Source organism: Actinomycetospora sp. TBRC 11914, from assembly GCF_012933465.1.
In the GTDB taxonomy this organism is placed as follows: Bacteria; Actinomycetota; Actinomycetes; order Mycobacteriales; family Pseudonocardiaceae; genus Actinomycetospora.
In genome coordinates this window covers 55,679-170,200 of the sequence record NZ_JABBND010000017.1, presented here as the reverse complement: position 1 = coordinate 170,200, position 114,522 = coordinate 55,679, and the positions used below count along the sequence as shown (strand labels likewise).

The window sequence follows — 114,522 nt, the reverse complement described above, 5'->3', positions numbered from 1 at the left end:
CGAGCTCCTCCCGGTCGCGTCCCGGCCGTCCGGCGAGCTCGAGCTCCGCGCGCAGGGTGGCCAGGGGTGTCCGGAGCTCGTGGCCGGCGTCGGCGACGAAGCCGCGCTCGCGCTCGAGCGCCTGGCGTTCCTGGGCCAGGGCCTGCCGCTGCCGGTCGAGCAGCTCGTTCAGCGTCGCGGCCAGCGACGCGATCTCGTCGCGGGTGCGTGGCACGGCGAGATGGGTGCCGTCGTCGTGGTGGGCGAGGTCGGCGCTCTGCCGCCGCATCCGCTCGACCGGGCGCAGCGCGGCGCCGGAGAGCCACCAGGCCCCGAGACCGGCGGCGACGACCGCGACGGGCCCGAGCACGAGCAGCCCGGTGTCGACGTGCTCGTCGGCGGTGTCGGCGATCTCGGTGCCCGTCCCCACGACGAGCACCAGCCCGTCGCGGTCGGAGAGCACGGTGGCCAGGTACCGGGTGCGCTGGTCCTCGTCCCCGGCCGTGAAGCCCAGCGGGCCGGCCCCGTCGACGCGGCGGGCGAGCACGGCGGACAGCTCGCGGGCCCGCAGCACCGAGGTGCCGGCCAGGTCGGGTGAGCTGGCGACCACCCGGCCGTCGGCGGTCAGGACCTGCATCGGCTCCTCGTCGCGGTTCGTCTGCAGCGCGGGCAGGCCCCCGGCCGTGTACTGCTCGGCGAGGGTGGAGGCGCGGCTGGAGAGCCCGACGTCGAGCGTGGCGTAGAGGCTGGCCCGCAGCTGGAGCACGAACCCCAGCCCGACGACCGCGATCAGGAGGCCGGTGCCGAGGGCGAAGCCCAGCGCCAGGCGGACGCGCAACGGCATCGGGTGCTCCTCCCGGGATCAGGGGGCGGGCGCGGAGCGGTCGGCGTCCGCGACCCGCAGGCGGTACCCCGCCCCGCGCACCGTCTCCAGCAGCTCGCTGCCGTACGGCTTGTCGATCTTGCGGCGGAGGTAGGACACGTACTGGTCGACGATGTTGGAGACGCCGTCGTAGGCGAAGTCCCACACGTGCTCGAGGATCATCGTGCGCGACAGCACCCGGTCCGGGTGTCGCAGGAAGAGCTCGAGCAGCGAGAACTCCTTGGTCGAGAGCGTGAGCTCGTCGTCGCCCCGCCACGCCCGCCGGCTCGCGGGGTCGAGCGTCAGCGCACCGACCCGCAGCACGGTGGGGCGGTCGCCCCCGCCCCGGCGGATGAGCGCGCGGACCCGGGCGGCGAGCTCGCCGAAGCTGAACGGCTTGGTCAGGTAGTCGTCGGCCCCGGCGTCGAGTCCCCGGATCCGGTCGTCGACGGCGTCGCGGGCGGTCAGCATGAGGATCGGCGACCACCGGCCCGACTCCCGCAGCTGCCGGCACACCGTGAACCCGTCCGCCCCGGGGAGCATCACGTCGAGCACGATCGCGTCGTAGCCGAACTCCCGGGCCTGCCACAGGCCGTCGGGCCCGTTGGTCGCGACATCGACGGCGTACCCGTCCTCCTCGAGCCCGCGACGGATCAGCGCGGCCATCCGCACCTCGTCCTCGACCACCAGCACCCGCACGGGGACGACGGTAGGTGTGGTTCGTGTAGCCGGGATGAGGACGGTCGCGACGTCCCCGGAACGTGACCGGGTCAGCCGGCCGACGCCGACCGCGCGGGTGCGCGGGTGATCGCGCCGCGGGCGACGAGCTCGAGGACGACCGCGACCGCGACGGACTCGGCGGCGAGCAGGCCGATGAGGACGAGCACCTGCGCCGCCGCGGCCTGCACCGGGTTGCCGCTGCCGATCAGCACGCCGACGAAGGCCCCGGGCAGGGTGACCAGCCCGACGGTGCGGGTCTGGTCCATCGGCGGCACCAGGGCCTGGGTCGCGGCCGGGCGGCACACGAGCATCGCGGCGTCGCGTCGGCGGCCGCCGAGGGCGAGGCCTGCTTCGTACTGGTCGCGGTGGGCGTCGAGGTCGTCGAGCGCGCGGCGGCCGCCCTGGGACGTCGCGGTCATCGCACCCCCGATGACGATGCCGGCCACGGGCACGACCGAGATGCCCGTGAGGGGCACCGCACCGCTGAGCAGAGTCACCGCGAGCACGGGGACCACCCCCGCCGTGATGGCGACCGCCGCGAGCACCCCGCTACGGCTCGGGGTCATCCGCCGGGCCGACGTCCAGGACGCGACGGCCAGCATGACGAGGACGAACGCGGCGGTGAGCCACCACGACCGCACGACGGCCACGATGACGCTCGCGACCAGCGCGAGCTGGACCACGGCCCGGGCCGCGGCGATCACGAGGGTCCTCGAGATCCCGAACCGTCCGACGAGCGAGACCGTCACCGCGACGCCGACGAGCAGGACCAGGGCGGCGGCCAGGCCCCACCCGACGGTGACGGAGGCGCCGCTCACGCGACGGCTCGAGCCGCCCAGCCCGGCGCGGGCACCCCACCGGAGGAGCCCCGGCCCGTCTCGGGTGGCCGACCCTCGGTGTGGCTGAGCACGATCCCCATGACGACCGCAACGCCGGCCGCGACCGCGGCGGACGCCGACCACGGGGTCAGGACCACGTGCTCGCCGAACCACACCGTCCCGGCAAGCAGCCCGACGAGCGGGTCGATCACGACGATGACGGAGACGGCCGTGGCGACCGACCGGGCCCGGCGCAGGGCGTGCTGGCTCAGCAGGACCGAGAGCGGTCCGACGGTGAGCGCCGCCCACAGGGCGGGATGGACGAGCACGGCGACGGGGCCGTGCGCGAGCTCGGCACCGACGGTCTTCTGCGCGATCGCGGTGACGCCGTACCCGAGACCGGTGGCCGCGGCGAGCGCGAGGCCGCCGGCCGCGGCGACACGGGCGTGCCATGCCGCGACCGCCGCGACGACGAGCGCGCCCGCGGTGACGGCGATGATCGACGTCGCCGACGGGACCACGACGAGCGAGGAGGCGCTCGGGGCCAGGGCGAGCAGGACGACGGCCAGGCCCGCGGCGGTGAGGGCCATGCCCGCCCACCGGCGAGGCGTGGGCCGTCGTCGCAGGAGGACCGCCTCGGCCAGTGCGGTGACCACGATGCTCACCGCCATGACCGTCTGCACCACGATCAGCGGGCCGATCGCCAGGGCGAGGAACTGCAGGCCCAGCCCGCCCACGGAGGCGGCCGTCCCGGCCCACCACCAGCGGCTGCGCACCAGGCCGGCGACCAGGTGGCCCGACCCGTCGCCGTCCATCCCCCGCCGCTGCGCGACCGTCGCCGTCCCGAGCACGCTCGCGGCCGCGACGGCGCACAGTGCCGCGGGCAGCGAGCCGCTCACGACGCGGCGCCCGTCGGGGCGGGCGCGGGGCGCTGCCCCGCGAGCACGTCCTGGACGGCGGCCGCCGGGTCGGCGCCGGCCGGCCACCACCGCCGGCGACGGCGGCCCGGCTCGCCGATCACGGTGTCCACGGCGTGGACGAGCTCGGCCGCCCCGTGCGGCCACGGCGCGATCCCCGCGCGGTCGAGCACCGCGGCGTTCGCGCGGCCGTGACCGGCGATGGGCCGGTAGGTGATCGCGGGGAGCCCCGCCGCGAGGGCCTCGGTCAGGGAGAGCCCGCCGGCGTTGTGGACCAGCACGTCGGCGGCCCCCATCAGGGCGGCCACGTCGTCGCGCCACCCGAGCGCCACGACCCGCGGGTCGCGCCCGAGGCGCCGGCGCAGCCCGGCGTTGCGTCCGCAGAGCACCACGACCCGCAGCCGCGGATGGGTGAGGAGGTCGCGCACCGTCTGCGGGACCGCGCCCATCCCGAGCGACCCGGCGCTGATCAGCGCGACCGGCGCTTCCGCGGGCAGGCCGAGCCCGGCGCGCACCGCCCCGCGGGTCTCGCCGGGATGCGTGAACGCCGGCGAGCACAGCGGCCCGACGGCCCGGGAGCGGACGCCGTAGCGCCGGGCGTCCAGGGCGGTGGCCCGCGTGACGGTCAGGTGGTGGTCGACGGCGGGATGGCACCAGGTCGCGTGGGCGGCGGGGTCGGTCAGGTACGTCATCGTCGGGACCGTGATGCGGCCCTGCTCGCGCAGGGCGCCGAGGGTCTGCCCGGCGAGCGGGTAGGTGGTGACGACGACGTCGGCTTCCGCGGCCCAGCGCTCGACCTCCGGTTCGGCCCACCGGCACACGGCGTCGACGGTCCGCCGGAGCGGCCCGTCGTGCTCGAGTCCGTGGAAGAGCGTGTCGAACAGCGCGGGGGCGTACTGCACCGTCGGCTGATAGAGGTCACGCAGGATGCGGCGGGCGACGCCGGGCAGGGCGTCGAGGTGATCGCGGACCGTGACGTCGACGCCGCGAGCGCGCAGCCGACCTGCCAGTTCACGGGCCGCCCCTTCGTGGCCCTGGCCGACGGTCGCGCTGACGACCAGGACACGTCCGCCCAAGGCGAGCGGCACGCTGCCTCCCGACGACCCTGCCACGACGAGCGGCACGAGCCGCCGCTGCGGGACGTCGAGCGCGAGCGACGGTGACACGGTGATGACCTCCGAGGTGGGGCGCCGTGGACGGAGTGGGCACCGGCCGGGGCGACTCCACGGTGATCTCCACGGGTGAAGCGGCGACGTGCTGCAGGTCGGAGCTGGGTAAGAACCGTGGGCCTCCGCGCGCCCGGTGACCGGCGACGGACATCGACGCTACGAGCGCTGCGTGTACGCCCGATGAGTCACCCACGCCCTCACCGGGGCTTGGCGATCTCCAGGACGGCGAGCCGCCAGTCGAACCAGGGCTCGGGCGGCTGCGCGGCGATCGCCCGGGCGAGGTGCCCGTCGAAGAGCTCGGCGGCGACCGTCGCGCGCCGGTCCGGGTCGAGCCCGGCCAGCAGCGACGGGCCGAACGACACCCGGAGAGCGGCGGCGACGGTGGCGGGGTAGGCGGCGGGGTCGTCGCGGGTCTGGCGCCACAGCGGGTCGCCGATGTCGACGAGCTCGAGCTGCTCGAGCACCAGGTCGGACCCGGCGCCGAACGGGGCTCGCCACTCGGCCTCGGTGCGGTACCACGCCGGTATCACCATCGCGGCCCGTTCGGCGTCGGTGACGAGGCCGCGCTCGACGAGGGCCTGCACGCCGCGGGCGACCTCGTCCATGGACCGTTCGGCGCCGGACCGGCGGGTGGGTCCGTCGCCGTGGGCGGCGCCCACGACGACCACGAGCCGGGCGCCGGGCAGCATCTCGGCGGCCCTCGCCGTCAGGAAGGCCGACCAGTCGGCCGCGCCCGCCCGGGCCCAGACCTCGTACTGGACCGCGGTCGCGGTCGTGAACCAGAACCCGTCGAGCGGGCCGGGTGCCGCGCTGAGCCAGTGCACGGCGATCGAGCTCCAGCCCAGACCGACCGACCCGGCCGGGAACAGCTGCTCGTAGAAGGAGCCGCCGACCGCCGCCGGGTACACGCCGGGCCGCCGGTAGCTGTGGGGGTCGTCCGCGACGGTCCGGAAGAGCGACGCGAAGTCGTTGTCCGGCAGGTCGGTGTGGAACACCCACACCGGCTGCTGCTCGCCGTGGACCCGCCGGACGGCGTCGACGACGACGCCGACGGGCGCCAGCGAGTTCCGGCCCTCCGAGGCGCCGTAGTCGGCCACGACGACGGCGCTGCCCGGACCGACGGGAGCGGTCGCCGCGGCCGCGGCGACGACGTCGAGGCCGAACGTGGCGGCGGCCGCCTGGGCCGACGCGTGGGCGTTGTAGTGCCCGCCACCCTCCATCACCGAGGACATGGGGTCAGGTTAGGACCGTGGCTGCTCGCGCGGCCGGACCCGGGACACCCGACGGGTGACGGCCCCGGCCGCGAGCAGGACGAGCCCGTCCGCGACGACGGCGAGGGTCCAGCCGGCGAGGACGTCACTGGGATAGTGCACGCCGGCCACGACGCGCGACCCGCTGACGACCACGACGACGAGCACGGCGGCCGCCACCACGACCCAGCGCCGCCGGACGGGCCCGACCAGCACCACGATCAGCAGCATCGTCCCCGCCGACCAGAGCGAGTGGCCGGACGGGAACGACAGCCCCTGGGCCGGCATCGCGTGCCACACCAGGGGCGGGCGGGGCCGGGCGACGATCGCCTTGACGCCGTGGTCGGCCAGGCCGAGCAGCACCAGCCCGCCCGCCGCGATCACGACCGGCGCCCAGGACCGGGACCGCCACCCGAGCGCGCCCGCGACCACCACGAGGACCCCGATCACGACCGCCGGCTGACCGACCTCGCTGGCGACGATCGCCGTCGTCACCGCGCCCGCGGGCCGGACCGCGACCATCCAGGCGTCGATCGCCGGGTCCAGGGCGGCCAGCAGCGAGCCGGTGGCCACCCCGACCCAGAGGACCGCGAGCACCGCGGCGGCGAGCAGCACGGCGCCGGCCGTGGCGCCCGGGCGTGGGAGGACGACGTCGGGCGGGGACACGACGGGACAGCCTCCGGGGTCGTCGATGTGGTGCCGGTGAGAGCGCGGGTCAGCCCGCCGCCGACGCGCCCACCAGCTCGCGGGGAGCGGGTGCCGGCTCCGGCACGGACAGTGTCGTTCGGCGGGGTCGCCGGCGCGTGTCGAAGGCCCGCATCAGCGCCCGGTGCGCCGGCCGTTCCACCCACCGGGTCATGGCCGCGCCGAGCAGCACCGCCTGGACCACCATCGCGACCGTCTGCACCCCGGGGCCGGCGCCGAACCACTCCTGCAGGCGCAGCATGAGGACGTAGCCCAGGGTCTGGTGCACGAGGTACACGCCGAAGGAGATGCCGGCGAGACGCCGGGCGACCCGCGCGACGATCCGCGGCGGCTCGACGCCCCGGTCCCCCAGCCGGGCGGCGAGGAGGAGCCCGACGATGCCGAGGCCGACCCCGAGCACCGACCAGGGGTCGGTGACCAGCCCCGCCGTCGACGACCACCACCCGTTCTGGACGGCGTGCGCGGCCACGCAGCACGCGAGCAGGGCGAGCCCGTGCCCGCGCCGCAGCCGTCCGGTGCTGACCAGGTAGGCGGCGACGCCGGCGGCGAACAGGTGCCAGCGGTAGAGGCCGCACCCGTCGACGACCGAGTCGTACAGGCCGCCCGCGGACTGGGCCAGCGGCCACTGGGCCAGCGGCACGAGCACCGCGGCCCACAGCAGCACCCGCAGGCCCCGGCCGTGTCCGAGGCGCGTGCGACGCACCCACGGCGCCAGCGTGAACGCCGCGAGCTGCAGCGGCAGCGTCCAGTACGAGCCGTCGACGTAGTCCCAGTGGTGGTAGCCGTTCCAGTTCCAGAGCATGGCGAGGTTGGCGAGCAGGTCGCCGATGCCCGCCCGGTACATGCCCGCGGGGGCGAGCCAGTCCAGCGCGAGGGTCGCGGCGAGCGTGCCGACCACGAACCCGGGCAGCAGCCGCGCGATCCGCGAGAACCACCACCGCACGGTCGCGCGGGCGGGATCGGCGAGCGACGCCGCGGCGAGGGACGCGGAGAGCACCAGCAGCAGGCTCGCCCCGATCTGGTGGCCGAAGACGAACTGCCGGGCGGCGAACTGCGGGTAGACCAGCGGCCCGATCCAGGTCGCGTGGTAGAGCACCACCATCAGCAGCGACGCGACCCGCAGCAGGTCCGTCCACGCGTTGCGACGACCCCGGGGAGGCGCCGTCAGCACGGCGCGGTCGACGGCGCCGCGGTGACCAGGCCGCGTCGCGCCAGCGCGCGCACCACCTGCCGGACCGCGGCGGTGCCGAGCCGCCACACGACGATGCCCAGCGCGAGCCCGAGCAGGACGAGCACGGCCGGGGGCACCCCGACGTCGGCGAGGGGCAGCAGCGCGAAGTGGGTCAGGTAGATGCCCAGCGACGCCCCGGCGATCGCGGTGATCGGCGCGACGAGCGGACGGGGCACCGCGATCCGGGCGACGCACAGCAGCACCAGCAGCCCGCCCGCGACGATCGCCGCCCGCTCGTACTCGGCCCCGAAGAAGGCGGGCACGAGCACCAGGGTCGCCGCGGCGGTGGCCCAGCGCTGCGCCGGCGTCACCGCGCGCTGCAGCATCCAGCCGAGCGCGAACAGCCAGAGCACGAGGTGGGTGCTGTAGAGGTCGGAGGGGACGGTCCGGTCGTAGCTGGGCACCAGCCACAGCGCGAGGGAGGCGGCCAGCACGAGCGCGGGGAGCCCGAAGCGGTGCCGGCGCTCGAACCGGCGCACCGCGGGGACCGCGAACAGCAGGGCCGCGCCGACGAGGATCTGGACCAGGGAGTCGACGAACCAGTAGCCCTGCACCAGCGGGTGGAACACCGACCCGAGCAACAGGGCGTCCTGGTGCTGCACGGAGCTGGTCATCATCGACCGCAGCAGGATCCACAGGGAGCTGGGCACGGCGATGAGCGCGGTCGAGCGGAGGATCCGTCGCGGGAGGCCGGCGCCCTCGTCCCGGTCGGGTCCGGCGAGGACGAACCGGGAGAAGGTCCAGCCGGCCATCGCGAGCAGCAGGTGCGCGCCGCCGAGCCAGTTCCAGAGGTGGTCGTGCTCGCCGACGACCAGCACGATCGCGAGGGCGCGGAGCACGACGACCGCCTCGACCCGCGCCCAGCGCGAGCGCGGCGCGGGGGCGCGGGAGGCGAGCTCGCCCAGCGGCACGGTGTCCCACCGCTCGGGGAGCTGCCCGAGGGCGCGCTCGAGGTCGGCGGAGACCCCCACGTAGGTCAGCGAGTCGCCGCCGAGGTCGACGAACGACGCCTCGTCGTCGAGGACCTGGCCCGGGAACGTCCGGGCGAAGATCTCGCGCACCGTCGGGGGTGCCGCCCGGCGCGTGGCCCGCGCCCGCAGCCGCGCCACCCAGCTGTCGCGCGGGGGGGCGGACGGCACGAGGGCGGCGACCGCGGGGTGGTCGAGCTTGCCGTTGGCGCGGCGCGGGAGGGCGTCGACGACGACGGCCGCGACGACCGCCTCGGGCAGGTGCAGCCTCGTCGTCAGCAGCGCGAGCACGGCCGCCGTCGGGTCCGACCCGTCGTCGGGACGCTCGACGGCGACGACCAGCCGAATGTCGTCGCCGGTGACCGCCGCCATCAGCCCCTCGCCGGCGAGCAGCGTCTCGGTGGCGTCGAGGTCGACGCGGACCCCGAAGGGCTTGGTGAAGCGGGAGCGGCGCCCGGTGACCTGGAAGAGCCCGTCCGGGCGCTGCCGGCCCAGGTCACCGGTGCGCAGCTCGGTCACGGTGCGCCCGAGCGCGAGGTCGGACGCGGTGTGGGCGTAGCCGAGCATGACGTTCGGCCCGGCGTAGACCAGCTCGCCGACGCCGTCGGCGTCCGGGTCGTCGACGCGCAGCGCGCCGCCCGGGATCGGCACGCCGATCGCCTCAGGCGCCTCCGCGGCGAGCTCCGGCGGCAGGGAGGCCATCCGCGCGGTGGCCTCGGTCTGGCCGTACATCACCACGAACCGCCAGCCCTGCGCGGCGCCGAGGCCCGCCCACCGCCGGACCTGCGCCGGCTCGAGCCGCCCGCCGGCCTGGGTGACGTAGCGCAGGTGCGGGAGCTCCATCGCGTCGAACCCCACGCGGTCGAGCAGCGCGAACGTGTGCGGCACCCCGTGCAGGCTCGTCGCCCGGTGCTCGCCGACCAGCTCCCAGAAGCCCGGGTCGGTCACCGAGGCGTCGGTGAGCAGCACCGCCGCCCCGGACAGCAGGTTGGAGTGCACGACGGAGAGGCCGTAGCAGTAGTGCCACGGCAACGTCGTGACCGCGCGGTCGGTCGCCTCGATGTCGAGGGAGTCGGCGATGGCCGCCGCGTTGGCCTCCAGCGAGGCCCGCGAGAGCCGGACCAGCCGCGGCGAGCCGGTCGAGCCCGACGTCGCCATCAGCAGGGCGAGGTCGGGGTGCAGGTCGTGGCGGGACGCGTCGCGGGCCTCGAGCACCGTCGCGTCCGCACCGAGGACGACGTCGGGGTCCCAGCTGCGCCGCAGCGCGGCGGCGGTGTCGGGGTCCCCGGCCGGGGCGAGCAGGACCACGTGGCCGGCGGCCAGCGCCCCGAGGTAGCCGACCATCCCGGCGACGGTCGCCGTGGCCGGGACGAGGACCAGCCGGCGGGTCCCGGCCAGCGCGGCCGCGGCGTCGTCGACGCGGTCGGCCAGCGCCGTGTAGGTGAGCTGCTCGGAGCCGCCGATCAGCGCGGTCCGGCCGCCGTGGTGGCGCAGCCCCGTCACGAACGCCGGGGCGGGCCGCGTCGGGACCGCGGTCGTCATCGGGCGCTCGCCCCGAGGCCGACGGTGTCGGCGTCCGGGGAGCCCGGGCGGTCCACCTTCGAGATCGCGAAGTAGGCGATGACGCCGACGATGATCACGGTCATGACGATGGCTACCCGGTCCATGCCCAGCGCGAGCCCGCCGCGGCCGGGAGGGCCACCGAACCAGTCGGCGAACGAGGCGCCGAACGGGCGGGTGAGGATGTAGGAGAGCCAGAAGCAGGCGATCGCGTTCGCCCCGAAGAACCGGTAGGCGATCGCGGGGAGCAGGAACAGGACCCCGAACATGATGCCCGAGGGCAGGTACCCCAGGTGCAGCGTCGAGGCGGTCCAGTCACCGGCCGCCGTGCCCAGCGCGAAGGTCAGCAGCACCGCGGCCCAGTAGAAGACCTCCCGACGCCGGGTGGTGATCGAGTGGATCGAGAGCGTCCCCTCGACGCGGTACCAGAGCGCGAAGGTGAGCCCGACCAGCACGAGCAGCACCGAGGTCGAGACGGTGTAGGGCACCCCGAGGTCGTTGTGCACCAGGTCGGCCACCGTAGTGCCGAAGACGCTGACCATGACGATCGCGAACCAGTAGGCCCACGCGTTGTAGGAGCGCCGCACGAACTGGATCACCATCGACGCCACGAACAGCGTCCCGGTGATCGCGACCGCGATGTACTGGTCGAACGCGATGTCCAGGGCGTCCCAGGTGGTCTCGCCCATGCCCGTGGTGAGCAGCTTCGCCACCCAGAACATCAGGGTGATCTCGGGGACCTTGCTCAGCATCGTCGACACCCGCGCGGGGGTGGATGTGCCGGTCGAGGGCATCGAGCACCTTCCTCGTGGTCCGTGGTCGCCGCCGGTCGGCGGCGCCGTACGTGAGGTTGATCGAGTGGGGTGAAGTGCCGACGTGGTGCGGGTCGGAACACGGTAAGAAGGCGCCCGCGACCCCTCGCGATACTGCTCGGAACGATTCAGAGGGTCAGCGCCAGATGCCGGTGAGGGGGGCGGTGTGTGCGGCCGCCCCGAGCGGGGGCAGGCCGTACATGTCCTCGAGGGTGCGCAGCAGGGTGTAGTGGTCGGCGCGCACCGGTACGTCGCCGGCGCGGACCATCGGGCCGACCAGCATCGTCGCGATGTGGTTCTGGCTGCTCCCGTCGTCCTCGTCGAAGGTGACGACCAGGAGGCTGTCGTGGGTGCGGGCCCACTGCACGTACGCCTGGAGGTGGTCGCGGGCCCAGGCGTCCCCCGTCGGGACCGGGCAGTCGTGCATGTCGTGGCACATGTCGGGGATGACCACGGCCACGGTGGGCAGGGCCGCGTCGTCGGCGGGGAGGGCGCTCAGCGGCACGTTCACCGACGGCGGGGCCGAGGTGAAGTCCACCCACGGCGCGTGCTTGCGGGCGTACCGGCCGTCCGGGCTCCGGCAGCCGGTGAAGCCCGCGGCCGGCAACCCCTCCGAGTACCCGGCGAAGCTCCGGCCGGCGCCGATCAGCTGGCTGGCCAGCGTCGGGGAGGCACCCAGGTCCTGCGGGCAGGCGTCGTCCGCGACCCCCTGGGTGGACCCGGAGAGCAGGGCCAGGTAGTTCGGCTGGCTCGGGTGGGTCTCGCCGTGCGCGTCGGTGAGGTTCGCGCCCTCGCGGGCCAGCTGCGTCAGGTAGGGCGCGTGCGGCGAGCCGACGACCTGCTCGTCGTCCTTGTTCTCGAAGACGACCACCACGACGTGGTCGGGGCGGGGCAGCGCGCCCGGGACCGAGGGCACGATCGGTCCCGACGCGGCCGCCGGGTCAGCGGCGCAGCCCGCGAGCGCGGCGGCGAGCAGCGCCACCGACGCGACGAGACGCCCGTGGCGGGAGGCGATCACCGGATGCCGAACCAGATGAGGCAGGCGACCCCGACCGCGATGCAGTAGATCCCGAACGGGCGCAGCGAGCGGTTCTCGAAGTACCGCGTCAGGAAGCGGACCGAGAGGTACGCGCCGACGAACGAGAGCACGCTGCCCACCAGGATCTGCGGGCGCACCCCGTCGCCGAGCGGTCCCGCCAGGTCCCCGAGCTTCAGCACGCCCGCGGCCAGGATCACCGGTGTCGAGAGCAGGAACGAGAACCGCGCGGCGTCCTCGTGGGAGAGCCCCCGCAGCAGCCCGGTCGCCATCGTCACCCCCGACCGGCTGATCCCCGGACACAGCGCCGCGATCTGCGCCGCCCCGATCCCCACGGCGCGCAGCACGGGCATCCCCGCCAGCCGCCGGTCCGAGGCCTCCCCACCGGACGTCGCCTCCCCCGCGGCCGGCATCACCACCGTGCGCGCGGCCGGGTCGACCTCGCCGTGCCCGGTGGACGCCCCGACCCGGGCCACGGGCGCGGCGTCGACGGCACGCCGGCGCAACGCCTCGGCGCCGAGCAGGACCAGGCCGTTGACCACCAGGAAGATCGCGGTGGGGACCGGGCGGGAGAGCACGGTGCGGAAGGTGTGCTCGAGCAGCAGCCCGACGATCCCGACGGGGATGGTGCCCAGCACGAGCAGCCACGCCAGCCGCTGCTCGGAGTTCACGACCTCCCGGCGCACGATGCTGGTGACCAGCCCGCGGACGATGCGGACCCAGTCGCGCCAGAAGAACACGATCAGCGCCAGGGCCGTGGCCACGTGCAGGCCGACGATGAACGCCAGGTACGGCGATTCCGGCGCCCCCACGTCCAGGTCCTGCGCCCAGCTCCCCCCGATCACCGCCGGCAACAGCACGCTGTGCCCCAGGCTCGAGACCGGGAAGAGCTCCGAGACGCCCTGCAGGGCGCCGATCACGATGGCCTCGAGCCAACTCAACTGGTGCACGTCACGAGCTCCCGGACAAGCGGACGGGCACGGGCGGGCGGCTCGGGGCACGCCCGCCCGTGCGCGGTGGATGGTCCGGGGAATCGTCTTCGGCGCCCGTGAGACGACGATGAGAACCGCGGTGGCCGTGTTCGTCCGGCGCCACCGCCGCGATCACCGCATCGGGTGACGACCTGGGCCTCCTGGTACATCACGGTCACATCTCCTGCTGGTCACGATCTCGCCGACCGTGATGTTGAGGCTCGGGGGAGTCGATGGAACGCGCCGACGTGACCGTGCGGGTGCTGCGCAAGCTTCCGCAGGTGACCGCCCTGTTCTGGGTGTTGAAGATCCTTGCTGTGACCCTCGGCGAGACCTTGGGCGACGAGTTCGGGATCACGCTGGGTGTCGGCTACCTGGTGACCGCCCTGGTGCTGCTGGCGGTGTTCGGGGTCCTGGTGACGGCCCAGTTGCGCGCGGACCGGTACCGGCCCTGGCTGTTCTGGGCGGTGGTGCTCTCGACCAGCGCCGTCGGGACCGAGATCTCCGACGGCATGGACCGCGGCTACCTCGGCCACGCCAGCTCGTCGGCCGACGGCATCGGCTACGGCTGGGGCATGACGATCCTGCTCGCGCTGCTGGCCGCGGTCTTCCTGGTCTGGTGGCGCACGGGGCAGACCTACGACGTGGAGAACATCGCCACGCGGCAGGGCGAGGCCCAGTACTGGATCGCCATCCTCGTCTCCAACACGCTGGGCACCGCCAGCGGCGACTGGCTCGCCGACGACACCGGTCTCGGGTTCCTCGCCGCCGCGTGCCTCGTCGCGGTGGTCCTGCTGATCCTGCTCGGTGCGCACTACACGACGGCGCTCCCGGCCGCGCTGTTGTTCTGGCCGGCCTTCGTGCTGACCCGCCCGCTCGGTGCGGCGGGCGGCGACTTCCTCACCAAGCCCGTCGACGAGGGCGGCCTCGGGTGGGGCACGCTGGGCGCGAGCACCACGCTGCTCGTCCTGCTGGTCGTCGGCGTCGCGTGGCAGTCCGCGCGGCTTCGCAAGGAGCCGCTGCCCACCCTCCCGCACCCCCACCACCGCGTGACGGGAGAACCGCAGACCCCGAACGGCGCCCTGGTCTCCGCCACCGCGGCCGACTGAGGGTCACGACGGCTCGGCCGGGCGCCGGGCCGCCCGTTCCAGGCCGAGCACGACCGCGACGATGGCCAACAGCGCCACCACCGACACGGGACCCGTCCCGATCCCGAGGCCACCCCGGCTCGGGGGGACACCGGCCCAGTCGGCCACCGACGCCCCGAACGGTCGCGTCATCACGTACGCGACCCAGAAGGTGCCCACCTCGCCGACCCCGGTCCCCCACCGCACCAGGAACGGCAGCAGGAAGAGCACGCCGAACAGCAGGATCGAGGCGGCGTAGCCGAGGCCCCAGGTCGTGGCGGTCAGGTCCCCGAGGGCGGTGCCGAGCGCGAAGGTCAGGATGACCGCGGTCCAGTAGAAGAGCTCACGACGCCGGGTGTCGATGCTGTGGATCGAGAGCGTCCCCTCGACCCGGAACCAGATCCCGAACGCGGCCAGCACGGCCACGAGGAACGCCGCGGTCGACACTGGGTACGGCACGGCCGAGCACGACGTGGACGGCGTCCGCGCATGTCGTCCCGAACACGCTCACCATCAGCACCGCGAACCAGTAGGCCCACGGGCGGTAGGAGCGCTGCCGCAGTTGCAGTGCCACCGCCACCACGAATCCGAGGCCGCTCAGGACGATCGCCGGCACCGGGCCCAGCGTGTTCGCCGACCAGTCCCACGTCGTCTCGCCCATGCCGGTCGTGAGCAGCTTCGCGACCCAGAACCACAGCGTGATCTCCGGGACCTTGGTCGCGTCGAACCGTGTCCCCGGCCCGGCACGGCGTCCGGGAGCAGCCAACGCCGGGGACCGCGGACCACCTCGCGAGGGGAGCGTCATGGGCGGACATCGTCGGGACCCGATCATGTGTGGTCGGTGAACACGGGTCCGGCGAGCACCGGGTGGACCTCCACGGCTGTCGTCCCGACCCTCGGGGCACACTCGGCGGACCGCCATTCCGGCGAGTGAACCCACAGTGCGGCATTCGTCACTTCGATGCCGCTTTGCCCGGAATGTCGACGAATCCGCGACACCCGTCCACACGTTCCGCACATGTTCCGGACCGGCATTGAACATTCGAGAAAGGCGAGGCTAACCTCTGCGCCGATGTCTACGTCCTCGGTCAGCGCCGGCGCTGAACTCAGTCTGGGTGATCGCCCCGTCGGCTCGGTGTCGGTCCTGCGCCGGGTCGAGGCCGACCGCGCGCGCCGGCGGCGGCTCGCCGAGCTCGGGTTCGTGCCCGGCGCCACCATCGAGGTGCTCGGACGCGGCGGCGTCGGCGGGTTGGTGCTGGCGGTCAACGCCGACACCCGGGTGGCCGTGGACGCCGCGGGCGCGCGGGAGCTGCGCGTGCAGGAGGCGACACGTGGCTGAGGGTCTCCTCACCGGCCGCCGCCTCGCTCCGGTGCTGCTCGAGAAGCCGTGCTGCACCGACGGCGCCGACGACGCGCCCACGCAGGCGGGTGCGGCCCGGGTCGTCCTCGTCGGCAACCCCAACGTCGGGAAGTCGACGCTGTTCAACGCCCTCACCGGGGCCCGCCAGCACGTGGGCAACTGGCCCGGCAAGACGGTGTCGGTCGCCCGGGGCACGTGGCGCCGCCCGGGCGAGGCCGACGTCGGGGTGGTCGACCTGCCGGGGACCTACAGCCTCGTCCCCGACTCACCGGACGAGGAGCTGACCCGCGAGCTCCTGGTCGACGCGGCCCCGGGCGAGCGCCCCGACCTCGTCGTCGTCGCCCTCGACGCCTCCAACCTCACCCGCAACCTGTACCTCACCGCCCAGCTGGCCGACACCGGGATCCCCACGGTGGTCGCGCTGACGATGGTCGACGTCGCCCGCTCGCGGGGCCTCGACCTCGACACCGGGGCCCTCGCCGACGCGCTCGGCGTCCCGGTGGTGCCCGTGGTCCCCCGGAGCGGTCAGGGCATCGACGAGCTCGCCGTCGTGGTGGGCCGCGCCCTCTCCGCGCCGACGCCGGTCACCCCGGCCGCCCTGGGGTCCGACCTCGAGGACGCGGTGTCCGCGGTCTCGGCGGCCCTCGTCGCCGCCGGACCCGACGACCCGGCCGCGCGGTGGCGGGCGCTCGCGCTGCTCGAGGGCGGTGGGGACGGTCCCGACGAGGCCGTCGCCGTCGCCCGCCGGCGCGCCGCCGACCTCCTCGCCGACGAGGCCGGGGGCGACGAGGCGGGGGCCGACGAGGCGAGGGCCGACGAGGCGGGGGCGGACGAGGCGGGGGCGGACGAGGACGCGGCGGACGAGGTCGAGCTGCGGGTCGCCGAGGCGCGCTACGCCTGGGCGCACGACGTGCTCGGGGAGGTCGTCACCCGGCGCGGCTCCCGCACCACGTGGTCCGACCGCGTCGACCGGGTGCTGACGTCGCGGTGGTTCGGCCTGCCGATCTTCCTCGCCGTCATGTGGGGCGTCTTCGAGGCCACCACGACGGTGGCCGCTCCCCTGCAGGACGCAGTGCAGGGCCTGTTCGACGGGCCCGTGTCCGACGGCTTCGGATGGGTGCTCGGCGTCGTGTCCGCCCCGGAGTGGCTCTCCGGGCTCGTGCAGGACGGCCTGGTCTCCGGGGTGGGGCAGCTGCTGAGCTTCGCGCCCTTGATGGCGATCATGTTCGTGCTGCTGGCGGTGCTCGAGGACTCCGGCTACATGGCGCGGGCCGCATTCGTGGTGGACCGGCTGATGCGCGTCATCGGCCTCCCCGGCAAGGCCTTCCTGCCCATCATCGTCGGGTTCGGGTGCAACGTGCCCGCGCTCGCCGGGACCCGCATCCTCCGCAACCCCCGGCAGCGCCTCCTGCTCGGACTGCTCATCCCCTTCGTCTCCTGCAGTGCCCGACTCACCGTGTACGTCCTGCTGGCCGGGATCTTCTTCGGCGACCAGGCCGGCACGATGGTGTTCCTGATGTACGTGCTCTCGATCGTGCTGGTCGTCGGCATGGGCTGGGTGCTGCGCCGCGTCGCGTTCCGGGATCTCGCCGACGACCCGCTGCTGCTCGAGCTCCCTCCCTACCGCCGGCCCACGCTGCGCGTCATGGGCGTGCAGACGTGGCAGAAGCTGCGCGCCTTCCTGCGCACCGCGAGCGGGATCATCGTCGCGACCGTGACCGCGGTGTGGCTGCTCTCCTCCATCCCGATGCCGGGTGCCGCGGCCGCGCCGTCGGAGCCGGCGTCGTTCGGGCACGTGGCGCCCGCGGAGAGCGTGTTCGGCGGCGTCTCCCGGGCCGTCGCCCCGGTGTTCGCCCCGGCCGGCTTCGACGACTGGCACGCCTCGGCGGCCCTCGTGACCGGCTTCGTCGCCAAGGAGGCCGTGGTCGCGACGACCGCGCAGACCTACTCGGCCGAGGAACCGTCGGACGTGCACCAGGCGGGTGCGCTGGGCACCGCCCTGCACGCCACCTTCGAGCGGACGTCCGGGGGGCACACCGTCGCCGCGGTGCTCGCGTTCATGATCTTCCTCCTGGCCTACACCCCGTGCATGACCACGGTCGCGGCCCAGCGCGCCGAGATCGGCACCCGCGCGACGCTCGCCGGCATCGCGATGCAGCTCCTCGTCGCGTGGGTCCTGGCGGTCGCGGTGTTCCAGGTCGGGGTGCTGCTGACGTGACCGGGACCGAGCGGGCGCCGAGCCCCCTGCGCCAGGTCCTCACCGAGGTCCGGGAGGGTCGGGCGGCCAGCCTCACCCAGCTCGCCGAGCGGGTCGGGGTCTCCCGCGACGAGGTCTCGGCGATGGTGGACCACTGGGTGCGCAAGGGCCGGCTCACCGTCGACGACCTCGGCGGTGCGTGCGCCTCCGGCGGCTGCGGCTCGTGCTCGTCGGGACACGGCGACCAGCCCGGCTGCGGGGCCTCCTCCCCCGCCGATCGGCCGACCCTGCTGGCCATCAGCTTCCGACGCAACGCCTGACCGAGGGGAGGGCCGACGCTCCCTGGCTGCCGGATCGGCGCCCGCCGACGATGGCGGTGTCCCCCTGCCCCCACGCCGATCGGAAGGCTCCGTGACCACCCAGCAGGTACTCGTCACCGGCGGGTCCGGCTTCATCGCCGGCCACTGCATCCTCCAGCTCCTCGAGGACGGCCACCGCGTCCGGGCCACCCTCCGCTCGCTGGACAAGGAGGCGGCGGTGCGCGCCGTGCTCGCCGACGCGGGCATGGTGCACGGCGACGCGCTGACCTTCGTCGCCGCCGACCTCACCTCCGACGACGGGTGGCCGGACGCCGTCCGGGACTGCGACGTGGTCCTCCACGTGGCCTCCCCGGTCCGGCCCGGACACGTCGAGGACGACGACGATCTCGTCGTCCCCGCCCGTGACGGGACCCTGCGCGTCCTGCGCGCAGCGCGGGACGAGGGCGTCCGGCGGGTGGTGCTCACCTCGGCGTTCCACGCCGTCGGCTTCGGGCACCCACACACCGACCACGTCTTCACCGAGGACGACTGGTCCGTCCTCGATGGGCCGGGCATGGATGCCTACGGCCGGAGCAAGACGCTGGCCGAGCGGGCCGCCTGGGACTTCGTCCGGGACGAGGGCGGCTCGACCGAGCTCACGACGATGCTCCCCGTGGCCGTCATGGGCCCGGTGCTGGGCCGCGACGTGTCGGGCTCCAACCACCTCGTGCAACGCATCCTGCAGGGCCGGCTCCCCGGCTACCCGGACATGTCCATCCCGATCGTCGACGTCCGCGACGTGGCGAGCGCACACGTGCTGGCGATGTCGACCGACGGCGCGGCCGGCCGGCGGTTCCTGCTCGCGAGCGGACCCGCCATGGCGATGAGGCACATCGGCGCGCTGCTCCGGGAGAACCTCGGGGCGGCCGCGGACAAGGTCCCGACGCGCCGCATCCCGAACATCGTGGTGCGCGCCGGCGCGCTGTTCTCGCAGGAGCTCCGGTCCGTGGCGGCCGAGCTCGGCCAGGTCAAGAAGGTCTCCCACGAGACGGCGAGCGCGGTGCTGGGTTGGGAGCCCCGCCGCCCGGAGGACGCCGTCGTGGCCGCCGGCGAGAGCCTCGTCCGGAAGGCCCTCGTCGCGGTCTGAACCGACAGAAGATTCGTGGCCCGGGTGGCGTGGGCCACGGAATCGGCTCATCGTCGTGGTGACGCCGTCCGGCGCCGCTCGGCCGAGGAGAAGCACCAGCGGGACGCGCCGGCGTCCTCGGGGAAGTGATGCCGCATGTGGTGGGGCCTGCTGGTGGTCCTGGTCGGGTCCGTCTGCGCGGGCTGCGCGGCCGTGCTGCAGGCCCTTGCCGCGAGATCGATCCCCGACACCGGCCGGGGACTGCGGCCCGGCCTGGTCATCGACCTGTTCCGGCAGTGGCGCTTCATCGCCGGCATCGGCCTGGACCTGTGCTCCTTCGCGGCCGCCACGGTCGCGCTGCGGGTCCTGCCCGTGTTCCTGGTGCAGGCCGTGGTCGCCGCCAACCTCGCCGTCACCGCGCTCGTGGCGTGGCGGATCCTCGGGACCCGGCTGCGCCGCACCGAGATCGGCGCGGTCGTCGGCGTCTGCCTCGGCCTCGCCGCGCTCGGGCTGTCCGCGGCGCCCCAGAGCCCCGACCGCGGCACCTCGGCCCTGCACTTCGGGCTGCTCGGAGCCGTCGGCGCGCTCGTGCTGCTCGGAGTGGGGGCCGCGCGGCTGCCGGGCCGCTACAGCGCGCTGGGGCTCGGGCTGCTCGCCGGCTTCGCGTTCGGGCTGGTCAACCTGTGCAGCCGGGTGCTCCCGGGCTTCACCCCCGCGCTGCTCGTCGGCCAGCCGACGCTGTGGGCGATGCCCGCCGCCGGGCTGTGCGCCCTGCTGTTCCTCAACACGGCGCTGCAGCGGGAGTCGGTCGTCGCGGCGTCGGCCGGCACCATCCTCGGGCAGACGATCTTCCCCGCGGTCGTCGGACTCGTGGCCCTCGGCGACCACACGCGCCCCGGGCTCGGGCCCCTGGCGCTGGCCGGCTTCGCCGTCGCGATCGGCGGCACCCTCTTCCTCACCCGGTACGGCGACCTCGCCGAGGACAACGCGGGACCGGCCGGGGGCCGCGGCGAGGACCTCACCGATCCCGACGCCCCCTCGGCCGCCGTGTCCTCGTAGTACCGCGGCGGCCCGGGCATCATGGCCTCGTGGTGCGCACCCGTCCGGGACGACGACGGGTGCTCGCGGCCCACGCCACGACGATCCCGCTCGTGGCGGTGCTCCTGATCGCCACCGCGCTGCTCGCCGGGGCCTCGGCCCCCGACGAGCCCCTCGGCGGGCGGTCGGTCGCCGTGCCGCGCACTCCCGAGCTGATCCGCGACCCGACGGCGGCGCCCGACATCCGCACCGTCTTCCTCACCACCGACGACGGGCCGCTGCACGCGTCGCTGTGGTTCCCGCGGGACGTGCGGCGCCCCGCACCGATCCTCGTCTGGGTCCACGGCGGCGGGTGGATCACCGGCGGCGACCTCGACCGCCCCGCCGACCTGCGCCGCTGGGCCCGCGCGGGCTGGCTGGTGGTCAGCGTCGAGTACGGGCTCGCCCGCCCCGGCCACCCGACCTGGGACCGGGCCGGCCCGCAGGTCGCCTGTGCCCTGGGTCGGCTGGCCGAGGACGCCCCGGCGCTCGGCGGTGACCCGGGACGCATCGTCCTCGCCGGCGGCTCGGCGGGAGGGCAGCTGGCGGTGTCGGTCGGGTACCGGGCCGCGACCGGGACCCAGCCCTCGGCGTGCGGTGGCCCGGTGCCCGTTCCCCGCGCGATCGCGGCCGAGTACCCCGCCCTCGACCCCGTCGACGGCTACGAGCACGGCCTGCCGCGGGCCGATGCCCGCGCCTTCAAGACCCTCTACACCGGCGGCAGCCCGGCCCAGGTCCCGGACCGCTACCGGGCCGTGTCGGGAGTGTCCGCGCTGAGCCCGCTCGCGCCGCCGACGCTGGTGGTGGCCGCCGGGGCGGACCGCCTGGTGCCACGGGACGGCCTGACGCGGTTCGTGACCGCCGCCCGCGGTGTCGGGGTGGACGCGAGCCTCGTCGTGGTGCCCGGCGTCGGGCACGCCTTCGACGCCGTCGACGGTGCGCCCGGCCTGCGTGTCACGCACGACCTCATCGCCGCGTGGGCGCAGGACCGTGTCCGCGCCGGCCCGCCCCGTGGACCGTGAGCGGCGCCGGGACAGGCTCCCTGCTCGTGCGGGTGACCGAGTACTAGGACCGGATCGCCCCGCTCGGCGGGTGGGTGAGGAGGTGGCCCGCGAGCCGGTGCAGCCGCTCGCGGGCGGCGTCGTCCGCGTCCGGCGCCACGAGGTGGCTCATCGCCGCGCGCACGAGGGTGTCGGCGACGTCCTCGAGGTAGCGGGCGGTGAGCTTCGGCCGGTGCACCCGCAGGAACGCCGCGAGCAGGGTGCGGGCGTCGGCGACGATCGGGCCGTGGGCGATCAGGAACGGCAGGAGCGTGGTGTCGCCGTGCCGGCCGTCGAGCACGGCCGCCAGGAGGGGGTGGTCGTCCCGGGCGCGCAGGGCGATGTCGAGGGCCTCGCTGAGGCCGGACTCCCAGCTGGGCGCGTCGTGGAGGACCCCGTCGATCCGCAGGAGCACCCGTTCCCCCTCGCGGGTCAGCAGGGCGGCCGCGAGACCGTCCTTGCCGCCGAAGCGACGGTGCAGGGTCGCGCGGGAGATCCCGGTCTCGCGGGCGAGGTCGGCCAGGCGCACCTGCTGCCAGCCACTCCGGAGCACGGCTGCGGCGGCGGCGTCGAGGGCCCGCTGCTCCACCTCGAGGCGGAACTCGTCGCGCAGCGACGGCACCGCCGGGGCCGGAGCGGGTCGGAAGGTCCGGGGCAGGGTCGGTTCGGTCTTCGTCATGACGTCGAGGGCAGCTCCGACCGGTGCTCCGCCGAGCCGTGCAGCGGGCAGCGCGGGTCGACGAAGCCGTCGTGGTCGCGGGTGTGGCGGTTGAGCAGCACCGAGCAGCAGCAGCCCTGCCGCTCGGCGGCCGGGCTCCCCGGCAGGTCGGGCTCGACGGCGGGCTCGGTGGCGTGCTCGGTCGGGGGGTGGTCCATCTCGGGAGTTCCTCAGAAAGTGACGTGCGGAGTGCTCGCGGGCAGGTCGGTCTACCGGTGGCGCGAGCCGGGTGCGGGCGCCGCGCGCCGCGCGGGCGGGAACAGCGTGGGCGGCAACCAGCCGGTGCGTCCGCTGCGCGCGAACCACGCCCCGGCCACCGCCGCGGCCGCGGGCACCGAGCACATCACCGCGAGGATGCCGGGTCCGTCGAGCCGGGACAGGCCGGCCAGGCCCACGGCCACCGCCACGCTCGACGCCACCCCCGCCGCCACGAGGAACGCCCCGCTCTCCAGCCCGAGCGCGCACACCGCGGTGACCAGGCCGAGCACGTTGGCGACGCGGAAGACCTCCGGCTCGGGTCCGACCCAGCCCAGCAGGTAGACGACCCCGGCCAGCGTGACCGAGGTGATCACCAGCCGCCGCACGGCGCGACCCGGGTCGGGAGCGCCGCCGCGGACGGCGGGCGCGGGCGCGGCGAGGGTTGGCCGGCTCATCGCGAGCCTCCGAACAGATCGACGATGACGGGCATGCCCCTGGCGAGGGCGGCCCGCTCTTCCCTCCGTATATCGCACGGAATCCCGCGTGCGTTACCGATTCGTGATTGATGGAGAAACCGGCGGATCGGGTCTCACCTGCGCCCCGATGCCCGGCGTCGGCGGCGCATCCTCCGGTCCGCGCGATCGATCCCCCGGCCGCGTCCCGGGCCGATCGGTGCGTGGTGCAGGCCGCGGCCACGATCTTCTTCCGGTGAGCGGACGCGGGGACCTCGGATCCGCTCCCGGAGAACGATCGTGGCGGCCTCGGTCGACCCGACGGTGGACCGCACCAGGAGATAGGTTGCCGACGATGAGCGAGCGGAGCGCACGCGTTTCCGGGGGAATCGGGAGACGAGCGGCGACCGGCATTTCCGCGCCGTTTCCCGGGACGATTCCGGTGGAGGGGAGGAACGCGTGACACCGCCCGTGAGCGTGTCCGAGGAGATCCGCGCGGCCGTCGCGGACGGCCGGCCCGTCGTCGCGCTCGAGTCGACGATCCTGACCCACGGTCTCCCCCGGCCCCGCAACCTCGAGGTGGCCCGCGAGGCCGAGGCGCTGCTGCGGAGCCGGGGCGTCGTCCCCGCCACGATCGGCGTCGTCGACGGCCGCCCCACGGTCGGGCTCACCGACCCCGAGCTGGAGCGCCTGAGCACCACACCCGACGTCGCCAAGGTCAGCATCCGCGACCTCCCGGTGGCTCTCGCCCGCGGCGGCCACGGCGGCCACGGCGGCCACGGCGGCACCACCGTCGCCGCCACCGCGTTCCTCGCCGTCCGGGCCGGCATCGGCGTGTTCGCCACGGGCGGCCTCGGCGGGGTACACCGCGGCGCCGCGACGACGTTCGACGAGTCCGCCGACCTCGTCGCGCTCTCCGCGCTGCCGGTCCTCGTCGTCTCCGCCGGCGTGAAGTCGATCCTCGACGTCGGCGCGACCCTCGAACGGCTCGAGACGCTCAACGTCACCGTGCTCGGCTACGGCACCGACGCCTTCCCCGGGTTCTACGTCCGCGACTCCGGCTTCGGCGTGCCCGCCCGCGTCGAGACCCCCGCCGAGGCCGCCGCCGTCGTCCGGGCCCGCGACGCGCTGGGGCTGCGCAGCGCCGTCCTGCTGGCCAACCCCGTCGACGCCGACGCACAGCTCGACGTCGCCGAGCACGACCGGGTGCTCGAGGAGGCGCTCGGCGACGCCGGGACCGAGGGCGTCACCGGCCAGGCCACGACCCCGTTCCTCCTCGAACGGATGCGGCGCTCGACGGCGGGCCGCAGCCTCGAGGTGAACCTCGCCGTCTACCGCGGCAACGTCGCGCTCGGCGGTGAGGTGGCCGTCGCGCTCACCTCCGGCGGGTAGGTCCGGCGGCCACGTTCCACCGACAGGCGGTCCCCCACAGGGGTTTCTCGACGCACAATGAGTGACGGCGTGACGATCCGGGGCGGACGCGTCCCGGCAGGTGGAGGGTGGTGGCGCACGGATGTACGCGGAACCACTGGCCCAGCGGGTCGTCGAACTCATCGAGGGCGCGGCATTCACCCACCTCGACTCCGCCTCGGTCCTCGGGATGATCGCCCTGCTGCTGGCCGGCGCGGGGCTGGTCACGCTCACGAACTTCTCCCTCGACGGCGGGGAGCGCCTGTCGCTGCTCGTCGCCGAGCCGTTCCCGCGCGTCGAGGCGTCGGTCGGGGTCGTCCTGGCGCCGGGCGGGGTCACCGCCGCGCTCGCCGAGCGGCTGCGCCGCTACGCCGCCCACCCGGCCGTCGACGCGCTCGTCATCGCGACCGCGGACCCCGACGCCCGGTACCTGCCCCGCGAGATCGACGGCGTCCCCGTCCGGACCGCGCTCCTCGTCGACTCGGTCACCGATTCCGCCAGCTGAGACGACGCCGGGCGCCCCCGGACCGCCCGGCGCTCCGCGCCGCCGGGGCCCGTCCGGACCCTGGTCCCGCGACCTCTGGGGTGGCAGCGTGACTCCCATGCAGATCGGTCCCGTCCGCCGCCGCTTCACCGCGGAACCGGCCACCTCGCCCGTACCGGGCGACGCCGCCCCGACGCACGAGCCCACGGCCGCCGAGCGGGCCCCGCGGACCCCGGCGACCGAGCGGGACACCGTCGAGATCGCGCGTTCCGACCACGCGTGACGCTCCCCCTCCCACCGGCGGCACCGCGCCGTGAGGGCGCGACCGTCCCGGACGTCCCCGACGCGGTGCTCGGCTGGCGGACCTGGCGCATCGGGCGGCGCGCGCAGCGCCGTGCCGAGCTGATCGCCCCGCTCGCGGGGTCGGCGTGGCCTGCGCGTCGTCCCCTGGTCGCCTCGTGCGGGTCGCGGGACCACTCACCGCCCGGCGACCGCTGCGGCTGCGGCCTCTACGCGGTGGCCGACCCGCGGGTGCTGGAGTGGGGACCGTCCGACCACGAGGTGCTCGGCGCGGTCGCGCTGTGGGGGCAGGTCGTCGAAGGCACGCGCGGGTGGCGGGCCTCGCACGGCTACCCCCGCTTCCTCGTCACCGGACCGGTCATCCCGACCGAGCAGCGCGCCGTCCTGTCCCGGCGCTACGGCGTCCCGGTGCTGCGCTCCGAGGTCCCGCCGCGCACGCTCGCCCGCCTGCTCGGCACCGAGCCCGGCGCGGCCGGGGCGCTGCTGCGGACGCGGGTCGACGAGGTCGAGGGCGTCGTGGCCGCCCGGATGCCCGAGTGGGTCCGCCGGTCGCAGGACCGGCCCGCCCGCACCACCAGGTCAGGAGTCCTGGCGCGTCGGTGGCGTCGCCGCTGACGGACGGTGCGGGAGCCACCGCGGGTGCCGGCGCGTCCGGCGCCGCTCCGCGTCCCGTTCGCCCAGCAGTTCCTCGAACGACATCTGGCCGGTGTCCGTCCCGGGGCCGGGCCCGGTCGCCCGGTCGGGGTGGAAGTCGACGGCCACCGTCTGGAACGTCTTGCGACGCTGGCTCGCGGCGTAGGCGCGATAGGCGCGGCGGTCGGCCCGGGTGACGGCGCGGTCGTCGGGGAAGGCGATGGAGAGCAGGCTGCGCGGCGCGAGCCGCAGCACGCGGACGGCGTTGATCTGCGCCCCCACGAGGAAGATCACGGCGCCGAGGTAGAGCCAGAACAGCAGCCCGAGCACGATCCCGAAGAGCCCGTAGCTCGCGCTCGACCCCTGCAGCTGGTGCCCGATCAGGTACGTGCCCACGAGCTGCAGCGCCTGCCACGCCACGGCCGCGACGACGGCACCGGGCAGGAGCCGGCGCGGGGTGAGCCGCCGCGGGGTCAGCAGCCGGTAGCCGGCGAGGAAGAGCCCGGTGTTGATGACGACGGCGACGAGCACCGGCACCGTCCGCCCGACCGCGCCCGCGGCCCATCCGGGCACCGAGGCGCCCACCGCGGTGGTGAGACCCGAGAGCGCCGTCGTCAGCAGGACGCCGCCGCCGACGACGACCAGCACCGCGGCACCGCGTCCGTAGGCGACCGGCAGCGCCGGGCGCTCCGCGACGGGGATCGCCCACACCTGGCACATGGTGGTGACGGCGGCCTGCGTGACGCCCAGCCCGCCGTAGACGCTCACCGCGATGCCGAACACCAGGCCCCACGCGTTGCCGTGCAGCGCGTGGACGTTGTCGCCGATCTCCTGACCGACGACCGGGAAGTTGCGCAGGGCCGAGCCGAGCACCGCCTGCTGCGCGGCCGGGTCACCCGCGAGCAGGTACCCGAGGACCGTGACGGCCAGCAGCAGCAGGGGGAACAGCGACACGAACGCGTAGTAGGTGAGCAGGGCCGCCTGGTAGCTGCCGAGGTCGTCCACGAACTTGTAGACGACCGCCAGCGGGAACCCGGCCCAGCGGTGCTCCCGCTGGAAGCGGTCGACCCGTCGCGACACCGACATGACCTGGGGATTCCCCCGGGCCGCGACCGACAACCCGGCTCAGCGCGGCGTCACCACCACCCGGCCGAGCACCTGACGGTCCTCGAGCAGCGCGACGGCCGCCCCGGCCTCGGAGAGGGGGCGGCGGGCGCTGACCGGCGGTGCCAGCGCGCCCGAGGACAGCATCGGCCACAGCCGGTCCCACTCCGCCCGCGCGTACCCGGGCCGCGGGAGCGCGTAGGCGCCCCACCCGACCCCGCGGACGTCGAGGTTGTTCAGCAGCAGCCGGTTCACCTTCACCGTCGGGATCTCGCCCGCGGTGAAGCCGATGACGAGCAGCCGGCCGAGGGGCGCGAGGCTGCGCAGCGAGTCGGTGAACCGGTCGCCGCCCACCGGGTCGACGACGACGTCGACGCCCTTCCCGCCGGTCAGCTCGGCGACGGCGTCCTTGAACCCGTCGGCGGGCACGGTCTCGTGGGCCCCGGCGCGGCGGGCGAGGTCCTGCTTGTCCGGCGACGACGCGACCGCGATGACCCGCGCGCCGAGCGCGACCGCGAGCTGGATCGTCGCGGTGCCGATCCCGCCGGCGGCGCCGTGGACGAGCACGGTCTCCCCGGCCTGCAACCCGCCGCGGGTGACGAGGCCGAACGACATCGTCAGGTAGTTCATCGGCAGGCAGGCGGCCGCGTCGAGGTCGACCGCGTCGGGCAGCGGGAAGGTGAGCGTCTCCGCCGCGGTGACCCGCTCCGCGAGCCCCCCGATCGTGCTGGTGGCCGCGACCCGGTCGCCCGGGGAGAACGACGAGCCCGCGGGCGCGGAGAGCACGACACCGCCGACCTCGCCGCCGAGCACGAACGGCATCTCCGGCTTGTACTGGTAGGCGCCGCGGGTGAGCAGGACGTCGGGGAAGTTGATCCCGACGGCGTGCACCTCGACGAGGACGTCGTCGTCACCGCGCACCGGCTCGTCGACCTCGGTGACCTCGAGGGCCCCGGGTCCGTCCGGTCGCGTCACCTGTACCGCACGCACGTGGTCCTCCTGGCTGTCCGGTCGGTCCTCACGGCGGCGCCGCGAGGTAGCGGGGATTGCTCATCGTCACCCGGGCCGTCGTCGCGGCCCGCACCGCCTCGACGACGGCGGGCGCCCCGGCGTCGAGCGTGCCGTCGCGCAGGCCCGCGGCGAGCTCGGCGTCGTCGCGGCACCCCAGCGCGGCCAGGCGCGCGGCGTGCGCCGCCCGCTCGGTCTCCCCCACGCGCAGCTCGCGGCGGACCGCGGCCACCGCCGTGGCCGCGACCCTCGCGAGGTAGCGGGTGCGCTCGTCGCCGCCGGCCTCGGTGCGCAGGAACGTCGTCACGGCGGCGAGCAGCTCGTCGGCGGTGGGGCGCTCGGCCAGCACGTCGGCCGCCGGCCCGAGGTCCGACGCGAGCGGGTCGGGCACGGGGACCGCCTCGGTGAGCCCGAGTGCGAGCAGCGCGTCGTGCTCCGCCTCGGCCGCGCGCCGGCCGAGGACCGCGAGCTCCACCGACTCCTCGCCGCCGGACAGGTGCCGCTGGGCCTGCACCCGGCAGATGACCGCCCAGTGCACGGCGGCGAACACCTCCCACCAGTGCACGGCGACGGGGTCGGGCCGCGCGCCCGCGACCTCGGCGTAGCCGTCGAACAGCTCCTCGCGGGGCCCGAACCCGCCGACGGGTGCCGCGGCGCCGAACCGCCAGACCTTCGCGCAGAGCCAGCCGAGGTCCTCGCGGGGATCGCCGGCCCGGGCGAGCTCCCAGTCGAGCACCGCCCGCAGCCCGTCGGTCCCGACGACGAGGTTGCCGTTGCGGAAATCGCCGTGCACCAGCGTCGTCCCGACCGGGTCGGGCCGGTGGTCGGCGAGCCACCGCAGCGCCAGCTCGACGGCGGGCCGCGCCTCGCCGAAGCCGTCGTGGGTCGCGCGCAGCTCGGCGAGCCGGTCGGTCGCCACGAGGCCGGGGACGGCGGCGACCGGGACGGCGTGGATCCGTGCGAGGACCCGGCCGAGCTCACGGGGCAGCCCGCGCCGGGCCGCGGCGTAGCGGTCCTCGCGCAGCAGCCGGGGCGCGAGCGTCTCCCCCGCGACGCGGTCCATCACCAGGTAGGGGCTGCCGACACCGTCGGTGCCGTCGCCCGCGCCGCGCAGCCCGGGCACCGGGACCCCGTGCGCGGCCGCGGCGCGCAGGCACGCCGCCTCGCGGGCCATCACCGCGGGGTCCTGACGCGCCGGCGGGTCGCGGCGCAGCACCAGCGGGACGTCGCCGGCGTCGAACACCCACGTCTCCCGGCTCGCGCCCGCGGTGAGCCGCCGCAGGCCGGTGACTGGGCCGGCGCGCAGGACGTGCTCGAGGGCGGCGGCCAGCTCCGCCGTCACGGGGACCACCGCACGGTGTCCAGCGCGACGTCCTGGTAGCGCGCGACGATCTCCTCGGCGTCGAGCTCCCCGCCGGGCCGGAACCAGGCCGCGACCGCGGTGCACGCGGTGGTGATGGCCCGTGCGGCCTCGCGGGGGTGCTCGGTGGCGAAGGCGCCGCGCCGCACGCCGTCGCGCACCACCCGCTCGAAGGTGCGCTGCTGGACGTCGCGCTTGGCGACCACGCCCGAGCGGGCCCCGCCGGCGAGCGACCGGAGCTCGCTGTTGCCGAGCAGGCTCTCGCGCTGCGAGTCGAGGTGGACCCGCACGTGTGCCCCGACCACCGCGCGCAGCCGGGCCGCCGGGTCGTCCCCGGCCGCGTCGAGCGCCTCCTCGGTGGCGGCGATCAGGACGTCCATCCCGCGGTCGAGCATCGTCTCGAGCAGCGCCGCCTTCGAGGCGAAGTACTGGTAGAGCAGCCCGGGGCTGGTGCCCGCCGCCGCGGCGATCTCGCGGACGGACGTGCCGTGGTAGCCCTGCGCCGCCATCACCTCGACGGCGGCGGCGAGCAGCGTCGCCGCCACCGGGTCGTCCCCGGGCAGGACGAGCGTCGTCGGCGGGAGGTCGGTCCTCCCGCGCACGGCTCCGGTCACGGCAGCACACTCTGCCCGCCGCTGAACGGTTGTTCAAGCGGGGGTTGTCACCGCAGCTCGACAGGCATAACTTGCGCTGAACGCTCGTTCAGGCGGCACCGACGGAGGTGGGGGTGACCATGGCCGGTCCCTACGCCGGGCTGCGGGTGTTCGACCTCAGCCACGTCATCGCGGGGCCGTTCTGCACGCGGATGCTCGCCGACATGGGCGCCGACGTGGTCCGCGTCGAGCAGCCGTCCGGAGACCTGATGCGGGCGCTGCCGGTGCCGGTCGGGCCGCCGGAGGACCACCTCTCGAGCGCCTACGTGCAGTACAACACCGGCAAGCGCTCGATCGGCCTGGACCTCAAGCACGAGCGCGGCCGCGAGCTCGCGCTGCGGCTCGCGGACTGGGCCGACGTCGTCGTCGAGAACTTCTCCCCGGGCGCGCTCGACCGGCTCGGGCTCGGCTGGGACGTGCTCCACGCGCGGGACGCCACGACGATCCTGTGCTCGCTCTCCACGTTCGGCGCCGAGGGCCCCTACTCGCACCTGTCCGGCTTCGGCCTGGTCGCCGAGGCGTACTCCGGGCTGATGTCGCTGACCGGCGAGGAGGGCGGTCGGCCGATGCACTTCGGGACCGCGCTCGCCGACGTCAACTCCGCGGTGCACGGGCTCGCCGCGATCGGCGCCGCGCTGTACCGCCGCGAGCGCACCGGCACCGGCACGCACGTCGACGTCTCCGCGTTCGACTCGCTGTTCGCGATGATCGACCAGCAGCCCGCGGCGGGGGCGTTCACCGGCGGCGAGGCGGTGCGGGGGCGCTACGGCACCCGCCACACCACCAGCGTGCCCTCCGGGGTGGCCACCGCGGCCGACGGCAGCCACCTCGCCTACGGCATGAGCGGGGACGTGTTCTTCGAGCGGCTGACGCTGGCGATGGACGCGCCGGACCTGCTCGAGGCCTACCCGACGGTGGCCGCGCGCGTCGCCGATCCCGGCCCGCTCTACGACCGCATCGAGGCCTGGGCGTCGGGCTGGCCGACCGCCGACGCGCTCGTCGAGCACCTCACCGCCCACGGGCTCTCGGCGGCGCGGGTGCGCGGGGTCCGCGAGAACCTCGACGATCCGCACCTCGTCGCCCGCGGCACCCTCGCGCCGGTCGACCAGCCCGGTCACGGCGAGGTGCTGCTGCCGGTGGCCCCGTTCCGCTTCCGCGACGCCGAGGTCCGTCCCGGCCGTCCGGCCGGCGGGATCGCCGCCGACACCGCCACGGTGCTCACCGACGTGCTCGGCCTCGACGACGAGGCCGTGCGTGCCCTGTTCGAGGAGAAGGCCGTGACCGGAGGTTCGTCATGACGGGAGAGGGCCGGTGAGCGTGACCCTGGAACGGACCGACGACGGCACCGTCGCCACCCTGCGCTTCGTCGGGGAGCACCCGCTCAACGTCCTCGACGCCGAGACGCTGGAGGCGCTGCTCGACCGGGTCCGCGAGGTGGCCGCCGACCGCGCGGTCCGCGTGCTCGTCCTGACCGGCCGCGACGACGTGTTCTCCGGCGGCGCCGACCTCACCCACCTCGCCGCGCTCGACGACGACGCCTACCGCCACTACCTCGCCACCGAGTACACCCTCTTCGCCGAGCTCGAGGACCTGCCGCTGGTGACGGTGGCCGTGGTCGCCGGGGCGTGCGTGGGCAACGGGGCGGAGATGGCGCTGTGCTGCGACTTCCGGATCTGCGATCCGGCCGCCCGGATCGGGCTGCCCGAGATGCGCGTCGGGTTCGTCTCCCCCGCCCAGCGCCTCGCCCGCCTCGTCGGGATGGGTCGCGCGAAGGAGATCCTCTACGGCGGCCGGCTGCTGCCCGCCGCCGAGGCCCTCGAGCTCGGGCTGGTCACCGCGGTCGCCGAGGACCTCGCGGCCGAGACCGCGCGGGCCACCGCCCGCTACGCCGCGTTCGCCCCGTACGCGCTGCCGTTCACCAAGGCCGGCGTCCACCGCGCCTACGGCGTGGACGGGGTGGGCGCCCGGCCGTTCGACGCGCACGAACAGCGGGCCGCGTTCGCGACCTTCCGCGGCCCCGACTTCGTCGAGGGCTCCGACGCCGCCCTCGCCGGCCGTCGTCCGGCCTTCACCTCGCGGCGCCCCGCGACCACCGACCTCGGAGGCACCCCGTGATCGTCGACCTCCTCGCGGGCGCCGTCCCGCAGCCCGAGGCGTTCGCCCTGTCCGAGGCGGTGACCCTCGGGCGGCTGCGCGGGTACGCCGAGCACTTCGGCGGCGGTCCGGAGCCCGCCCGCACGCACGCCGAGGTCGGCGCCCGGTGGGAGTCGGCCCGCGAGGCGGCGGAGAAGCGTGCTCCGACGCCGGACGAGTTCTTCGCGATGCTCGACGACGGCGGCATCGGGCTGGCCGGGGTGTACACCGAGTCGTTCGGGTCGCGGCTCGGGGTGCCGACGGCGGGCAACGACGTCGTCGCCGACTTCGTCGCCCGGGCGCCGGACCGGGTGCTCGGCTTCGCCGGCGTCGACCCCTGGGAGGCCGACGCGCCGCGGGTGGTGGACCACGCGGTCTCCGGGCTGGGCCTGCACGGCGTCGTCGTCTCGCCGTTCAAGCAGGGCCTCGGCGCCGACGACCCCCGCATGCTGCGCGTCTACGCCCGCTGCGAGGCGCTCGGCGTCCCGGTGCTGCTGCACACCGGGATCAACTGGTCGCTCGACGCCGCCTACGACGTCGGGCACCCCCGGCACGTCGACGCCGTCGCCACGGCCTTCCCGGACCTGCGGCTGGTCGCGCTGCACGCCGGCTGGCCCTGGGTGCAGGACATGCTGATGGTCGCCTGGCGCCACCGGCACGTCTACGTCGACCTCTCGGCCCACCGGCCCCGCACCTTCACCCGCCCCGGCTCGGGCTGGGAGCCGCTGCTCGCGCTCGGCGCCCGCCAGCTCGCCGACCGGGTGCTGTTCGCGTCCACCTGGACCCTGCTCGGGATCCCGCCGGCGATCCTCGTCGCCGAGGTCCGGGACCTGCCGCTGCCCGACGGCGTCGCCGACCGCTGGCTCGGGCAGAACGCCCTGCGGCTGCTCGGGAGGGACTGACGATGCTGGTCAGCGATCTCGTCGCCCACCACGCCCGCTCCCGCCCGGACTCGACGGCCCTCGTCGTCGGGGAGCGCCGGATCACCTACGCCGAGCTGCAGTCCCTGGTCGACGCGACCGCCGCGGCGCTGCGGGCCCGCGGCATCGGGCACGGCGACCGGGTCTCGGTGCTGGGCAAGAACGGCCTCGAGTACGTCCAGCTCTACTTCGCGACGGCGGCGCTCGGGGCGATCCTCGTCCCGCTCAACTTCTGGCACCGCGCGCCCGAGCACGCCCACGCGGTGACCGACGCCGAGCCGTCGCTGCTCGTCGCCGAGCGCGACTACGAGCCGGTGCTCGACGCGGCCCGCGCGGCCCTGCCGGCCGGGGCGACGACGCTGCGGCTGCCCGGCCCGGAGGACGACCGGGCGGAGTGGGACGCGTTCCTGCACGACGGCGTTCCAGGACCGGCTCCGGCGGTGCACGAGGACGACGTCCACATGATCCTCTACACCTCGGGCACCACGGGCCGGCCGAAGGGCGCGATGCTCGCGCACCGCCGGACCGTCGACGACGCCGTCGCGATGGCCGCCGTCATGCGGGTCCGCGAGCGGGACGTGTTCGCGAACTACTTCCCGCCGTTCCACGTCGGCAACTGGGACCACATGAAGCCGTTCCTGCTCATGGGGGCGACCGTGGTGATCATGCGCGAGTTCGACGCCGGGCGGGTCCTGGAGGTGCTCGCGCGCGAGCGGGTGTCGGTGGTGCTCGGGGTCCCGACGATGCTGCACGCGCTCATCACCCACCCCGACTTCGCCGCCACCGACACCTCGTCGGTCCGCCTGCTCTACTACGGCGCCTACGACCCGAGCGGGATCATGGACCGCACCGCCGCCGCGTTCGGGGCGCGCGAGGGCCGCATCCAGATGGCGCACACCTACGGGCTCACCGAGGCCGGCCCGTTCGTCACCTGGTGCCCGCCCGAGGACGTCTTCGAGCGCTGGGGCTCGATCGGCCGGCCGATGCCCGGTGTCGACGTCGTCCTGCTCGATCCCGAGGGCAGGCCGGTCGCGCCCGGCGAGCCCGGGGAGATCTGTCTGACCGGGCCCCGGATGAGCGGCTACTGGCGCGATGAGGAGGCCAGCGCCCGGGCCCTCGCCGGCGGGTGGCTGCACACCGGCGACGTGGCCGTCGCCGACGCCGACGGCTTCCTCACCATCGTCGACCGCACCAAGGACATGATCCGTTCCGGCGGCCAGAACGTGTGGTCGAAGCAGGTCGAGGACTGCCTCGCCGGTCACCCCGCCGTCGTCGACGCCGCGGTGATCGGGCTGCCGGACCCGGTGTACGAGGAGCGGGTCGTCGCGATCGTCGTCGCGGTGCCCGACGTCGGGACCGGTCCCGAGCTGGGCGACCAGCTGCGGGCCTTCGTGCGCCGCGAGCTCGCGGGCTACAACACGCCGAGCGAGGTGGTCTTCCGCACCGAGCTGCCGCGCACCGCCGTCGGGAAGGTCCAGAAGCACGTGCTGCGGGCCGAGCTGACCGCGCCGACCGCGCCGACCGCCTGAGGAGCCCCGTGGACTTCGACCTGCCCGACGACGTCGTCACCCTGCTCGCCGACCTCGACCGGTTCATCGACGCCGAGATCGCCCCGCTCGAGGAGGCCGACGACAACCGGCGCTTCTTCGACCACCGCCGCGAGTGGGCGCGCACCGACTTCGAGGGCGGCGGCCTGCCCCGACCGGAGTGGGAGGAGCTGCTCGCCGAGGCCCGCCGGCGCGCCGACGCGGCGGGCTTCTACCGGTGGTCGCTGCCGGCCGGGCTCGGCGGGCGCGACGGCTCCGAGCTGGGCATGGCCGCGGTCCGCGAGCACCTCGCGCACCGCGGGCTGGGGCTGCACAACGACCTGCAGAACGAGCACTCGATCGTCGGGAACCTCGTCTTCGTGCAGCTCCTGCACCGCTTCGGCACGCCCGCGCAGCGCGAGGAGTTCGTCGAGCCGCTGATCACCGGCGAGCGGGGCCTGGGGTTCGGCCTGTCCGAGCCCGGACACGGCAGCGACGCGACCTGGCTCGAGACGACGGCGGAGCGCCGCGGCGGCGAGTGGGTGATCAACGGGGCGAAGCGCTGGAACACCGGGATCCACACCGCCTCGCACGACCTGGTGTTCGCGCGGACCTCCGGGGAGCCGGGCTCGGCGAAGGGCCTGACCGCGTTCCTCGTGCCGACCGACGCGCCCGGCTTCGAGGTGCCGTTCTACTGGTGGACGTTCAACATGCCGACCGACCACGCCGAGGTCGTGCTGCGCGACGTCCGCGTCCCCGACGACGCGGTGTTCGGCGCCGAGGGCGAGGCCCTCGACGTCGCGCAGACCTTCGTCCACGAGAACCGCATCCGGCAGGCCGCCTCCGGGGTGGGGGCGGCGCAGTACTGCATCGACCGGTCGGCGGTCCGCGCCCGGGAGCACGCCACGTTCGGGCGGCCGCTGGCGACACGCCAGGCCGTGCAGTGGCCATTGGTCGAACTGCACACCGAGGCCGAGATGCTGCGGACCCTGATCCACAAGACGGCCTCGCAGCTCGACGACATCCACGCCCGGGGCGAGGCCGCGGTGTCGATCGGGCACCGCGTGTCGATGTGCAACTACCGCGCCAACCGATTGGTGTGCGACGCGGCCGACCGCGCGATGCAGATCCACGGCGGGCTCGGCTACAGCCGCCACGAACCGTTCGAGCACATCTACCGCCACCACCGGCGCTACCGCATCACCGAGGGGACCGAGGAAATCCAGATCCGCCGGGTGGCCGGTCAGCTGTTCGGTTTCCTCTAGGTGGCCTGCGGCCTCGTGAGCAGAAAGTGTCGGTATACCGACACTTTCTGCTCACGGGCGCGAAGCGCACCTAGTGGTGCTGCTCGCCGTGGTGGTGGTGCTTGTGGTGGTGGTGGTGCGGCGGCGGCGGCGGCGGGCAGTGCCGGTGGTGGTGGTGGTGGTGGACCGGCGCGCAGTGCTTCGGCGGCGGGGGCGGGCAGTGCTTGGGCTTCGGCGCGGTGTGGTGCCAGTCGATGTCGTGGATCGGGGTCCGCGGCACCGAGTGCGACGGCGACCCGTGGGTGCCCGACGGGCCGTGGTTCTTCGGCGGCGTCTGGTGCTTGGGCGGCGTCTGGTGCTTGGGCGGCGTCTGGTGCTTGGGCGGCGTCTGGTTCTTCGGCGGGGCCTGGTTCTTCGGCGGCGTCTGGTTGCCCCCGAGGATCGGCAGATCGCCGGGCAGTGACGGCAGGCCCGGAATCGACGGCGCCGCGAATGCCGAACCCGCCGCGACACCGACCCCCGCGAGTGTCATGGCGCCGACGACACCTGCGCGTCGGAGATTGGCGTGGACCATGGTGAGCTCCCCCTCGAGACCGTGAACGCAGATCGCGTTCGTGACCTCATGAGCGTCGGGGCGAGATTCATCGTTACGTACCTGAGCGCCGGCTGTGGAAGTTACCCGAAACGGGTGAGCATCGCCGACCGGTCGACACGATCGTCCGTGGGCAGAACTTTGCGCAGGCGTTCTTTACCGCTCTCAATGCGTCAGCACGAGCTTGACCGCGACGGCGACCGCCGCGACTCCCGCGACGGCCAGGCCGAACCAGACCGCGCGGGCCCACCCGATGGGCGCCTTGAGGTGGTGGTAGACGACGCCGATCGTGGCGAGGCGCGCCACCAGCAGCCCCGACGCGACCGCCTGCGCCCACTCCGGGGACGGCCACCCCAGCATCGCCGCGCCGAAGAGGACCACCGGCGGGACGCCGGCGCTCACGATCGGCACCGAGTCGCGCAGCTCGTGCCGCAGCGCCGGCCACACCTCGCGCCCGCCGAACACCGCCCCGACGACGTCGGCGACCACGTGCGCGACGTAGGTGGAGACGATCGTGCCGACCACCACCAGCAACGCCTCGCCGGAGCGGATCGCGGTGTCGTCGACCCCCGCCGTCGCGGCCAGCACGAGGATGTCGCCGTAGACGTAGGCCGACATGCGGTTGTCGGCCCGCAGCGGCTCGAGGTCGTCGCGGGTCGCGACGGCGGCGTGGATCGGGTGTCGCAGGAGGCGCCCCATGGTCACGCGGTGATCCTGGCGCAGCGCAGCCCCGGAACCCAGGACCGTCAGAGATCGAGGACCCCGAGCACGCCCGCGGGGTCGTGCCGCCGACGGAGGGCCCGCAATCGCGGCAGGTGCCCGCCGTAGGCCTCGCCGATCTCGGCGTCGGTCTCGGGGAACCCCGGCCGCAGCTCGACGCTGTAGACGCCCAGGGTGTGCGGGCGCAGCACCGCGAGCGTCGACCGGGCCCAGGCGAGGCAGGCCTCGTCGTCGGCGGGGTCGGTCCAGATCGCGTTGAGCGGGATGTTCCACTCCGCGCGGCGGCCGCGGAAGGCGGTGGCCGAGTCGGCGACGTCGGCCAGGGCACCGCCGGTGTGCTGGAGGTCGATGCGGCACGCCCGCGTGGGCGCCGCCCGGATGCGGTCGGCCAGGGCGTCCGCGAGTGCCGCGTCGAGGGTCGGCCCGGTGAACACCGACTTCCCGAAGAAGGACCCGCGCGGGCCGTCCCCGGGGCGGGGAAGCCGGATCGGGTCGGGCTCGGCGCCGGCCGCCCCGGGCAGGGCGAACTCGGGCAGCCCAGCCAGGTAGCGGCCGGTCGTCTCGGCCCGGTACCGGGGCGGGGAGGCCGCGGCGGCGACGACCGCGTCGGTGGCCGCCCGGGCCCGGGCGATCCCGCTCCCGCCCGCACACGCGGTGTACAGGAACAGGACGGGCTCGTCGGGCATGAGGTCGCTCCACCCGAGGACCGCGCCCATCGAGGTGTCGCGCCCGAGCTCGGGCGCCACCCGGACGTAGGTGGCGAGCGCGTCCAGGCCCACCACCGCCCGGTCGACCCACACCGGACCGACCTCGTGGGTGCGCAGCACCGCGGAGGTGACCACCCCGACGGCGGGGGCGGCGCCCCGGACCGCCCACCACAGCTCCGCGGCCTCGCCCGTGCTCGCGTCGGAGAGGCGCACGACCTCGCCGGACGGGAGCACCAGCTCGACCTCGACGAGGTGGTCGAGGGTGAGCCCCAGCGACCGCGTGAGGTAGCCGACGCCGCCTCGGGTCACCAGGCCGAAGCCCGCGTGCCCGACGATGCCGACGGGCACCGCGCGCCCGGCGGGCGCGAGCGCGTCGAGCATCGTCGAGACCCGCGCCCCGCCGCCGACGACGACGCGCCCGCCGTCGGGACGGGCCCCGCCGAGGTGCGCCGAGAGGTCGAGGACGACCGCGTCGTCGGCGACGCAGTTCGAGCTCAGGCCCCCGCCGCGCACCGTGACCCGGGTGCCCGTCGCGGTCGCGGCCGCCAGCACCGCCGCCACCTCCTCGACGGTCCGGGGGGCGACGACGCCGCGGGGCCGCCGGCGCGCGGCGGCCGGGAAGAAGATGCGCGCCAGCGTGTCCTCGTAGCCGGGCGTGCCCGGCGTCAGCACCGGGACGCCCGAGGCCGCGCCGAGGTCGTCGGCGACGTCGACGGCGGTCACGGCAGGCTCCAGATCTGGACGGTGAGGAGCCAGAAGACGACCGCCGCCCCGGTGAGGAACGCCAGCGAGGCGACCGTCCCGATGACGTCGGTGCGCGGCTGGGGAGCGTCGGGGCGCGGCGTGAGCCACGGCGCGAGCGCGCGGGTCACCACGGGCATCACGACCCACGTGAGCAGCGCGACCGACGCGACGTTGCCGACCAGCAGGGCGGCCCACAGCGGCCCGGACGGCCACACCGCGCTGAGCGCGAGGGTGAGCAGCACGACCGTCGGGTAGAGGCCGACGAGCACCGACAGGGCGGTCTTCCACGACGGCGGGCCGTCGGACGCGCCTCCCCGGCCCGACCCCGGGATCCAGCTGCCGAACGCCCCCGCGACCGTCCGGAGCCGGAAGTCCCGGAAGCGTGAGCCCTCGTCCAGGAGGGCCCGCCGCTCGTCGGAGGCGAGCCACGCCTCGAGGTCCGCCGCCGAGGCGAACCGGTAGACCGCGGTCCAGTCGTCCTGCACCCCCGGCACCGGCCGGAAGAGCTCCGAGCCGAGGAACCCCGGCGACCGGCTCTCGGCCACGGTCATCCGGTCCTGCCACGCCAGGAACGCCGCCTCCTCGCGGGGCGCGACGGTGTGTGAGACGACGACCGTGGCCGGCCGCGCCGCCTCCCCGTCCGCGACGAGGACCTGCTGGGTGGGCGGCTCGTCGAACAGGGACGCGCCCTGCTCGACGAGCCGCCGGCGCACCGGGCTGTCCAGCCATCCCCGCAGGTGCTCGACGGCGTCGAACCGGTACACGACCGTCGCGTCGCCGTCGCGGTCCGCGGGTGTCTCGTCGGTGCCGAGGTACCCGGGGAACGCCGCGGCCGCGGCGGTGAGGCCGTCCTGCCACCGGCGGTACTGCTCGTGGTGGCCGGGCCGGATCCGCTGCCCGACGACGACGGTGGCCGCACCGCCCCGGACCGCCGGCTCCACCTGTGTCTCGCCCATCTCCGTGCCCCCTCTCCCGGACGGCGGCGGATCAGTAGGGGTGGCGGTCGGCCTTCGACGACCACGCCGCGTAGGCCACGTCGCCGAGGTCGGGCCGGAACTGCTCGATCTTGATGCGGCGGTCGTGCAGCGGGCGGCCGAAGTCCTCGTACTGGAAGGCGTCGTCGAAGCCGATGGCGCGGGTGGCCTCGAGGTCGTTGGCGAAGTAGACGGCGTCGAGGCGGGCCCAGTAGATGGCGCTCATGCACATCGGGCAGGGCGCGCCGCTGATGTAGATCTCGTGGCCCATGAACTGCCGGGCGCGCTCCGGGACGGGGTCGGCCGAACCCTCGGGGCGCGCCACCAGGGCGAGCGTCGAGGCGTCGCGGTGGCTCGCGGCGATCGACGGCGCCTCCGGGTTGAGGACGGCGGCGGCCTTGCGCAGGGTCTCGATCTCGGCGTGGGCGGTCACGTCGCCGGTGAGCAGCACGCGGTTCTGGCCGCGGGCGACGATCTCGCCGTCCTTCGCGAGCACCGCACCGAAGGGTCCGCCCCAGCCGTTGTCGACCGACTCCTTCGCGAGTCGGCACGCCTCGGCCATCAGCTCTTCCTGGGTCATCGTCCGTCCCTCTCGGTCGGGGGGTGTCGGCGGCGCGGGCGCGCGCCGGCGACCGGCGGGAGTGCCGCCGTGGGGGTGGGAATGCCGGGAAAGATCGACACAGAGTCAACGACCTGGCTGGTCGGACTAGCTCGTTCGCCCGTATGGCCTACGGTAGACGTGACTCAGCGCACGGACAAGAGGTTCGCGTGGATCTCCGGACCGTCAGGCCTGGGCCGTCGGGCGGACGACGATCTCGCCGACGTCGACCCCGTCCGGCTGCTCCAGCGCGAAGGCGATCGCCCGCGCGACGGCCTCGGGCGGCATCGCGATCTCGTCGCGGGTCCGCGTGTACCGCTCGCGGATCGCGTCGTCGGCGATGCCGCCCACGAACTCCGTCGCGGTGAAGCCGGGCGACACCGCCGTCACCCGCAGCGCCGGCGCCGCCTCCTGCCGCATCCCCTCGGAGAGCGTCCGCACGGCGTTCTTCGTCGCGGCGTAGACGACCTGGTCGGGCGTGATGCGCAGCCCCGCCGTCGACACCACCGTCACGAAGTGGCCGGAGCCCTGCTCCCGGAACACCGGCAGCGCCGCCGCCACCCCGTGCAGCACGCCGCGGACGTTGACGTCGACCATCTCGTCCCAGTCGTCGACCCGCAGTGCGTCGAGCGGGGACACCAGCCCGACGCCGGCGTTGGCGACCAGCGCGTCGAGCCGCCCGAACCGCGCCCGCGCCGTCCCCACGAGGGCCGCGAGGTCCTCCCGGCGGCGCACGTCGGTCACCACCGTCACCGCGTCCCCGCCGGCGGCGCGCACCCGCCCGGCCACCGCGTCCAGCTGCCCGGCTCGGCGGGCGCCCAGGACGAGGCGCGCGCCGCGCCCGCCCAGGAGCACCGCGGTGGCCTCCCCGATCCCGCCACTCGCCCCGGTGATCGCCACGACCGCACCGTGCAGGTCCATGGACGTCTCCTCTCGATGTGATCGCCCCATCACATCAGGGCAGGGCCGTCTCGTCCACCCGCGCTGCTCCGTGCTGAGGTGCCGATTGGTCCCGCTGGAGCCGCTCGGGGCATTTGTGCTGGTCAGGACCGCCTGAGAGGTTCAGCATCGCTGGGGTGACGGGGGCGTTGCGCGAGCGGGGGGCCGAGCTCGACGCGCTCGGGGCCGCCCTCGACGCGGCGGCCGCGGGCACGGGTGCGGTGGTGCTGCTGTCGGGCCCGGCGGGGATCGGGAAGACGAGCGTCGTCCGGGCGTTCCTGCGCGCCGTGTCGGATCGGGCCCGGGTCCTGACGGGGGCCTGCGAGGACCTCGTCGCGCCCCGGACGCTGGGCCCGCTGCGCGACGCGGTCGTCGGTCACCCCGGGCCGCTGTCCGAGGCCCTGGCCGGGGGCGACCGCGAGGGCGTGCACACGGCCGTGCTCGCCGAGCTGTCGGCGCCCGGGCGGCCGACGCTGCTCGTCGTCGAGGACCTGCACTGGGCCGACGACGCCACCCTCGACGTCGTCCGCCACCTCGGGCGCCGGATCGCGGACCTCCCCGCGGTCCTCGTCCTGACCTACCGGGACGACGAGCTCGACGTCCGCCGCGACCTGCGCCGGACGCTGGGCCCGCTGGCGGGCGGCCCGGTCCGGCGCCTCGCGCTCGCCCCGCTGTCCCGGGCCGCGGTCGCGGCCTGGGCGGGCGGGACCAACGCGACCACCGCGGTGCTCTACACCCTCACCGGCGGCAACCCGTTCTTCGTCTCCGAGGTCCTGGCGGCCTCCGGCGCGGAGGTGCCCGCCACCGTCGTCGACGCCGTCCTGGCGCGCACGCACGCGCTCGGCGAGACCGCCCGGCACGCGCTCGACCAGCTCGCCGTCGTGCCCGGGCGGGTCGAGCTGTGGCTGGCCCGCGCGCTGCTCGGCGACCTCGGGGCGGTCGGCGACGCCGAGCGGCGCGGCCTGGTCGAGGTGACCCCGCAGTCGGTGGCCTTCCGCCACGAGCTCGCCCGGCGGGCGGTCGAGGAGGCGATGCCGCGCACCGCGCAGATCGAGCTGCACGCCCGGGTCCTCGCCGCCCTGCGCGCGGCCGGCGCCCAGGATCCGGCGCGCCTGGTGCACCACGCCGTCGCCGCGGGCGACGACGCCGCCGTCGCGGAGTACGCGCCCGAGGCCGCGCGACAGGCCGCACGCGCGGGGGCGCAGAACCAGGTCCTCGAGCTGTACCGCCACGCGCTGGTGCGCCCCGACCTCCTCGACGACGACGCGCTGGCCCTCGCCCACGAGGGCTACTCGACGGCCCTATACCACTGCGGCCGGTACGACGAGGCCGTCCGGGCCGGGGAGCGGGCCGTCGAGCTGCGCCGGCGCGCGACCGGCCCCGGTGCCACCGCGGCGCTCGCCCAGGCGCTGGCGTCGCTGGCGCTCGGGCAGTGGTCGAGCCTGTACCCCGACAGCGGGCTGGCCCCCGCCCGGGAGGCGGTCGCGCTGCTCGAGGGCGCCGACGACGACGTCCGCCACCTCTACCCGCTCACCGTCGTGGGGTCGCTGCTGGTGAGCACCGACCGGGAGCAGGAGGCGCTGGCCGCGCTGGACGCCGCCCTGGCCATCGCCGACCGGCTGGACGCCCCGGACGCCCTCCCCGCCGCACGGATCTTCCGCGGACGCGCCCGTCTCATGCTCGGCGACCCGGGTGGTCTGGACGAGATCCGGGCGGCGCGGGACGCGGCCCGGGACGCCGCCGACCACGAGGGCGTCATCCTCGCCGACGTCAACATGACCTCCGCGCTGTGGCAGCCGGGGCGGCTCGAGGAGATGGCAGCGGTCCTCGACGGCGCCGAGCGCTACGCCCGTGAGCGCGACTTCCCGTTCTACGAGCGCATCCTGGCCGACAACCGCCATCGGTGGGCCGCCCTCACCGGTGACTGGGATGCCGCCGAGCAGGGTCTGCGCGAGCTCTGCCACGACCGCCACCGCGGCGGGATGGTCGACTGGTTCGCCCTGCCCCACCTCGCCGCCCTCGCGGTGCGGCGCGGGCGCGAGGACGCCCCGGCGCTGCTCGCCGACGCCCGCGCGCTCGTCGACCGCGCCCCGTGCGTGGTCCTGGCCGCGCCTCTGCTGACCGCCGAGCTGGAACACGCCTGGCTCACCGGCGGCGCCCCGCCCCACGCCGCGGCCGTCGCGCTGCTCCGGGAGAGCCCGGCGGCCGGCCGCCAGCGCGACCTCGCCGAGCTCGCCCGCTGGACGCGCCGGACGGGCGGGGCGACGGTGGTGTCCCCGTGGTGGCCGGCGGAGTTCGCGGCCGGCCTGCGCGACGACTGGGCGGCCGCCGCCGCGGGCTTCCGGCGCCTGGGCGCGCCCTACGAGGAGGCGCTCGAGCTGGCCGACTCCGGCGAGGTCGAGCCGACCCTGCGGGCCCTCGCGATCCTGGACGGCCTCGGCGCGCCGGCCGCCGCCCTGGTCCGTCGTCGTCTCCGGGAGCTCGGGGCGCACTCGGTGCCGCGGGGCGCGCAGACCGCGACCCGGGCGAACCCCGCGGGACTCACCCGCCGGCAGGCCGACATCCTGCGGCTGCTCGCCCGGGGCGGCACCAACGCCGAGATCGCCGCCGAGCTGGTCCTGTCGGTGCGGACCGTCGACCACCACGTCTCCGCGGTGCTCGCGAAGCTCGGGGTCCCCTCACGGCAGGAGGCAGCGCGGGTGGCCGCCCGCCTCGAGCTGACCTGACGGGCTCAGGCCGCGCCGGCCGTCCAGCACACCGCCGAGCCCTCGACGGCGACGACCCCGTCGTCCCGGCACACGTCGACGCGCAGCTCGGTGATCGGCTTGTCGCTGCGCGCCGCGGTCACCACCGCGGTCCCGGTGATCACGTCTCCCGGCCGGACCGGGGCGAGGAAGCGCAGGTCGAGCTGCAGGAAGACGCTGCCCGGCCCCGGGAGGTCCTCCGCCACGACGGCGTTGAGGACCGCGGTGGTCACCCCGCCCTGCACGACGATGCCGCCGAAGCGGGTGGCCGCGGCGAACGCCTCGTCGTAGTGCAGCGGGTTGTGGTCCCCCGAGATCGCGGTGAAGAGCTCGATGTCGTCTCGGGTCACCAGCCGGGAGCGGCTCGCGGTCTGGCCCACCCGCGGGGCCCGGGTGATCACGTCGGTCACCCGGCTGGCTCGGCGAGCGCCAGCACGCCGAGCCGGTGCAGGGCGGTCAGCTCGTCGGCGACCATGGTGATCGCGCTGACCCGCCCGTCGGTGAGGGTGAGGACGTCGACGACCCGGACGTCGACGGGCCGTCCCGTCGCCGCCACGGTCCCGAGCGGTGTCTCCAGCGGGCCGGTGTGCGTCGCGAGCAGGTGGAACGCCACGACCAGCCGGCCCGGGGCGTCGACCCGGTCGATCAGTCGGTGGCCGATCCCGCCGTAGGCCCGCTGCACCGCCCGCCCGCGGGCGAGCAGGTCGACGAGCGCCATCGCCGTGCCGTTGACCTCGACCGGGTCGGTGTAGATCTCCGCGAACGCGGCGAGCGCCTCGGCGTCGTCGTCGGGGAGCGGGGTGGACCACAGGCCCATCAGCCGCGCCACCAGGTCGGGCTGCTCGGGGGGCCCGGGGGGAACTGCCCCTCGGGGTGTGGTCGCGGGTGTGCTGCTCACGTCGGTCCTCCTCCGTCGTCCGTGGTGGGCACCGACGCTAGGAGCGCGCCGGGGCCGGGGCGTCGGCGAGCGCTGCCCATCTCGGCGCCGCCGCTGCCCACATCAGGCGGTCACCCCGAGCCGCGCCGCGGCGGCGACGGCCTCCCTGCGGCTGGACACGCCGAGCTTCGCCAGGACGGCCGAGACGTGGTGGTCGACCGTGCGGACCGACACCACCATCCCGGAGGCGATCTCGGCGTTGGTCCGCCCGTCGGCGAGCTCGCGCAGCACCGCCATCTGCCGGTCGGTCAGCCCGCAGGGGTTGGCCCGCGTCGCCGGCACCGGGCCGCGCGGCACCGAGGTCACCCCCAGCTCGCGCAACCGGCGCCGGACGCGGGCCGCGGCCGGGCCGGCGCCGAGGTCGTCGAGGAGGGCGAGGGCCTCGACGGTGGGCCCCACCTCGCCGGAGTCGGCGAGCTCCAGGGCCTCCTCGTAGCGCAGCCCCTGCTCCCGCCACGCCGCCGCGGCCGCCTCCCAGTCACCGCGCAGCCCGGCCGCCCACGGCTCCGGGCACCCGTCGAACGGACCGACGTCCTCCCCGGCCCGCCGTCGCCAGCGCCGCAGCTCGGCGCGCTGCCGGGCCGGACCGGGCCCGGCGAGCCGCTCCTCGAGCCGGGCGGCCACGCGGTGCGCCCGCTCGTGGTCGTCGCGCAGCCAGGCGTGCTCGATCTCGGCGAGGCCGGTGGGCGCCAGTTCGTAGCGGCTGTCCGCCCGGTCGGCGTAGTCCCGCGCCCACGCGAGCACCTCGTCCGCGTCCTCGGCGCCGCGCCGCACCAGCAGCCGGGCGAGGCCGGGCAGGCAGTAGCGGGTCCCGGCGGTCTCCCCGCCGTCGCGGTGCCCGACCAGGCCGCGCAGCCCGGCCTCGGCCGCCTCCCGGTCCCCGCGCAGGCCCAGCCAGCGGTACCGGTGCGCGAGGAGGTGGTCGGTGAACAGGTCGAGCTCGCGCTCCGAGGCGTACGCCAGGCCCTCGTCGCCGACCTCGACGGCCTCGGCCCAGCGGCCGAGCTCCCACAGGTCCTGCACGGCGAGGACGTAGCCGAACATGACCCACAGGTGGTGCCCGCCGGCGGCGGCGAGGCGGCGGCCGTCCGCGAGGTCGTCGAACCCTTCCGGGTCGTCGACGAGCGCGCGGAGGCGGCCGCACAGCACCCGGACCAGGCCCTCGATCTCGGGGATGCCGAGGCGGAGGGCCATCGGCAGGGCGGCCGCGGCGAGCGCGAGCGCCTCGGCGTGGCGGTCGAGCGTGGAGCGCAGCAGGCCGTCGTAGGCCATCGCGACCGCGAGGGCCGGCGAGTCGCCGGCGGGCTCGAGGAGGGCCACGGCGCGCGCCGCGGTCGCGAGCGCCTCGCGGGGCCGCGTCAGCGCCCAGAGGGTCGGGCCGAGCGGGATGAGGGCTCCGCCGAGCGCGGCGGGATCGCCGAGCCCCTCACGCAGGCGCACCGCCGCCTCCCCCGCGACGAGCGCGGCGGCCTGGTGGTCGAGGGAGAAGTGGGCGGCGCAGCACCGCTGCAGGATCGCCGCGTGCTCGTCCGGGTCGAGCAGGGACGCGCGCGCCAGCACCGGCTCGTAGGTCGCGATCTCCTGGGCGTGGGCGCCGACCCGCTCGGCCTCCCGGGCCGCCCGCGGGCCGTACCGGACCACGGCCGCGTCGTCCCCGGAGCCCACCGCGTGGTGGACGAGCCGGCCGGGGTCGACGTCGGGGCGCTCGACCAGCACGGCGAGCACCCGCGCGTTCAGCGCCAGCCGTGACGTCGTCGGGAGCGCGCTCTGCACGGCCCGGCGGGCCAGCTCGTGGCGGAAGGCGACCGCGTCCACGCGGACCTCCAGCACCCGCGCCGTCTCGGCCGCGCCGAGCACGGCGAGGTCGCCCACGAGGGCCCGCGCCAGCGGGAGGTCGACCTCGCCGGGGACCACCGAGAGCTGGTCGAGCGCGGCCTGGACGTCGTCGTCGAGGCGGCGGGTGCGGGCGAGGACGGCGTCCACCACGGTCGGGGGCACCTCGACACGGTCGCCGGGCGGGGAGCTCGCGAGCACCTCGGAGACGTAGAACGGGTTGCCGCGGGTGAGCTGGTAGAGCGCGGCCGAGGTGACGGTGGTGGCCTCCGACCAGCGGGCCACGGCGGTGCGGGAGAGCCGCGCGAGGGCCAGCCGGTGGACCGAGGGGCCGCCGAGCGCACCGAGGACGCGCCGCAGGGAGGCACCCACCTCCTCGTCCCGGAACGTCAGCAGGAGCACCGCCGGCAGGTCGGCGATCCGCCGGCCGAGGTAGCGCACGACGTCGAGGGTGGCGTCGTCGGCCCAGTGCAGGTCCTCCACGACGAGCACCGTCGGCCCGCCGGGCCCGGCGAGCTCGGCGCGGGCCGCGGCGAGGATCGCGTCGCGGTCGTCGGCGTGCAGGGCCTCGGCGAGGGCGGTGGCCCCCGAGCGCGCCGCGTCGCGCAGCGGCCCCAGCGTGCGGGGGGTCAGGAGGTCGTCGCACGCCCCGGACAGCACGCGGGCGCGGTCGTCGGCGTCGCCGGTGAACGCGCGGACGAGGCTGGTCTTGCCGATCCCCGCCTCGCCCGAGAGCAGCACCACCGAGCCGGCGCCGGCCTCGGCGTCCCGGAGGGCCGATCCCAGCGCGGCCAGCTCGGCGTCGCGCTCCAGCAGTGCCCCCGTCATGGTGCATCCCCTCCTCCGACCTGCGGGGACGAGGCTAGGAACGCGCGAGCCGGCGGGACACCGATGCCGGTGCCCACATCACCGGTGGGGCTGCCCATCTCCTGGTGACGGTGCCCGGCGGGGTCGACCTGGGCAGTGGCGCGGCCCGGGTTGGGCAGGGCTTGCCGATGTCGGGGACCACCCCCCGCCGGGAGTGTCTCGGTCGTCGCCAGACCGACACGACCGAGGAGACACCATGACCGAGACCGTCACCCACACCGTCCGCAACGGCGTGGACACCACGACCCTGTTCGCCACGCTCGACGCGCTGAAGGCCCAGCCCGACCTCGCCCGGTTCCGCTTCCGGGCGACCAACGAGTGGATCCGGGGCTCGCACAACCGCAGCACGATCAAGGACTTCTACGCCGCGGGCGGCGAGGACACCTCCCGCGACGTGCCGTTCACCCTCGACGCCGGCGAGCCCGCGATCCTCATCGGCGAGGACGACGGCCCGAACCCCGCCGAGTTCCTGCTCCACGCGCTCGCGGCCTGCGTGACGACGTCGCTGGTCTACGCGGCGTCCGCCCGCAAGGTCCCGCTGACCTCGGTGTCCTCGACGCTCGAGGGCGACCTCGACGTCCAGGGCGCGATGGGCCTCTCGCGGGAGGTCCGCAACGGGTTCGAGCAGATCGGCATGACGATCCGCATCACCGGCGAGGCCCCCGAGGAGAAGCTGCGCGAGGTCGTGCAGCGCGGGGTGGACCGCTCGGTGGTCTTCGACAGCGTCACCCGCGGTGTCCCCGTCTCGGTGGACGTCGTCACCGACTGACCCCTGCGGCACCGGCCGGGCCGCGAGCCCGGCCGGTGCCCCGGCCCCACGGGAAGGACCCGATCGACGATGAGTACGACCCATCACGACGCGGTCGTGGTCGGCGGCCGATGTGCCGGCGCCGCCACCGCCCTGCTGCTCGCCGAGGCCGGCCTCGACGTCCTGCTGCTCGAGTCCGGCCGCCGCGGCACGGACACCCTCTCCACCCACGCCCTGATGCGGGGCGCCGTCGTCCAGCTCGACCGGTGGGGTCTCCTCGAGGAGATCGTCGCGGCCGGGACCCCGGCGATCCGCGCCACCGAGTTCCACTACGGCGAGGACACCGTCACCGTGGCCGCGCGGCCGGGCAGCACCCCGCTCCGCGCGCCCCGCCGCACGGTCCTCGACCCGGTCCTGCTCGACGCGGCCCAGGCCCGCGGCGCCGACGTCCGGTGCGCCACCCGCGTCACCGACGTCGTGCGCGACGCCTCGGGCCGGGTGCGCGGCGTCGAGTACGCCGAGCGCGGGACCGGCACGACCGGCACCGCGCTCGCCCCGATCACGATCGGCGCCGACGGGCGGCGCTCGACGATCGCCGAGGCCGTCGACGCCGGGTACGAGCACCGCGGCCACGCCTCCGGCGCGCTGCTGCTCGCTTACTGGTCCGGGTTCGGGCTCGACCGCTACCGCTGGTTCTACGGTCCCGGCGTCACCGCCGGCGTCGTCCCGACCAACGACGGCCGCGCGTGCGTGTGGGCCGGGGCCCCGTCCGACCGCTTCGACACGCTGCGCGGACAGCTCGACACCGGCTACCGGGACCTGTTGGCCGAGGCCGCCCCCGCGCTCGCCGGGGAGATGGCCGGCGGACGGATGGAGGGTCCGGTGCGCGGCTTCCGTGGCGTGCCGGGCCACCGGCGGACGGCCGCGGGACCGGGGTGGGCGCTCGTCGGCGACGCCGGCTACTTCAAGGACCCGCTGACCGCCCACGGCATCACCGACGCGCTGCGCGACGCCGAGCTGCTCGCGCGGGCGGTCCTGGCCGCGCCGTCACCGGGTGCGGCCCAGCGCGACGCCCTGCGCGGCTACCAGGAGACCCGGGACCGGCTCTCGGCCGAGCTCGAGGCGATCACCGAGCGGCTCGCGTCGTACGCGTGGGACCTCACCGAGCTCCGCGACCTGCTGCCGGCCCTGAGCCGGTCGATGCAGCCCGAGGTCGAGGCCCTGCGCGCTCTCGACCGGCCCGTCGAGCTGGCGGCGTGACGCCGTGATCACCATCGTCGATCCCGAACTGGACGTCCGTCTCGGCAGCCTCGCCGCCGACGAGACCGACCGCATCCAGCGCTACGCCACCGCCGCGTTCCTCTGGCGCGGCTTCTCCCAGGACGAGGCGCTCGACGTCGCCCGCGGCCTGCACTGGCGCGCGGTCGGCCTCGACCCGGCCGCGCCGGCCGGCGAGGTCCTCGGGGCCCTGGCCCTCGAGCCGCTCGACGAGCCGCTGCGGGAGCACCTCGCGATCCTGCTCGACCTGCACGACCGCGCCGACCCGGGTGGTCCAGGGCCGGATGACGGTGCTCCGGGACCACGGGACCACGGCCGGCTCGGCCGGCGCATCACCACCGCGCTCGCGCTGCTGCGTCTCCAGGAGCACTCGTCCGCCTGACCTTCGTCGCACCGCAACACCCGCTCCGGCCGCCGCCGGGGCGGGTGTTCGTCGTGCCCGTTCCCCGCGTGGCGTGTCGAGCGAAGGGTCGCTCGCTGGAGGGACCGGCGGCTGGACCTGCGCGTGGCGCACACCGTCGGACAGCGGCGCCGGTCGCTCGCGCGGGGACCTACGCGTGGCACACACACTCGAGCAGCGACGCCGATCGCCCGTGCAGAGACCTACGCGCGGCGCACACAGTCGGCCAGCGGCGCTGGTGGCCCGTGCGGAGACCTGCGCGTGGCGCACACACGCGGAGCTGCGCCGGGCCGGATCGCCGGCCACAGCGGGGCGACGAGTCCGCGCTCGACCGCGCGGCGATGGAGAGCGGAACGGCCGAGGTGCCCTCCGACGGGGCCGGTGTGAGTGCGCGCGTCGGCGCGGACGAAACGCTGTCGGCCCGGAGCCGACGTGTGTGCCGCGCGCAGGTGTGGCCGGACGCGGCCGGCCCGGGACCGCTGTGTGTGCCACGCGCAGGCACGGCCGAACCTCTGCCCGCCCGGGACCGCCGGGTGTGCGCCGCGCGCAGGTGCGGCCAGACCACCACCCGGCCAGGACCGCCGTGCGTGCGCCGCACACAGATGCGGCCGGACCACCACCGGTCCAGCGCTGCCGTGTGTGCGCCGCGCGCAGGTGCGCCGTTCCCGACCGGGGGCGGCGCAGCGGTGAGCATCGTCGGGAGCGACGACGACCGGGCGGCGGCCGCGCCTGACGGCCTCCCTCGCTCGTGTGGTCCGGGCCCTGGGCGCCCACCGCCGGCTCTTCCGCGCGATGGTGCCCTCCGCTCGAAACGGCACCCCGCCCGCACGCACGACGACGCCGGGCGACGGTGACCGTCGCCCGGCGTCCGGAAGCTGCTCAGGCCGCGACCGCGAGCTCCGAGAGCCCGTCGGGGTCCTGCGTCCGCTCCTGGACGAGATGGCGCGCCAGGTACTCGGCGTCGGTACCCACGCCGTCGAGGAAGCTCGACGAGCGCCGGTACTGCCACTTCAGCCCAAGGAAGTACAGGCCCGGGGCGTCGGTGATACCGCGCCGGTGCACCGGCTCCCCGGCCGCGTCGAGGACCGGCGCGTGGATCCACGAGAAGTCGCGGCGGAAGCCGGTGGCCCAGATGACGGTGGTGATGCCGGCCGCCCGCAGGTCGAGCGTCGACGACGCCGCCTGGGCCCAGGGCGCGGACCGGCGGACCCACGGCGCGTCCTCCGGCACGTCGAGCCCCTGGGCGGCGATCCAGCGGTCGACCTTCGTCCGGAAGCGCTCGACGTTGTCGTCGGCCTCGGCGAGCATCGCCGGGAGCCCGTCGTCGAACGTCAGCGTGCCGCCGTGCACCGACTCCAGGCGGCCGTGCGGCTCGACCCCGTCGGCCACGAGCCGGTGCAGGTCGAGGTCGCGCGTGCCGCCAGTGAGCACCGCGTTCGGGGTGCGGGTGGCGGTCGGGTCGGGCAGGGAGTCGACGGTGCGCGACAGGGTGCCCATGCGGTCCATCCACCAGTAGGTGTCCTGCCCGCGGTAGCGCCGCGGCAGGCCCTTGTGCCGGCCGACGGCCAGGTGCACGGTGCGCCCGGCCCGGGCGAGCTCGTCGGCGATCTGCTGGCCCGACGGCCCGGCGCCGACGACGAGGACCGCACCGGGCGCCGGCTGCTCCGGGTTGCGGTACCCGCTGGTGTGCAGCTGGGTGATCCCGACGGGCAGGGAGTCGGCGAGGGCGGGGATCGCCGGGCGGTCGAGGTCGCCGGTCGCGACGACGACCGACGGGGCGTACAGGTCCCCCGCGTCGGTGCGGATCCGCCAGGTGCGCCCGATCCGCGCGACGGAGCGGACCGTGACGCCCTCGCACACCGGCGCCGCCGACTCCGCGGCGTACCCCTCGAGCATGTCGGCGACCTCGGTGCCGGTCATGAAGCCGTCCGGGTCGGCGCCGGTGTAGCGCCGGCCGGGGAGCCGGGTCTGCCAGTTCGGGCTGAGCAGGGTGAAGGAGTCCCACCGTTCGTGGCGCCACCGCTGGCCGATCCGGCCCCTCTCGAGCACCACGTGGTGCATCCCGCGGGCGGTCAGGCAGCGGCTCATCGCGAGGCCGGCCTGGCCGGCGCCGATCACGATCGTCGTTCCCTCGGTCATCGTCGTCATCCCCTTCGTGGGTCCGGGAGTGGATGACGCCGAACGCTAGGAAGACCGCCGGACCCCGGGCATCGGCGACGCGTGCCCATCCCGCCGGCCCCGTTGCCCACCTCGACGGCGCTTGCCTACCGACCCGGCCGCGTCCCGGCCGGCATGGGCGACGTGGCCGCCCGACATGGGCCACGACCACCGACGCGGCGGCGGGTGCGCCGCGCCCACGCTCGTCGTGCTCGGCCGGACCGCCCGGCCGGAGCCCGACGAGAGGACCCGCCATGACCGCCACCGTGATCCCGCTCCCGACGACGGCCCGGCGCCGCCGCCGTCCCCGACCGCCCGACGTCACCGTGCGCGAGCTCGGCGACGGCGAGCTCGACGTGCTCGACGCCGTCTTCGCGGGGCTGTCGCCGCGGAGCCGGGCCCTGCGCTTCCACGGCGCGACGCCCCGGCTGACGCCGGGGGTGCGCCGGGCGCTCGCCGCCGTCGACGGGCACACCCACCTCGCGGTCGCGGCCTTCGCGCCGGACGGCACCCCGATCGGCATCGCCCGGCTCGTCGGCCTCGACGCGCACCACGCCGAGCTCGCCGTCGAGGTGGTCGACGCCTGGCAGGGCCGCGGGGTCGGGCGGCGGCTGCTGCTCGCCGTCGCCACGCGCGGACGGGCCGCCGGTTACGACCGCCTCGTCGCCGACGTGCTGACCGAGAACACCGGGATGCGGGTGCTGCTCGCGTCCGTGCTGCCGGTCGTCGACGTCGTCACGAACGGCCCCGAGACCACCCTGACCGCCTCGCTCCGCGCCGCGGAGACCACCACCGCCGCGTGACACCCACCGAGAACCGGAGACCGACCATGACCGCCATCCTGACCACCAGCCCCCTGACCGCCCTCGTCGACGACCTCGACGCCGCCGTGCGCCGCACCCGCGACGGCCGGCCCCGCGTCGACGCCGTCTGTGACGCCCTGGAGCGCCACGTCCGATGTCCGGATCTCCTGACCGACGACCAGCGCCACGGTGACCCGGCCGGCTACCGCGCGCACCTGCTGCACGTCGCGCCCGACGGTGCCTTCTCGCTCGTGGCGATGGTGTGGCTGCCGGGACAGAGCACCGCGATCCACGACCACCTGTCGTGGTGCGTGGTCGGCGTGCACACCGGCGAGGAGCACGAGACCCGCTACCGCCTGGAGGGCGGGCGGCCCGTCGTCGACGGCACCGCGGTGGCCGGCCCGGGCACCGTCACCGGCCTCCTCCCACCCGGTGACATCCATCGGGTGACCAACTCCGGCGACGACACGGCGATCTCGCTGCACGTGTACGGGGTCGACGTCTCGCGGCGGGGCTCGAGCATCCACCGGCGCTGGGAGTAGCCCCCGACAGGGCTCACGAGCCCGGGGAGCGCCGGACCAAGGTCCCGCGGCGGCGGGCCGATCGGTCGTGGGCGGGCGCGCGGCGCCCGGCCACCATCGGGACCACGGCGGACACCGGCGCCGGCACCGAGGAGGACACCCATGGACGAGGACACCGTCGAGGTCGGCCCGGTCGACTTCCTGGTCATCGAGTTCCCCGCCGGTGGCGGCACCGGCGAGGGACTCCCGCTGCTGCTCGACCTCGTCGACCGCCGGATCGTGCGCATCCTCGACTTCATCGTCGTCCGCCGGGGCCAGGACGGCACGGTCACCGTGGCCGAGATCGCCGACGTCGACGGCGACGGCGTCCCCGACCTTCGGCTCTTCGAGGGCGCGACGTCGGGCCTGCTCGGACCCGACGACGCCGACTCGGTCGGCTCGGTCCTCGAGCCCGGCGCCGTCGGCGTGGCCATCGTCTACGAGAACCTCTGGGCCGCCCCGCTCGCCACCGCGCTGCGCCGTGGCGGGGCCCGCCTCGTCGCGGGCGGGCGGGTGTCCGTCGAGGACCTCGTCGCCGCCGCCGAGGCCGTCGAGACCCCGGCCTGACGTCTCCCCCCACCCCACCGACCGAGGGACTCGACCATGCCCGGCCTCCTCCGCGGGATCGCCCGCACCGCCGTCGTCGCCGGCACGGCCACCGCCGTGTCCAACCGCGTGAGCCGCCGCCAGCAGGGCCGGTGGGCCGCGCAGGCCCAGGCCGAGCCCTACCCCCCACAGGCCTACGCGCCCCCGGCCCCCGCCCCGGCCGGTGACGACGTCATCAGCCAGCTCAAGGACCTCGCCGACCTCAAGGCCCAGGGCGTGCTGACCGACCAGGAGTTCGCGCAGCAGAAGGCCCGGATCCTGGGTGGCTGACGCGCGAGCGCGGTGCGCACCTACCGGTCCAGCATCGCTTCCTCGTGGTCGATCTCGCGGAGCATCTCCACGAACACCCCGTCCTCGAGCCGGCCCTGGTCGCGGAACCGCACGAACGTCTCCCGCTCCGCGGCGAGCATCTGCCGGCGCAGGCGGGAGAAGGTCGCCGTCGGCGCCTCCCCGACCTCCTCGGTCGGCCGGCCGAGCCGCTCCCACGCGCCGTTCGCCCGCTGCTCGGCCCAGGAGCGCAGCTGGGTGGTGATGTGGTCGGGGGTGCCGTCCCCGGCGACCTCGTCGAGCCGGGTGATCGCGGCCTCCGCGGCGGCCTGCTTGGCGGCGGCCTCGGCGAGCGCGTCGCTCTGCTGGCCGGTGTCGTAGACCCGCAGCCGGCGGATGAGCCACGGCAGCGTCAGCCCGTGCAGGAGCAGGGTGCCGACGGTGACCGCGAAGGCCAGGAAGATGATCACGTCGCGGCCGGGGACGTCGTCGGGGACCGCGAACGCCGCGGCGAGCGTGACCACGCCGCGCATGCCCGACCACGAGATGATCGCGGGCACCCGCCACGGCGGCCGCCGCGGCTCGTGGGCCCGAATCCGGGGCACGAGCCGGAAGGCGTAGGTCATCGGGAACACCCAGACGATGCGGGCCAGCACCGTCGCGACCAGCACGGCGACCGCGGCCAGGAGCACGGTGCCGAGCCCGGCCCGCAGTTCGTTGACCACCGGGGCGAGCTGGAGCCCGATCAGCGCGAACACGAACGCCTCGAGCACGGTGTCGAGACCGGCCCACACCGCCTGGTCCTGCAGCCGCGACGCGAAGGTGCTCTCGCTCGACTTGTGCCCGAGGTAGAGGCCCGCGACGACGACGGCGAGGACACCCGACGCGTGGACCGGGCCGGTGAAGTCCTCGGCGAGCACGTAGGTCGCGAAGGGGATCAGCAGGCCGAGGGCGCTCTCCATGATCGCGTCGTTCAGCCGCAGCCGCACCCGGTGCACGAGCCAGCCGATGGCGGCGCCCACCGCGATCCCGCCGACCGCGGTGAGCAGGAACTCCCCCAGCCCGACCCACACGCTCGGCGTCACCGCCCCGACTCCCGCGGCGGCGAGGAAGATCCGCAGCAGCGTGAGCGCCGAGGCGTCGTTGAGCAGGCTCTCGCCCTCGAGGATCGCCATCACCCGCCGCTGCAGGCCCAGGCGGCGGCCGATCGAGGCGGCGGCGACGGCGTCGGGCGGGGCCACGATCGCGCCCAGCACCAGCCCGCTCGCCAGCGGCAGCCCGGGCAGGAACCACGAGGCGGTGAACCCGACCGCGAACGCGGTGAAGAGCACCAGCCCGACGGCGAGCAGGCCGATGGGGCGCAGGTTCTCGCGCAGCCGGCGCGGCGAGCTCTGCAGGCCCGCCGAGTAGAGCAGCGGTGCGAGGACGAGCGGGAGCACGAGGTCGGGGTCGAGCCGCACCTCGGGCATGCCGGGGACGAAGGAGACGCCGAGGAAGACGACCACGAGGACCAGGGGCGGCGAGACCCGCAGCTTGCGCGCGAGCACCGTCACCGCCAGTGACCCGACGAGGACGGCGAGGAGCACTCCGAGCGATTCGTTCACCAGACCCTCTCCCCGCACGGACACCGGCCGACGTCGCAGCCTAGGCGACCGCGCGGCACGCACCAGCCGTCCGCGATCAGCCCGCCCGGGTGCGCGCGAGCCAGGTCGGGGCCTGCGCCCGCTCCTCGATCTCCAGGGCCTGCGCGCGGTGGCGGCGGGCGCCCTCGGCGTCGCCGCGCAGCGCCGCGAGCCGGCCCAGCCGCGACGCGACCGACCCGACGCCGAGCCCGACCGCCCACACCGCGATCTGCTCGGGGTACGGGCCGAGCACCCGGTCGAGCTGCGCGGTCCGCGTCGACGGAGCTGCGACCCGGCTGCCGAGAGACCGACGCGTCGCGCACAGACTCCGCTCGCCGGTCAACAGAGCCGCCAGGGAACCGACGCGTTGCGCACACTCTCGACCAGCCGGCCGACACCGGCGCCGGGGGACCGACGCGTCGCGCACACACTCCGGACGGGTCGCTCGCCTCGCCGCCCGGGCGCCGACCGCCGAGGGCTCGCCGGCGGCCGGGGATCCGGACGAAGATCAGGGAGCTCCTGCACGCCGGGCGGAGATCCGTTCGACGCGCAGCGGCTCCCTCGCGCGGGTCTGCCCTCGCGGGACGCCGCCTCGATCACCCCGCGGACCCGGCGACCGTGAACGGCTCGCGGATGTGTGCGCCGCGCGCAGGTCCCAGCACCACCAACCACCCGCGTCGCCCCCGTGTGTGCGCCACGCGCAGGTCCCGCCGACCACCCGCGCCGCCCCCGTGTGTGCGCCACGCGCAGGTCCCAGCACCACCAACCACCCGCGCCGCATCCCGCGCAGGCCGGTCACCCGCGAGGAGCGCGAGCTCCGCGACGCCGGCCGCCCGCCGCGCGGCTCCCCGACGCGCTTCCGCCGCGTGGGAACGCGGTTCCGACCGGCGGCCGGGCGGCGCACGATGGTGATCCCCACCACCTTCGGAGGCCCCGTGCCGGACATCCCGGTCAGCGACGTCGACCTCTTCGCCGACGACGCCCGCGTCGACCCGTACCCGATCTACCGCACCCTGCGTGACCTCGGCCCCGTCGTCGAGATGCGCCGCCACGGGCACTACGCGCTCTCGCGCTACGCCGACGTGCGGGCCGCGCTCATGGACTGGAAGACCTTCTCGTCCGCGAAGAGCGTGTTCGTCGACCCGACGATGAACGCCCAGCTCGAGGGCATCACGCTGTGCAGCGACCCGCCGGACCACACGATGATGCGCTCGGTGCTCGGCCGGCCGCTGCGCCCCGACCGGATGCGCGAGATCACGCCGACCATCGAGGAGGAGGCCGACCGGATCGTCTCCGCGCTCGTGGAGAAGGGCCGGTTCGACGCGGCCACCGAGCTGGCCGAGCACCTGCCGCTGGCCGTGGTGTCGAAGCTGGTCGGGCTCGGAGAGGGCCACCGGCAGAAGATGCTGGAGTGGGCCGCGGCCATCTGGGACGTGCAGGGCCCGGCCAACGACCGGTTCCACGCCGCGATGCCGCAGGTCGAGGAGTTCCTGGGGTTCGCCCAGCACGAGGCCGTCCCCGGCAACATCGACCCCGACGGCTGGGCGGCGCACCTCTACCAGGCCGCCGACCGCGGCGAGATGCCCCGCGAGAAGTGCCCGGTGATGATGCTCGACTACGTGACGCCGAGCCTGGACACCACGATCCTCGGGATCACCGCGACGATCGCGCTGTTCGCGGCCCACCCCGACCAGTGGGCGATGCTGCGCGCCGACCGCTCGCTGATCCCGCACGCGATCAACGAGGCGCTGCGGGTGGAGACGTCGGTCCCGCAGTTCACCCGGGTGCTCACCGAGGACCACGAGATCGACGGGGTGGCGCTGCCCGCGGGCAGCCGGGTCGCGCTGCTCTACGGCTCGGCCAACCGCGACGAGCGCAAGTACCCCGACCCGGACCGCTTCGACATCACCCGCAAGCCCTCCGACCACCTCGCGTTCGGTCGAGGCGAGCACGTCTGCGTCGGGATGCACCTCGCGCGGCTGGAGATGTCGACGCTGCTGGGCCGGCTCGCCGACCGGGTGGAGCGCTTCGAGGTCGTCGACTCGGCGCCGCTGCTCAACAACGGGCTGCGCGGACTGGCGCGGCTCGAGGTGACGGTGTCCTGACGCGTGCGTCGCCGGGCCCGACGGCGCAGGATGCGGGCGTGACCTCCGACCTCGACGTCGTCGTCGTCGGCGCGGGGTTCTCGGGGCTCGCCGCGCTGCACCTGCTCCGCGAGCGGGGGTTGCGCGTGCGCGCCTACGACGAGGCGGGCAACGTCGGGGGGACCTGGTGGTGGCACGCGTACCCGGGCTCCCACCTGGACACCGAGTGCCACCTGTACCAGTACTTCTTCTCCGAGGAGCTCTACCGCGACTGGGGCTGGAGCGAGCGCCATCCGGCGGGCTACGAGGTGCAGCGGTGGCTGCGGTTCGTGGCCGACCGGCTCGACCTGCGGCGCGATCTCCGGCTGCGGACGCGGGTGGTCGAGGCCCGGCCCGACGACGCCGGGTGGACGGTGCGGACCTCCGACGGCGCGACGGTGCGCACCCGGCACCTGGTCGCCTGCACCGGGCGGCTGCCCGTCGAGCCCGACGACGACGTGGGCGGCTTCGGCGGCCTCGTCGTGCGGACCGCGGCGTGGCCCGAGGACGGGCACGACCTGGACGGACGGCGGGTCGGGGTGCTCGGGACGACCCCTGCGGCGATCCAGCTCGCGCCGTGGATCGTCGAGCGCGTCGCCGCGCTGGTGCTGGTCGTCGACGGGCCCCGCGACGTCGTCGCCCGCACCAACCCCGTCTACGGGTGGCGCGAGCGCGACGCGTACCGGGAGCGGTTCGCGGCGCTGCGGGACTCGGCGCCGGAGGACGCGCCGCTCGTGCCCGACCGCGACGCGATGCGGGCCCGGCTCGCCGACCCGCGCCTCGCGCCGCTGCTGGTTCCCGACGGCGAGGCGGGGCGGGTGACGATGGACGACGGCTGGCTCGAGCTGTTCGGCCGCCCGGACGTGGCGGTCGTGCCCCGCGGCGACCTGGCGCGGGTGGGGCCGACCGGTCTGGAGCTGGCCGACGGCGGTCGGTGCGACCTCGACGTGCTCGTGGTCCCCGACGAGTTCGACGCCGGGCCGCCCGCCTTCTGGGGCATCGACGGGGTCACCACGGACGCTCCCGGCCTGCACGTCGTCGTGGCCCCGCCCGGGGGCGGCACCGTGTCGTTCGACCTGCTGCGCCGTGTCGAGGACGTCGTCGCGAGGATCGGGGGGCGGGGGTGACCTTCGAGCTGCGGGCGATCGGGCACGTCGAGTCGGTGCTGCGGGCCGGGGAGGACGTCCCGAAGCAGGCCGACGAGGGCGCGCCCGACGCGTGGCTGGCGCTCGACCCCGCGCTCGCCGCCGCGTGCGCCGACCTCGCCGCCGGGGACGAGCTCGTCGTCGTGACGTGGTTGCACGAGGCCGACCGATCGACCCAGGTCGTGCACCCGCGCAGCGACCCCACGCGGCCACCGACCGGTGTGTTCAGCACCCGCTCCCCGGCGCGGCCCAACCCGCTGGGGCTGCACACGGTCCGGGTGCTCGCCGTCCACGGCACGCGGGTGCACGTCGACGCCCTCGAGGCGTTCGACGGCACGCCCGTCGTCGACCTCAAGCCCGTGCTGACCGCGCGCCGGTAGGGACCCTGCGCGCCGAGTGGAGCGTCAGGGCTGCCGCGGCGACCGTGGGAGTCCACTCGGCGTCGGCGGCCGGCCGGACGCTGGCCGAGTGGACCGTCAGGGCTCCCGCACCAGCCACAGGAGTCCACTCGGCGCCGGGGACGTGCTGGAGGACGTGCCTATGGTGGAGCCGTGCAGGTGTCGACGCTGACGCGCTACCCCGTGAAGTCGATGCTCGGCCAGCAGGTCGAGGAGGCCGTCGTCGGGACGACCGGGCTGGAGCGGGACCGGTGGCGGGCGCTCATGGATCCGGCGACGGGGTACGTGTGCACCGCCAAGCACCCGCGGCTGTGGCGCCGGCTGCTGCAGTACTCGGCGGCCGCCCGGGACGACCACGTGCTGGTGACGACGCCGGGCGGCGAGACGCTCGACGCGGACGACCCGCGCCTCGTCGAGACCCTCACTGCCGACCTCGGCCGGCCCGTCGAGATCCACGACCGGCGCCCGCCGTCGTCGTCGGTGGAGCGCCCGGACCCCGAGGAGGTCCTCGCGCAGGGCGTCGAGGCCGAGGTCGAGGCGCCGACGCTGGAGATCTCACAGGGGACGGCGGGCGACACGTTCGTCGACCACTCGCCGGTGCACCTGATCACGACGGCGACCCTGGAGCACCTGGGCGTCGAGGCCCGGCGCTACCGGCCGAACCTGGTGATCGCCGCGGACGTGGCGCCGTTCGCCGAGAACGACTGGCTCGGGCGGGAGCTGCACGTCGGCGAGGTCGTGCTGCGGCTGACGCTGCCGACCCCGCGGTGCTCGGTGCCGACGCTCGAGCACGGTGACCTGCCCCGCAACCCCGACGCGCTCCGGCCGCTGCTGACCGGGAACCGGGTCGAGGTGCCGGGGTTCGGCGTCCTGCCCTGCGCCGGGGCCTACGCCGAGGTGGTGCGCCCCGGCGTGATCCGCCGGGGCGACGAGGTGCGCGAGCGCTCGTGAGCAGTAAGTGTCGGTATACCGACACTTACTGCTCACGAGGCCGCAGGCCACCTACTAGATGTCGTACCGGTCCAGGTTCATCACCTTGTCCCAGGCCTTGACGAAGTCACGGACGAACTTCTCCTCGGAGCCGTTCTCCGCGTAGATCTCGGCCACGGCGCGCAGCTCCGAGTTCGAGCTGAACACCAGGTCGTTGCGGGTGCCGGTCCAGCGGACCTCGCCGTCGGCGCCACGCGCCTCGTAGATGCCCTCCTCCTCGGCCACCTTCGACCAGGTGTTGCCCGTGTCGAGGAGGTTGGTGAAGAAGTCGTTCGTGAGCTGCCCGGGGCGCTCGGTGAACACCCCGTGGGTCGAGCCGCCCGCGTTCGCGCCGAGGACGCGCAGACCGCCGACGAGGACGGTCATCTGCGGCGCGGACAGGTCGAGCAGGCTCGCGCGGTCGACCAGCAGGTACTCGGCGGGGAGCCGGTGGCCCTTGCCGAGGTAGTTGCGGAACCCGTCGGCCGACGGCTCGAGGTGGGTGAACGAGTCGACGTCGGTCCACTCCTGTGAGGCGTCGGTGCGACCCGGGGTGAACGGGACCGTCACGGAGACGCCGGCGTCGGAGGCGGCCTTCTCGATCGCCGCGACACCGCCGAGGACGATCAGGTCGGCCAGCGAGACCTGGGTGCCCGAGGCGTTGAACGACGACCGGACCTCCTCGAGGCCCGCGAGCGTCCGCCGCAGCTCCTGCGGGTCGTTGACCTCCCAGTCGACCTGCGGGTCGAGCCGCACGCGCGCGCCGTTGGCGCCACCGCGCTTGTCACCGATCCGGAACGTCGAGGCCGACGCCCAGGCCGCCTTGACGAGCTGGGGGACCGACAGGCCCGAGTCGAGGATCTGCTTCTTGAGCTCGGCGATCTCGGTCGAGCCCACGACGGGGCCCTCGTGCTTCGGCACCGGGTCCTGCCAGATCAGCGTCTCCTGCGGCACCCACGGGCCGATGTAGCGCTGGATCGGGCCCATGTCGCGGTGGGTCAGCTTGAACCACGCGCGGGCGAAGGCGTCGGCGAACTCGTCGGGGTTCTCGTGGAACCGCTTCGAGATCTCCTTGTAGACCGGGTCGACCTTCAGCGACACGTCGGTGACCAGCATCGTGGGCTGGCGGGTGAGCTCACCGGTCTCCGGGTCGGGCACGGTGTTCGCGCCGCCGCCGTTCACCGGGCGGTACTGCCACGCCCCGGCCGGCGACTTGTGGAGCTCCCACTCGTAGCCGAACAGGTTGTCGAAGTAGCCGTTGCTCCACTGCGTCGGCGTCGAGGTCCAGGTGACCTCGAGGCCGGAGGTGATGGTGTCGCGGCCCTTGCCCTTGCCGAAGCCCTGGCGCCAGCCCAGGCCCTGCTCCTCGATGGAGGCGCCCTCGGGCTCGGGGCCGACGTACTGGTCGGGGTCGGCCGCGCCGTGGGTCTTGCCGAAGGTGTGGCCACCGGCGATGAGGGCGACGGTCTCCTCGTCGTTCATCGCCATGCGGCCGAACGTCTCGCGGATGTCGCGGGCCGCGGCCAGCGGGTCGGGGTTGCCGTCCGGGCCCTCCGGGTTGACGTAGATCAGGCCCATCTGCGAGGCGCCCAGCGGCTGCTCGAGCTGCCGGTCACCGGTGTAGCGCTGGTCGCCGCCGAGCCAGTAGTTCTCCGGGCCCCAGTAGGTCTCGTTGTCGGGCTCGAACACGTCGGGGCGCCCGCCGGCGAAGCCGAAGGTCGTGAAGCCCATGGTCTCGAGGGCCCGGTTCCCGGCGAGGATCAGCAGGTCGGCCCAGGAGACCTTCTTGCCCCACTTCTGCTTGACCGGCCACAGCAGCCGCCGGGCCTTGTCGAGGTTGCCGTTGTCCGGCCAGCTGTTCAGCGGGGCGAAGCGCTGCATGCCCATGCCGGCGCCGCCGCGGCCGTCGGCGAGGCGGTAGGTACCCGCGGAGTGCCAGGCCAGCCGGATCATGAAGCCGCCGTAGTGGCCGAAGTCGGCGGGCCACCAGTCCTGCGAGGTCGTGAGGACGTGGTCGACGTCCGCCGCGAGCGCGTCGAGGTCGACGGTCGCGAACTCCTTCGCGTAGTCGAAGTCGGGGTCCTGCGGGTTGGAGTCCGCGACGTGGGTGCGCAGGACGCGCAGGTTGAGCTGGTTGGGCCACCAGTCGACGTTGCCGCCGCCCTCGGTCGGGTGCGCGAGCCGCCCGGCGTGGACCGGGCAGCCGCCCGCGTCCGCCGTGTTCATCTCTGTCTCGCGGGTGACGTGGCCTTCAGACACGGGGGTTCCCTCCGGAGGGTTGAGAGGTGGTGGTCGAGCAGTCGGGACAGGCGCCCCAGAACACGACCTCGGCCTCGTCGACGACGAAGCCGTGGTCGGCCGAGGGGGTCAGGCACGGTGCGTCGCCGACGACGCAGTCGACGTCGGCGATCGCCCCACAGGACCGGCACACGACGTGGTGATGGTTGTCCCCGACCCGGGCCTCGTACCGCGCCGCCGAACCCGTGGGCTCGATGCGCCGCAGCAGACCCGCCGTGGTGAGCGCGCGCAGGACGTCGTAGACGGCCTGGTGGGACACCGCGCCGAGGTCGGCACGGACGAGACCGGTGATGGTGTCCGTGTCCAGGTGCGGGTGGTCGTGCACCGCCGACAGCACCGCGACACGGGGACGCGTCACGCGCAGACCGGCCTCGCGCAGCGTGCGCTCGCACTCGGTCGTCGTCGGCACGGCCGCGAGTCTGGCCGACAAACTGGAATGAATCAAGAATCCAGCGGCATCGGCAGATTGCGCACCGCTCAGGAGCGGGGCCGCGCCCCCGTGGTGCTGCCGGGCAGGGAGCCGGTGCGCTGCGAGCCGTGACCGACGACCACCGTCGAGAAGTCGTAGCCGCTCTCGGCGTGCTCGCCCTCGTCGACGCCCTCGGCCTCGACCTCCCGGTCCACCCGCAGCCCGATCGTCCGGTTGATCACCCACGCGATCAGCGCCGTGACGACGAACGACCAGGCCAGCACCGCGACCACGGCCACCGCCTGCCGCCCGAGCTGGCCGAACCCGCCGCCGTAGAACAGGCCGTCGGCGCCGGCCGGGTTGGTCGCGACCGAGGCCAGCAGGCCCAGCAGCAGCATCCCGACGAGGCCGCCGACGCCGTGGACCGCGACGACGTCGAGGGAGTCGTCGAACCCGTAGCGGAACTTGAGCCGGACCGCACTCGCGCAGATCGCCCCGGCGGCGAGCCCGATCAGCAGGGCCCCGAGCGGCTCGACGTAGGCGCAGGCGGGCGTGATCCCGACGAGGCCCGCGACGGCGCCCGAGGCCGCCCCGAGCGACGTCGGCCTGCCGTCCCGGATCTGCTCGACGACCAGCCACGCCAGCACGGCCGCCGCGCCCGCCGTCATCGTCGAGACCAGCGCGGTGCCCGCGGCCGGGGTCGCGCCCAGCGCGGAGCCCGCGTTGAACCCGAACCACCCGAACCACAGCAGGCCGGCCCCGAGGAGCACCGAGGGCAGGTTGTGCGGCCGGACCGGGTCGCGCGGCCAGCCGCGCCGGCGCCCGACGACGAGCACGAGCGCGAGGGCCGACGCGCCCGAGTTGATCTCGACCGCCGTGCCGCCCGCGAAGTCGAGGGCGTGCAGCCGGTTGGCGATCCACCCGCCGACCGAGCCGGGCCCGGTGGCGCCGTCGAGCGCGAAGACCCAGTGGGCCTCGGGGAGGTACACCAGCGTGACCCAGACCAGTACGAACAGCGTCCACGGCCAGAACCGGGTGCGTTCCGCGACGGCGCCCGCGAGCAGCGCGACGGTGATCACCGCGAACATCAGCTCGAACATCGCGTAGACGCCGGCGGGGATCGCGGTCGGCCCGCTCCCGACGACGGCGGTGTCCAGGTGGCGCAGCCCGACGTCGCCGAACCCGCCGACGAGCCCCGCGAAGGCGTCCGACCCGAAGGCGAGCGAGTAGCCGTAGACGACCCAGAGCACGCCGACGACGGCGAGGCACACGAAGCTCGTCATCATCACGTTGAGGACGGCCTTCGTGCGGACCATGCCGCCGTAGAAGAGCGCGAGCCCCGGGGTCATCAGCATGACGAGCGCGGTGCTCGCGAGCACCCAGGCCGTGCTCCCGGTGTCGATCACAGGTGGCGCCCTCCGCGGCGGGGTCACGGACGGCGCAGTGTGACACGCAGATGACGGGAGCGTCTCAGGGATGTGAGCAGGTGGCGGTGTTCAGCTGGCGGCGGGCGCCCCCGGGAACGGGTGCCCGAGGACGCGGACGAACGCGCGCTGGTGGGCGTCGGCCACCGCGGCCTCCGTGTAGTGCTCCAGCGCCCGCGTGCGGCCCGCCGCCGCGAGCAGGGCGAGCCGGTCGCGGTCGTCGAGCACGCCGCGCAGCGCCTCGGTCCACGCGGGGACGGAGACCGGGGCGACCACCACGCCCGCGGCGCCGTGGTCGAGCACCTCGGGCACCGAGCCGGTCGCCGACGCCACCACCGGCACGCCGCGGGTCATCGCCTCGAGCGCGACGAGCGGGAACGGGTCGTCGACGCCCGGGACGCACAGCACGTCCGCGTCGGCGAGGGCCTCGCCCGGGCCCGTCGGGTCGGTGTGCCAGCGGACCTGCCCGCGCAGGTAGGCCGGGACCTGGGCCTCCAGGACGGCCCGGTCGGGGCCGTCGCCGACGACGTCGAGCGACCACTCGTCAGGCCGCGCGAGCGCGTCCAGGGCCCGGATCAGCAGCGTCGTGTTCCCGCGCTCCTCGAGCCGGGTGACCACGGTGAACCGCACCCGACCCGACGTCGGGCGCGCCGGGCGCGGGTCGGCGGGGGAGATGCCGAGCGGCGCGACCAGGACCGGGCCGCCCAGCCACTGGTGGCGTGTGAGGTCGACGTGGTGCTGCGAGGAGGGCACGAGCAGCGCGTCGGCGGTGCGCAGCGCGCGGGCGGTGAGGTCGGGGTAGGTGGGCCCGTCGGGGTCGGCCGGGTCCTGCGCGAGCGGGAGCCAGTACCGGCGCTGCCCGACGGCGCGGCCCAGCGTCCGCCAGGTCGTCGCGAACCCGATCTCGGGCGCGGTGGTGCCGCCGACGACGAGGGCCTCGTCGGTGTCCGCCACGTCCACCACCGGCTGCCACCACGGCTGCAGCAGCATCCGCACCCGCGGGTCGAGCTCCGCGACGGACGGCCCGAGGTGGTCCAGGCACACCAGCGTCACCGGGTGGCCCCGCGCGACGAGCTGGTTCGCCAGCACGGCCCGCTGCCGCTCGGCGGCGGTCCGCAGCCCGTGGGTGAGGACGACGACGGCGGGGCGTCCCGCCGCCTGCTGCGCCAGGGCGGCCAGCCGCGCCTGCCGCGGGCCCCGCTTGGACCGCTGGAACCGCTCGAGCACCGTCGCGCCGGCCGAGAACAGCGTGCCGCGCCCCACCTGGTGCTCGAGGCCCAGCGCGATCACCTGCGCCGCCCGCAGCAGGTCGTCGCCGCGGACCGACGCGAGCGGGTCGTCGGAGACGGTGCCGCCGCTGGCGTGCCGGACCTGCGGCTCCGGGTCGTCGACCAGGCGCAGCGACCAGCCGGCCTTGCGCGCGTCGGGCTGCCACGTCGCGTCCTCGCCGTAGACGAAGAACGACTCGTCGAACGGCCCGAGGGCGTTCCAGGCGTCGCGGGAGATGAACAGGCAGCAGCCGGTGAGGTAGCCGTCGACCCGCTCGTGCGGGCCCTCGTACAGGTTGCTCAGCACCCGTCCGCGCAGCCGCTTGGCGTAGCCGGCCGCGTTGACGAGGTTGCGGACGACGCCCTGCTCGCGGTGGGCGACGTCCCACGGCTCGTCCCGGCCGTCGGGGTCGATCACCGTGGGCGACACGGCGGCGACGCCGGGCTCGGCGAGCACCGCGCGGGCACGGGTGAGCGGGCCGAGCAGCTCGGCGTCGGGGTTGAGCTGCAGGGCGTCGTGGTCGGGGACCTGGGCCATGAGCCGGTTCATCGCGGCGATGTAGCCGAGGTTGGTGTCCGAGAAGGTCCACGTGACGTCGGGGCGGGACTCGGCGAGCTCGCGCACCGCCGGCGTCCCGCTGGAGGCGTTGTCCCAGATGTGGACCCGCGCGTCGGGGATCCACTTGTCGACGCTGGCCAGGGCGCGCTCGAGCAGGTCCGCCCGCCGGTAGGAGACGATCAGGACCGCCAGCTCGCGTCGCGCGCTCGGTTCGCTCACCGGGCCGATCGTGGCACGGGGTCCCGATCGGGCACGGCCGGACCCCGGTCGCGGGGGCGCGGCCCCATGGTCACGAGCACTGGGCGCAGCCGCGAGGACCCTCGGACCTGCCTCCAGTGCCCCTCCCCGGCACCCCGACCCTCACCCCCGCGGCGTGCCGCACCCCGGGCAGAAGTTGCCGGTGCCGAGCTGGGTGCCGCAGTGCCCGCACGCCGTCGTCGCCCGCAGCGGACCGCCGCAGTGACCGCAGTACGCGCCGTCGCCGTAGGACCCGCAGCGCCCGCAGCGGCCCGGGATCACCGGGGCCTGCCGGGGGACGCACCCGACGCAGTAGCCGGCCGCGTCGTTCCAGCACACCTGCCGGCACAGCCACTGCCCGCACCCGCGGCACTGCACGAACTCGTCGGCCACGTCCTGCGAGGCCTCGAGCAGGTGCTTGTCGTTCGTCGAGCCGCGGGTGCTGCTGCGGTTCCAGCCGGCCATCAGCCCGAACTGCTCGATGCGGCCGCCCCACTCCCCGCCCATGAGCCCGCCGGCGAGGGCGGCGATCCGCCCGCCCGTCCCGCTGATCGAGTGCCGGAACCGCGAGCGGAAGCCGTTGCCGCAGCGCAGGCAGCGGAACTCGTACTGGTAGCCCTCGTTCGTGCTGACGTCCGAGTGGTTGCTGGTGAACGGGACGACGGACGTCATCGGGCGCGACCTTCCGGCGGAGTGGTGGGAGCCGGACGGATGATCGCGCCGGGGTCGCGGCCGACGATGCCGTAGCGCGCTACTGCATCACCGACCGCGACCCGGCCACCACGCTCAGTTCTCGGTGCCCGCCATCCCGGCGTACTCCGGGCCGGCCTGCTGCCGGGTCGCGGGGTCCGAGGCCGACACGCCCTGGATCGCCCGCCACACCGCCTCCGGGGTGAGCGGCATGTCGATGTGGCGCACGCCGAGGTGGGACACGGCGTCGACGACGGCGTTGTGCACCGCCGGGGTCGACCCGATGGTCCCGGACTCCCCGATCCCCTTCGCGCCGATCGGGTTGAGGAAGGTCGGCGTCTCGGTGTTGGAGGCCTCGTAGGAGCACAGGTCGGCGGCCGACGGGATGGTGTACGACGCCAGGTTGCCCGACGTCGGGTTGCCGTCCTCGTCGTAGGTGACCCGCTCGAAGAGCGCCTGCGAGATGCCCTGCGCGATCCCGCCGTGCTGCTGGCCCGCGACGAGCATCGGGTTGAGGATCTTCCCGCAGTCGTCGACCGCGACGTGGCGCCGCGGGGTCACCATGCCGGTGTCGAGGTCCACGTCGACGACCGAGATGTGCGAGCCGAACGGGAAGCTGGACTGGCCCTGCTTGAAGTCCAGGTCCTCGCGCAGCGCGCGGCCGTTGCCGTCCTCGAGGCCGGTGCCGTCCTCGGACGCGGTCGCGATCTGCGACCAGCTCACCGTGTGGCCGGCGACGCCGCGCACGCCGAACCCGTCGTCGGAGTGCTCGATGTCCTCGACGGCGGCCTCGAGCAGGTGCGCCGCGATCTCGCGGGCCCGCGAGACGAGCTCCTGCGAGGCGTTGTGGATGGCGCTCCCGCCGGTCTGCAGCGAGCGCGAGCCCAGCGTCCCCGCCCCGGAGCGCACGACGGCGGTGTCGGACTGCACGACCTTCACCTTGTCCATCGGCACGCCGAGCACCGAGGAGGCGAGCTGCGCGAACGCCGTCTCGTGGCCCTGCCCGTGGGCGCTGGTGCCGGCCATGACGGTGAACGTGCCGTCGGGGTGGGCCTGGGCGGAGCCGTACTCGCCGTCGAGACCCAGCGGGGCGGTGACCTCGACGTAGGAGCCGATCCCGATGCCCATCGCGACCCGCTCCCCCGCGTCGCGGCGACGCTTCTGCTCGGCGAGCAGCTGGTCGTAGCCGGCGGCCGCCTTGACCGCCTCGAGGGACTTCTCGTGGTCGGCGTTGTCGTACTCGGCGCCGGTCAGCGAGGTCATCGGGTACTGCTCGGGCTGCAGGTAGTTCAGCCGCCGCATCTCGAGCGGGTCGACCCCGATCTCGTCGGCCGCCATGTCGATGATGCGCTCGAGCAGCTGGGTCGCCTCGGGGCGCCCGGCGCCGCGGTACGCGCCGACGGTCGTCGTGTTGGTGACGACGGTCTTCCAGGTGAAGTCGATGGCCGGGATGTCGTAGACGCCCTGGGCCAGGAGCTGCGTGAGGCTCGGGAGGATCGCGCCGACCGCCGGGTAGGCCCCGCCGTCACCGATGACCGTCGCGCGGAGCCCGACGATCTTGCCGTCGTTCTTGACGCCGAGCTCGGCCCACTGGACCTGGGCGCGGCCGTGGACCATCGAGAGCATGTTCTCGGAGCGGGTCTCGGTCCAGCGGACCGGGCGACCGAGCACCAGCGCCGCCTTCGCGGCGATCGTGTACTCGGGGTAGGCCGTGGCCTTGGGCCCGAAGCCGCCGCCCACGCGCGGGGCGACGACGCGGACCTGGTCGGCCTCGAGGCCGAGGTCGCCGGCGAGGGCGTCCCGTGCGCCGTGCGGGGTCTGGGTGGACAGCCAGAGGGTGATGCCGCCCTCCGGGGTGCCCGGCTCCGCGACGCAGGCGTTGGGCTCCATCGGCACGCCCGCGAGCTTCTGGTTGTAGAACTTCCCGCTCACGACGACGTCGGCCTCGTCGAAGATTCCTTCGACGTCGCCCGTGCCGGCGCCGGCGCACAGGTTGCTGCCGACCTCGTCGAACAGCAGCGGCGCGCCGTCGGCGTAGGCCTCCTCGATCCCGGTGACCGCGGGCAGCGGGTCGATGTCGGGGAAGACGGTCTCGGCCGCGTCGAGCGCCTGGCCCGCGGTCTCGCCGATGACGACGGCGACGATGTCGCCGACGAAGCGCACCTTGCCCGTCGCCAGGTGCGGGCGGGCCATGGCGTCGGGCACGACGCCGGGCAGGCCGGGCCGGTCGGCGACGTCGAGGTCGGCGTGGGTGTACACGGCCACCACGCCCGGCATCCCCTTGGCCTCCTCGACGTCGATGTCGCCGAGGGTGCCGTGGGCGATCGGGGAACGGACGAACACCGCGTGCAGCGACCCCTCGACGGGGAGGTCGCCGGTGTACAGCCCGGCCCCCGTGATGAGTTCCTGGTCCTCGGTCCGCTTGACCGCGTGCCCCAGGATCGAGCCACCGGAATGGGTCGTGACGCTCACGCGTGCTCCTTCGTGCCCTCGTCGCGGTTCACGGGACGCCGTCGTGCATCCCGACACCTCTTCTCGGACATTAACCCAGCCGCGTGACGGCGCGCACAGCGTCGTTTCCGCTGGCCAGGAATGATCTCGCCTGCGGCGTCAGCCGGCGGGTGACGCCGCATCCGCGGCGTGGACGAGCAGCGGGACGAACCGTTCGGCGTCGGTCACCGCGCCGTGCTGCCCGGGCAGCCGCGCGAGGACCGGCTCCCCCTCGGAGCGCACGACCGCGGCGGAGCCGCGGGTCACCGCGACGACGTCGGGGACACGGTCCCGGACGGCGTCGTCGACCGGCCCGAACCACCCGTCGTCGATCGCCTGCTCCCCGGTGAGCACGGTGGCGTCGCCGCCCAGGGTCGCGCGCCAGGCCGCGAGCACGTCGGGCGCGCTGCCGGGCCGGGCGTACACCAGCCGGGCCCGGGGGTCGCCGCCCACCACCGGCTCGGCGAGGAGGAGGTCGGGGTGGGTGTCGGCGTCGTGGCGCCGGTCGACGGCCACCATCCCGTGGTCGCCGGTGACCGCGAGCAGCGTCCCGGGCGGGAGGTCCTCGGCGAGCATCGCGACCAGGTGGTCGATCTGGCGCAGCTGCCAGCGCCAGGCGAGCGAGCCGGGCCCGTGCAGGTGGCCGAGCTGGTCGAGGTCCGCGTGGTAGGCGTAGACGAGCCCCGGCCGGGCCAGCGCGGTGAGCGTCTCGGCCGCCAGGTCACCGAGCGCGCCGACGCCGCGGTAGGTCGCCCCGCGCAGCGCGGACCGCGTCAGGCCCGACTCGCGGTAGGCGCGGGCGGAGACGACGGTGCTGGCCACGCCGGCCGCGGCGGCGCGCTCGAAGAGCGTCGGGTGGGGCTGGACGACCTCGGGCGCGAGCCGCTCGCGCAGGTCGTCGGTGCCCTGGGTCCACGTGAGGGCGTCGAGCAGCGTGGCGTCGACGCGGAAGCGCACGCCGAGGGTGCCGTGGCCGCCGGGTGGCAATCCGGTCCCGAGGCTGGTGACGCTGATCGGCGTGCTCGTCGGGAACCCGACCGTGAGCGGGCCGGCGTCGTGCATCCCGGCCAGGAACGGCGCGTCCGCGGCGTGCTCGGTGAGCAGCTCGCGGCCGAGCCCGTCGACGAGGAACAGGACGGCGGACCGCACCCGCGGCAGGGCGATCGTCGACGGCGCGCCCAGCCCGGTGCCGAGCGCGGCGAGCAGGGCGGGGAGCGCCTCGGCCAGTGCCGGCCCGTCGGTGGTCACGGCGTCACCCTGCCCGGGCGGCTGCACCGGTGACCAGCGGCTCGGCGCGCACCACCCCATCACCCGTTCGGAGCAGTGGAGTCTCGAAACGGGACGAGGGACGACGTAGGGTGATGGATCGCTCCGGGGCCGAGGAGGCGAGACCGTGACGACGTGGGCCTCCCGCCCCCTCGAGACCCCCGCCGCCGAGGTCCCGGGCGCCGCGCAGGCCGAGCGGCTCGCCCGTCTGCTCGTCGGCGACGGCCTGACCGACGCCCGCGGGATGGTCCTCACCGGCGCGCCCGGCGCCGGGAAGTCGACCGTCCTGGGCGCGCTCGGGCGTCGGCTGCTCGCCGGAGGGCTGGACGTCCGCAGCGTCGGAACCGACGACCTCGGCCGCGACCAGCCCTTCGCCACCGTCACCGACCTCGTCGGCCTGCCCCGCGACTACCCGCCGCGCCCCGACCTCGCCGACCGCGTCGTCGAGGCGCTCGACGTCGCCTGCCTCTCCGGGCCGGTCGTCCTCGGCGTCGACGACGCCCACCGGGCCGACGCGGGCACGCTCGACCTGCTCACCCACCTGCTCGACCGGGCGCGGGCGCTGCCGGTCGCCGTCGTGCTCGCGCGGCGGCCGAGCCCCGAGCGCGACGCGCTGACCGCGTTCGCCGGGCGCGCCGAGGTCGTCACCGCCGAGGTCGAGGGCCTCGACGCGGCCGGCCACGCGCTGCTCGTCCGGCGCCGCTTCGACGCCGCCCCCGGGGCGCGGCTGGTCGCCCTGCTCGACGGCACCGGCGGCAACCCGTTCCGCGCCCACCGCCTGCTCGACGAGCTCGAGCGGCACGACGCGCTGACCGTCGGCCGCGGCGTCGTGGAGGTCTCGGGGGCCGATCCGGGCACGTCGGGGTCGCTCGAGGCGGGCGTGCGGGCCGCGCTGCGGCTGGTCGACCCGCGGGCGCGGGACCTGCTGCGGGTCCTGGCGGTCTGGGGCGGTCCCGCCGACCTGCCGGTGCTCGGCGAGGTCCTCGGCCTCGCCCCCGTCGCGGTGGCCGAGCCGGTCGGGCTGGCCGTCGAGGCCGGCGTCGTGGGCTGGACCGACGACGGGCACGTCGCCTTCGTCCACGACACCTACCGCGACGTCCTGCTCGCCGACCTCGACGAGCCGCTGCGCCGCGCCCTGCACGGTGCGTGCGCGGCGGTGCTGCGGCGTGCCGGTGGCGTCGCCCCCGCCGTGGCGCGGCACGCCGCCGACGCGGGGCGCGCCGACGCCGTCGCGGTGCTCCGGGCGGCGGCGACCGAGCTCCGGCACGCGCCCGCCCAGGCCGCGGAGCTGCTCGCAGAGGCGGCGCGCCGGCTGCCCGACGAGTCCGCGGAGGCCGCCGCGGTGGACGTCGAGCGGGTCGCCGCCCTCGCGACCTCGGGGCAGATCGACGCCGTGGAGGAGGTCGCACGCCGCCGCCTGGCGCTCTCCCGGGACCCCGCGGTGCGCGCCACCCTGCTGCGCGTGCTGGTGTTCTGCCTGGTCAGCAGCGCCCGCGTGGACGCCGCGATCGGCCAGGTCGACACCGCGCTGGAGCGGGTCACCGCCCCCGAGGCCCGGGCCGCGCTCACCGACGTGCGCCGGTGGGCGGCCGTGCTCGGGGGCCGGCAGCGCCCCGACCCGCCGGCGGAGCCCTCGGCCGGTTCCAGCGCCCTCGTCAGCGACGCGATCGAGCTCTACCTGCTGGCCCGCCCGGCCGAGGGCTACGCGCGCGCCCGCGCCGCCGCCGCGCTCCGCGAGGACCTCGACCCGGCGCCCTGGGCGAGCGGGCCCAGCACACCGCTGTGGCCGGTCTTCCTGGCGGCCGCCGCCGAGGGCCCGCATCGTGCCCGGGAGCTCTCCGACGCGGTCCGTCGGGCCGGGAACCTCTGGCTCTCCCCGTACCACCACGCGATGGCCGCGGGCATCCTGCACGCCACCGGCGCCTGGGACGACGCGCTCGCCGAGGTCGGCTCATGTCTCGACGCGGCCCGGCTCACCGGCACCGCGTGGACCTCGCGGCCGGTCGCGACCCTCGCCCGCCTCCGGGTCGACCGCGGCGAGCTCGACGCGGCCGAGGCGGCGATCGACGCGTGGCGCGCGCTGGAGGTGCCGCAGCAGTTCGGGGTGCCGGTGGTCGACCTCGCCGAGGCGCTGCTCCTGGACGCCCGCGGCCGGACCCGCGAGGCCGCGGCGCTCGCCGGGCGGGCCTGGCGCGGTGCCCTCGACGGCGGCCGGCTGGTGTGGCCGCTGCTCGCCGGCGTCGACACGCTGCGCCTGGCGCGGGCCGCGGGCGACGAGGACCTCGCCGCGCGGGTGGCCCGCGACACCGCGACGGTCCCGCTCGACCAGGCGGTGGCGCTCGCCCCGGTCGCCCGCCTGGTGCTCGCGCTCGACGCCCGCGACCTCGCCGCCGCCCGGGCCGCCGCCGACGAGCTGCAGTCGCTGGGGCAGGTCGCCGACGAGATGACCGCCCGCGAGGAGCTGGCGTGCCTCGCCGTCGTCGTCGGGGCCGTGGACGAGGCCCGCGCGGCGGGCGCCCGCGCCACCGCGCTCGCCTCCTCGGTCGGCGCGGTGACCGTCGAGCGCCGGCTCGCCGCCCGGCTGCGCGACGGCGGTGTCCGGCTCGGGGCCCGCGGCCGGCGCAGCCGGCCGAGCACCGGCTGGGAGAGCCTGACCCCGACCGAGCGGCAGATCGCGGAGCTCGTCGGCGAGGGGATGACGAGCCCGCAGGTCGGGGCCCGGCTGTTCATCTCGCCCCGGACCGTGCAGACCCACATCTCCCACGTGCTGCGCAAGCTCGGGCTGCGCTCCCGGGTGGAGCTGGCGGCGGAGCTGTCCCGTCGGAGGGCCTGACGACGTCAGCGGTGTGCCATCGCAGACGTCCGGTGTCTGCGATGGCACACCGCTGACGTGGCGCACCGGGGTCAGGCCCGCACCGGGGCGGTCGCGGGACCCTCGTGCCCGGGCGCGGGTCCGGGGCTCAGGCGGCGACGGGGCGCTCGGGCGCCTCGTGCGCCCCGCCCGCGGCCGCCGGGACAGCGGGTCGGCTGTAGGTGCCGAGCCGGCGCGCGACGAGGACGGCGACGATGCTCAGGGTGGGGATGAGGAAGTCCGCCGGCAGCGCCCAGACGTTGTCGGGCGCGGTGTTGCCGTGGGCGACGAGCTGCATGATGTGCCCGATGCCGTCGCCGTAGAAGTAGATCGCGAGGCCCGCGAGCAGGGCGTCGGTCCAGCCGCCGCGGAAGCGCCTGGCCACGCAGAGGACCCCGAGCACGCCGAACGCGATGTCGGCCCAGCCGACCTCCCACTGGAACATCGACGGCGCGTAGCCGATCTGGTCGGCGATCGCGGTCGACGTCGGGCCGACGTGGAACACGCCGCCCCAGATCGACCAGGCGCCGAAGCCGACGACGAGCCACAGGGCGGCCAGCTCGGCGATCCGTCCCTTCGTGTGCCGGGAGCGGGACCGGTCGAACCCGACGTGCAGGGCCAGGCCGATGATGATGACCGCCCACTGGAAGGCGAAGTAACCCACGACTACTCCTGGTGTCCGATCGTCCTCCTTGCGGACGAGCTGGCACCGAGAGTCGGGGATCACGGCGGCCGGAACATCGGCCACCTCGCGTAGATCTCGCGCTGCGTGTACGTCAGCTGCGCCGAACGAGCGACCACCCGGGACGCGACGTGTGCGGCCCGGGCGGTCCTGGGAGTGGTCTCCTACAGGGAGAGCAGACGGTCGAAGAACTCCCGGTAGCGGCGCAGCGCCTGGCGCAGCTCCTCGGTGCCGGGCTCGGTGTTGCCGCTCCACTCCGCCTCGAGCTCGGAGCGCTGGTCGCGGAACACCCGGCTGACCTCGTCGAGCACCTCGCCGACGAGCTGGTCGGCCTCGGTCACCGCCTGCCGGGGCTCGTCGACGAAGGCGGCCTGGACCTCCTGCCAGCGCCCGCGCAACCGCTCCGACGCCGACGGCTCGAGGACGCTGACCCCGTCCGAGCCCGGCGCGTCGTGGTCATGCTGACCGGGCTGGTCGCCGTGCTGGCGGGTGTACCGGCCCGGCCCGTCGTCCGGGCGGCCCGCGTCGTCGCGCGGGCCCCTGTCGTGACCATCCGCGTCGCCGCGCAGGCCCTCGTCGCGCAGGCCCTCGTCGCGCACGCCCCCGTCGTGACGCCCCTCGCCCGTCGTCTCCGTGCTCACCGTCGGCTCCCGTCGTTGTCGTGTGCCCCGTCGGTCGGCGCCCCGCCGGCCGACTCCCGCTCCCGCCGACCGTCGCCGAGGTGCTCGTCGCGGTGAGGGCCGTCGTCACGGCGCGGGGCCTCGTCGCCCCGGGGACCGTCGCGGTGGTCGCCCTCGCGGTGGCGGCCCTCGCCCCGGGCCCCGTCGTCGCGGCCGGGCCCGCCGCCGTGGTCGTCCGCGGAGCGTTCGTCGAGCAGGGCGTCGACCAGGCTGCGGTACGAGGTGACCGCGCCCCGCAGGTCCTCGGTGCCGGCGCTGCCGTTGCGGTGGCCGTCGCGCACACGGCGCGCCTCGCGGTAGTTCTCGACCACGCGCGGGTGCTCGACGGAGATGTCGTCGGCCCGCCGGTCGAAGTCCTCCACCGGGTAGCCGCGCTCCCGCATGATCGTCGTGACCAGCGAGTCGGCCTTCTCGACCGCGCCGCCGGGGTCGTCGACGAACTCACCCTGGATCTGTTTCCAGTCGCCCTGGAAGCGCTCCCGGGTCTGCGGGTCGAGCGGGCGCAGGTCGAGCTCGGCGTGGCGCTTGCGCCGGTCGGCGAGCTCCTTCTCGGCCTCGCTCTTCGAGCCCGACCGCTCGACCGCGCGGTCGTACTCCGGTCCGAACTGCTCCTCGAGCTGCTGCGAGCGTCGTCTCCGGGCCAGGGCGAAACCGCCGCCGGCCAGCAGGAGCACGACGACCACCACGATGACGATGATGACCGCGGTCATGACAGCCCCTCCGTCGGGCACTGATGCATGTCGGAGAGCGTCGTCCTGCGTACGGGCTGCAGCAATCAGCCGTTACGGCGCATGTGGACTGCGTCACACGGCCCCGTCATGATCTCCGCAAACCCGGAGCGCCGAGCGGTCTTGACCGCTCCAGCCGGGTCCGCCTACTCGGCGCGGAGGATCTCCGCTGCAGCGGCCATCGCCGCCATCTTGCCCTCCGCGGACTCCCGCGGCAGGTACTTCATGCCACAGTCGGTGGCGATGACGAGCTGCTCGCGCGGGATGCGGTCGTAGGCGCGACGGACGCGGGCCGCGACCGTCTCGGCGGTCTCCACGGCCTCGTCCGACAGGTCGATGACGCCGAGGATGATCGTCTTGTCGGTGAGGTCGGAGAGCACGCCGAGGTCGAGGCCCGACTGCGCGGTCTCGATCGAGATCTGGTCGACCGGCGAGCCGGCGAGCTCGGGCAGGAACGAGTAGCCCTCGGGCCGGGCGTGGATGATCGCCGCGTACCCGAAGCAGATGTGCACGGCGGTCGTGCCGGTGACGCCGTCGAGGGCCGCATTGAGCGCGGCGAGCCCGTACTGGCGCGCCGCGTCCGGGCGGGCCTGCATGTAGGGCTCGTCGATCTGCACGATGTCCGCGCCCGCGGCGTGCAGGTCGCGCACCTCGGCGTTGACCGCGGCCGCGTAGTCCATCGCGGCGGCCTCGGCGTCGGGGTAGTGGTCGTTCTGCGCCTGCTGCGACATCGTGAACGGGCCGGGCACGGTCATCTTGATCGTGCGGTCGGTGTGCGCGCGCAGGAACTCCAGGTCGCGCACCTGGACCGGCCGCGGGCGCCGGATCGGGCCGGTGATGCGCGGGACCGGGTTGGGGTGCCCGGAGCGGTCGAGCGCGGTGCCGGGGTTGTCGACGTCGACACCCTCGAGCGCCGTGGCGAAGTGGTTGGAGTAGCTCTCGCGGCGCATCTCGCCGTCGGTGAGGACGTCGAGCCCGGCGCGCTCCTGCGCCCGGATCGCGAGCTGCGTCGCGTCGTCCTGGGCCTGCTCGAGGTACTCGGGGGCGACCCGCCACAGCTCCTTCGCACGAACCCGCGGCGGGAAGCGGCCGGCCAGCTTGGCGCGGTCGATGAGCCAGTCGGGCTGGGCGTAGCTCCCGACGAGGCTCGTGGGCAGCAGGGGCAGCGTCATCGGTGCTCTCTCCGGGGTCGCGAGGGGAGGATTCGGTCGCTCTATCCGCACGAGGGTTCCCCTCGCGCGGAGGTCAGGTCGCGATGTCGGGGTAGGGCAGGGTGATGTGCTCCATGGCCCGCGCGTAGGCGAGCTGGTACTCGAGCGGGCCGTGGTCGCGCTCGAACATGGCGATGAACAGCGTCAGCGTGAGGAACGGGTGCGCGCCCATCTCGAAGAGCCGCACGTGGTCGTGGGCCGCGAGCGCCTCCCGTTCGGCGGGCTCGAACGCCAGCCACGTCGATGCCTCGCCGGTGTGGCAGTTGAGCAGCTTGTTGGCGTATTCGCGTTCCCACTCCGCCACACATTCCGCCGGCGATTCCCGATAGCGCTCGACGAGCTCCGGATCCCGGTCGACGGTGTAGAGGAACTTGTCCACCAGGTACTTGCTCATGCCGTAGGGACTCCCTTCGGGTACCAGGTGAAGTAGGCCTCCATCGTGTGGAAGAGGTCGAGCGAGTCGACGTGGTCGGCCTTCTTCCCCTCCCCCGCGACACCCATCATCAGCATGAAGTCCATGAACCCGTGCGTGGCGTTCCCGGGCGCGTGCAGCGAGTCGAGCGTGACCTCCGCCAGGCACCCCTCGACGTCGCCGGAGGCGATCCAGTCGACGGCCTTGCGGTCGAACTCCGGGTCCGGGCCGTGCGGCCCGAACTGGCGTGGTCCGCCGAGCTCGAGCGAGAGGTGCCCGGTGCCGATCACGGCGACCCGCTGGTCGGAGGGCCACGACTCGACCAGCTCGCGGATCGTGCGCCCGAGCTGCACGAACCGCTGCGGCCGCGGCAGCGGCGGCGCGAAGATGTTCGTGTAGATCGGCACGATCGGCAGGTCCGCCTCGGGCCGCAGCGTGATGATCGGGCACGTGATCGAGTGGTCGATCCGCAGCTCGTTGGAGAACGCGAGGTCGAACCCGGCGTCGAGACCCTCCCGCAGGATGTACGACGACAGGTCCTCCTGGCCCGCGAGCCGCATCTTCGGCAGACCGAACTCGCGCTCCTCGTTGTACCAGTTGGCGTCGTAGACCGGCGCCTTCCCGACGAGGAACTGCGGCATGTTGTCCAGCCACAGCTGGTGGAAGTGGTCCGAGCCCACCATCACCAGCACGTCGGGACGGGCCCGGGTCAGCGTCTCCCGGAACGTCTCGATCTTCGTCACCCATTCGTCCGCGAACGGCGGGCGGTCCTCACCGGTCGAGGTGCTCGCCCGGTAGTAGAACGGGTGGTGGGTGGACGCGATGACCGCGACGAGTTCAGCCATGCGTTTCTCCGTCCAGGGATGGGGGTTGGTAGGGGTCGGGGTCGACCGGCTTGTTGTTCAGGTCGACGCTCAGGAAGATCTCGTTGGCCACGGGGTGCCGGAGCTCCTCGGCGAGCTGGCCGATCAGCCCGGCGGTGCGCGCGAGCAGCGCGAACCCGCGCAGCAGTTCCAGCGGCAGCCCGAGGTCGGCCAGCACCGCGCCGCACACCCCGGCCCCGTTGAGCGGCAGCGTCTTCCCGAGCACCTGCGGGTGCACCCGGCCGATGGCGGCGAACAGCGCGAGGTGCGGGCCGGTGACGCCCTCCTCGGCCGCGAGTGCCATGAGCTTCGGGGTGCGCGGGTCGCCCTGCTTGTGCACGTGGTGGCCGAGGCCCGGGACGAAGCGCTTCGCGTCGCGCTGGGCCTGCACGGTGCGGAGCGCGAGGGCGTCCCAGCCCTCGTCGTCGGTGGGCAGGGCGCCGTCGGTCGCGACCAGCTGGTCGTGCAGGAACCGGCCGCAGTCCTCGGTGACGCCGAGGAACCGGCTGCCGCCCGCGAGGAGCCCGGCCGCGAGCGCGCCCTGCACCGAGTCCGGCGCCGACAGGTGCGTCAGGCGGGTGACGATGGCCGTGGGGGTGTAGCCGTGGTCGGCCAGCGCCGCCAGCACCGCCTCGAAGACGCGGGTCTCCCCGGGGGTCGGGCGCCGCTGGGTGGCCAGCCAGAACGCCAGCTCGCCGAACCCGACCTGCCCCATGACGTCCTCGACGAGGTCGTGCCCGAGCAGGCTGATCCTGTCCGGCGACGCCGCGCCGAGCGCGGTCTCGTACACGTGGTCACTCACCAGCGCCCAGCCACTTCCGCAGCTCGGCGCCGTGCTCGTCGAGCTCGGGCGGGGGCAGCTCGTAGACCGCCGGGGTCTGCGAGAACCGGATGGGGTGCCTCGTCGTCGGGACCGCGCGGTCGCCCTGGCCGACCTCGACGACCGGCTCCAGCCCGAACCGCTCCGCCATCGCGAACCCGCCGTCGATCGACTGGATCGGCCCGCACGGGACCCCGGCGTCGACGAGCAGGTCGAACCACTCGACCGCGGTCTTCTCCTTGAGCTTCCCGACGAGGATCGGGCGCAGCTCGTCACGGTTCGCCGTCCGGTCCGCGTTCCGGGCGAAGCGCGGGTCGTCGGCGACGCCGTCGAGGCCGAGCACCTCGCAGAGCTTGCGGAACTGACCGTCGTTCGCGGCGGTGACGATGAGGTCGTCGTCGGCGGTCTCGAGCGGCTCGTAGGGGAAGACGCTGGGGTGGGCGTTGCCCATCCGGTGCGGCACGACGCCGCCCGCGACCCAGGCGCTCGAGTGGTTGACCAGCCCGGTCAGTGCCGAGGAGAGCAGGTTGACCTCGACGTGCTGGCCCTCGCCGGTGGCGTCGCGGTGGCGCAGCGCCGCGAGGATGCCGATCACCGCGTGGTTGCCGGCCATCACGTCGAACACCGAGATGCCGGCGCGGTAGGGCGGGCCGTCGGGGTCGCCGGTGAGGTCCATCAGCCCGGAGATCGCCTGCACCATGAGGTCGTAGCCCGGGACGTGCGCGCCCTCGCCGGAACCGAACCCGGAGATGCTCGAGTAGACGACGCCGGGGTTCGTGGCGCTGACCGTCTCGTAGTCCAGCCCGTACTTCGCCATGCCCCCCGGCCGCAGGTTCTCGATGACGACGTCGGCGCGGCGCGCGAGCTCCTTCGCGACGCCGATGTCCTCCGGGTCGCGCAGGTCGAGCGCGATCGAGCGCTTCCCGCGGTTGACCCCGAGGTAGTAGGTCGAGGTCTCGCCGCGGGTCGGCGGCATCCAGGTCCTGGTGTCGTCACCCTTCGGGCCCTCGACCTTGACGACCTCGGCGCCGAGGTCCGCCAGCAGCATCGTCGCGTAGGGACCCGCGAGGATGCGGCTGAAGTCGGCCACCAGCACCCCGGCGAGCGGTCCGCCCCCGGTCCCAGCCATGGAATCTCCTGTCCGTCTGCCGGACGCTTGTCCGACCTTGATCCTCGACCGGCGCCGGAGTCCCGTCAAGGGTCGGTCGGCTCGGCACCCGCGTAGGCGTGGGCGAACCAGCGAGCGAGCCCGGCGTCGTCGCGCAGGGCCGCGACCCAGCCCTCCCGCAGGCCGTGCACGAACGCCGCCGACCCGTCGTCGACGGCGTCGGAGGAGCGCGCGGTGAGGATGCGCAGGAACCAGTCGGAGAACGCCTGGGTGCGCCACAGCGCCGGGACCCGGGTGTCGGAGTAGGCGTCCAGGCGCTTGCGGTCGGCCGTGGGGCCGAACGCCTCGACCAGTCCGTGGGCGAGCTCGACGGCGTCGGCGATGGCGAGGTTCATCCCCTTCCCGCCGGCCGGGGTGATCAGGTGCGCGGCGTCGCCGACGAGATGGCAGCCACCGTGCTGCATCGGGACCGTCATGCGGGTGCGCAGGTCGAGGACGTCGACCGAGCGGATGTCGAGCCCGGCGACGGCGGGCGGGTCGAGGCGCAGGCGCTCGGCGAGCTCGGTGCGGATCTCGTCGTGGGTGAGGTCGTCGGCGCCGACGTCGGCCGGGACCTCGACGTAGAACCGGGTCTCCTGCGGGCCGCGGCGCAGGTGGGCGGCGTAGCCGCGGGGGTGGATGCCGTAGACGGTGTGCCCGACGAGCGCCGGGGACGCCGTCGAGACCACGAGCCAGCGGGCGGGCAGGGACCGGTCGAGGACGTCGACGTGCCCGGCGATCGCCCGCGCGACCGCGCTCGACGCGCCGTCCGCCCCGACGACGACGTCGGGCGTGAGGTGCTGGCGGGCACCGTCGGGACCCTCGACGACGAGATGCGGCCGCGTGCCGTCGGTGCCCACCTCGCGGACGCGGTGGCCGAAGCGCAGCGGCGCGCCGCGTACGACGAGGGCGGCGGCGAGCTCTGCGACGAGGCGGTGCTGCGGGAAGACGTAGTGCGGGCGGTCGCCGGTGAGGTCGGCGTAGTCGAAGACGTGCGCGAGCTGCGGGGTGCGGAACTCGACGCGGCGGTTCTCGGCCTCGAAGTGCAGCGCGACGTCGGCGATGCCCTCCCGGCGCAGGAGCTCGACGGTCCGGTACTCGACGATCCCCGCCTTCGGCTGGGTCCCGATCTGCTCCTGCTGCTGGCGCTCCACCAGCTGGAACGGCACGTCGGCGTGGTGCAGCAGCCAGGCGAGCACGAGCCCCGCCGGGCCCGCCCCCACGATCACCACGCGCGGTTCGTCCGGCACCGGGCCGCCCTCCTCGTCGTCGTCCTGCGGAGCAAGCGTGCGCGTGCCGGGTGGTGCGGCGCGCGGCGAATCCCGGTGGGCGGGAAGGCGACGATCCGACGAGAACGGCGTTCCGTCCTGGGCGGTCCTGCGCGCGCCGCACACACTCCGCGCAGCGCGGCGATCCCTTGCCGCGGAACCGACGCGCCGCGCACACACTCCGACGGGAACGGAGTCCGGTCCTGCGGGGACCTACGCGCACCGCACACATCGGCCGCGCCCGAGCGATCGGCGCGCACACGAGGAGCACTCCACGCCGCGCGTGCCGCCCCCGAACCTGCCCCGCGTGCCCCTCGCTCGCGCCGGGCCGGACCGACCCGAGGGCCGCCCACACGAGGGGCACTCCACGCAGCCCGCACCACCCCCGGACCTGGCCCACGTGCCCCTCGCTCGCGCGGGGCCGGACCGACCCGAGGGCCGCCCACACGAGGAGCACTCCACGCAGCGCGCACAGCCCGCAGCCCTGCCCCACGTGCCCCTCACGAGCTGAGCCCCGTGCCGAGCCGCCCGGATCGTGAACGCCGCGTTCCTGACGTCCAGCGTCAGGAACGAGTCGTTCCTGACACCCCTGCCCGCTACGACGCCGGCAGCGTCACGTGCGGGAGCGCCTCCCGGCGGGCGAAGTCCGCGCTGATCTCCCCGGCGGTCGCGAGCAGCAGCGGCAGGTGGTGCTCGACGAGGTGCTCGACCGAGGTCTCCGCGGCGTGGCAGTTGACGTTGACCCCGGCGATGACGCGGCCGGTGCCGTCGCGCAGCGGGGCGGCCACCGAGCGGATGCCGAGGGTGAGCTGCTCGTCGGTGAGCGCCCACCCGCGGGCCCGGACCTCGCGCAGCGCGGCGTCGCGCTCCTCCCGCGAGGGCTGCCACCGCGCGGCGAGCCCCGACCGGGTCGGCTCGGCGAGGACGCGGTCGAGCTCGTCGGGCGGCAGGGCGGCGAGCTGGACCTTGCCGAGCGAGGTCGGGAGCGCCGGGAACCGGGTGCCGATCTGCACGGCGAGCGAGACGATCTTGGGGACGCTGGCGCGGGCGACGTAGACGATGTCGGAGCCGTCGAGCTGGGCGATCGAGCACGACTCGTTGGTCCGGGCGGAGAGCGCCTCGAGGTGGGGTCGGGCCACGTCCCACAGCCCCATCGACCCGACGTAGGCGACGCCCAGGTCGAGCACCCGCGGGGTGAGGGCGAAGCCGCGCTCACCGCTGCGGACGTAGCCGAGCTCGGCGAGCGTCAGCAGGATGCGCCGCGCGGTGGGCCGGGCCAGCCCGGTCGCCGTCGCGACCTCGGCGAGCGTCATCGTCGGGCGCTCCGGGCCGAACGCCGCGATCACCTCGAGCCCGCGCGCCAGCGCCTCGATGAAGTCCGGCCCGGCGCCCTCGCGTGGCACGTGCACCCTCCCGCCGCCGGCCCGCCGCGTCGGGCGGGCACCGTCGGGCGCAGCGTAGCCCGTCCTGACCGTCTGGCGGACACCTCGTCGGGAAGTTGCGGAGAGACACTCGCAGGCCCGTCGACCGTTGACAGCGAAACCATCGCTGAGCAGAGTGACGAGCACCATTCGACCGCTGTTCGGACAGACGTCCGTAGTCCGAGGGAGTGCCCGATGTCCGAGTCCGCCGGCGAGGCCCGTCGTCCCGTCGTCCTGCGTGGGGGCACCGTCCTCACGCTCGACGCCGCGCACACCGTCCTGTCGGACGCCGACGTCCTCGTCGTCGACGACCGCATCGCCGCCGTCGGACCCGACCTCGCCGTGCCCGAGGGCACCGAGGAGATCGACGCGCGCGGCGGCATCGTCATGCCCGGGATGATCGACACGCACCGCCACATGTGGCAGACGGCGATGCGCGGGTACGGCGCCGACTGGACGCTGACCCAGTACTTCGTCTGGTACTACCTCGAGCACGGCACGGCGTTCCGACCGGAGGACGTGCACGCCGGGAACCTGCTCGGCGCGATCGAGGCCGTCGACGCCGGCGTCACCACCACCGTCGACTGGTCCCACGGCCTGCAGACGCCGCAGCACGCCGACGCCGCCGCCGACGCGCTCGAGGCCGTCCCCGGCCGGTTCGTGCTGGCCTACGGCAACATCCAGGACGCCCCGGCCACCTGGACCGCGTCGCCCGGCTTCCGCGACTTCGTCGAGCGCCGGATGAGCGGCGACCGCGACATGCTCGGCTTCCAGCTCGCGTTCGACGTCACCGGCGACCCGTCGTTCCCCGAGAAGCCGGCCTTCGAGGTGGCCCGGGAGCTCGCCGTCCCGGTGACCACGCACGCCGGGGTGTGGGGCGCGACGAACGACGACGGCATCCGGCTCATGCACGACCACGGGTTCGCCACCCCGGAGACGGTGTACGTGCACGCCGCGTCGCTCTCCGCGGACTCCTACCACCGGATCGCCGCGACCGGCGGGTCGATCTCGGTGTCCACCGAGAGCGAGCAGTCGGCCGGCCAGGGCTACCCGCCCACCTGGGCGCTGCGGGCGCACGACCTGCCGGTGTCGCTCTCGATGGACACGACGGTCTGGTGGAGCGGCGACCTGTTCTCGGCGATGCGCACGACGCTGGGCGCCGACCGCTCCCGCGAGCACCTCGAGGCCCACGCCAAGGGCGAGACGGTGACCCACGCGTCGCTGCGCGCCGAGCAGGTCGTCGACTGGGCCACCCGCGGCGGCGCCCGCGCGCTGGGCCGGGACGACCTGGGGTCGCTCGAGGTCGGCAAGAAGGCCGACGTCGTGCTGATCCGCAACGAGGGATCGCCGGTGATGTTCCCGCTGCTGCACCCCTACGGGCACGTCGCCTTCCAGGCCCAGCGCGGCGACGTCGAGGCCGTGATCGTCGACGGGCGCGTGGTCAAGCGGGACCACCGCCTCGTCGGGATCGACCTCGCCGCCGCGCGCCGGACCGTGGAGTCGACCGTGGAGCACCTCCGCGGCACCCTCGGCGACGAGGCGTGGGCGCAGGGCATGAACCCGGAGATCCCGACGACCAAGGTCCTCGACAACCCGTACACCTACACCGACTACCGGTCGTCCGCGACGCACGGAGGCTGACGCCATGTGAACGGATGTGGTCGCCGGGACGACCACATCCGTTCACATGGCCGCGTAGAGGGCCTCCTCGAAGTCGCCGTAGAGCTTCCACGCCTCGTGCTCGGTGATGAACGGCAGCGAGTTGGTGTAGATCGACGCGCAGATGCCGGTGGTGCGGTCGATCCAGAAGTGGGTGTTGAACAGGCCCGCCCACGCCCCGCTCCACGCCCGGCGACGGCCCGGGACGTCGGAGGTGTTGAGCAGCAGCCCGTAGCCCCACGTCCAGCCCGGTCCGAGGTGCAGCGTGTCGGTGGTCGCCGGGTCGGCGGTGGCGATCTCGGTCGGGAACGGGGCGCCGTCGAGCTGGTCGGAGAACGCCGCGTCGACGGTCTCCTGGCGCAGGATGCGCGCCCCGTCGAGCTCACCGCCGCGCAGCAGCGCCCGCTCGAAGCGGATGTAGTCGCGCGGCGTGGAGTGCAGCCCGTGGCCGCCGGCCCACCAGGACGGGTCGTCGGGCAGGACGTTCCCGATCGACGCCCACTGCCCGTCCTCGCCCTTGGCGTGCACCGGGGTCTTGTTGCCCTGCCGGGCGTCGTCGAGGGCGAACATCGTGTCGTCCATGCCCAGCGGGCCGGTGATGTGGTCCTTCACGACGACGTCGAGGGTGGTCCCGGCGACGGCCTCCACCACGCGGCCGAGCCAGTCGGTGTTGATGCCGTACTCGAAGCGGGTGCCGGGGTCGGCCACCAGCGGCGCCCCGAACGCGGCCATGTCGCCGGGGACGACGTTGGGCAGCCCGGTCGTCGACTCGTAGCGCGCCATGTCGGCGTTCCAGAACCAGTACGTGAGCCCCGAGGTGTGGGTGACGAGGTGCTTGACCGTCGCCCTGCTCGCCGGCGCCCGCAGCCGCGGGGTGTCGCCGTCCCAGCCGTCGAGCACCTGCAGCTGCCCGAACTCCGGCACGTACTCCTCGACGGGCGCGGCGAGGTCGAGCGTGCCCTGCTCGACCTGCTGCAGCGCGGCCGTCGTCGCGACCATCTTGGTCATCGACATGATCCGGAAGTGGGTGCTCGTGGACACCGGCTCGCCGCTGCCGGTGACGCGCTCACCGGCCGCCCCCTCGTAGAACACGCCGTCCCGGTCGGCCGCGATCGCCGCGACGTGGGGAACCGCCCGGTTGTCGACCGCCGCCTGCAGGACCTTGTCGATGCCGGACCCGTCGAACGTGGACACCGTCTGACCTCCATTGGTCTCGCGCGCCCCCCGCGTGGAGCCCGCGTGTCGTCCCGATCACACCAGAGCGGCGTGGCCCAGGTCACCTCCGGAAGCAGAGGATGGCGGTCGTGAGCACCGGCGCCCGCCCCGACGAGCCGCAGCGCGGCGAGATCCTCCGGCCCGTCCCCGACGACGCGGCGACCGCGTCGCGCATGGGCCGCTTCCTCACCGCCGCCCTGGGCCCGGGGGACTACCAGGCGCTGCACCGCTGGTCGGTCGACGACCCGGAGGCGTTCTGGCGGGCGGTGATCGCCTTCTTCGACGTGGACGTCGCCGACCTCACGACGGTGCTGGCGGACGCGGGCATGCCGGGCGCGCGCTGGCTGCCGGGCGCGCGGATGTCCTACTCCGCGCACGCGCTGCGCGAGGAGTGGACCGGACCCGCCGTCGTCGGGATCTCGCAGGCACGGGGGCGGGTCGAGCTGTCCTACGACGAACTGCGCGACCGGGTCGCGCGGGCGCGCGCCGGGCTGGTGCGGCTCGGCGTCGGGCCCGGCGACCGCGTGGCCGGGTACCTGCCGCACGTCCCGGAGACGATCGTCGCGTTCCTCGCGACGGCCTCGCTCGGGGCGGTGTGGTTGTCGTGCCCGCCGGAGTTCGGGCCACGCGCGGTGGTCGACCGGCTCGGGCAGGTCGAGCCGACGGTGCTGATCGCCGTGGACGGCACCCGCTACGGCGACCGCCCGATCGACCGGTCCGCGGAGCTCGCCGAGATCCGCGCCGCCCTGCCCTCACTGCGCGCGACGGTGCTCCTGCCCTACCTCGACCCGGACGCCGCGGCACCGCCCGACGCGACGACGTGGGCGGACCTGCTCGCCGAGCCCGGCCCGCTCGAGCACGAGGCCGTCGCCTTCGACCACCCGCTCTACGTGCTCTTCTCCTCGGGCACCACCGGTCTGCCCAAACCGATCGTCCACGGGCACGGCGGCATCCTGCTCGAGCACCACAAGACGCTCGGGCTGCACAACGACGTCCGGCCCGGCGACCGGTTCTTCTGGTACTCGACCACCGGCTGGATCATGTGGAACTACGGCGTGTCGGCGCTGCTCGTCGGCGCCACCGTGGTCTGCGTCGACGGCAACCCGGCCTGGCCCGACCTCGACGCCCTGTGGGCCATGGCCGAGTCCGAGCGGCTCACGCAGTTCGGGACGTCGGCGTCGTTCCTCATGATGTGCCGCGACGCCGGCCTGCAGCCCGGGCAGGACCACGACCTGTCCGCGCTGCGGATGCTCGGCTCCACCGGCTCGCCGCTCCCGGCCGAGGGGTTCCGGTGGGCGGCGGCGACGTTCGGGCCCGAGGTCGTCGTCAACTCGACCTCGGGCGGGACGGACGTCGCGAGCGGCTTCGTGGGCGCGGCGCCGCTGCTGCCGGTGCGCGCCGGGGAGATCCCCGGGCCGATGCTCGGGGTCGACGTGCACGCCTTCGACGAGGACGGCCGGGACGTGGTCGGCGAGCCCGGCGAGCTGGTGATCACCGCGCCGATGCCGTCGATGCCGGTGGCGCTGTGGGGTGACGACGACGGGTCCCGGCTGCGGTCGACGTGGTTCGACCGGTTCCCCGGCGTGTGGACCCAGGGCGACTGGATCACGGTGTTCGACGACGGCGGGTGCGTCATCACCGGCCGCTCCGACGCGACGCTGAACCGGGGCGGCGTCCGGCTGGGGACCTCCGACTTCTACACGGTGGTCGAGGACGTCAGCCTGGAGGATGGCTCCGGGATCGCCGACAGCCTCGTCGTGCACCTGGAGGACCAGGTCGGGGGCGCCGGCACCCTCGTGCTGCTGCTCGTCGGCGGGCCCGACCGGCCGGCGCTCGAGGCCGAGATCGTGCGCCGGCTGCGCGGCGAGATGTCACCGCGGCACGTACCCGACGAGATCGCGTGGGTCGAGGCGCTCCCCCGCACGTTGTCGGGCAAGAAGCTGGAGACCCCGGTGAAGCGGCTGCTGCGCGGCGCGGCGCCCGAGGACGTCGCGAGCCGGGACTCGCTGGCCGACCCGACGGCGCTGGACGCGATCGTCGAGTGGGTGCGACTCCGTCGCATGTGAGCACTTTCGGTCGCTATAGCGACCGAAAGTGCTCACATGCGACGGAGTCGCACCTAGCACCTCTCGATGATCGTCGCGTTCGACTGGCCGCCGCCCTCGCACATCGTCTGCAGCCCGTAGGTCCCGCCGGTGCGCTGCAGTTCGTGGACGAGCTTGGTGGCGAGCACCGCGCCGGTCGCGCCGAGCGGGTGGCCCATCGCGATCGCGCCGCCGTTGACGTTGGTGCGCTCCAGCGGCGCGCCCGTCTCCTCGGCCCACGCGAGCACGACCGGCGCGAACGCCTCGTTGCACTCGAACAGGTCGATGTCGTCGATCGACAGGCCCGCCCGCTTCAGCACCATCTGCGTCGCCGGGATCGGCCCGGTGAGCATGAGGACCGGGTCCTCCCCGACGACGGCGAGGGTGGAGACCTTCGCGACCGGCGTCAGCCCGTGGGTCCGCACCGCGTCCTCGGAGGCGACCAGCAGCGCCGCCGACCCCACCGACACCTGGGACGACACGGCCGCGGTGAGCGCGTAGCCCTCCCGCAGCGGGGGCAGCGTCGCCATCTTCTCGCGGTCGACGGTCGGGCGGATGCCCTCGTCGCGGTCCAGCCCGTTGAGCGGGGCGAGCTGGGAGGTGAACCGGCCCTCGTCGGTCGCGGCGGCGGCACGGCGGTGGCTCTGGACCGCGAACTCCTCCATGCGCTCGCGGGTGATGCCCCACTTCTCCGCGATCAGCTGCGCGCCGCGGAACTGGCTGATCTCCTGCTCGCCGTAGCGCTCGATCCACCCGGCGCCCTCGCGGCGGGTGCCCATCTTCTCGAGCACCGAGGCGTTGGCGTCGATCGGGACGATCGCCATGTTCTCGACGCCGGCCGCGACGACCAGGTCCTGCGTCCCCGACAGCACGGCCTGGGCGGCGAAGTGCAGCGCCTGCTGGGAGGAGCCGCAGGCGCGGTTGATGGTGGTGCCGGGGACGTGCTCGGGGAAGCCGGCGGAGAGCCACGCGGTGCGCCCGATGACGCCGGCCTGCGGGCCGAGCTGGCTGACGCAGCCCATGAGGACGTCGTCGACGGCGCCGGGGTCGATGCCGGTGCGCTCCACCAGCGCGCGCAGGGCGTGGGCGCCGAGGTCGGCGGGGTGGACGTCGGCGAGGGCGCCCTTGCGGGTCCCGACCGGCGTCCGGACGGCGTCGACGATGTAGGCCTCGGTCTGCCCGGCCACGGTGCCTCCCGGCGTCGGGGTGGATGTCCGGCCCAGTCTCGGCGGTGTGACGTCCCCCGCGCCAGCCGCGGCCCGACGAACTCACAGGTGTCGAGCAACGGAGGGAGGGCAATCCGCCCGAGGTCGACCCGACGGCCGCCACACCACCCGTCCGGACGGCTCCGTCCGGGCCGTGTCACGCCTGATGGGGGCTTTCGTGCTCGACGAGCGCCGCAAGACCGTCCCGTGCGACGACCACGCCGACGTCGTCGGCGACCGCTATCGCCTCGGCCCGGTCCTGCGCCGCTCCCCCGGGTGCTGCGCGCACCGCGCGTACGACGGCCTGCTCCAGCGCACGGTGAGCGTGACGCTCGTGGCGGGCGTGCCGGACCCGACGGCGCCGTTGTCGCTCGCGCCGCAGTCGTGGCACGACCGGGGCCCCGAGGTCGCCGAGCTCTACGACGCCGGCAGCGACGGCGACCGCGTGTTCCTCGTGACCCAGCACCCCGACCAGCCCACGCTGGCCGAGACCACCCCGCCCGGCGGGCTCGACGTGCGCGACGTCCGCGAGCTCGGCACCGCCGTCGCCACCGCCCTGCTCCCCCGCCACCAGCACGGTGCGGTGCACGGCGGGCTCGGGGCCGGGACGGTCGCGTGGAGTCCGCGGGGCACCAGCCTCGCCGACTTCGGCCTCCTGCCCTGGCTCGCCCGCTGGGGCGACGTCCCCGTCGCGCCGCCGTTCCCCGCGCCGGAGCAGCGCACCGGGGCGCCGCACGGCCCGGCGTCCGACGTGTACGCCCTCGGCCGGCTGCTCGGCGAGCTCGCGCCGGAGCACGGCCTGCGACCGGGCCTGCGGGGTCTGCTCGCGGACATGACCGCCGAGTCGCCCGCGGCCCGTCCCTCCCTCGACGAGGTGCTGGCGCGGTTGACGACGGTGCCCGCTGCGGTCCGTCCCCTCCGCGCGGCCCGGAGCACCCTCGAGCGGCACGGCCGGCGGGTCGGGCTCGCAGCGGCGGCCTGCTGTCTCGTCGGGCTCGGCGTCGGGCTGGCCGCCGCCGGCACGGCCCCTGCCGAGCCGGGCGCGGCGGGGGCGACGCTCGCCACCGCCGCACCCGCCGCGGCGCCGCCGTTCGCGCTGCACCTCCGGATGCCCGACGACGCGTCGGCCGGGCCGGCGTCGCCGTCGACCGGGTCGGGGTCGGCGGACGCCGTCGACACCTCGCACGTCGCCGACGCCGCGGACCGCGAGCCGTCCGGCGGCCCCGACGGCGACGCGTCCTCGTCCTCCCACGCCGCCTCCACCAGCCGCGGCTCGTCGGGCGCCGCCACGACCCACACCGCGCACCACGCGTCGAGCGATCGCCAGGACCCCGCGCCCGCCCCGTCGAAGAAGCCCTCGACGCCGTCGAAGTCCTCCGGGTCGAACGAGCACCGGTCGCACGGCCTCGGCGCCGTCCTCGGCGGCCTCGCCGTGTCCTCCGGCCAGGGTCACGCCGAGGGCCACGACAGCGCGAAGGACACCAGCTCGAAGGACACCAGCGCGAAGCACGACGGCCCGAAGGACGACGACCTGGGTGCCTTCGGCTTGTGAGCACAAAGTGTCGCTATACCGACCGTTAGTGCTCACGAGGCCGCAGGCCACCCAGCCACCAGGCTCCGCGGCGCATCGTCGCCGAACATGAGCTCGTAGAGCTCGACGCCGTCGGTCGCGGCGGCCTCGCCCCGCGCGAACATCGGCTCCTCGTAGGCGGCGAGAGCAGCCTCGACGTCGTCGGGATGCGCCGCGAGGGCCGTGCCGAGCTCGGCGCCGTCCTCCATCGCGAGGTTGGCGCCCTCGCCGTTGGGCGGCGCGAGGTGCGCGGCGTCGCCGACGAGGGTCACCCCCGCCGCCCGCTCCCACCGGTGCCCGATGGGGAGGGTGTGCAGCGGACGCAGGACCGGCGGCGTGTCGCTGTCGGTGATGAGCGCGGTCAGCTCCGGGGCCCAGCCCGCGAACTCCGCCGCCACCCGCGACGTCGCCGCCGCCGGGTCCTCGAAGTCGATCTCCGCGAACCACTCCCGGGACCGGGACAGGGCGATGTAGGCGTGCAGGGTGCCGCCGCTCTCGTGGTGGGCCTGGATGCCCTTCCCCGGGGCGAGCGCCATGAGCGAGCCGCCCCCGACGACGGCCGCGGCGGCCGGGTGCCGCTCCTCGGAGTCGTGGAGCCAGGTCTCGACGAAGGACCTCCCCGTGTACTCGGGCACCGCGTCGGAGAGCAGCGGTCGGACGCGGGACCACGCGCCGTCGGCACCCACGAGCAGGTCGGTGACCACGGTCGAGCCGTCGGCGAAGGACACCTCGTGACGACCATCGCCGAGCGCGCGCACCCCGGTGACCCTGTGGCCCCACCGGACGGTGCCCTCGGGCAGCGCGTCGAGCAGCAGCCGGCGCAGGTCCGCGCGCTGCACCTCGGGCCGCTCGCCCCCGCCGTCGTCGGGCTGGTCGAGCAGGACCGTGCCGTCCGGCTCCAGGACCCGCATCGCCTCGCGCCCGGGGAGGACGAGGGCGCGGAACTCCTCGGTCAGCCCGGCCGCCTCGAGGGCCGGCTGTCCGTTCTCGGTGTGGATGTCGAGCATCCCCCCTTGGGCGCGCGAGGTCGGGGAGGGTTCGGCCTCGTGGACCGTGACCGGGATTCCGTGGACGTGCAGGACGCGGGCGAGGACGAGTCCGCCGAGGCCGGCGCCGATGATCGTGACGTTCATGGTGAGCTCCTCACGGGTTCTGGAATGTCGTTCCAGCCAAGTTTGGAACGACGTTCCAGACGTGTCAAGATGGAGCCGTGTCACCGCAGGCGCGCCGGTCGGCCCGGCGCACGGAGGCGCTCTCCCGCGAGCGCATCGTCGACGCCGCGATCGCCGTGCTCGACACGGCGGGCGAGGGCGGACTGACGTTCCGCGCGCTGTCCGAGCACCTCGCGACCGGCCCTGGCGCCATCTACTGGCACGTGGCGAACAAGGGCGAGCTGCTCGGCGCAGCCACCGACGCCGTCGTCGCCGCCGCCCTGGCCGCCACTCCCCCACGGACGGCGCCGGACCCGTCACCGCAGGAGCGCATCCGGGCCGTTGCGCTCGCCCTGTTCGACGCGATCGACGCCCACCCGTGGGTCGGCGTGCAGCTGTCGGCCAGCGCGTGGCAGGTGACGACGACGCCCCGGCTCCTCGAGAGCACCGGGCGGCAGGTCCGCGCGATGGGGGTGCCCCGGGCCGAGTGGTTCACCGTGACCTCGGTGCTCGTGCAGTACATCCTGGGCGCCGCCGCGCAGAACGCCGCCAACGCCCAGGTGCTCGGGCCCGACGCCGACCGCGACACCTACCTCGACGACGTGGCCCGCGTGTGGGAGGCACTCGACCCGGAGGACTACCCGTTCACCCGGGTCGTCGGCGACCAGATGCGGGGGCACGACGACCGCGAGCAGTTCCTCGCCGGGGTCGACCTGTTCCTCGCCGGGATCACCGCCAGGTGGCCTCCGGCCTCGTGAGCACTAACTGTCGCTATACCGACAGTTAGTGCTCACAGGCGCGGAGCGCACCTGGCGATCAGCGCGCCGATCTGGCGGCGCCCGCTCGTGGCGGAGGTCAGCGCACCCCGACGGCGAGCGCGCAGTGGTCGGACACCGGCAGCCGGTGCACCGTCGAGCCGGTCGCGGTGACGCCCCGCCCGAGGGCGTGGTCGAGCTGCAGCACCGGCGACCACGACGGGAACGTCGACTCGGCCGCCAGCGACGCGAGCCCGCTCGCCATCCGGACCGGCCACCCACCGGCGTTGAGGTCGCCCAGCAGGACGAGGCGGTCGCCCTCGGCGCCGTCCGAGAGCGCCGCGACGACCCGCCGCAGCTGGACGAGGTTCCAGCCCGGCGCGAACGACAGGTGGGTGCTGACGACCGTGACCGGCCCCCCGGGCGCGGCGACCCGGGCCGCGAGCGCCACCCGCGGCTCGTCGGGCACCAGCACCGGGCGGGGCGGGCGGCCCAGCAGCAGCGGCAGCGCGACCCGCGCGGGCGCCAGCCGGAGGATCCGCCAGGCGGTCACGGGGTGGCGCGAGAGCAGGGCGACGCCGAAGGTCGGGCCGTCCGGGACGGCGGGGGCCGTGCCGGCGTCCACCCAGCCGGAGTCGGCGCCGACGGGCGGTGCGGCGGGCGTCCACCGGCCGGGCTCGCCGGCCATCGTCGGGACGAACCGGTGGTGACCGGCGCCGAGGGCCTGCGCGGCGAGCGCGGTGAGGTCGGCCCCGTGGGAGCGGGGCTGGCCGCGGTCGACCTCCTGCAGCGCGAGCACGTCGACGTCGAGCGTGGCGACCGCGGCGGCGAACCGGTCGACGTCGACGAGTCCGTCCTCGTGCGACCGGCCGTGCAGGACGTTCCAGGTCGCCAGGCGCACCCCGGCGACTACCCCGTCCGGCCCGGTGTCACGTCCGCAGCCACGGTGGCCCGCGGATCCGGGCGTCGAGGTCCGACGCGGAGGAGGATCGCGGCATGACCTCACGCGCCGACCACGACGCCCTGCTCGCGACGAGCCGTCTGGGTGTGCTGGCGACCATCAAGTCCAGCGGGCTGCCGCAGCTCTCCCCCGTCACGCCCTTCTACGACGCCGACGCGGGCACGCTGCAGGTCTCGATGACCGAGGGCCGCGCGAAGACCGCGAACCTGCGCCGCGACCCCCGGGCCGCACTCGAGGTCACCTCGTCCGACGGCCGCCAGTGGGCCGTCGCCGAGGGGTCGGTCACGCTCACCGGACCGGGCAGCGACCCCCACGGCCCCGAGGTCGAGGCGCTGGTCACCTACTACCGGGCCGCGGCCGGCGAGCACCCGGACTGGGAGGAGTACCGGGCGGCGATGGTCGCCGACCGGCGGGTGCTCATGACGATGGCCGTGGAGCGGGTGTACGGCGAGCGCATATAGGTGCGCTGACGCGCCCGTGAGCAGAAAGTGCCGCTATAGCGACATTTTCTGCTCACGGGGCCGGAGGCCACCTAGTTCAGGCGTTCCTTGACCTCGCCGGCCACCATGTCCTTCTGACCGCTGCGCTCGAGCTTCTTGTTGCCCGTGGCCTTCCCGGTCACTTCCTTGGCCTTGCCCTTGACCTGGCGGGACCGGTTCTTGGCGGTGTCGTCGACGCTCATGCACACGGAATTCCCCGGTCGAGCAGCAGGAGTCCTGTTTCGGCGGCGATTGGGCCGATCGCCGCCGGAATGACTCCGTCCGCCGACGGCCGCTGCGCTGGCCGTCGCGCTCAGGACCCGGGACGACGCCACACGTCGCGGTCGTGCATGAGCTCGATCTGCTTCTCGAGGATCTCGCTGCGGTACTCGTCGTGGTGCGGCGGCTTGCGGTCGAGGTAGAGGTTCTTCGGGTAGATCGGGCGCTCGTAGACGATCTGGGCGAGCTCGGTCCGGATGTCCTTGGCCCAGTTGCTGATCTGCGCGGTCGCCCGGTGGTGGCGCAGCGCCTCGATGTCGACGACGCCGCTGACGAACGTCGAGCCGTTGGTGTCGAACTGCGTGCCGACCAGCTGCCCGCGGTGGTTCACGATCATCGAGCGCCCGCCGCCGGCGTCGATCGCGTGCGGGCTGTCGGGGTAGAGGTGGTAGCCGCCGATGTTCGGGGCGACGACGTAGAAGTTGTTCTCGAGCGCGCGGGCCCGGTTGGAGATCTCGAAGACGTCGTTCTCGGTGAACGGCACCGGCAGCGAGGCGCGGTAGACGACCTCGGCACCGTTGAGCGCGAGGCCCCGCCCGTTCTCCGGGTAGCTGCCCTCCATCGCCATCATCACACCGAGCCGGCCGATCGGGGTGTCGGCGACCGGCCAGAACGCGTCGAGCGTGCGGCCGTAGCGCTCGACCCACCAGTCGAAGACGTCGTGCGGGGACACCGACCGCTCCACCGGCAGCAGCGCGTTGAGCTTGTAGTGGACCAGGAGGAGCTCCTCGTCCGGCGAGATCACGAAGCCGGCGTTGAAGAACAGGTCCGGCCACTCGGGGTGTCGCACCTTCGCCTGCGCCATGACGTACACGCCCCACTGGCGGGCGAGGCGCCCGAGCCGCTCGGTCTCCGGGCCGGGCACGTCGATCGCGCAGTGGTGGGCGAACTCGACGTGGTCGACGTCGAGGATCTCGTCGTTGAACCCCTGCAGTGCGCCCTCGGGGATGACCAGCAGCTTCACCGGGATGTCGAGGTTCGACAGCCAGAACGCGGCGGTGGTCAGCGACTCCAGGTGCTCGAGGTTGTGTGCGATGTCGGCGCGCTCCCGGATGCCCCAGAAGGTCGGGATCAGTCCGACGGCGTTGTACGGCTCGACCATGGTGGCCTCCGGCCTCGTGAGCACTTTCTGGGGCCATAGCACCAGAAAGTGCTCACGAGCGCGGAGCGCACCTAGGGTGGACGCCGTGACCGACGACGAGCCCCGCACCGAAGCCGAGATCGCCGAGCGCATCGACGCCAACGCCGCGGAGGAGCACGAGATCCGCAACGGCGCGCACGGCGGGCTGAGCGAGGAGGACCTGGCCCGGCTGCGCACCCTCGAGATCGAGCGCGACCGGCTCTACGACCTCAAGCGCCAGCGCCAGGGCCGCCGCGACGCCGGCGAGGACGAGGCCGAGGCCCACGAGCGCGACGCGGCCACGGTCGAGAACTACCGCCAGTAGGTCAGGCCGGCACCGGCGCGCCCCGCAGGACGGCGACGAGCTCGTCGCGGCTCGGGCCCTCGTCGCGCGGCGGCCGCCACCCACCGCGGTAGACCGCGGCGGCGAGCGGCTCCACCGCGTCGAGGCACTCCGGTCCGGCGAGCATCGCGAGGTAGGGCGGGAGCGCCGGCCGGATCGCGGGCTCGACGGCCGCCGCCGCCATCACCAGGTCCGAGGGCAGCCGCTGGTCGAGGTCGATGTCGTGGCCCGCCCACCGGTCGAGCATGGCCGCGTCCATGCGGACGTGGTCGGCCACCCACGGCCGCATGGCCGTCTCGCACCACGCGTCGAAGCCGACGGCGACGTCGGCCGGGTCGGCCCCGTCGTCGAGGCGCCGGAGCAGCTCGCGGGCCTGCAGCAGTGAGGTCGTGATGCCGCGGCCGAACATCGGCGTCGTCGTGGCCACCGCGTCGCCGACGGCGACGAAGTTCGGTCGGACGCTGCCGTCGGGCGCCGCCTGGCCGCGGTAGTGGTTGACGAGCGCGCCGCCGACGAGCACCGGGGTGATCGGCTCGGCGCGCTCCGGGTCGGTCCAGGTGTCGAGGCCGGGGATCGCCCGGCAGGCCGCCTCGAAGGCGGGCCCGTGCCGCAGCAGGGCGAGGCGGGGGTCCGCCGTCGGCCGCACGATCAGCACCGAGAAGATCCCCTGCTCGTGCCGGAAGACGATCACCTGGTAGCCGTCGAACTCGGCCTGCCAGGCCAGCGGGTTCGTCATCGGGCCCGGGTCGGCGCCCGGGAGCAGCCGGTACTGCCGGTCGACGTAGGCGACACCCGCGTGGCCGCTCAGCGCCGGGGCGGCCCGCAGGTCGCGGGTCGCGCGGCCCGACCGTCCCGATGCGTCGATGACGAGGTCCGCCCGCAGCTCCACGCCGTCGACGCGCAGCCCGCGGGCGCGCGACCCGTCGAGCACCACCCCGTCGACGTGGCCGCGGCGCAGGTCCAGGCCCGGGGTCCCGACGACGGCGGCGCGCAGCGCGCGCTCGAAGGTCTCCCGCCGCGAACGCATGCCGCCGGGGAGCGTCCGGCCGTCGTCGAGCGTGAACGTGATCGGCTCGGCGCCGGCGGCGACCCACCTGCCGTGGGCCTCCGGGAGCTCGGCGCGGAGGGCCTCGCCGACCTGTGGGCGGAACCCGTGGGCGTGGTGGAACTGCATCACCCCGCGCCGCGCCCACCCGCCGTCGGGATCCGGGCCGGCGTCCCGGTCGACCGCCGTGACCCGGTGACCACGCCGGGCGAGCGCGGCGCCGAGGAAGAGCCCCGTCGGGCCGGCTCCGATGATCGCGACGTGCATCCCGTCCTCCTGACCGCTATGTTCGTTGCACCGAGAGTGCAGTCGATTTGCGGCCGCCGTCAAGACACACTTCGTCCCGACACCGGGAGGACACGGTGAGCGAGCGGCGCCCCTACCGGTCCGAGCTGCGGACCCGGCAGGCCCGGGCGACACGGCGGGCGGTCGTGGAGGCGGCCACCGGGCTGTTCGTCGCGCGCGGCTACGCGGACACCACGCTCGACGCCGTGGCCGCGGCCGCGGGGGTGAGCCGCCGGACGGTCGTCAACGCCGTGGGCGGCAAGGCGGCCCTGCTGTCGCTGGCGTGGGACTTCTCGCTGGTCGGCGACGACGAGCCGGTGCCGATGGCCGACCGCCCGGCGGTCCTCGCGATCCGCGCGAGCACCGACCCGGACGAGTCGGTGCGGCTCTGGGCCGAGATGGCCGTGGAGGTCGAGGAGCGGGCGGCGCCGATCGGGCGCGTCCTCGAGGCGGCCGCGGACGTCGACGCGGACGCGGCGGCCCTGCTCACCAAGGCCGCCACGGAGCGCCTCGAGGGGGCGCGGGCGTTCACCGCCCACCTCGCGGCGATCGGCGGCCTCGCGCCCGGCGTGACGGCCGAGCGGGCGGCCGACGCGTTCTGGGCCCTGAACGACGGCACGCTCTACCGGCGCCTGGTGCTCGACCGCGGCTGGTCGGCGGCGGCCTTCACGGCCTGGCTGACGGCGCAGGCCCGGGCGTGCGCCGGACGGTGACTCAGTCCTCCAGCAGCGAGGACCAGAACCGCAGCGCCGCGTGCTCCATCTCCAGGCCGAGCCGCAGCGTGATCATTCGCTTGGCGACGGCGTCGAGCGAGGAGTAGCGCTCCTGCATGTCCTCGTACACCGCGATGCGCTCGCGGTGCGCCGCCACCTGCTCGCGGGCCAGCCGCTCGACGTCGCCGGGGTCGCCGACCTCGTTGAAGAACAGCTTGAGCTCGGCGATGTCGCGCATCTGGAAGTGCTCGGGCGTCGGCTCGGCGAGCCACGCCTTGAGCTCGTCCCGCCCCGCATCGGTGAGGCGGAACGTGCGGCGTCGCCGGCCGCCCTCCTCGGTCTCGGCGTCGAGCAGGCCGAGGTCGACCAGCCGCTGCGGCTCGGAGTAGAGCTGCGCGTGGGGGAAGTGCCAGAAGTAGCCGATCGACCGGCCGACGGCCCGCTTGAGGTCGTACGACGTCGAGGGTCCCCGCAGCGCGATCGTCCCGAGGACGACGTAGGAGGTCGGGGACAACCGCTCGGCCACCTCCCGGACCCTACCGACCCTTGCCTTCGAACCCTACGGTCCATACAGTCCGATCCGGACGGTATGCAGCGGAGCATGATCGTGGAGGCGGCCCGGTGGACCTGGCGACGGCGTGGAGCTGGACGGTCGAGCGCTACCCCCACCGGCGCGCCGTCGGCGGCCCCGCCCCGATGACGTGGGCGCAGTGGGACGCCCGCACCGCCCGCCTCGCGCACGCCCTCGCCGATCTCGGGGTGCGCCGCGCCGACCGGGTCGCGCTCGTCCTCACCGGCGGGGAGCCGGCGGCGTCGCTGCACCTGGCCGTCCAGCGCCTCGCCGCGGTGGCGGTGCCGCTCTCGACCCGGCTGGGCCACGGCGAGCTGGTCCACTGCCTCGCCGACGCCGCGCCCACCGTCGTCGTCTCCGACGACCTGACCGCCGAGCGGGTCGCCGCCGCGACGGCCGACGAGCGGGTGCGCCCGCACACCCACCGCCACCTCGACGACCTCGAGCGGCTGGCGGCGGCGGCGCCCGACGCGCCACCCGGCGGTGCGCCGCGCCCCGACGACGTCAGCGTCATGCTCTACACCTCGGGCACCACGGGGCGCCCGAAGGGCGTGCCGCGCACGCACGCCGCGGAGCACGCGGCCGCCGTCGCGCACCTCCTCCAGACCGGCGGGCGGCCCGGCGAGGTGACCCTCGGCGTCATGCCGCTCTTCCACACGATGGGCCTGCGGACGCTGCTCGCGACGGTCCTCGCGGCCGGCACCTGGGTGCCCCAGGCCCGGTTCGACGCGGCCGAGGCGGCCGAGCTGGTCGCTACGGACGGCGTCACCTCGCTCTACCTCGTCCCGACGATGTTCTGGTCGCTGCTGCGGGAGGACCCGACGCTGTCGCGGTTCCGCTCGGTTCGCCGGCTCGCCTACGCGGGGGCGGCCATGGCCCCGGCGCTGGCCGAGCGGCTGGTGGAGGCGCTGGCGCCGGAGTCGTTCGTCAACCACTTCGGCTCCACCGAGGTCTACACGTTCTCGATCGGCCCGGACGTCGCCGCGAAGCCCGGCTGCGCGGGACGGGCCGGGGTATTCGGCCGGCTGCGGCTGGTCGACCCGACGCCCGGTGCCTCCCCCGACGCGCTCGTCGGGCCGGGCGAGCAGGGCCAGGTCGCGGTGTCGATGGCGAGCCCCGAGGCGTTCGCCGGGTACTGGCGCCGGCCCGACGCGACCGCGAAGGCCGTCCGCGACGGCTGGTACTTCACCGGCGACCTCGCGGTGACCGACGACGACGGCGACCTGTGGGTGGCCGGCCGCGTCGACGACATGATCAACTCGGGCGGCGAGAACGTCTACCCCGACGAGATCGAGGCGGCGCTGGTGCGCTGCCCGGAGCTCGCCGACGTCGTCGTCGCCGGCCTGCCCGACGAGCGCTGGGGCCAGGCGGTGACGGCGTTCGTGGTGCCGGCGCCCGGGGTGGGTGCCGACGCGGCGGTGGCGGCGGCGGACCGCTGGGGACGGTCGGCGCTGCCCTCGCTGCACCGGCCGAAGCGGGTGGTGGCGCTGTCCGAGGTGCCCCGGTCGGCGGTCGGGAAGACGTTGCGGCGGGTCCTCGTCGCGGGCGAGTACACGCCGTTGGCCGACTCCGCCGTGCCGTCCCCGCGCGAGGGGAACCCTCGGTCGGATAGAGCAGCCGAATCCTCCCCTCGCGCCGAAGCATCGGAGACCGGCCGATGAGCGAGCCCACCTGGACCCCCGCCCGCGACGAGGACGCCGCGCTGGTCAGCGGCACCGGCGCGTTCCTCGACGACCTCGACCCGCTGCCCGGCACCCTCGTCGCCGCCGTCGTCCGCAGCCCCCACCCCCACGCCCGCGTCCGCGGCGCCGACCTGGAGCGCGCCCGGAACCACCCCGGCGTCGCCGCCGTCATCGGCCCCGACGAGGTGCGCGCCGCCGTCCGGCCGTTCCCGCTCTCCACCGCGACGCCGATGCCCTACCTCCCCAGCGCCGTGGACACCGCCCGCTACGTGGGCGAGCCGGTCGCCGTCGTCGTCGCGACCGACCGCTACGTCGCCGAGGACGCCGCCGAGCTGGTCGTCATCGACTACGAGCCGCTCGACGTCGTCGTCGACACGCGCCGCGCCCTCGAGCCGGACGCGCCGCTGCTGCACGACGAGGCCGGCACCAACGTCGCCACCGACCGCACCTTCGCCTTCGGCGACGTCGAGGGCGCCTTCGCCGCCGCCGCCCACACCGTCCGCGGCGAGTACACGTTCCCGCGCTACTCGTCGGTGCCGATGGAGACCTACGGCGTCGTCGCCCGCTGGAGCGAGGACGCCGACGGGCCGGCGGTCCAGGCGTGGGCCAACTTCCACGGCCCGTTCACGATGGTGCCGGTCGCGGCCGGCGCGCTGGGCCTCCCGACCAGCCGGTTCCGCCTGCACGTCCCGGCCGACATCGGCGGGAGCTTCGGCATCAAGTCCGGCATCTACCCCTACGTCGTGCTCATGGCGCTCGCGTCGAAGCACGCCGGGCGACCCGTGCGCTGGACCGAGGACCGGATCGAGCACCTGCTCGCCAGCTCGTCCGGCGCCGGACGGGTCATGGCGTTCGAGGCGGCGGTGTCGGAGGACGGCCGGGTCGCGGCCCTCCGGGCCGACCTCGTCGACGACGTCGGGGCCTACCTCCGCCCGCCCGAACCGTCCACGCTCTACCGCTGCTTCGGCAACATCACCGGCGCCTACGACGTGCCCGCGGTCGCCATCCGGGCCCGCGCCGTCGTCACCAACCGCGCCCCGACCGGGCTCAACCGCGGCTTCGGCGGCCAACAGCTCTACTTCGGGCTCGAACGGCTGATGGACGCGGTGGCGACGACGACGGGTCTCGACGTCGCCGAGGTCCGCCGCCGCAACCTCGTCCGGACCTTCCCCCACCGCACCCCGACCGGCGGGCTCTACGACTCCGGCGACTACGCCCGCGCCCTCGAGATGCTCGTGACCAAGGGCGGGTACGACGAGCTGCGGGCCCGGCAGGTCGCCGCGCGCGAGGCGGGCGCGTACTACGGCGTCGGGCTCGCGCTGGTGGTCGACCCCTCGGGCACCAACATCGGCTACGTCGGGCTCGCGACGCCCGCGCAGGACCGCACGCCGGGCCGCGACAAGTCCGGCTCCACCGAGATCGTGCGCGCCTCGGTCGACGTCCAGGGCGTGGTGACGGTGCTGCTCGGCTCGGTGCCGCAGGGCCAGGGCCACGCGACGGTGGCCCGGCGGGTCGCCGCCGACCGGCTCGGCCTGCCGGTGGAGCAGGTCCGCGCGCGCATCGAGATGGACACCGCGACGACGCCGTGGACGGTCACCTCCGGGAGCTACTCCTCCCGGTTCGCCCCGCTGGTGACCAGCGCGGTGATCGCGGCCGTCGACCGGCTCGCCGAGTCGGTGCGCGGGGCGGCGACGGTGCTGCTCGGGCTCGCACCGGACGCCGCGGCCCGGCTGGAGCTCGCGGACGGCGAGGTGCGGGACCCGTCGTCGGGAACCTCCTGCCGCTTCCGCCACGCGGCCGGGCTCATCCACTGGGACCCGGGCTCGCTCCCGGCCGAGGTGCCGGCGAGGACCAGCGCCGAGGGGGAGTTCCGCCCGCCCGAGGCGGTCGCGGCCACCGCGGAGGACAGGATCAACTCGTCGCTCTGCTACGGCTTCGTCGCCGAGATGGTCGGCGTGCGGATCGACCCGGACACCCTCGAGATCACGCTGGACCGGGTCGCGAGCGTCCACGACGCCGGCACCGTGCTCGACCCGGTGCTGCTCGAGGGCCAGGTGCTCGGCGCGCTCGTGCACGGGCTCGGCGGCGCGCTCTACGAGGAGTTCCGGTACTCCGACGCCGGACAGCCGCAGTCGGCGACGTTCCTGGACTACCTCTGCCCGACGAGCGCCGAGACCGGCTTCGACCTCGTCTCCGACCACCTCGAGTCCCCGTCGCCGCTGACCCCGCTCGGCGCGAAGGGCTGCGGGGAGGGCAGCTCGATGAGCCTGCCCGTCGCGATCGCCAACGCGGTCGCGGACGCGCTGGCCCCGGCCGGCGTCGTGATCGACTCGCTGCCCCTGCACGGCGAGGCGCTGTTCCAGCGCATGTGCACGGATGTGGTCGCTCCGGCGACCACATCCGTTCACGTGCCCGACGAAGGAGGGCTCCCCTGATGGCACTGACCGGCGGCGAGGTGCGGCTCGAACGCTCGCACGACGGGCGCGTCGCGCACCTCGTGCTGTCCCACGGCCCGTACACGGTGATCACGTGGGAGATGCGCTCCGCGGTCGCGGCGCGGTTCGCCGAGATCGACCGGGACGACGACGTCCGGGTGGTGCTGGTGCGCTCCGACGGCGAGCACTTCTCCTCCGGCGGCGACATCGCCGGCTTCATGGAGGTCGACCCGATCGACTTCACCGACCTCGGCCACGAGGTGACGGCCGCGTCGCGCTCCCCCAAGCCCGTCGTCGTCGCCGTCGACGGCTACTGCTTCGGCGTCGGTCTCGAGCTCGTCCTGTCCTGCGACATCCGGCTCGCCACCGAGCGCAGCCGGTTCGCCCTCCCGGAGATGAACCTCGGGATGATCCCCGGCTCGGGCGGCACCCAGCGGCTGGCCCGGCTCATCGGGCTGTCGCGGGCCAAGCACCACGTCATGACCGCGAAGCGGATCACCGGCGCCGAGGCCGCCGACTGGGGCCTCGTCGCCGAGCTGCACCCCGACCGCGAGGCCCTCGACAAGGCCACCGACGCCCTGCTCGACAAGCTGCTCGGCTTCTCCCCGATGGCGCTGCGCACCGCGAAGGAGGTGCTCGACCGCGGTGTGGACGCGCCGCTGTACTCGGGCATCGAGCTGGAGCGCAAGGCGTACGCGATGCTGCGCTCGAGCCACGACTTCGCCGAGGGCGTCGCCGCGTTCACCGAGAAGCGCGCGCCGCACTTCACGGGGCGCTAGACGTGCTGGAGTCGATCCGATGAAGGCCGCGCCCTTCGCCTACCACCGCCCCGCCAGCGTCGCCGAGGCGGTGGACACGCTGGCCACCGGCGACGCCAAGGTGCTCGCCGGCGGCCAGTCCCTGGTCCCCGTGCTCGCGATGCGGCTGGGCCGCCCGGGCACGCTCGTCGACATCACCGCGCTGTCCGAGCTCGGGCGCCTCGAACGCCGCGGCGACGAGCTGTGCCTGGGCGCCGCGGTGCGCCAGCGCCGCGTCGAGCGCGACCCGCTCACGGCCGCCGTCCCGCTGATCGGGCGCGCGATGCCCTTCGTCGGGCACCGCGAGCTGCGCAGCCGCGGCACGGTCTGCGGGAGCCTCGCCCACGCCGACCCCGCGGCCGAGCTGCCCGCCGTCGCCGCGTGCCTCGGCGCGGTCGTCGAGGTCACCGGCCCGCACGGGGACCGGGAGGTGCCCGCCGCGTCGTTCGTCACGGGCGCGATGACGACGGCCGTGTCCCCCGACGAGCTCGTCACCGGCGTGCGGTTCCCGACGGCGGGTCCGGGTGAGGGCTTCGGGTTCGCCGAGATCGCCCGCCGGCACGGCGACTTCGCGCTGGCCGGGGTGGCGGTGCGGGTGCGGGCCTCGTCGTCGGGGGCACTGCGGGACGCGACGCTGGCCGCGTTCGGCGTCTCCGACCGGCCCGTCGTCCGCGACGTCACCGACCTGCTGGCGGACGCGACCACCGAGGCCGAGCTCCGGCCGGCCACCGCGGCGCTGGCCGCCGAGGTGGTCGACACCGCCGGCGACGCCCACGGCTCCACCGCCTACCGCGCCCGCCTGCTCGGCGTGCTCGCCGCCCGCGAGCTCGCCCGCGCCCACCGGGAGGCCCTCGCATGACCCACATCGCCGCCGACGCCACCGCCGAGCTCACCCTCACCGTCAACGGCCGGGAGACCACCCTCGCCGTCGCACCCCGCACGACCCTCTCCGACGTGCTGCGCGACCGGCTCGGCCTCACCGGGACGCACGTCGGGTGCGAGCACGGGGTGTGCGGGATGTGCACGGTGCTCGTCGACGGCGAGGCCGCCCGGGCCTGCCTGCTCTTCGCGGTGCAGTGCGAGGGCGCGGAGATCACGACGGTGGAGGGTCTCGGCAGCGCGGGCGACCAGCACCCGCTGCAGCGGGCGTTCTCGCACCACCACGCCCTGCAGTGCGGGTTCTGCACGCCCGGGATGCTGATGTCGTCGTACGACCTGCTCGCCGGCGGCACCTACGACGAGGCCACGCTCGCCGAGGACATGTCCGGCGTGCTCTGCCGCTGCACCGGCTACCGCGGGATCCTCGCGGCCGTCGCCGACGTCGCGGTGGCCCACCCCGAGGGCGTCCCGGCGCCGCGTGCCGCGGTCCCCGCGGCCCTCGTCGGGCGGTCCGGGTCCGCGAGCGCCGCGGCACCGGCGTCCGGGCACGACGAGGACGCCGCCGGCGCTCCCGCCGAGATCACGGTCCCGTCCGGTCCGCCGACGGTGACCGTCGAGGTCGAGGAGGCGCTGGCGTCGCCCGTCGAGGACGTCTGGGCGGTGCTCGCCGACTTCGAACGCCTCGCCGCCTGCCTGCCCGGCGCCGAGATGACCGCCGACCTCGGCGGCGGCCGCTACCGCGGGGCGGCGAAGGTCGCCCTCGGGCCGGTGTCGCTGGCCTTCGACGGGCTCGCCCACGTCGTCGAGCACGACCCCGCCGCGCACGTCATGCGGGTGCTGGCCCAGGGCGCCGACCGGGGTGGGTCGAGCACCCACGCCGTCATCCGTCTCGCCGCGGACGGCCGGGAGGACGGCGGCACGACGCTGCGCGCGGGCGCCGACGTGCACCTCTCCGGCCGCGTCGCGCAGTTCGGCCGGGCGCTGGCCGGCGACGTGTCCCGGCGGCTGTTCGAGCAGTTCGCGGCCTCGGTCGACGAGGCGGCCCGCACCGGCGAGGCCCCGGCGCCGCGGTCGGGCCCGAGCCCGGTCCGGCTGGTGCTGGCCGCGCTCCGGGCCCGCCTGCGGGCGGTCCTGCGGCGACGCCGCGACGCACGAACGGCCGGTTCGTGACCATCGATGGTCACGAACCGGCCGGTCGTGCGTGCCGCGGGGGTCAGACCAACCGGATCCCGGACCGGCGGAACACGCCCTCCGGGTCGTACCGGCGCGCGACCTCCAGCAGCCGCGCGAACACCGCGTCGTCCCACAGCGGGCCGAGGACGCCGCCGTGGTCGGCGCCGCGGAAGTTGGGCAGGGCGCCCACCGCCCACGGCGCGAGCGCGTCGACCACGCCCTTCGCGACCGCGGGCGCGACCCCGGCCACCGGCGGGAACATCGGCGCCAGCGAGTAGAGCGCGAACGCCGCGCCCCGCCCGGCGACCGAGTCGGGCCCGCCGCGGCCCCGGTCGATCGCGCCGCCGAGGGCGCGGAGCTCCGCCATGATCAGCGGGGTCTCGACGCCGGGTCCGGCCACCGCGAGGAGCGCTTCCAGAGCGGCGTCGGGGAGGTCGGAGAGCAGCGCGGAGCCGTCCCACACCGGCATCGGGTCGGTGGGGTCGGAGTGCACCGCGTCCAGCCCGGCAGCCGGCATCTCGGCGACGAGGTCGGCGATCGGCTCGGCGAGCGACCGCACCGGGGCGAGCATCGCCGCGCCCTCCTCCGCCGAGGCCGTCGTCGTGAACCGCAGGTGCACGACGAAGCGGCCCTGCAGCGGGGGCGGCAGCGACGGGTCCGGGGGCAGGCGCAGCAGCGCGATCGAGCTGGAGGCCTCGTCGGGCAGCGTCGTCACCCAGTCCCGCCAGGCGGGCAGGATCTCCCGTGCGGCCTCGCCGGGGAAGAACACGCCGCCCGCGTACAACCGGGTCACCGGGACGAGCCCGACCTCGAGCTCGGTGACGACCCCGAACCCGGCCTTGCCGCCGCGCAGCGCGGCGAAGAGCTCGGGGTCGCGGTCGGCGTCGACGTCGCGCTCGACGCCGTCGGCGGTGACGATCCGGACCCGGCGCAGGTGGTCGGACCCGACGCCGAACTCCCGGGAGAGCGGACCGTGCCCGCCGCCGAGCAGGAAGCCCGCGACGCCGACCCCGGACGACGAGCCGCAGATCGGCATGAGGCCGTGCGGCGCGGCGGCCGCGATGACCTGCTTCCAGGTGGCACCGCCCCCGACGACGGCCGTGGCGGTCGCGGGATCGACGCGCACCGTGTCGAGGTGGCGGGTGGAGACGAGCAGCGAGCCGGCGAGGTCGTCGACCAGCCCGTGGCCGGTGGCCTGGACGGTGACCGCCAGGCCCTCGGCGGCCGCCCGGCGGACCGCGGCGACGACGTCGTCGGGACTGCGGGCCTCCACGACCAGGGCCGGGCGTGGGGTGACGGTGGTGTTGAAGGCGGCGACGGCGGCCTCGTACCCGGGGTCAGCGGGCGAAAGGGTCGCGGGGGAGTCGATCCCGGCGGAGGTGGACGGGGCGACGGACATGGCGGGTCTCCTTGCGGGTGGGGGTGGCGGGGGAGTGCGGACGGCTCCCGGGCGGGAGCTCCCGCACGGGAGCGGGGCTCATCGGCCGGCGGTGGCGTCGATCTCGACGGCCATGCCGGGGATCGCGAGGCGGCGGACCTCGACGAGCGTCGCCGGCGGGGTGGCGCCGAGGGCGGCGAGCCGCTCGACGAGCGAGCCGTAGGCGCCGAGGGCGGCGTCCATGTCGGTGACGTAGATCGTCAGCCGCAGCACGTCGCGCAGGTCCATGCCGCCGCGGGCGAGGAGGTCCTCGACGTTGGCGACGGCGAGGGCCATCTGGGCGGCGACGTCGCCGGCGTGCAGGAAGGCGCCGTCGGCGTCGATCGGTCCCTGGCCTGCCACGGTGAGTAGCTGGCTCGGGGCGGGGCGGAGCTGGGCCTGGTCGTAGTGGAAGCCGAGGTTCCACGTGGTCGGGTTGATGCGGACCGGGGCGTTGACTTCGGTGTTCGTCATGGGGGAGAAGCCTGCGCGCCCCGACGCCGGCGGCCCATCCCAGCGATCTGGGGACTCCGTGCCCCAGATTTCTGGGGGTACCCGATCAGAGCAGGGTGATCTACTCTGCGTCACATGGGGGGAATGACCGCCGATCGCGTCCGCGCACAGCTCGACGGGCTCGCGGGCGCGGGGCTCGACTGGCGGACCTTCGGGAACACCGCTCTCGAGGTGCTCCGCCAGGGCATGCCGTTCGCGTCGGCGTGCCTCGCGACGATGGACCCGGCCACCCACATCGTCACCTCGACGGTGAAGACCGGGGCCCTCGACGACGATCACGACGCCGAGTGGGCCTTCCACGAGTACGTCGCCGACGACCTCTACGACTTCCGCTCGCTCACCGCCGCGGGGACCCGCGTGGTCGGCCTGGCGACGACGACCAGCGGGGACGTCGGCCGCTCCCGCCGCTACACCGAGCTGTTCGCGCCCGTCTGGGACTACACCGACGAGCTGCGCGCGACGCTGCGGATCGACGACGCGACCTGGGGCGGCCTGGCCCTCTTCCACGACGGGACGCGGACGTTCACCGCCGCCGAGCAGGAGTTCGTGGCGTCGGTGGCGCCCGCCTTCGCCCGGGGCCTGCGCGCCGGCATCGTCACCGGGATGGCCACGCAGGGCGAGGCGCTCGGCCCGAGCGGACCGGCTGTGCTCGTCGTCGGGACCGACGGGGAGCTGCGGCAGGCCAACGCCGGGGCGGCCGCCCGCCTGGCCGCCCTCGGCTGCGACCGGCTCGACGCGGGCCCGCTGCCCCACGTCGTCGACTGCCTCGTCGCGGCCGCGCGGCGCAGCGCGACGACGCCGGGCTCGGTCAACCCGCGGGCCCGGCTGCGCGCCCAGGACGGCCGGTGGGTCGTCGCGGACGCGTCCCTGCTCGTCGACGCCTCGGGCACCGGGCGCGACGTCGTCGTGACCATCGACGACGCCCGTCCCCCGGAGATCGTGCCGCTGGTGGTGTCGGCCTACGGGCTGACCGGGCGGGAGCGCGACGTCGTCGGGCTGGTGCTCCAGGGCGTCGACACCGCCGACATCGCGCGTTCGCTGCACCTGTCCGCCTACACCGTGCAGGACCACCTCAAGCAGGTGTTCGCGAAGGTCGGCGTGCGCAGCCGGCGCGAACTCATCGCGCGGATCGTCAACGACTTCTACGCCCCGCGGGTCGACAGCACCTCGCTCGCGCCGTCGGGGTGGTTCACCCCGACGCCCTGACCACGACCTGCTGCCCCTCGGCGAGGCCGCTCGTGATCTGGGTGCGGTCGGGCCCGGCCAGACCCGTCGTCACCGGGGTCGGCACCTGCCGGCCGTCCGGGGTCACGACGGTGACCGTGGTCGCGCCGCCCTGCCGGTGCAGCGCGGAGTTCGGGACGCTGATCGTCGGGCCGGAGGCGGCCGTGATCACCGTGGCGCGGGCCGATTGCCCGTCGTGGAGGCGGGGATCGTCGGGCAGCCCGACCGTCACGTAGTACTCCATGCTGCCGGAGATCGCAGTCCCCGACGGCGCGACCGCGAGCACGGTGCCGTCGAGCGTCCCGTCCGGCACGGCGTCCAGGGAGACCTCGACGTGCTGCTGCGGCGCGATCTTCTCGGCGTCGATCTCCTGGAAGGGCACGACGACCGCGTACTGCGTGAGGTTCTGCAGCACCAGGAACTGGGTGCCGCCGGGCCGTGTCGGCGAGGCACCCCCCGCGGCCGCGGCGGCGCCGGCTCCCGCCGCGCCCGCGGCCTGGGCGGCCCCGGGGATGGCGGCGTCGGTGCCCGGCGCGACGGGGGTGGTGGCGGCGCTGGGCGCGATGAACTCCCCGACGACGCCGTTGAGGGCGGTGACGGTGGCGTCGGCCGGGGCCCGCAGGGTGGTGTTCGCCAGGTTCTGCTGGGCGGTGGCGACCTGCGCCCGGGCGCCGTCGACGGCGGCCCGTGCCGCGGCGAGGTCGTCGGGCCGCGCCGCGCTCGCCGAGTCGAGGCCGTTCTGCGCGGTGACCTGCCCCTGGCGGGCGTTGGCGATCTGGACCTGGCCGGCCGCGGCGTCGGCCTGGCGCTTCGCGCGGGCCTGGGCGACCGACTGCTGGGTGGCGGCACCGGTCGCGGCGCCCACCGCGCCCGTGGCGGCGCCCGTCGCGGCGGAGGCGGCACCCATCGCACCCGACGCCGCGCCGGCCACCGTCCCGACGACCGTTCCGCCACCGGTCGCAGCGTCCCCGTCGCCGGTGCTGCCGGCACCCGCGCCGCCGGCCCCGGCCTGTCCGGCGGCGGCGATCGCGGCGTCGTCGGCGGCGAGGGTCGCGTCGACCTGCCGCTGGGTCGCCGAGACGACCGAGGCCGCCGCGTCGACCGAGTTCTGGGCGCCCTGCACGGAGGTGCTGTCCGCGACCTTGTCGTACTGCGCCTGCTGGCCGGCGAGCTGGGCGCGCGCCTGCTGGAGCGCGTGACGGGCCGCGGCATCGTCGATCGTCGCGAGCACCTCGCCGGCCGTCACCCGGTCGCCCACCTTCACCCGCACCGAGGTCAGCTGCCCGCCGGTGGGGAAGCCGAGGTTGGTCGAGCCGACGGAGGAGACGGAGCCCGTCGAGTCCACCCCGGTGCTGACCGACGTCCGATCCACGCGCACGGTCTGCGGGGGCGGCGGGGCGGCCGAGCCGCACGCTCCGACACTCAGAGCAACCACGAGAGCTGATGCCGCCACCAGCATCGTGCTGATGGAGCAACGCGATCGAACCGGGTCGAGCCGGGTGCGCATGGGTTCTCCGTCCGGGTCGCGGTGAGGCGTCGGCTCCGGCGAATTCTGCGATCCACCTGCACCGACGCGGTTCACGACGAGGGCCCCGACGGCGCCGCCAGCGGCTCCGACCCACGACCCGGGACACACAACCACAGCACGCAGCGTTGGTGGCGGGGACCGCCATCAATACGCACGGTGAGAGTTACCCGCCAGGTTCTCCCGAATGGCCCAACGAGGTGGCCTTCGGCCTCGTGAGCAGAAAGTGCCGCTATACCGACATTTTCTGCTCACGAGGCCGGAGGCCACCTACAGGAGACAGAGCATCACGGCCATCGCCAGGCTCATCCCCGCCTGGCCGATGAGCTGCACCGGGCCGTGCGCGAGCACGGACACGGCCCGCGGGAGGGCGGGCGCCTCGGCCACGGCGGCACCACCCGCAGTGCCCGCCGGGGTCCCGACGGCGAGGGTGGCCGGCTCGGGCGCCTGCGCCGCGCGGGTTCGGCGGGCGACCACGACGACGGTCGCCACCGCGTGGGCCACCAGGTAGAGGGCGAGCATCGCCGCGAGCACGAGCAGCCCGACCGGCGGCGCGCCGTGCGTCGCGTGCTCCGTCATGTCCATGCCGGGCATCGCCATCTCCGGCGTCGCCGACGAAGCCGGGGCCGCCGGCGCCATCGCGAGGTACATCACGACCATCGACGCGTCGACGAGCGCCAGGTGCGTCGGGTGGGCGGTGCAGCGGTCGACGCCGATCGCCGAGCCCAGCGCCTCGCCGCGCCGCCGGGCGACGACGAGCACGGCCAACCACCCGGCCCCCGCCGCCGCGAACACCGCCGCGCCGAGCGCGGCCGGCACCAGACCCGCCGTCACCGGCGTCGCCATGAGCACCATCGCCACGCCCATGACGACGTGGTTCGCCTCGGCGGCGGCGATGCGGCGCCCGCGGCGCGGCCCGTGCGCGGCCAGGGAGACCGCGCACAGCAGCGTCGTGAGCACGAAGACGGTCGCCACCGTCATGCCGAACCAGCCGTCGACCATGCGCCGGGCCTCCAGGGGACGTCGGGGGAGCTCGGGGCCTCGGAGAGACCGTACGAGCACCGGGCCGCGGATCGGGAGCCCCGAGGGCGTTCTCTCATCTTCCGCACCCGGGCGGACACGCGCGGCCACCGCCCGACCCCGCCGTCGTGCACCGCCGCGGAGAACGGGGACACTGGTCCACGACAGACCGTCGTACCGGACGGCGGAGCGGAGGATCGGCAGGCGATGGACGACGCCGTCATCACCGCCGCGGCGCTGGCCGCCCGCGACGGTGACCGGGCGGCCGCGGCACGGTTCGTGGAGCTCACCCAGCAGCAGGTGTGGCGCCTGCTCGCCCACCTCGCCGACCGCGGGTCGGCCGCCGACCTGGCCCAGGAGACCTACGAGCGGGCCTTCGGCGCCCTGCGCCGCTACCGGGCCGAGTCGCCGGCGCGCACCTGGCTGCTGGCCATCGCCCGCCACGTCGCCGCCGACCACCTCCGGCGGCGCGCCCGGCGGCCCGTGGCTCCCGCCCCGGTCGCCGACGCCGACGAACCGGTCGGCGTCGTGCGGTCCGGCGACGTGGCCGAGGGCATCGCGCTGCGCCTCGCCGTGGACGCGCTGACCGCCGACCGCCGCGAGGCCTTCGTGCTCACCCAGCTGCTCGGGCTCGGCTACGCCGAGGCGGCCGAGGTACTGGGCTGCCCGGTCGGCACCATCCGCTCGCGGGTCGCCCGCGCCCGGGCCGACCTGGTGGACGCCCTCGAGCAGCCCTCGGCGGGAGAGGCGGCGACCCGTGAACCCTGACCGCCCCCGCCGGGTCGTGCCCCTCGCCGGGAACCGGCGTGGCCTCCCGGACGACCTGACCGGCATGGGTCTCCTGGACTGTGCCGCCTGCCGTGAGGAGCTCTCGGCCGAGCTCGACGGCGAGGGCGACCCGGCGCTGCGGTACGCCGTCGCGGCCCACCTGACGGGCTGCCCGGCCTGCACCCACTGGCGCGAACAGGCCGCCGTCGTCACCCGGCTCACGCGGACCGGCCCCGCCGAGGCGGGCCCCGACCTCGTCGCGCGGGTGCTCCCGGCCGCGCCCCGGCCTTCCCGACGGCGGGCGGCGGCGCGGCTGGCGCTCGCCGCGGTCGGCGTCGTCCAGATCCTGCTGGGGGTGGCGGCGCTCGTCGGGCTCATCGGCCACGGCGACGGCTCGGCCATGCTCGGCGGCGCCGACATGGCGCACATGGGCCACGAGACCGCGGCCTGGAACCTGGCACTCGGCGCGGCCTTCCTGGCGGGCGCCTGGTGGACCCGCCACCTCGCGGGCCTGCTCCCCGTGCTCGGGGTGTTCATCGTCGCGCTGGCCGTCCTGAGCGGCCTCGACCTCGCCGCGGGCCGGGTCGAGCCCGACCGGGTGGCGAGCCACGGGGTGCTGCTCGTCGGGTTCGTGCTCGCCGTCGCGGTCGCCCGCGGCCGCGCGCGCCACGACCCGGGTCCGGCGCCGCGCGCGGTGCGGACCCCCGACGACGCCGTCGTCGTCGACACGCCCCCGGCCGAGACCGGGAGGCCGGTGCCCCCGCGGCGGAACGGTCTCGGGCCGGTGGCCCGCGAGCGCCGGCGGGGCCGGGAGGTGGCGTGAGCACCACCGCTCCCCCGCTCGACCGCGCGCCCGCGCCCGACCCGGCACCCCCGCGCGCCGCCCTGCGCGTCGTCGTCGCGCTCGCCGCGACGGCGCTCGCCGTGGTCGCCGTCGTCCTCACCGTCGGCGCCTGGGGCGAGGCGCCCTACCGCGCCCTCGGCGTCAGCGCCCCCGCGACGGCGCTGCGGGTGGCCCTACCGCTGGTCCGGGCCGTCGTCGTCCTCGCGGCGGGCCTGACGCTCGGGAGCCTCGTCGCGGCCGTCGGCGTGCTCCCCTCCCGCACCGGGGCCCGCGCCCTGTCGGCCGACGGCTACGCCGCGGTGCGCCGCGCCGGCACCGCCGCCGCGCTCTGGGCACTGGCCGCCTCGGTCACGGTGCCGCTCACGGTCGTCGTCGGGACCGGCGGTGACGCGCGGGTCCTCGGGACCCCCGAAGCCTTCCTCGCCTCGGTCGGCGCCCTCGAGGAGCCCGCGGGCTTCCTCGTCGCCGCGGTGGCCGCCGGCGTCGTCGCGGTGATGTGCCGGGTCACGTTCTCCTGGCGGACCGCGGTGGGCGCGCTGGTCCCCGCCCTGCTCGCCGTCGTCGCACCCGTCGCCACCGGCCACGTCGCGAGCGTCGGCGCGGGCCACGACATCGCCACCGACGCGGCGGTCCTCACCGCCGTCGCGCTGGCCGCCTGGTTCGGGACCACCGTCGCGCTCGACCGCCACCGCGCCCGGCGTCGTCCCGACGGCGAGGTCGTCGCGCGCCGGACCCGGGACGTCGCCCGCGTCGCCGCGCCGGCGGCGTTCGCCGGCCTCGTCGTCGTGGACCTGTACCTGGTCCGCGGCGGGTGGACGACGCTCTACGGCCTGGTCGCGGGCGCCACGCTCGTGCTGGTCGTCGCGGCCGCGCTGCCGCTGGTGCTCCCGCGGCTGCCCGTGGGGTGGACGGTGACGGCGCTGGGGCTCGCGGCGGTCACGACGGGGCTGGCCGCGAGCGGGCTGCCCCCGGGGCTGCTGCGCCCGGCGTCCGCGCAGGAGACGCTGCTCGGGTTCGACCTGCCGGGTCCGCCGACCGTGCTCGGACTGCTCGGGCCGGGACGGGTGAACGTGCTGGCCGACGTGGTGTGCGTGGCGCTCGCCGGGCTCTACGTCGCGGGGGTGCTGCGGCTGCGCCGGCGCGGCGACACCTGGCCGCCGGGACGGACCGTCGCCTGGCTCGCCGGCTGCGCCCTGGCCGCGTGGACGACGACGAGCGGGCTCGGCGAGTACGCGATGGCGATGTTCAGCGTGCACATGGGCAGCCACATGCTGCTCTCGATGCTGGTGCCGATCCTGCTCGTGCTCGGCGGGCCGGTGACGCTCGCGCTGCGCGCGGTGCCGCCGGCGCCCGCCGGCGAGGACGGGTCGGCGCTCGACGGGCCCCGCGCCTGGCTGCTCTCGCTGCTCGGCTCGCCGGTGTCGCGGTTCCTGACCCACCCCGTCGTCGCGCTCGTGCTCTTCGTCGGCTCCTTCTACGCGCTGTACCTCTCGCCGCTCTACGGCGCGGCGCTGCCCTACCACTGGGCCCACCAGCTGATGAACCTGCACTTCGTGGTGACCGGCTACCTGTTCTTCTGGCTGGTCATCGGGGTGGACCGGGCCCCGCGGACGCTGCCGCACGTCGCGCGGCTCGCGCTGCTGCTCGCCTCGATGCCCTTCCACGCGTTCTTCGGCGTGGCCATCTTCGGGGCGGACACCGTGATCGGGCAGCGATTCTTCGGCGACCTCGCGCTGCCGTGGGTGCCCGACCTCCTGGCGGACCAGAGCCTCGGCGGCGGCCTCGCGTGGGCGGCCGGCGAGGTCCCGCTGCTCGCCGTGGTGATCGCGCTGCTCGTGCAGTGGTCGCGCCACGACGACCGGGAGGGCACGCGGCACGACCGCCACGCCGACCGGGACGGCGACGGCGAGCTCGCCGCCTACAACGCGATGCTCGCCGACCTCGCCCGTCGTCGGCACTGATTCGTCCGTTCGGCCGCGCGGGACCGC

Annotated in this window: 107 protein-coding genes (1 of these 107 running past the window's edge); 45 read left to right on the top strand and 62 right to left on the bottom strand. The window is 75.2% G+C overall.

The features are described from left to right. The 12 genes from HH311_RS23560 to HH311_RS23505 form a co-directional block, all read right to left on the bottom strand. On the bottom strand, positions 1-823 hold the 5' portion of the coding sequence (locus HH311_RS23560; RefSeq protein WP_169186121.1) for a cell wall metabolism sensor histidine kinase WalK. 620 nt of this gene lie to the left of the window's left edge; only the first 823 of its 1,443 coding nucleotides appear in the window; the start codon lies at positions 821-823; the stop codon falls past the left edge of the window. An 18-nt stretch (positions 824-841) separates the two neighbouring features. Then, complete coding sequence (locus HH311_RS23555) at positions 842-1,540, bottom strand: response regulator transcription factor (RefSeq protein ID WP_169186120.1); 699 nt, start codon at positions 1,538-1,540, stop codon at positions 842-844. Between the two features lie 71 nt (positions 1,541-1,611). Further along, positions 1,612-2,379: an ABC transporter permease gene (locus tag HH311_RS23550; RefSeq protein WP_169186119.1), complete on the bottom strand. Its 768-nt coding sequence runs from the start codon at positions 2,377-2,379 to the stop codon at positions 1,612-1,614. After that, positions 2,376-3,278 carry a DMT family transporter gene (locus tag HH311_RS23545; RefSeq protein ID WP_169186118.1) on the bottom strand — a complete coding sequence of 301 codons (903 nt, stop codon included), beginning with the start codon at positions 3,276-3,278 and terminating at the stop codon, positions 2,376-2,378. Before HH311_RS23545 ends, HH311_RS23550 begins: the two co-directional genes overlap by 4 nt. Further along, positions 3,275-4,462, bottom strand: a complete 1,188-nt coding sequence (locus tag HH311_RS23540; protein WP_312030357.1) for an MGDG synthase family glycosyltransferase — start codon at positions 4,460-4,462, stop codon at positions 3,275-3,277. The genes HH311_RS23545 and HH311_RS23540 overlap by 4 nt, the downstream gene beginning before the upstream one ends. A gap of 200 nt (positions 4,463-4,662) precedes the next feature. After that, positions 4,663-5,697 carry a hypothetical protein gene (locus HH311_RS23535; RefSeq protein ID WP_169186117.1) on the bottom strand — a complete coding sequence of 345 codons (1,035 nt, stop codon included), beginning with the start codon at positions 5,695-5,697 and terminating at the stop codon, positions 4,663-4,665. 9 nt (positions 5,698-5,706) lie between these two features. Then, positions 5,707-6,381 (bottom strand): phosphatase PAP2 family protein, encoded by a 675-nt coding sequence (locus tag HH311_RS23530; RefSeq protein WP_169186116.1) that lies wholly within the window; start codon positions 6,379-6,381, stop codon positions 5,707-5,709. A gap of 49 nt (positions 6,382-6,430) precedes the next feature. Continuing rightward, the gene (locus tag HH311_RS23525; RefSeq protein ID WP_312030356.1) at positions 6,431-7,591 is read right to left on the bottom strand and encodes an acyltransferase; all 1,161 of its coding nucleotides are present in this window, start codon (positions 7,589-7,591) and stop codon (positions 6,431-6,433) included. Further along, positions 7,585-10,161: an AMP-binding protein gene (locus tag HH311_RS23520; RefSeq protein WP_169186115.1), complete on the bottom strand. Its 2,577-nt coding sequence runs from the start codon at positions 10,159-10,161 to the stop codon at positions 7,585-7,587. The genes HH311_RS23525 and HH311_RS23520 overlap by 7 nt, the downstream gene beginning before the upstream one ends. Further along, positions 10,158-10,973 (bottom strand): hypothetical protein, encoded by an 816-nt coding sequence (locus HH311_RS23515; RefSeq protein ID WP_169186114.1) that lies wholly within the window; start codon positions 10,971-10,973, stop codon positions 10,158-10,160. The genes HH311_RS23520 and HH311_RS23515 overlap by 4 nt, the downstream gene beginning before the upstream one ends. Positions 10,974-11,127: 154 nt before the next feature. Beyond that, positions 11,128-12,009 carry an alkaline phosphatase family protein gene (locus tag HH311_RS23510; RefSeq protein ID WP_312030355.1) on the bottom strand — a complete coding sequence of 294 codons (882 nt, stop codon included), beginning with the start codon at positions 12,007-12,009 and terminating at the stop codon, positions 11,128-11,130. Then, a complete protein-coding gene (locus tag HH311_RS23505) occupies positions 12,006-12,977 on the bottom strand; it encodes an undecaprenyl-diphosphate phosphatase (RefSeq protein WP_169186113.1) in 972 nt (323 codons plus the stop codon). Before HH311_RS23505 ends, HH311_RS23510 begins: the two co-directional genes overlap by 4 nt. Positions 12,978-13,231: 254 nt before the next feature. On the opposite strand from HH311_RS23505, the gene HH311_RS23500 reads away from it, so the two are divergent. Beyond that, the gene (locus tag HH311_RS23500; protein ID WP_211190679.1) at positions 13,232-14,107 is read left to right on the top strand and encodes a hypothetical protein; all 876 of its coding nucleotides are present in this window, start codon (positions 13,232-13,234) and stop codon (positions 14,105-14,107) included. 3 nt (positions 14,108-14,110) lie between these two features. On the opposite strand, the gene HH311_RS33535 is transcribed toward HH311_RS23500, so the two are convergent. Beyond that, positions 14,111-14,584 carry a hypothetical protein gene (locus HH311_RS33535; RefSeq protein WP_312030354.1) on the bottom strand — a complete coding sequence of 158 codons (474 nt, stop codon included), beginning with the start codon at positions 14,582-14,584 and terminating at the stop codon, positions 14,111-14,113. Next, entirely contained in the window at positions 14,469-14,786 is a 318-nt protein-coding gene (locus HH311_RS32125; protein ID WP_248292997.1) for a hypothetical protein, read from the bottom strand. Before HH311_RS32125 ends, HH311_RS33535 begins: the two co-directional genes overlap by 116 nt. A 300-nt stretch (positions 14,787-15,086) precedes the next feature. On the opposite strand from HH311_RS32125, the gene HH311_RS23490 reads away from it, so the two are divergent. The 6 genes from HH311_RS23490 (at position 15,087) to HH311_RS23465 (ending at position 21,206) form a co-directional block, all read left to right on the top strand. Then, positions 15,087-15,464, top strand: a complete 378-nt coding sequence (locus HH311_RS23490; RefSeq protein ID WP_312030353.1) for a FeoA domain-containing protein — start codon at positions 15,087-15,089, stop codon at positions 15,462-15,464. After that, positions 15,457-17,703 (top strand): ferrous iron transport protein B, encoded by a 2,247-nt coding sequence (gene feoB / locus HH311_RS23485; RefSeq protein WP_169186111.1) that lies wholly within the window; start codon positions 15,457-15,459, stop codon positions 17,701-17,703. The genes HH311_RS23490 and feoB overlap by 8 nt, the downstream gene beginning before the upstream one ends. Further along, positions 17,700-18,002, top strand: coding sequence for a FeoC-like transcriptional regulator (locus HH311_RS23480; RefSeq protein ID WP_169186110.1), 303 nt, complete (start codon positions 17,700-17,702; stop codon positions 18,000-18,002). The genes feoB and HH311_RS23480 overlap by 4 nt, the downstream gene beginning before the upstream one ends. A gap of 91 nt (positions 18,003-18,093) precedes the next feature. Then, complete coding sequence (locus tag HH311_RS23475; protein WP_169186109.1) at positions 18,094-19,128, top strand: aldehyde reductase; 1,035 nt, start codon at positions 18,094-18,096, stop codon at positions 19,126-19,128. 135 nt (positions 19,129-19,263) lie between these two features. Then, the gene (locus HH311_RS23470; protein WP_169186108.1) at positions 19,264-20,166 is read left to right on the top strand and encodes a hypothetical protein; all 903 of its coding nucleotides are present in this window, start codon (positions 19,264-19,266) and stop codon (positions 20,164-20,166) included. 29 nt (positions 20,167-20,195) lie between these two features. Further along, on the top strand, positions 20,196-21,206 hold the full coding sequence (locus HH311_RS23465) for an alpha/beta hydrolase (RefSeq protein WP_169186107.1): 1,011 nt from the start codon (positions 20,196-20,198) through the stop codon (positions 21,204-21,206). Positions 21,207-21,249: 43 nt separating this feature from the next. Here HH311_RS23465 and HH311_RS23460 read toward each other — a convergent pair whose 3' ends face one another. The 3 genes from HH311_RS23460 to HH311_RS23450 are packed head-to-tail and all read right to left on the bottom strand — an operon-like array spanning position 21,250 to position 22,595. Beyond that, a complete protein-coding gene (locus tag HH311_RS23460) occupies positions 21,250-21,903 on the bottom strand; it encodes a TetR family transcriptional regulator (RefSeq protein ID WP_169186106.1) in 654 nt (217 codons plus the stop codon). Then, entirely contained in the window at positions 21,900-22,100 is a 201-nt protein-coding gene (locus HH311_RS23455; RefSeq protein WP_169186105.1) for a hypothetical protein, read from the bottom strand. The genes HH311_RS23460 and HH311_RS23455 overlap by 4 nt, the downstream gene beginning before the upstream one ends. A 51-nt stretch (positions 22,101-22,151) precedes the next feature. After that, entirely contained in the window at positions 22,152-22,595 is a 444-nt protein-coding gene (locus HH311_RS23450; protein ID WP_169186104.1) for a hypothetical protein, read from the bottom strand. A gap of 456 nt (positions 22,596-23,051) precedes the next feature. Between HH311_RS23450 and HH311_RS23445 the strand changes: the two genes are divergently transcribed. The 4 genes from HH311_RS23445 (at position 23,052) to HH311_RS23430 (ending at position 25,401) form a co-directional block, all read left to right on the top strand. Beyond that, complete coding sequence (locus tag HH311_RS23445; protein ID WP_169186103.1) at positions 23,052-23,984, top strand: pseudouridine-5'-phosphate glycosidase; 933 nt, start codon at positions 23,052-23,054, stop codon at positions 23,982-23,984. A gap of 121 nt (positions 23,985-24,105) precedes the next feature. Beyond that, positions 24,106-24,507: a hypothetical protein gene (locus HH311_RS23440; RefSeq protein ID WP_169186102.1), complete on the top strand. Its 402-nt coding sequence runs from the start codon at positions 24,106-24,108 to the stop codon at positions 24,505-24,507. Positions 24,508-24,604: 97 nt separating this feature from the next. Then, positions 24,605-24,769, top strand: coding sequence for a hypothetical protein (locus tag HH311_RS23435; protein ID WP_169186101.1), 165 nt, complete (start codon positions 24,605-24,607; stop codon positions 24,767-24,769). Continuing rightward, entirely contained in the window at positions 24,766-25,401 is a 636-nt protein-coding gene (locus HH311_RS23430) for a hypothetical protein (RefSeq protein WP_169186100.1), read from the top strand. The genes HH311_RS23435 and HH311_RS23430 overlap by 4 nt, the downstream gene beginning before the upstream one ends. On the opposite strand, the gene HH311_RS23425 is transcribed toward HH311_RS23430, so the two are convergent. The 4 genes from HH311_RS23425 to HH311_RS23410 are packed head-to-tail and all read right to left on the bottom strand — an operon-like array spanning position 25,366 to position 29,505. Next, entirely contained in the window at positions 25,366-26,499 is a 1,134-nt protein-coding gene (locus tag HH311_RS23425) for a YihY/virulence factor BrkB family protein (protein ID WP_169186099.1), read from the bottom strand. The genes HH311_RS23430 and HH311_RS23425 overlap by 36 nt on opposite strands. A gap of 45 nt (positions 26,500-26,544) precedes the next feature. Continuing rightward, positions 26,545-27,513: an NADPH:quinone oxidoreductase family protein gene (locus HH311_RS23420; protein WP_169186098.1), complete on the bottom strand. Its 969-nt coding sequence runs from the start codon at positions 27,511-27,513 to the stop codon at positions 26,545-26,547. 28 nt (positions 27,514-27,541) lie between these two features. Then, entirely contained in the window at positions 27,542-28,873 is a 1,332-nt protein-coding gene (locus HH311_RS23415; RefSeq protein WP_169186097.1) for a phosphotransferase, read from the bottom strand. After that, positions 28,870-29,505, bottom strand: a complete 636-nt coding sequence (locus tag HH311_RS23410) for a TetR family transcriptional regulator (protein WP_169186096.1) — start codon at positions 29,503-29,505, stop codon at positions 28,870-28,872. The genes HH311_RS23415 and HH311_RS23410 overlap by 4 nt, the downstream gene beginning before the upstream one ends. 119 nt (positions 29,506-29,624) lie before the next feature. On the opposite strand from HH311_RS23410, the gene HH311_RS23405 reads away from it, so the two are divergent. Genes HH311_RS23405 through HH311_RS23385 form a run of 5 tightly spaced genes read left to right on the top strand, consistent with a single transcriptional unit; the run spans position 29,625 to position 35,388 of the window. Further along, entirely contained in the window at positions 29,625-30,842 is a 1,218-nt protein-coding gene (locus HH311_RS23405; protein ID WP_169186095.1) for a CaiB/BaiF CoA-transferase family protein, read from the top strand. Between the two features lie 13 nt (positions 30,843-30,855). Next, a complete protein-coding gene (locus tag HH311_RS23400; protein WP_169186094.1) occupies positions 30,856-31,659 on the top strand; it encodes an enoyl-CoA hydratase/isomerase family protein in 804 nt (267 codons plus the stop codon). Then, entirely contained in the window at positions 31,656-32,579 is a 924-nt protein-coding gene (locus HH311_RS23395; RefSeq protein ID WP_169186093.1) for an amidohydrolase family protein, read from the top strand. The genes HH311_RS23400 and HH311_RS23395 overlap by 4 nt, the downstream gene beginning before the upstream one ends. A 2-nt stretch (positions 32,580-32,581) precedes the next feature. Then, positions 32,582-34,126, top strand: a complete 1,545-nt coding sequence (locus tag HH311_RS23390; protein WP_169186092.1) for a class I adenylate-forming enzyme family protein — start codon at positions 32,582-32,584, stop codon at positions 34,124-34,126. An 8-nt stretch (positions 34,127-34,134) separates the two neighbouring features. Beyond that, a complete protein-coding gene (locus tag HH311_RS23385; RefSeq protein ID WP_169186091.1) occupies positions 34,135-35,388 on the top strand; it encodes an acyl-CoA dehydrogenase family protein in 1,254 nt (417 codons plus the stop codon). A 70-nt stretch (positions 35,389-35,458) separates the two neighbouring features. Here the strand turns inward: HH311_RS23385 and HH311_RS23380 are convergent, their stop codons facing one another. From HH311_RS23380 to HH311_RS23360, 6 genes are all read right to left on the bottom strand, one after another. Continuing rightward, positions 35,459-35,899, bottom strand: a complete 441-nt coding sequence (locus tag HH311_RS23380) for a hypothetical protein (RefSeq protein WP_169186090.1) — start codon at positions 35,897-35,899, stop codon at positions 35,459-35,461. A gap of 225 nt (positions 35,900-36,124) precedes the next feature. Next, a complete protein-coding gene (locus tag HH311_RS23375) occupies positions 36,125-36,664 on the bottom strand; it encodes a hypothetical protein (RefSeq protein ID WP_169186089.1) in 540 nt (179 codons plus the stop codon). A gap of 41 nt (positions 36,665-36,705) precedes the next feature. Further along, complete coding sequence (locus HH311_RS23370; protein WP_211190678.1) at positions 36,706-38,109, bottom strand: FAD-binding protein; 1,404 nt, start codon at positions 38,107-38,109, stop codon at positions 36,706-36,708. Next, complete coding sequence (locus HH311_RS31095; protein ID WP_211190677.1) at positions 38,106-39,086, bottom strand: antibiotic biosynthesis monooxygenase; 981 nt, start codon at positions 39,084-39,086, stop codon at positions 38,106-38,108. The genes HH311_RS23370 and HH311_RS31095 overlap by 4 nt, the downstream gene beginning before the upstream one ends. 31 nt (positions 39,087-39,117) lie before the next feature. After that, positions 39,118-39,684, bottom strand: coding sequence for a nucleoside deaminase (locus HH311_RS23365; protein ID WP_169186088.1), 567 nt, complete (start codon positions 39,682-39,684; stop codon positions 39,118-39,120). 204 nt (positions 39,685-39,888) lie between these two features. Further along, positions 39,889-40,623 (bottom strand): SDR family oxidoreductase, encoded by a 735-nt coding sequence (locus HH311_RS23360; protein WP_169186087.1) that lies wholly within the window; start codon positions 40,621-40,623, stop codon positions 39,889-39,891. A 155-nt stretch (positions 40,624-40,778) separates the two neighbouring features. Here HH311_RS23360 and HH311_RS23355 point away from each other — a divergent pair, with 155 nt between their 5' ends. After that, positions 40,779-43,367 (top strand): AAA family ATPase, encoded by a 2,589-nt coding sequence (locus HH311_RS23355; protein ID WP_169186086.1) that lies wholly within the window; start codon positions 40,779-40,781, stop codon positions 43,365-43,367. Positions 43,368-43,372: 5 nt separating this feature from the next. Here the strand turns inward: HH311_RS23355 and HH311_RS23350 are convergent, their stop codons facing one another. From HH311_RS23350 to HH311_RS23340, 3 genes are all read right to left on the bottom strand, one after another. Continuing rightward, positions 43,373-43,795, bottom strand: a complete 423-nt coding sequence (locus HH311_RS23350; protein ID WP_169186085.1) for a MaoC family dehydratase — start codon at positions 43,793-43,795, stop codon at positions 43,373-43,375. Beyond that, positions 43,792-44,283, bottom strand: coding sequence for a nuclear transport factor 2 family protein (locus tag HH311_RS32120; RefSeq protein ID WP_211190676.1), 492 nt, complete (start codon positions 44,281-44,283; stop codon positions 43,792-43,794). Before HH311_RS32120 ends, HH311_RS23350 begins: the two co-directional genes overlap by 4 nt. 102 nt (positions 44,284-44,385) lie before the next feature. Next, positions 44,386-46,983 (bottom strand): LuxR family transcriptional regulator, encoded by a 2,598-nt coding sequence (locus HH311_RS23340; protein WP_169186084.1) that lies wholly within the window; start codon positions 46,981-46,983, stop codon positions 44,386-44,388. Between the two features lie 235 nt (positions 46,984-47,218). On the opposite strand from HH311_RS23340, the gene HH311_RS23335 reads away from it, so the two are divergent. From HH311_RS23335 to HH311_RS23325, 3 genes are all read left to right on the top strand, one after another. Beyond that, the gene (locus HH311_RS23335; protein WP_169186083.1) at positions 47,219-47,791 is read left to right on the top strand and encodes an OsmC family protein; all 573 of its coding nucleotides are present in this window, start codon (positions 47,219-47,221) and stop codon (positions 47,789-47,791) included. A 69-nt stretch (positions 47,792-47,860) separates the two neighbouring features. Continuing rightward, positions 47,861-49,030 carry an NAD(P)/FAD-dependent oxidoreductase gene (locus HH311_RS23330; RefSeq protein WP_169186082.1) on the top strand — a complete coding sequence of 390 codons (1,170 nt, stop codon included), beginning with the start codon at positions 47,861-47,863 and terminating at the stop codon, positions 49,028-49,030. 4 nt (positions 49,031-49,034) lie between these two features. Next, complete coding sequence (locus HH311_RS23325) at positions 49,035-49,430, top strand: hypothetical protein (protein ID WP_169186081.1); 396 nt, start codon at positions 49,035-49,037, stop codon at positions 49,428-49,430. Positions 49,431-50,327: 897 nt separating this feature from the next. Here the strand turns inward: HH311_RS23325 and HH311_RS23320 are convergent. Next, complete coding sequence (locus HH311_RS23320) at positions 50,328-51,587, bottom strand: NAD(P)-binding domain-containing protein (protein ID WP_169186080.1); 1,260 nt, start codon at positions 51,585-51,587, stop codon at positions 50,328-50,330. A gap of 272 nt (positions 51,588-51,859) precedes the next feature. Between HH311_RS23320 and HH311_RS23315 the strand changes: the two genes are divergently transcribed. From HH311_RS23315 to HH311_RS23300, 4 genes are all read left to right on the top strand, one after another. Continuing rightward, positions 51,860-52,408, top strand: a complete 549-nt coding sequence (locus tag HH311_RS23315; RefSeq protein ID WP_169186079.1) for a GNAT family N-acetyltransferase — start codon at positions 51,860-51,862, stop codon at positions 52,406-52,408. 26 nt (positions 52,409-52,434) lie between these two features. Further along, complete coding sequence (locus HH311_RS23310; protein WP_211190675.1) at positions 52,435-52,950, top strand: cysteine dioxygenase family protein; 516 nt, start codon at positions 52,435-52,437, stop codon at positions 52,948-52,950. A gap of 141 nt (positions 52,951-53,091) precedes the next feature. Next, positions 53,092-53,535, top strand: a complete 444-nt coding sequence (locus HH311_RS23305; protein WP_169186077.1) for a DUF6325 family protein — start codon at positions 53,092-53,094, stop codon at positions 53,533-53,535. Positions 53,536-53,571: 36 nt separating this feature from the next. Then, positions 53,572-53,844: an SHOCT domain-containing protein gene (locus HH311_RS23300; protein WP_169186076.1), complete on the top strand. Its 273-nt coding sequence runs from the start codon at positions 53,572-53,574 to the stop codon at positions 53,842-53,844. A 20-nt stretch (positions 53,845-53,864) separates the two neighbouring features. On the opposite strand, the gene HH311_RS23295 is transcribed toward HH311_RS23300, so the two are convergent. Together HH311_RS23295 and HH311_RS23290 are read right to left on the bottom strand one after the other, a co-directional pair. Next, positions 53,865-55,445 (bottom strand): Na+/H+ antiporter, encoded by a 1,581-nt coding sequence (locus HH311_RS23295; RefSeq protein ID WP_312030352.1) that lies wholly within the window; start codon positions 55,443-55,445, stop codon positions 53,865-53,867. A gap of 76 nt (positions 55,446-55,521) precedes the next feature. Then, positions 55,522-55,716: a hypothetical protein gene (locus tag HH311_RS23290; RefSeq protein ID WP_169186075.1), complete on the bottom strand. Its 195-nt coding sequence runs from the start codon at positions 55,714-55,716 to the stop codon at positions 55,522-55,524. A gap of 682 nt (positions 55,717-56,398) precedes the next feature. On the opposite strand from HH311_RS23290, the gene HH311_RS33530 reads away from it, so the two are divergent. The 4 genes from HH311_RS33530 to HH311_RS23270 all read left to right on the top strand — a co-directional run bounded on the left by HH311_RS33530 (position 56,399) and on the right by HH311_RS23270 (position 60,080). Further along, complete coding sequence (locus HH311_RS33530; RefSeq protein WP_312030351.1) at positions 56,399-57,568, top strand: cytochrome P450; 1,170 nt, start codon at positions 56,399-56,401, stop codon at positions 57,566-57,568. 38 nt (positions 57,569-57,606) lie between these two features. Beyond that, positions 57,607-58,713, top strand: coding sequence for an NAD(P)/FAD-dependent oxidoreductase (locus HH311_RS23280; RefSeq protein WP_169186074.1), 1,107 nt, complete (start codon positions 57,607-57,609; stop codon positions 58,711-58,713). Continuing rightward, positions 58,710-59,111, top strand: coding sequence for a tRNA (N6-threonylcarbamoyladenosine(37)-N6)-methyltransferase TrmO (gene tsaA / locus HH311_RS23275; protein WP_169186073.1), 402 nt, complete (start codon positions 58,710-58,712; stop codon positions 59,109-59,111). The genes HH311_RS23280 and tsaA overlap by 4 nt, the downstream gene beginning before the upstream one ends. Before the next feature lie 171 nt (positions 59,112-59,282). Beyond that, positions 59,283-60,080 (top strand): MOSC domain-containing protein, encoded by a 798-nt coding sequence (locus tag HH311_RS23270; RefSeq protein ID WP_169186072.1) that lies wholly within the window; start codon positions 59,283-59,285, stop codon positions 60,078-60,080. A 54-nt stretch (positions 60,081-60,134) separates the two neighbouring features. On the opposite strand, the gene katG is transcribed toward HH311_RS23270, so the two are convergent. From katG to HH311_RS23235, 7 genes are all read right to left on the bottom strand, one after another. Further along, positions 60,135-62,324 carry a catalase/peroxidase HPI gene (gene katG / locus HH311_RS23265; RefSeq protein WP_211190696.1) on the bottom strand — a complete coding sequence of 730 codons (2,190 nt, stop codon included), beginning with the start codon at positions 62,322-62,324 and terminating at the stop codon, positions 60,135-60,137. A gap of 25 nt (positions 62,325-62,349) precedes the next feature. Continuing rightward, entirely contained in the window at positions 62,350-62,805 is a 456-nt protein-coding gene (locus HH311_RS23260) for a Fur family transcriptional regulator (protein ID WP_169186070.1), read from the bottom strand. A 68-nt stretch (positions 62,806-62,873) separates the two neighbouring features. Next, the gene (locus HH311_RS23255; protein WP_169186069.1) at positions 62,874-64,211 is read right to left on the bottom strand and encodes an ammonium transporter; all 1,338 of its coding nucleotides are present in this window, start codon (positions 64,209-64,211) and stop codon (positions 62,874-62,876) included. Positions 64,212-64,301: 90 nt separating this feature from the next. Further along, positions 64,302-66,275 carry a glycosyltransferase gene (locus HH311_RS23250; RefSeq protein ID WP_312030350.1) on the bottom strand — a complete coding sequence of 658 codons (1,974 nt, stop codon included), beginning with the start codon at positions 66,273-66,275 and terminating at the stop codon, positions 64,302-64,304. Positions 66,276-66,416: 141 nt separating this feature from the next. Beyond that, a complete protein-coding gene (locus HH311_RS23245) occupies positions 66,417-66,965 on the bottom strand; it encodes a hypothetical protein (protein WP_169186068.1) in 549 nt (182 codons plus the stop codon). A 114-nt stretch (positions 66,966-67,079) separates the two neighbouring features. Further along, positions 67,080-69,455, bottom strand: coding sequence for a xanthine dehydrogenase family protein molybdopterin-binding subunit (locus tag HH311_RS23240; protein ID WP_169186067.1), 2,376 nt, complete (start codon positions 69,453-69,455; stop codon positions 67,080-67,082). A gap of 138 nt (positions 69,456-69,593) precedes the next feature. Further along, positions 69,594-70,748 carry an alkaline phosphatase family protein gene (locus tag HH311_RS23235; protein ID WP_396027457.1) on the bottom strand — a complete coding sequence of 385 codons (1,155 nt, stop codon included), beginning with the start codon at positions 70,746-70,748 and terminating at the stop codon, positions 69,594-69,596. Positions 70,749-70,866: 118 nt separating this feature from the next. Here HH311_RS23235 and HH311_RS33525 point away from each other — a divergent pair, with 118 nt between their 5' ends. Continuing rightward, positions 70,867-73,572, top strand: coding sequence for a LuxR C-terminal-related transcriptional regulator (locus HH311_RS33525; protein ID WP_169186065.1), 2,706 nt, complete (start codon positions 70,867-70,869; stop codon positions 73,570-73,572). A 127-nt stretch (positions 73,573-73,699) separates the two neighbouring features. Here HH311_RS33525 and HH311_RS23225 read toward each other — a convergent pair whose 3' ends face one another. The 10 genes from HH311_RS23225 to HH311_RS23180 form a co-directional block, all read right to left on the bottom strand. Continuing rightward, complete coding sequence (locus HH311_RS23225) at positions 73,700-74,254, bottom strand: DUF6790 family protein (RefSeq protein WP_211190673.1); 555 nt, start codon at positions 74,252-74,254, stop codon at positions 73,700-73,702. Positions 74,255-74,436: 182 nt separating this feature from the next. After that, on the bottom strand, positions 74,437-74,913 hold the full coding sequence (locus tag HH311_RS23220) for a hypothetical protein (RefSeq protein WP_169186064.1): 477 nt from the start codon (positions 74,911-74,913) through the stop codon (positions 74,437-74,439). Next, the gene (locus tag HH311_RS23215; RefSeq protein ID WP_211190672.1) at positions 74,910-75,662 is read right to left on the bottom strand and encodes a hypothetical protein; all 753 of its coding nucleotides are present in this window, start codon (positions 75,660-75,662) and stop codon (positions 74,910-74,912) included. Before HH311_RS23215 ends, HH311_RS23220 begins: the two co-directional genes overlap by 4 nt. Before the next feature lie 164 nt (positions 75,663-75,826). Further along, positions 75,827-76,852: a uroporphyrinogen decarboxylase family protein gene (locus tag HH311_RS23210; RefSeq protein ID WP_169186063.1), complete on the bottom strand. Its 1,026-nt coding sequence runs from the start codon at positions 76,850-76,852 to the stop codon at positions 75,827-75,829. A 73-nt stretch (positions 76,853-76,925) separates the two neighbouring features. Further along, positions 76,926-77,285, bottom strand: coding sequence for a hypothetical protein (locus HH311_RS23205; RefSeq protein WP_169186062.1), 360 nt, complete (start codon positions 77,283-77,285; stop codon positions 76,926-76,928). Then, positions 77,282-78,148, bottom strand: a complete 867-nt coding sequence (locus tag HH311_RS23200; RefSeq protein WP_169186061.1) for an extradiol ring-cleavage dioxygenase — start codon at positions 78,146-78,148, stop codon at positions 77,282-77,284. Before HH311_RS23200 ends, HH311_RS23205 begins: the two co-directional genes overlap by 4 nt. Beyond that, positions 78,141-78,968 (bottom strand): citryl-CoA lyase, encoded by an 828-nt coding sequence (locus HH311_RS23195; protein ID WP_169186060.1) that lies wholly within the window; start codon positions 78,966-78,968, stop codon positions 78,141-78,143. The genes HH311_RS23200 and HH311_RS23195 overlap by 8 nt, the downstream gene beginning before the upstream one ends. Further along, positions 78,961-80,115, bottom strand: coding sequence for a CaiB/BaiF CoA-transferase family protein (locus tag HH311_RS23190; protein ID WP_169186059.1), 1,155 nt, complete (start codon positions 80,113-80,115; stop codon positions 78,961-78,963). The genes HH311_RS23195 and HH311_RS23190 overlap by 8 nt, the downstream gene beginning before the upstream one ends. A 65-nt stretch (positions 80,116-80,180) precedes the next feature. Further along, on the bottom strand, positions 80,181-81,383 hold the full coding sequence (locus HH311_RS23185; protein ID WP_169186058.1) for an FAD-dependent monooxygenase: 1,203 nt from the start codon (positions 81,381-81,383) through the stop codon (positions 80,181-80,183). A 614-nt stretch (positions 81,384-81,997) separates the two neighbouring features. Then, positions 81,998-82,804 carry an IclR family transcriptional regulator C-terminal domain-containing protein gene (locus HH311_RS23180; protein WP_169186057.1) on the bottom strand — a complete coding sequence of 269 codons (807 nt, stop codon included), beginning with the start codon at positions 82,802-82,804 and terminating at the stop codon, positions 81,998-82,000. Between the two features lie 213 nt (positions 82,805-83,017). Between HH311_RS23180 and HH311_RS23175 the strand changes: the two genes are divergently transcribed. After that, on the top strand, positions 83,018-84,463 hold the full coding sequence (locus HH311_RS23175) for an amidohydrolase family protein (protein ID WP_169186056.1): 1,446 nt from the start codon (positions 83,018-83,020) through the stop codon (positions 84,461-84,463). Positions 84,464-84,505: 42 nt separating this feature from the next. Here the strand turns inward: HH311_RS23175 and HH311_RS23170 are convergent, their stop codons facing one another. Further along, positions 84,506-85,675 carry a serine hydrolase gene (locus tag HH311_RS23170; protein WP_169186055.1) on the bottom strand — a complete coding sequence of 390 codons (1,170 nt, stop codon included), beginning with the start codon at positions 85,673-85,675 and terminating at the stop codon, positions 84,506-84,508. Between the two features lie 101 nt (positions 85,676-85,776). Here HH311_RS23170 and HH311_RS23165 point away from each other — a divergent pair, with 101 nt between their 5' ends. Beyond that, the gene (locus tag HH311_RS23165) at positions 85,777-87,762 is read left to right on the top strand and encodes an acetoacetate--CoA ligase (protein WP_169186054.1); all 1,986 of its coding nucleotides are present in this window, start codon (positions 85,777-85,779) and stop codon (positions 87,760-87,762) included. Between the two features lie 53 nt (positions 87,763-87,815). On the opposite strand, the gene HH311_RS23160 is transcribed toward HH311_RS23165, so the two are convergent. Further along, on the bottom strand, positions 87,816-88,967 hold the full coding sequence (locus tag HH311_RS23160; RefSeq protein WP_169186053.1) for an acetyl-CoA C-acetyltransferase: 1,152 nt from the start codon (positions 88,965-88,967) through the stop codon (positions 87,816-87,818). A gap of 172 nt (positions 88,968-89,139) precedes the next feature. Between HH311_RS23160 and HH311_RS23155 the strand changes: the two genes are divergently transcribed. Further along, entirely contained in the window at positions 89,140-90,537 is a 1,398-nt protein-coding gene (locus tag HH311_RS23155; RefSeq protein WP_169186052.1) for a hypothetical protein, read from the top strand. A 32-nt stretch (positions 90,538-90,569) separates the two neighbouring features. On the opposite strand, the gene HH311_RS23150 is transcribed toward HH311_RS23155, so the two are convergent. Continuing rightward, the gene (locus HH311_RS23150) at positions 90,570-91,688 is read right to left on the bottom strand and encodes an NAD(P)/FAD-dependent oxidoreductase (protein WP_169186051.1); all 1,119 of its coding nucleotides are present in this window, start codon (positions 91,686-91,688) and stop codon (positions 90,570-90,572) included. 77 nt (positions 91,689-91,765) lie between these two features. On the opposite strand from HH311_RS23150, the gene HH311_RS23145 reads away from it, so the two are divergent. Beyond that, positions 91,766-92,464, top strand: a complete 699-nt coding sequence (locus tag HH311_RS23145; RefSeq protein ID WP_169186050.1) for a TetR/AcrR family transcriptional regulator — start codon at positions 91,766-91,768, stop codon at positions 92,462-92,464. 97 nt (positions 92,465-92,561) lie between these two features. On the opposite strand, the gene HH311_RS23140 is transcribed toward HH311_RS23145, so the two are convergent. Beyond that, positions 92,562-93,362, bottom strand: a complete 801-nt coding sequence (locus tag HH311_RS23140; protein WP_169186049.1) for an endonuclease/exonuclease/phosphatase family protein — start codon at positions 93,360-93,362, stop codon at positions 92,562-92,564. A 95-nt stretch (positions 93,363-93,457) separates the two neighbouring features. Between HH311_RS23140 and HH311_RS23135 the strand changes: the two genes are divergently transcribed. Continuing rightward, the gene (locus tag HH311_RS23135; protein WP_169186048.1) at positions 93,458-93,883 is read left to right on the top strand and encodes a PPOX class F420-dependent oxidoreductase; all 426 of its coding nucleotides are present in this window, start codon (positions 93,458-93,460) and stop codon (positions 93,881-93,883) included. A gap of 71 nt (positions 93,884-93,954) precedes the next feature. Here HH311_RS23135 and HH311_RS23130 read toward each other — a convergent pair whose 3' ends face one another. Continuing rightward, entirely contained in the window at positions 93,955-94,104 is a 150-nt protein-coding gene (locus HH311_RS23130) for a CsbD family protein (RefSeq protein ID WP_169186137.1), read from the bottom strand. Positions 94,105-94,214: 110 nt separating this feature from the next. Further along, on the bottom strand, positions 94,215-95,282 hold the full coding sequence (locus HH311_RS23125) for a nitrilase-related carbon-nitrogen hydrolase (protein WP_169186047.1): 1,068 nt from the start codon (positions 95,280-95,282) through the stop codon (positions 94,215-94,217). A gap of 85 nt (positions 95,283-95,367) precedes the next feature. Between HH311_RS23125 and HH311_RS23120 the strand changes: the two genes are divergently transcribed. After that, a complete protein-coding gene (locus HH311_RS23120) occupies positions 95,368-95,625 on the top strand; it encodes a DUF2630 family protein (protein ID WP_312030347.1) in 258 nt (85 codons plus the stop codon). 1 nt (position 95,626) lies between these two features. Here HH311_RS23120 and HH311_RS23115 read toward each other — a convergent pair whose 3' ends face one another. Next, positions 95,627-96,955: an NAD(P)/FAD-dependent oxidoreductase gene (locus HH311_RS23115; RefSeq protein ID WP_169186045.1), complete on the bottom strand. Its 1,329-nt coding sequence runs from the start codon at positions 96,953-96,955 to the stop codon at positions 95,627-95,629. Between the two features lie 95 nt (positions 96,956-97,050). Between HH311_RS23115 and HH311_RS23110 the strand changes: the two genes are divergently transcribed. Then, on the top strand, positions 97,051-97,686 hold the full coding sequence (locus HH311_RS23110) for a TetR/AcrR family transcriptional regulator (RefSeq protein WP_169186044.1): 636 nt from the start codon (positions 97,051-97,053) through the stop codon (positions 97,684-97,686). A gap of 1 nt (position 97,687) precedes the next feature. Here the strand turns inward: HH311_RS23110 and HH311_RS23105 are convergent, their stop codons facing one another. Continuing rightward, positions 97,688-98,212 (bottom strand): PadR family transcriptional regulator, encoded by a 525-nt coding sequence (locus tag HH311_RS23105; RefSeq protein WP_169186043.1) that lies wholly within the window; start codon positions 98,210-98,212, stop codon positions 97,688-97,690. Between the two features lie 95 nt (positions 98,213-98,307). Here HH311_RS23105 and HH311_RS23100 point away from each other — a divergent pair, with 95 nt between their 5' ends. The 5 genes from HH311_RS23100 to HH311_RS23080 are packed head-to-tail and all read left to right on the top strand — an operon-like array spanning position 98,308 to position 105,220. Beyond that, entirely contained in the window at positions 98,308-99,918 is a 1,611-nt protein-coding gene (locus tag HH311_RS23100; protein WP_169186042.1) for a class I adenylate-forming enzyme family protein, read from the top strand. After that, positions 99,915-102,374, top strand: coding sequence for a xanthine dehydrogenase family protein molybdopterin-binding subunit (locus HH311_RS23095; protein ID WP_169186041.1), 2,460 nt, complete (start codon positions 99,915-99,917; stop codon positions 102,372-102,374). The genes HH311_RS23100 and HH311_RS23095 overlap by 4 nt, the downstream gene beginning before the upstream one ends. Further along, entirely contained in the window at positions 102,374-103,153 is a 780-nt protein-coding gene (locus HH311_RS23090) for an enoyl-CoA hydratase/isomerase family protein (protein ID WP_169186040.1), read from the top strand. Before HH311_RS23095 ends, HH311_RS23090 begins: the two co-directional genes overlap by 1 nt. Positions 103,154-103,172: 19 nt before the next feature. After that, a complete protein-coding gene (locus tag HH311_RS23085; RefSeq protein ID WP_169186039.1) occupies positions 103,173-104,030 on the top strand; it encodes a xanthine dehydrogenase family protein subunit M in 858 nt (285 codons plus the stop codon). After that, complete coding sequence (locus tag HH311_RS23080; RefSeq protein WP_169186038.1) at positions 104,027-105,220, top strand: 2Fe-2S iron-sulfur cluster-binding protein; 1,194 nt, start codon at positions 104,027-104,029, stop codon at positions 105,218-105,220. The genes HH311_RS23085 and HH311_RS23080 overlap by 4 nt, the downstream gene beginning before the upstream one ends. A gap of 43 nt (positions 105,221-105,263) precedes the next feature. Here the strand turns inward: HH311_RS23080 and HH311_RS23075 are convergent, their stop codons facing one another. Both HH311_RS23075 and HH311_RS23070 read right to left on the bottom strand, forming a co-directional pair. Next, positions 105,264-106,622 carry an FAD-binding oxidoreductase gene (locus HH311_RS23075; protein WP_169186037.1) on the bottom strand — a complete coding sequence of 453 codons (1,359 nt, stop codon included), beginning with the start codon at positions 106,620-106,622 and terminating at the stop codon, positions 105,264-105,266. Between the two features lie 78 nt (positions 106,623-106,700). Continuing rightward, positions 106,701-107,114, bottom strand: coding sequence for a RidA family protein (locus HH311_RS23070; RefSeq protein ID WP_169186036.1), 414 nt, complete (start codon positions 107,112-107,114; stop codon positions 106,701-106,703). 123 nt (positions 107,115-107,237) lie between these two features. Here HH311_RS23070 and HH311_RS23065 point away from each other — a divergent pair, with 123 nt between their 5' ends. Beyond that, complete coding sequence (locus tag HH311_RS23065) at positions 107,238-108,359, top strand: response regulator transcription factor (protein WP_248292958.1); 1,122 nt, start codon at positions 107,238-107,240, stop codon at positions 108,357-108,359. Here the strand turns inward: HH311_RS23065 and HH311_RS23060 are convergent. Together HH311_RS23060 and HH311_RS23055 are read right to left on the bottom strand one after the other, a co-directional pair. Then, complete coding sequence (locus HH311_RS23060; RefSeq protein WP_169186034.1) at positions 108,343-109,749, bottom strand: biotin/lipoyl-binding protein; 1,407 nt, start codon at positions 109,747-109,749, stop codon at positions 108,343-108,345. The genes HH311_RS23065 and HH311_RS23060 overlap by 17 nt on opposite strands. 423 nt (positions 109,750-110,172) lie before the next feature. Further along, on the bottom strand, positions 110,173-110,904 hold the full coding sequence (locus HH311_RS23055) for a DUF5134 domain-containing protein (protein ID WP_169186033.1): 732 nt from the start codon (positions 110,902-110,904) through the stop codon (positions 110,173-110,175). Positions 110,905-111,129: 225 nt separating this feature from the next. Here HH311_RS23055 and HH311_RS23050 point away from each other — a divergent pair, with 225 nt between their 5' ends. From HH311_RS23050 to HH311_RS23040, 3 genes are read left to right on the top strand one after another with little or no spacing between them, the layout of a single operon-like run. Continuing rightward, a complete protein-coding gene (locus HH311_RS23050; protein WP_169186032.1) occupies positions 111,130-111,690 on the top strand; it encodes a sigma-70 family RNA polymerase sigma factor in 561 nt (186 codons plus the stop codon). Then, the gene (locus tag HH311_RS23045; protein ID WP_169186031.1) at positions 111,680-112,513 is read left to right on the top strand and encodes a zf-HC2 domain-containing protein; all 834 of its coding nucleotides are present in this window, start codon (positions 111,680-111,682) and stop codon (positions 112,511-112,513) included. Before HH311_RS23050 ends, HH311_RS23045 begins: the two co-directional genes overlap by 11 nt. Then, a complete protein-coding gene (locus HH311_RS23040) occupies positions 112,510-114,495 on the top strand; it encodes a cytochrome c oxidase assembly protein (RefSeq protein WP_169186030.1) in 1,986 nt (661 codons plus the stop codon). The genes HH311_RS23045 and HH311_RS23040 overlap by 4 nt, the downstream gene beginning before the upstream one ends. The last annotated feature ends 27 nt before the right edge of the window (positions 114,496-114,522 follow it).

Excerpts from the sequence above, each read along its gene's own strand:
- HH311_RS23535 (WP_169186117.1), bottom strand. The coding sequence starts at position 5,697 with ATGTCCTCGGTGATGGAGGGTGGCGGGCACTACAACGCCCACGCGTCG.
- HH311_RS23520 (WP_169186115.1), bottom strand. The coding sequence starts at position 10,161 with ATGACGACCGCGGTCCCGACGCGGCCCGCCCCGGCGTTCGTGACGGGG.
- HH311_RS23515 (WP_169186114.1), bottom strand. The coding sequence starts at position 10,973 with ATGCCCTCGACCGGCACATCCACCCCCGCGCGGGTGTCGACGATGCTG.
- HH311_RS23500 (WP_211190679.1), top strand. The coding sequence starts at position 13,232 with ATGGAACGCGCCGACGTGACCGTGCGGGTGCTGCGCAAGCTTCCGCAG.
- HH311_RS32125 (WP_248292997.1), bottom strand. The coding sequence starts at position 14,786 with ATGGGCGAGACGACGTGGGACTGGTCGGCGAACACGCTGGGCCCGGTG.
- HH311_RS23490 (WP_312030353.1), top strand. The coding sequence starts at position 15,087 with ATGCCGCTTTGCCCGGAATGTCGACGAATCCGCGACACCCGTCCACAC.
- HH311_RS23470 (WP_169186108.1), top strand. The coding sequence starts at position 19,264 with ATGTGGTGGGGCCTGCTGGTGGTCCTGGTCGGGTCCGTCTGCGCGGGC.
- HH311_RS23460 (WP_169186106.1), bottom strand. The coding sequence starts at position 21,903 with ATGACGAAGACCGAACCGACCCTGCCCCGGACCTTCCGACCCGCTCCG.
- HH311_RS23455 (WP_169186105.1), bottom strand. The coding sequence starts at position 22,100 with ATGGACCACCCCCCGACCGAGCACGCCACCGAGCCCGCCGTCGAGCCC.
- HH311_RS23450 (WP_169186104.1), bottom strand. The coding sequence starts at position 22,595 with ATGAGCCGGCCAACCCTCGCCGCGCCCGCGCCCGCCGTCCGCGGCGGC.
- HH311_RS23440 (WP_169186102.1), top strand. The coding sequence starts at position 24,106 with ATGTACGCGGAACCACTGGCCCAGCGGGTCGTCGAACTCATCGAGGGC.
- HH311_RS23435 (WP_169186101.1), top strand. The coding sequence starts at position 24,605 with ATGCAGATCGGTCCCGTCCGCCGCCGCTTCACCGCGGAACCGGCCACC.
- HH311_RS23405 (WP_169186095.1), top strand. The coding sequence starts at position 29,625 with ATGGCCGGTCCCTACGCCGGGCTGCGGGTGTTCGACCTCAGCCACGTC.
- HH311_RS23390 (WP_169186092.1), top strand. The coding sequence starts at position 32,582 with ATGCTGGTCAGCGATCTCGTCGCCCACCACGCCCGCTCCCGCCCGGAC.
- HH311_RS23380 (WP_169186090.1), bottom strand. The coding sequence starts at position 35,899 with ATGACACTCGCGGGGGTCGGTGTCGCGGCGGGTTCGGCATTCGCGGCG.
- HH311_RS31095 (WP_211190677.1), bottom strand. The coding sequence starts at position 39,086 with ATGGGCGAGACACAGGTGGAGCCGGCGGTCCGGGGCGGTGCGGCCACC.
- HH311_RS23365 (WP_169186088.1), bottom strand. The coding sequence starts at position 39,684 with ATGACCCAGGAAGAGCTGATGGCCGAGGCGTGCCGACTCGCGAAGGAG.
- HH311_RS23360 (WP_169186087.1), bottom strand. The coding sequence starts at position 40,623 with ATGGACCTGCACGGTGCGGTCGTGGCGATCACCGGGGCGAGTGGCGGG.
- HH311_RS23340 (WP_169186084.1), bottom strand. The coding sequence starts at position 46,983 with ATGACGGGGGCACTGCTGGAGCGCGACGCCGAGCTGGCCGCGCTGGGA.
- HH311_RS23335 (WP_169186083.1), top strand. The coding sequence starts at position 47,219 with ATGACCGAGACCGTCACCCACACCGTCCGCAACGGCGTGGACACCACG.
- HH311_RS23330 (WP_169186082.1), top strand. The coding sequence starts at position 47,861 with ATGAGTACGACCCATCACGACGCGGTCGTGGTCGGCGGCCGATGTGCC.
- HH311_RS23320 (WP_169186080.1), bottom strand. The coding sequence starts at position 51,587 with ATGACCGAGGGAACGACGATCGTGATCGGCGCCGGCCAGGCCGGCCTC.
- HH311_RS23315 (WP_169186079.1), top strand. The coding sequence starts at position 51,860 with ATGACCGCCACCGTGATCCCGCTCCCGACGACGGCCCGGCGCCGCCGC.
- HH311_RS23310 (WP_211190675.1), top strand. The coding sequence starts at position 52,435 with ATGACCGCCATCCTGACCACCAGCCCCCTGACCGCCCTCGTCGACGAC.
- HH311_RS23305 (WP_169186077.1), top strand. The coding sequence starts at position 53,092 with ATGGACGAGGACACCGTCGAGGTCGGCCCGGTCGACTTCCTGGTCATC.
- HH311_RS23300 (WP_169186076.1), top strand. The coding sequence starts at position 53,572 with ATGCCCGGCCTCCTCCGCGGGATCGCCCGCACCGCCGTCGTCGCCGGC.
- katG (WP_211190696.1), bottom strand. The coding sequence starts at position 62,324 with ATGAACACGGCGGACGCGGGCGGCTGCCCGGTCCACGCCGGGCGGCTC.
- HH311_RS23245 (WP_169186068.1), bottom strand. The coding sequence starts at position 66,965 with ATGACGTCCGTCGTCCCGTTCACCAGCAACCACTCGGACGTCAGCACG.
- HH311_RS23215 (WP_211190672.1), bottom strand. The coding sequence starts at position 75,662 with ATGACCGCGGTCATCATCGTCATCGTGGTGGTCGTCGTGCTCCTGCTG.
- HH311_RS23210 (WP_169186063.1), bottom strand. The coding sequence starts at position 76,852 with ATGACGCTGCCCCTGCTGCCCACGAGCCTCGTCGGGAGCTACGCCCAG.
- HH311_RS23205 (WP_169186062.1), bottom strand. The coding sequence starts at position 77,285 with ATGAGCAAGTACCTGGTGGACAAGTTCCTCTACACCGTCGACCGGGAT.
- HH311_RS23200 (WP_169186061.1), bottom strand. The coding sequence starts at position 78,148 with ATGGCTGAACTCGTCGCGGTCATCGCGTCCACCCACCACCCGTTCTAC.
- HH311_RS23190 (WP_169186059.1), bottom strand. The coding sequence starts at position 80,115 with ATGGCTGGGACCGGGGGCGGACCGCTCGCCGGGGTGCTGGTGGCCGAC.
- HH311_RS23175 (WP_169186056.1), top strand. The coding sequence starts at position 83,018 with ATGTCCGAGTCCGCCGGCGAGGCCCGTCGTCCCGTCGTCCTGCGTGGG.
- HH311_RS23165 (WP_169186054.1), top strand. The coding sequence starts at position 85,777 with ATGGCGGTCGTGAGCACCGGCGCCCGCCCCGACGAGCCGCAGCGCGGC.
- HH311_RS23150 (WP_169186051.1), bottom strand. The coding sequence starts at position 91,688 with ATGAACGTCACGATCATCGGCGCCGGCCTCGGCGGACTCGTCCTCGCC.
- HH311_RS23135 (WP_169186048.1), top strand. The coding sequence starts at position 93,458 with ATGACCTCACGCGCCGACCACGACGCCCTGCTCGCGACGAGCCGTCTG.
- HH311_RS23130 (WP_169186137.1), bottom strand. The coding sequence starts at position 94,104 with ATGAGCGTCGACGACACCGCCAAGAACCGGTCCCGCCAGGTCAAGGGC.
- HH311_RS23125 (WP_169186047.1), bottom strand. The coding sequence starts at position 95,282 with ATGGTCGAGCCGTACAACGCCGTCGGACTGATCCCGACCTTCTGGGGC.
- HH311_RS23115 (WP_169186045.1), bottom strand. The coding sequence starts at position 96,955 with ATGCACGTCGCGATCATCGGAGCCGGCCCGACGGGGCTCTTCCTCGGC.
- HH311_RS23095 (WP_169186041.1), top strand. The coding sequence starts at position 99,915 with ATGAGCGAGCCCACCTGGACCCCCGCCCGCGACGAGGACGCCGCGCTG.
- HH311_RS23090 (WP_169186040.1), top strand. The coding sequence starts at position 102,374 with ATGGCACTGACCGGCGGCGAGGTGCGGCTCGAACGCTCGCACGACGGG.
- HH311_RS23085 (WP_169186039.1), top strand. The coding sequence starts at position 103,173 with ATGAAGGCCGCGCCCTTCGCCTACCACCGCCCCGCCAGCGTCGCCGAG.
- HH311_RS23080 (WP_169186038.1), top strand. The coding sequence starts at position 104,027 with ATGACCCACATCGCCGCCGACGCCACCGCCGAGCTCACCCTCACCGTC.
- HH311_RS23075 (WP_169186037.1), bottom strand. The coding sequence starts at position 106,622 with ATGTCCGTCGCCCCGTCCACCTCCGCCGGGATCGACTCCCCCGCGACC.
- HH311_RS23070 (WP_169186036.1), bottom strand. The coding sequence starts at position 107,114 with ATGACGAACACCGAAGTCAACGCCCCGGTCCGCATCAACCCGACCACG.
- HH311_RS23065 (WP_248292958.1), top strand. The coding sequence starts at position 107,238 with ATGACCGCCGATCGCGTCCGCGCACAGCTCGACGGGCTCGCGGGCGCG.
- HH311_RS23055 (WP_169186033.1), bottom strand. The coding sequence starts at position 110,904 with ATGGTCGACGGCTGGTTCGGCATGACGGTGGCGACCGTCTTCGTGCTC.
- HH311_RS23050 (WP_169186032.1), top strand. The coding sequence starts at position 111,130 with ATGGACGACGCCGTCATCACCGCCGCGGCGCTGGCCGCCCGCGACGGT.